The organism is Aestuariibaculum sp. M13, from assembly GCF_024723255.1.
GTDB classification, from domain to species: Bacteria; Bacteroidota; Bacteroidia; order Flavobacteriales; family Flavobacteriaceae; genus Aestuariibaculum; species Aestuariibaculum lutulentum.
Map to the genome: position 1 here is coordinate 1 of NZ_JANIAC010000002.1, position 115,343 is coordinate 115,343.

Below are 115,343 nucleotides of genomic sequence, written 5' to 3' on the forward strand. Positions count from 1 at the left end.
ACAATAATAGAAGAAGACATTCCTTTTTAGGAAATAGAACTATAAGAGAATTTGAATTAGACATGTATAACCTTAAACTAGCAGCGTAGTCATTCAACTATTTGTCCAGTTTTTTGTTGCAAGTCCATAAAGTAATTCCAGATTATTTAAGACAACAGATTGAATCAAGGACACAAACGTTTCCAAATCCTCCTTATGTAGCCAATTCGTTTAACATTCAAGATATTAATGAGGGTTGGGGAAAAATTAATTTAGATAAATATAGCTTAAACATCACCTCTCTTCCAAGTGGGTATTCTCCATTTCAACTTTTTGATGAAATTAGAAAAAACCTCTCTCAATTTATAGTGGGTGGAGATTTTGACTCTGTCATTAAGTATGGGAGTGTTTTTAACTTTGCCGCAGCAGTTACTTTAGAGCCTTATTCACCTGAAGATGGTGTTGTATGGAATTCTGAAAACCCAATCGGAGCAGCAATGGATTTTGATACTTTTTTAGATACTTCTACAGTTGTTTGCGTTGATTATAGTGAAGATGAAATGTTTTGGACATTTGCAACTGTTTATAGTTGGGATCATAGTGGTCATTTTGTTTCAGGATTAAGGCAATTTGGGCTTGAATCTAATGGACAAGGAGGGTATTCTTTTTATTTGAGAGGAGCCGATAGACTTGGTGGGGCTCTAGATTATTTAGCTAATGGTTTGGAAACTGGTAATGATTATTTATATTTAGGTGCAGGTGATGCCAATTGGAAGAATTTTATGGAGCTTTTAGAGAATTACTTATTGAAAAAACCGGGAGCTTCAGTAGAACATTTCGATAAGTCCAGGACTTATGGGAAAAGACATTGGTATGTAGAAGGAGGTTGTCCTTAAATGTGTAGAATGAACCAAGTACAAAAAAGCTTAAAAAGTTTAAAATTTAAAAAAAAGTAACAAAATGAAATATTTAATTATAATACTTGCATTTAACTTAGTTTGGAATATGGATTTGACACATAATAGACTTGTTAAAGTTGATGATGTTCGTGTCGACCAAGTCTCATTAGCTGAACAATTTTATAATAGGTTAGAAGTGAAACATAATCTCCCTCTTTCCGTAAATAGGTTTATCAATAGAATAGCAGTAGAGAGGACAGATATACCAGTAGAAATCTGGGAAGAGACTAAGGATTACATCGACTATTCTTATTTTAGCAATGATGTAATTAATGTCGTAAATAACTATTATTCAGATTCTGAAATTCAAATTTTGCTAAATGATTATGAAGACAAACCATACATACCAATTACAAAAATTGAGTTTAGAAAACAAGTGTTTCAAATTGCAAAATCTTTTAACGCCAATTGGGTTATTCCTGACATTAACGAAATATTGACTGATCATGGATATACTCCACTGTAGAGCTATGAACGAATATTTTAAAATCAATTTTTATACATGAAATACCCGATAATTAGAGTGTCGAACTTGTTGTCTTTGATTCTGTTTTTATTCTTTACAAATACTGAGGGAGCTGAATATGTTGGATTATATTTTTTTTATACGATTTATTTATGGTTGCTTATTGTCTTGGGCATTGTTGAGATTAACCTTTTAAAGTTGAATAAAAACGGGCATGGTGATTATGATTCTAAAGACAAATGGTTTTTTCGAGTTTTTGTTGTATCCTTAATTTTAATAATTTTTACTATGGTGCTTTTGCATATTCCAGAATTCAATAAATAGGTTGTTGGTACCCCCTTTAATAGAAAAGGTGTTCTGAATGAAAATATTGCTCTGTGCAAAATCGCCAGATTTGAATCATGCTCTCATGGAGTTGTGCTTTTACCCAGACTGGACACAAAGCTTGAAACTGTTTGTTACAAAACAAAATCCTAGAAATAAGGAAAAGTGATATTACAACTCCGAGTTAAATGGGAAAGAAGTTTTGGTAAGGCTCTGAGGTTAAATTTCCAATCATGTTTACGTCAATGACCTTATTCTTTATGTTGTCCCGACTTTTAAGGAATTTAAAAAGTGATAAACTTCAATTAATTGAATGATTTTCAGTAACTTGTGATGTAGGTAAGTTATTTATTACCGTCATACAGTACATTTAAAAAAGTTACCTATTCGGTTACCTCCTGTATGATGACAAAATAGGTAACTGAAATTTTGATTTGACTTTTGTTTTTAATGTTCAATTTTAAAGCAAAAGTGTATGAAAACTTCTAGTACTTTCGGTGTCCTATTTTGGTTAAAACTGGCCAATGTTAAAAATGGGGAAGCGCCTCTTTACGCTCGAATCACAGTAAATGGAAAACGAGCAGAATTATCCCTAAAAAAAAGAATTAATGTTACCAATTGGGATTCAAAGAAATGTAGATTTAAAGGGTTAAGTGAGGAAGCTAAACTAGTCAATAATTTCCTTAAAAGTGTAAATGGTCAATTGTTTACTATTTATCAAGATTTATGTAGGGATAAGAAATTTGTTTCTGCAAATTTGATAAAGAATAACTATTTAGGGATTGATAATGAGAATTATCGTCTTTCTGATATTATAGAGTATCATAATACACATATGAAATCAACTTTACGTTGGGGAACTCAAAAGAATTATTATACGACTCATAAATATTTGTCCTGGTTTTTAAAGCAAAAGAGAAAAACTGATGATATTTATTTAACAGAATTAAACTATCAATTTATAATTGATTTTGAGAGGTTTTTAAGAGGGTATCCTCAAATGGGAGGAAATACTGTAATGAAGCATCTTGAAAGGCTTCGAAAGATGATTACATTGGCTTATAAAATGGAATGGATTGTTAAGGATCCGTTTATAAAATTTGCCATTAAATATGAAAAGAAAGAACGAGCCTTTTTAAATGCTATAGAATTGGAGGCAATTGAGAAAAAGACATTTTCTATTCCAAGACTTGATTTGATAAAGGATCTTTTTGTTTTTGCCTGCTATACTGGCTTATCATACGGAGATGTTATGAAATTATCTAAAGATCATATTTGTTTGGGAATTGATCGAAAATTGTGGATTCATTCGCAAAGAGAAAAAACAAAAGTACCTATTAAAATACCTTTATTGAACAAAGCCATTGAAATAATTAAAAAGTATGAGTATCATCCTCAGACTTTTGGAAAACAAACAATTTTTCCAAACATCTCGAATCAGAAACTAAATTCTTATTTGAAAGAAATAGCAGATGTTTGTGGGATTAAAAAGAATTTAACGTTTCATGTCGCCAGACATACTTTTGCCACTACAGTAACTTTAAATAATGGCGTACCAATTGAAACAGTGTCTAAATTGTTAGGTCATACAAAATTATCAACGACCCAGATTTATGCTAGAGTAATGGAGAGTAAAATAAGCGAGGATATTTCTTTATTGGATAGAAAATTAAATACAAAAATTTAAGTTTTATAAATTGATTGTGAAGTTAATGTTATCACACGTTCTAATGGTTTTAAGTGTATAATAAATATTAACCCCTAATTTTTTATACCAATAATTCGTAGATTATATTGTTAAATTATAATGTCTATTAAAATTAGAATTTTAGGTTTAGTTCACGAGTGTCGATAATAATTCATTAGTCATTGATTGTTTTTGTGTTTATATTAAAAATTAATTCTTAAATCTTCATTAGTAATTTTGAGGTTTGAATTGCTATATGTATTAAAGAGGTAGACATTAAATAACCTTATACTTTCAATGATTAGGAATTGCATCCGGCTCATAAACACTTAGTGGTATTGAACACCTTAAATGTAAAGTGGTACAGTTTTATCACTATGTGATAATTTTATATCGGTAAGTAATTTTGATATTAACCTTATTATTATTATTATTATTATTATAAAACAAAACCAAGTTTTTATAGTCTACAACCATCTTTAAAATTTTGAATTTGTTATTATAATTCGATTTTCCAAAACATTTTATAGGATTAGGAGTTGGGTTAGTGAAAGTGAACTTATGGATGAAAATATTAGTGACAAAACTTTATATGAACTTGGGTTTGTAATAATTTATGGTATATTAGTGTAGTGTTTTTCTTGTTGAAAAATAACTATTATAATTGTTTTTTAAATTAAAATTAGTAAAACCTTGTAAATGAATATACCATATAATATTTTAATTATTGATGATCATCCCATGATTATTGACGCTTACAGCAGTGCTATAAATAATTCTGAACTAAGTAAAAATCGGTTTGAAATAAAAATTGAAACTGCCAGTTGCTGTAACTCTGCGATAAGTAAAATAGAAAATAAGGGTTTTAACGAAAATTTGGATTTAGTTATTTTAGATATTAGTATTCCGCCTTGTGAAGAAAAAAAAATTTTCTCAGGAGAACAATTAGGTATGTTTATTAAATCTATAGTCCCGAACTTAAAAATTTTAGTTATCACTTCTTATGATGATTCTTTAAGAATAAATAATATTTTATCCAATTTAAATCCTGATGGCTTTTTGGTTAAAAAGGATATTTCTTCTTTAGATTTAATTTTAGCAATTGAAACAATAATATCTGGGCATCCATTTTATAGTAATACGGTTAATTTGTTGATAAAAAAGAGAATGGCTAATAAAATTATTTTAGACGAAAAGGATTTACGGATATTAATGGAGCTTTCTAATGGATCTAGAATGAAAGAATTAATTGATGTAGTCCATTTGTCTAAAGCAGGAATTGAAAAAAGAAGACGGTTGCTAAAAGTTGCATTTGAAGTGAATGGTAAAAGTGATCGAGAATTAATATTAGAGGCGAAAAAAAGAGGATTTCTATAGATCTTCTACAAATGATTATTTCCATTATGGAAAAATAATTAAATTATTTTTTAAACTTTTTAACCAGAGTTTTTTAGTGTAAAAATAGGTAAGTAAAAAAGAATACCAATTAAAGAAAAAATAAGACCTCCAATTGTTCCAACCCCCAAAGCAAACCAAAATATTTGATTTTGCCCATCCTTTACAAAAGGAATGAACCCTAAAATGGTCGATGTAATTGTTAGGGTTATTGGGTATATTTTTTGTTTAAAAGCCTCTAAATATAGGAATATTTTATTTTGATTTGGGAAGTCCTTTTTAAGTTTATTAAACCCATAGATTATAAAAATAGACGCATTTACCGTAATGCCGCTCAATAAGACAAAGCTTGCAAGTCCTCCTTGATCAAAATTAAAATCAAATAAATAAAAAGTTAAAAACACCCCTATAAATGATATTGGAATTACACTTATAATAATAAATGGTTGTTTAAAGCTTTCAAAAATTATGGAACATATAAAATAAATAATAAGTAATATTAAGAAAAATAAAAAAGTATAATTATTATTTTTATCTTGATTCAAAAACCATCGCCTCGTGTCCGCTTTTTCAAAAGAGTATCCTAAAGGCAATCTTGGTTTTAGTTCTTTTAGTTTCTCATCCAAAAATTTGGAACCACTTAATTCAGCTCCAGCATACTGAAACTCTACTAGCCTAACATATTCTTGATTTTCTTTATAGATATTTTCTTCTTCTCTTTTTTTTGTGATATTAGAAATATCTTTTAAAGCTATTGGAGTATTCAAATTATCTATTGGAGTGTTTTTTATAAGCCAAATATCAAAAGTTTTTGATTGTTCAGATTCCAAACGTATCGGTATATATTTTCCTTGGATGTTAATTGAAATATCCTGATGTTTTGATAAAGTCATTTGCTGTAATTCATCCATAATTTTTAAAGGAGTTTTATTCGCTAGTGCCAAACGTTCTTTATCAATATTAAATTGGTAATTATAAGCTGGTTTTCTTGACCAGTTACTATTTTCTCTAACCAATACTTTTTGTATTCTAGGATGTTGCTCCAAGACAATTTTTAAACTATCAGCCCAATTATTTAAATTATCATAATTATAGCCTTTAGCTTTAACGGAGAAATTAATAATTTCGTTAGCATCATTTCCATAATTAAATCCATTACCAACACCATTTATCTCCCAATCCATACCTCCAAAATCAAGAGCTTTTCTAATTAACCGAGATTTTAACATAAAAGGAAATGAAGACTTTGAGTACTCTTCTAAAAAAGTAATTTCTAAGCGAGCATAATCTCCACTATATATATATGTAGTATATTGTTTTATCTCTTTGAATTGTTTTAAATAATTTTCTATTTCTAAAAAGACAGTATTCATTTGATGTACAGTTGCCCCTTTATCCATTGCAGAAGTAACATATAATTTTGTTTCTTCATTTCTATTATACGATGCGTTTTCGAATACATAATAATTAAATAGTCGAAATGAGCCACCTAAATACCTGTCTAAATAAGGTCTGATATTATCTTTGTACCATTCATTCCCTAAAGTGTTATTGTATGCTTTTTCATACCAACTATAGTTTTTTTCTAACTTTTGAGGCAACATAAAAATGGGTAAACCAAATAATAGAATAATGAATAAAATAACTAGTTTTTTATATCTTAATTCAATAAAAATAATACTTGCATAAATATCATAAAATTTCTGTTTGAGTATTTTACTCCAATGTTTTTCTTTTTTTATGGGAAGTTTTATTTTTTCCAAAAGAGCAGGTATTAAAAATAAAGCTATAAGTAATGAAACTGATAGATTAATAGTGATAACCAAGGCAAAATCTATCAAATTCACTTTATATTTATCATCTAAAAAATAAACAACAATTAAAGCACAGCTAGTGGTTAAAGTAGAAGCTAAAATTGGTGCAAATACCGATTTATTATTCTGATGACTAATATGATCTATCATTACAATAATATTGTCTATAATCAGACCTAAAGAGATAGTTATTCCTGCAAGAGAATATAGTTGTATTTCGACATTAAAAGCAAAATAGAATAAAAAGGCTATACTAATATTAGCAAGTAGGCTAATAAGTGTAATTATTAAAAAATTTAATCTTTTACTAATTAATAGGATAAACAGTAACAATATAGTAATGGTATAAAATGATCTCTCATATATTTTATCTAATTCCTGTTTCAGATATTCGGTGCTATCATAGGTTTTAATAATGGTATAGCCTTGAGGCAAACTTTTATCAATTTTCTCTAAAGCTCTATTAATCTCATTAGTAAGTGTAAGAGTGTTAGCTTGTTTTGAGGCGTATAGATTTAGTGTGATAGAGTTATTTCCATTTATTCTATAATAATTTTGTGTTTCTTGTTCTTGTTCTTTTATGGTGGTTAATTCATTTAGATATACTATTCTATTTCCGATTTTTGTTATAGGAATGGGGAATTGTAAATCTTCATTTTTAGGCTGAATATAGAGAGATATATAATTCCCATTAAAATTAATAGAACTTAAAGTTTCTTTGCTAAAATTATTTTTTATGGCTCTAATAATATCTAGCTTAGTGAGTTTTAATTTTTTTAAAATAGAATTATTATACGTTAAAACATATTCCTTGGGTGTTGCTCCATAAACTTGGGTTTTATCTATACCGTGAATTGCACCAATTATTGGTTCAATTTGAGTAATAACTGTTTCCTTAATATCAAAAGGTGATGCACTGCTATTTATGCTATATGATAAAAAAGCTTTAGTATCTTCCTCATTTGGCCTATTAATAACTAATGTTGGGTAGCTAACTTGTTTTGGTAATTTTTTGTAAAGTTGTCTAATTATTGTTGCTGTTTCAAAACGAGAGATATCAACATTAGTATATTTGTCAAATTCTAATACTATATAACCTTTGCTTTTAGAGCTTTTAGAGCTTATTTTTTTTAAACCTTTCAAGGTTGAAAACCCAGCTTCTAATAAAGATGTAACATCACGCTCTATTATTTGTGGAGAAGTGTTAGCCCAATTATAATTTACTGTTATAGAGGGAAGACTTCGACTTGGGTTTAATTTTACCGATAATTGAGGTGTTATAAAAATACCTATCACCGATAGGATAATAAACACAATAAATATTTTAAACTTTGAAACTTTCAAATTGTCCATTTTACATGTAAACATATAAAAAATATAAAGTGAACTTACAGATTATTTTTCAAGAAAGTGAAATGTAAGTGTTTTGAATACTTATTGTAGGTAAATAAGTCTATTATCTTTGTTTGAATTAATTACTTTTAAAAAATATTAACATAAAATTTTTTATTATGAAAAAAGCAATTTTAGGGCTAGCTTTCCTAGCGACAATTTTTTTTACAGCTACTGAAGCTTTTGAGCCTATCGATGTTCAAGCAGGTGAATCACGTCATGATGACGGGGAATGGTGTCCTAGTTCTGGAAGTTCTTGTGTTGTTATTACAGTTCCTAAGAAAGAGGAGGATGCACAACCTTAAATTCTTAAAGTTCATTTCTAGATGTTATACCAGTAAAAAGGTGCAACATCTTTTTTAATTTATAACATCACATTATGGTTAAGTTGACTACTGCAGTTATATGCTTTTTTTTTCTTTTTAGTTGTAACGATTTAAAGCCTAATCAAATAAACAATTGTTATTACGATGAAAGTTTATCAAATAAAAAAATAACTATTATAAAAGAGCTTAATATTTCTATTGATAAAACTAATAATTTCATGAGCACACAAACTTTGGTTAATGGGGACTCATTGATCAGAGCAAATTACTTTAATATTGCAATTGATATTTTTAGTGTTAAGGAAAGAAAAAAGATAATGACATATAATTTTAAAAATGAGGGGCCTAATAGAATTATAAATTTCGGGGGTTCTGGGATTGTTGAAATGAAAGAAAACTCATTTCTTATAGGAAGTCTTTTAGGTGAAATTTATATAACTTATAAGGATTCAATTCTTTCAAAACATAATTTGTCCGATTTAGATATATTTAAAGACAGAGAGTATAGACTTTACGGAATTAATAGTACGAAACCAATAAAAATAGATGATGATATCTTTTTTTATCGAGTACCTGAATATTTACAACAGGATAAAGGATATTATAGTGAGAAACTCTTAGTTAAATATAATTTGAAAAATAAATCTCTTGATGAGCTTAATGTATTGTATCCAAAGGAATATCATTCTGGATTATGGAGCTTTGCCCATATACACCCTTCATTCACAAAAAATAGCGAAAATAAAATAATATTTTCGTTTCCAATAAATTCTCATTTATATGAATACGATATAAAAACAGATTCAATGGTAACGGTCGATAAATGTGTAAAAAGCAAATTTGATAATTTTCCATTAAAACCTCTAAAATCAACCTCTGTAGATTTTTATGAAGAAAACAAATATATTAAAGGACAAATAAGGTATCTAAGTATTACTTATGATAAATATAAAAAGTTGTATTATAGAATGATTGCTTTACCTGTGGAAAATGATGACGATTTAATAAGTAGAGATAAGGACTTTTTGGTTTCTCCAATTGTTCTAATGGTTTTAGATAGTGATTTTAACGTTTTAGCGGAAAAAAAGTTAAAAGGAGGGATGTTTAATTATAAAGATTATTTTGTTAATGAAGAAGGGTTTTGGTTATCTAAAAATAATCCTAAAAACCCTAATTTTGATGAAGATAAATTGTCTTTTTCATTGTTTAATCTAAAATAAATAAATGAAAAGAATAGTTTATAAAATATATTTTATTTTAATGATTTGTTCTATATTGTTGAGTTGTAAAAATAAAGTTGAAGGTATTAATCCTAATAAAATTGAATTTAACAATAAGGTTTATAGTTATTTAAAGAAAGATTTGAATGCTAATGTTGATAAAAATCAAATGTTTATTATTCTAACTACTTATTCTTGTTCAGGGTGTACCAAAACTGCAGTAAATTACTTGAAAAAAAGTATAAAAAAGCAGAACAAAATTTCATTAATAGCTGTTGGGGATACAAAGAAAGAGACATTAAACTTGGTCGAAACCTTAGGTGATAGATATCAAATTTATTATGATTTTAAGGGAATCACATTTGATAAACTAAATCTTCATTCTAATGCCGTCATTGAAATTCAGAATAAAAAAGATTTAATTTTTTATACTTTTGGTGTAAATGAAAATATAGAATTAATGCTTACTACAATTGATAAATACCTAGATGAAAACTAACAAATATTATTTAATATTTTTTATAATCTTATTAACCATTCTTTTATTCACATGTTTTTTTTCAATATTAAAAGTGCATTCAAGTTCAATGTCAAATACTATAAATGAAGGTGATTATGCATTATTATGTAAAACAAGGCAAATAGAAAAAAAGGATATTGTTGTTTTTAATTTATTAGACAATAAATATTTGAAAAGATGTGTGGCAATGCCTGGAGATACCATTACGATAAATGTAAATGGGGTGAAAGTTAATAGTGATTTCGTCAATGAAAGTTATATAAATAAAACCAAAGGGATAATTCCATTTTTGGCAAATAAAACTTATTTTATGCAAGACTATATAGTTCCTTTTAAGGGATTTACTTCAATAATAACACCTCTTTTCTATAAAAAATATGCTCATTTAATAAATGAACTAGAAAATAGTGAATTTAATGTTATTGGTGAAAAATATTTTTTAGGCGGAAAAGAAATTAAAGCATATACCTTTCAAGAAGATTGTTTTTATCTTTTAGGAGACAATAGAGATGTGTCAAAAGATTCAAGATATTTTGGAGCTATTCCCGAAAATAAAATTTTTGGGAAATTAATTTTTAATTAATGAAAAACTTATATTTTATCACACTAATTTTACTTATTTTATCTTGTAAAGATAAGAGTATTAATTCTGTAAAACTTTCTAATAATAAGCTTTTGAATAACAATAAAAGAAACTTAAACGTAAGTATAATTAAAAAAGTTAATTTTCAAAAGCAAATAATAGCTAACGGTAAGGTAGTAGCCCAAAATAAAAGTGAATTACGTTTTAAAACCAGTGAAAGGATTGCTTCTATAACAGTTAAAAATGGACAAAAAATTGACCAAGGAAAAACAATAGCATTGTTAGATAATTCACTATTAGAAAACCAACTTAACAGAACCAAAATTGAATTTGATAAAGCTGATAAAATACTGCAAGAAGAAAAGATTAATTTTGGATTGGGCGATTTACCAAACGAAAGTATTGAGCCAAAAATTTTAAAGAATCTAAAAATTAAAAGTGGCTATTTTGAAGCGCAAAACGCTGTAGAGAAAGCTCAATTGCTTTATAATCAAACTATATTAAAATCACCTTTTACAGGGGTAGTTGCTAATATAAATACAAAAGCTGGTGATTATATTAGTTCAAGTGATGTGTTTTGCACTGTTATTGGACAACAACAATTTGAAGTAGTATTTTCAGTTTTAGAGAGTGAGTTATCTTTTATTAAAGAAAAACAAGATGTAACTATTAATTTGTTTGTTGATGAAAGCAAAACTTTTAAAGGTTTAATTACAGAAATTAATCCTTTAGTAGATGAAAATGGTTTAATTCAAATAAAGGCTAAAATAATTAAAAAAGATAATATATTGTTTGATGGTATGAATGTTAAAGTGATTGTTAATAAGTCTTTAGAAGGTGTTACCGTCATCCCAAAGGAAGCATTGGTTTTGCGCTCTAACAAAGAAGTTGTTTTTACAATTGAAAATGGTTTGGCTAAATGGAATTATGTTGAAATATTGGATGAAAACAGTAATAGCTATGCCATAAAAAAAGGTTTAAAGTTTGGAGATACCATTATAGTATCTGGAAACATGAATTTATCACACGATACAAAAGTAAATCCTTTATTTGGATCACAACAGGATGATATAAATTAAATAATGGTAAAGTATTTAATTAATAGGCCAGTTGCTGTATTTATGGTAACTTTTGCTTTTTTATTGCTTGGAATTGTTGCTTCTCTGCGTATACCAACTTCTTTAATGCCTGATATTGCAATTCCAGAAATTACTGTTCAATTAACTTACCCAAATAATACAACTCGTGAGTTAGAAACTAACGTAGTAAGGCCATTACGTAATCAACTCTTACAAGTTACAAATTTAAAAGATATTGAAACTGAAACTAGAGATGGATTTGCTACTTTAAAATTATTATTTGAGTATGGAACTAACACAGATTATGCTTTTATAGAAACCAATGAAAAAGTAGATGCTTCATTAAATTATTTACCGCGTGATTTAGATAGACCAAAAGTTATAAAAGCGTCTGCTACTGATATTCCTATTTTAAATCTTGTAATTTCCTTAAAAGAAGATTATAGTGATGAACGTTTTCTAGAATTAAGTGAGTTTGTTGAAACTGTCATAAAAAAGCGTATAGAACAATTACCAGATATTGCTTTGGCTGATATAAGTGGACAATCTCAATCTGAAATTATAGTAACTCCTGATAAAAATAAAATTCAAAGTTTAGGAATCGATAATGATGAACTTGTTAAAGCTATAAAGCAAAATAATTTTGAATTAGGAAACTTAATTGTTCAAAATGGAATTTATCAATATAATTTTCAGTTTTCCAATCCGCTTCACACTAAAAAAGATATTGAAAATATTTATTTAAACATCCACGATAAATTATTTCAACTAAAAGATTTAGCGGAAGTATCCTTAAGACCGCAATTAGATAGAGGCTTGGTTTATAATAATTCAAATAGAGCTATTGTTCTAGCAATAGTAAAGCAAGCTGATGCAAGAGTGTACGACTTAAAAGAAGCTTTAGATAGGTTAACGCTATCTCTTCAAAAGGATTATCCAAATCTCGTATTTTCAACCAATCAAGACCAATCACAATTATTAAAACTATCTATTGATAACTTGAAGTCGAGTTTATGGATAGGAAGTATTTTAGCCATATTAATTATGTTTTTTTTTCTGAAAGACATAAAATCGCCTTTAATCATTGCTATTAGTATACCAGTTTCTTTAATAGTTAGTCTATTTCTTATGTATCTTTTTGGATTGTCTGTTAATATTATTTCCCTATCAGGTCTAATACTAGGTGTTGGTATGATGATAGACAATGCTATTATTGTTATTGATAATATTACCCAAAAATTAGAATCTGGTTTTAATCTATTTGATGCTTGTGTCCAAGGTACAAATGAAATTATTACACCATTAATAAGTTCTGTATTAACTACTTGTTCTGTTTTCTTGCCCTTAATCTTTTTAAGTGGAATTGTTGGTGCTCTATTTTATGATCAAGCGGTTGCAGTTTCAATTGGATTAGGTTCTTCATTATTGGTTTCTATTATGGTTATTCCTGTCATTTTCAAAAAGTTAAAAAATAAGACCTTTAAGTTTGAAAAATGGTTGCGATTTAATATTAAGACACAAAATATTGATTTTTGGTATGAGAAAGGGTATCATTTTTTCTTTGGAAAAAAACTGATAGTATATGGAATTTCAATAGTAAGTGTCATTATTACTCTTGTTCTTTTCAAAACTATGGAATATTCGCAATTACCAGAAATTGATCAAAATGAAACCATCGCAACAATTGATTGGAATGAAAATATTAATGTAATTGAAAACCAAAATCGTATTCATTCTACTTTAAAAGATGTTCCTAATATTAAAACTCAGTTTTATCAAGTTGGAGAACAACAATTTTTATTGCAACGAGAGAATACTAGAAGTTTTTCTGAAGCAGTAGTGTATTTAAGATCGAATTCTATTTCTGAACTTGAAACTATAAAGGAAAATATTCAAGAAGATATTAAAAAAAAATATCCGAATAGCAATATTAATTTTGAAGCACCTAAGAGTATTTTTCAATATATTTTTCGTACAAATAAAAGTAAACTCATAGCACAGATACATTCTAATTCCTCTTTGGAAGTTCCTAAAGAAGATGAACTCGCTAGTATTAACGCGCTACTAGTAGATAAAACTAGTTCTGAAGTTCCACTAAAACAAACTGCTTCAATTCAAATTTTACACGAAAGTGTTTTACTTTATGATGTTAATTATGATGACTTAATTACTGAGCTTAAAACAGCTTTCGATCTAAGCTTTATTGATAACTTAAAAAATGCTCAAAAGTATATTCCTATCAAACTAAATTATGAAGTTATTGATTTTGAAAATATAGTAAATGGACTATTTGTTAAGAATAAAAGTGATGATTTGATCCCGGTTAAAAATTTAATTAAAGTAAATACAGTACAACAATATAAGACTATTACAGCTAACAGAGGTGGTGAATATTTAGGTTTTGATATTTATACACAGAATAACATTGATTCTGAAATAGTTAGTATTCAAAATGCATTTCATAAAAGCAAAAATTATAATGTTCGCTTTGGTGGTGATTGGTTAGAGTTAAAGGAAATCAACAGCCAACTGATAGTTGTTGTTATTGTAGCTTTGTTATTACTATATTTTATTATGGTAGCTCAGTTTGAATCCTTTTGGCAACCTTTAATTATTTTATTTGAAATACCAATTGATATTGGGGGAGCTTTATTATTGCTTTGGTTATTTGGTGGTACAATAAATGTAATGGCAGCGATTGGAATTGTTGTAATGAGTGGTGTGATTATAAACGATAGTATTTTAAAAATTCACACGATTAATTTATTGCGAAAACGAGGGGTAGGAGTTGAAGATGCTATTAAACAAGCGGGTAAATTGCGTTTAAAACCCATTTTAATGACATCTTTAACAACCATACTTGCTCTAACACCATTTTTATTTATGACAGGTTTAGGTGCTCAATTACAAAAGCCATTAGCTTTAACAGTTATTGGAGGTATGATTATTGGGACATTTATTAGTTTATATTTTATACCCTTAATGTATTATACATTTATTAAAAAAAAGTAATTGATGAGGATTAAAATTTTCAACTTATTAATCTTTTATTGCATTTCATTGTCCGCACAAGAAAAGTGGTCCTTGGAAAAGTGTATTAATTATGCAAAAGTGCACAACATTGATATACAAAAACAACAATTTCAGAATGAAATTAAAGAAGAAGATATTGTTATAGCTAAAGGGAATTACTTTCCTGATGGTAATTTTAATGCTTCTCAAGGTTTCAGTTTAGGAAATTCGTTTAATGTTTCTACAGGTGTGGGACAATTAGAAAGTCGATTTAATAGCTTTAGTTTGTCATCTTCTGTGAATATTTTTAATGGTTTTAGTAATAGATACAAATTTCAACAAGCCAAATTGTATGCAGAAAAGGGAAATATTGATTTAGAAAAATTACTTTTAGATTTGTCATTAAATATTTCTAATAAGTATTTACAAGTTCTTTTTTGTAAAGAAATTCTGTCTGTTGCCAAAGAGCAAGAAGCTATAAGTCAAAAAGAAGTTAGTAGATTATCGAATTTATTTAATGTAGGGTTAAAATCCAAAAGCGAATTATTAGAAATGGAAGCTACTTTCTCTAAAGATAAAAAAGAAAGATTAATTGCTGAAAACAATATAAGGAATAGCCTCATTGAATTGCAAGAATTGTTAGATGTGAAACCGATAGATAATTTTCATATTGAACCTATTGATATTAGTGGTTTTAAGAATGATTTTAAGTTGGTGAAAGAAGATGATATTTATAATAAAGCATTAAAAATAAATCCGCTAATAAAATCTACTCAATTAAGTGAAAATATTAACGAGAAGATTATTAGTATAAATAAAGCCAATTTTTATCCTAAATTTGATTTTTATTATTCATATAGCAGTAGTTATTATCATGTTCAGGGAAGAGAAGATGTTGTGTTCAATCAACAAACTAATCAATTTGAGAACAATGGTTTTTTAGTTCAGCTAGACAATAATAGAACACATTATCTAGGATTTGCTTTAACAGTTCCTTTATTTAATAAATTTCAAACTCGTTCAAATATTGATAAATCAAAAATTGAATTAAAAATCATTAAAGTAGAACTTGAAAATCAAAAGAAAGAACTTAAAAACAAAATTGGTATAGCTTATAATGATGTTCGTACGGCCAGAGCTACTCTGGAAGCTTCTGAGTCCGCTTTTGTATTCCAGGAAGAAGTCTTTTCTAGTGCCCAAAACAAATATGAAGAAGGTATCATTCCTTTGCACGAATTTTTGGAATGTAAATCTAATTATATTAAAACACAATCAGGACTTATAAATGCTAAATATGAATACTTATTTAAAATTAAAGTTTTAGAATATTATTATAATTAAGATTAAAATTCTTACAATAGGAACTTGTGAGTATGTGAGATTTTGCTGATTTCTTATGTATAATAGTCAGAAAATAAAGTGTAGGTTAAAGGCATTATTTTTTACAGATAATTTACAAGAGTCAAGAGTATTAATGATTTATAATTTCATAGTTTGAGCAATGATTATATTTCGAACTATGATTAATTCCTAAATTCAATTGTGTTAAACTTTTTTTAAGAACTTTTGCTAATTCTTTTGTAGGTTCTATTTGAATACTATCATTGTCAATCTTAAAAGCAAAATATTCAATTTTTCCAGAGCTATCAAAATATACTCTAGTAAATATAGTAATGTTAGTCTTTGAAACATTCCATTTAATTTTTGCAGCGCTTATACTTTCACTAATTGCATTTTGAAAATTTTGGATTTTTTTGACTTTGACACTATCTTTTATTGGGTTAAATGTTTTGGGGTTTAGTAGTTTTGGGTATAAACTGTCTAAGTTTTGCCTATAAAAAGCATCATTAAGTTTAGTGTCAAGTACTTTATTTATCAGAACTAGTTCTGAATGATCTTCAATTTGCGCTTTACAACTTATATTTGTCAATAATATGGTGATGATTATTAATATTGTTTTAAAAAAAGATCTCATTTTCTTTCCTTTTTAAAATTTAATTGTACCGAATATATTAAAATATTTACATCTACATAAATTTTACATTAAAGAATGGTTTATTGGCTACATATACTACTGTATTTATTATAATTTACCGGACATAGTGATAAGAAAATAGGTTTGTTAGATTTTATAATTGCAATTATCTGAAGAAACTCTAAATAATATGTCTTAGAATTTTAATAAATGCAGTTGAGGTAATTTATGTCAAGGGCTATGAATGCCAGTCTGCTAAACTTGGAAGTTAAATTCTTTAAGCCTATTTCCCTTATAAAAAAATTGTTGCTATTTCTTCGATTGCTAATTCCATATTTTTATGACATTAGTGCAAAAAACTGAAATATAGAACTATTTACGGAGGAGAAAATTTAGCATACCTAAATTTCATGTAAACCTTATTTAATGGTACTTCATATCAAGAACTGGACTAGATCATTATATCCGCTGTGGAGGGTTCTCGTTTAACGTCCTATTTAGTTTAACAGCACTTGGTACTTTTCGTCTTCCCCAAATTCATTATACACTTGTTGTAAAAAGGATAGAATACTATATAAGATTTCTTTGGGAGTTGAAGAGTGTCTCATGATATTTAGGTATTGGTTATTAGGTTTTAAGTTAAAAAGAAATATTTAGACTTATTTATTCTCGCTTCGAGATGTTTTAAATTTCAAGTCTTCATTTTAATTCGTTCTTCTCGGCTGTGGCCGTTATCACCATTTTTTGTTAGCAAAGTAATAACATTTAGAAGTTAATGGGACTGCATAACCAGGCTCGCTTCACTCCCTCTTTTTATAAGTCCCTTATTAATTCTAAATATTCAAAAATTACAGCATCAAAAAAAGGTAACAGCTCATAGCTCTATGGGAAGTAAATCAAATTATTAAAGTCATGAAATCATATCAAAACATACCAAATACAAAGCGAAATAAATGAAAATCAAAAAAGGAAAACGCTTCAGATATATTAAGTAAATCAATTATTAATCATTTAAATATTTTTATCATGAGTACAATTAAAAACAGAGTGCAGTTAATCGGTAACGTAGGGCAAGAGCCAACGATGACCATTTTAGAAGACGGAAAAAAGTTAGCCCGTATTTCATTGGCCACTAATGAGCATTATAACAATGCCAAAGGCGAAAAACAAACTAATACCAGTTGGCACAATTTGGTAGCCTGGGGTAAAAAGGCCGACATTGTAGAAAAGTATGTGACTACAGGTAAAGAAATTGCCATTGAAGGCAAACTAACTTCAAGAAGTTATGATGATAAAGAAGGCGTTAAACGCTATGTGACGGAAATTACAATTAGTGAAATCTTACTACTTAGTAAATAGAAGTAAAAACAATAGGGTGCTCCCTTTCAAATCAGCACCCTATTTAATCTTAGGTTAAACTTCTAAATCGAAGTATATGAAAAACAAAGTTAATGAAATACAGGTAAGCTATAAAGAAAAGTTAAAAGCTTCTTTATCAATAAAATGCTCTTCAGATGCCAATGAGATTATTTTTAACCATTGGAATCAAAATACCATCGGGTTACATGAATCGTTTAAAATCATGCTCTTAAATAACTCTAATAAAGTTAAAGGGATCTATGAATTATCCAGCGGTGGGATTACCGGAACTTTAGTAGATATCAGAATCTTATTTGCCATCGTTTTAAAGACCCTTAGTACCGGAGTCATACTTGTGCATAACCATCCGTCAAATAAGCTAATTCCTAGTGAAGTGGATAAAAAACTGACGGAGAAAATCGTTAAGGCCTCTAAATTTTTGGATGTGGCCGTTTTAGATCATCTCATTATTACACCCTCTGGAGAGTATTACAGTTTCGCAGATAATGGAATACTATAAAAGTAAATTAAAAATTAATTAAAAACAAACCTTTGGAGCGATCCAGAGGTTTATACTTTTTTTTCAATTGCTGGGGGGTATTTTAGAAAATCTGACGTTTTGAAATCCTGATTTTTTGAAATTCATACGTTTTGGTATCAAATGAATCCATTTGAGTCTAAACGGTATTTTTCGATTTTAAAGGAATCACTTAACTTTAAAAGAAGCGGTTAAGAACTGAAAATGAGTACTCCGTTTTGAAAAATTTTGTCACGCCCCGGCGTGACGAAATCGGATAGCAAGAGGGTAACGGGGGAGACCCCCTGTTACAGTTTGTTATACTCTCGGAACCCCTGTAAACAAAGGGGTTCGAGGATTTGTGTGTTATGAAGGTGATTTCGTTTTTTATGAAAAAACGCTCTCAGCCCAGTAAAACCGGTAAATTTTTTATGAAAAAATGGATAAAGGATATGAAAAAGAAGGATTTGACGGCTTGAGAATTAAGTCATCAGTGGCTCAGAAATTTAGGGTGTTTTGTAGAGAGCAAGGAAAGTCGCAATCGATGAACTTACTCAACATGATAGATTTTTTTAATGGCTATGGTATAAAACCTACCGATACATTGGAATCCCATTTGGGAAAGGTAGAAAGTTCTATCAAAAAACGAATCAATTCTTTAGTGGCCATTATCAGAGATATTGAAAAACATCAGACCGCTCCAACTTATGAAATGTTGCAATTACTCTTTCAGGAGGCAGCTGGTAGTTCGGAAAAATCAAACTCAAATAATGAGACTATAGCTGGACGAAAAGTTTTGGATCAGCCACCAATATCTTTTGAAAAGCATGAAGCCATTTTAGAGAAAATGAAGAAAGCACCCATTGATGGGTATACGCATTATAAAAACCAGTATTTCGATACTCAACAGAAACTACTGGAATTGCAATACCTGTTATCAGATAGCCTGGAGGTGTCTACTTATGTAAGTCCTGCATTTGGTAAGGGCTATGTACGACTGGATATTACTAAAGCGAATTATAAAGAATTAAAAGATAAAAGCCATGTATCTGACCATAACACCCCAGAAGATGGGAAGTAACTATTTGCAGAGCGCTTCTGATTTTGTAAGCTATCTGGAGAAAGAAAACGAAGGAAAAAGTGCTGATGAGCAAATGGAGTATTTCTTTAATCAGGATGCTGATGGTATTTCTGGTGCCGAGGTGGTTAAGGAAATTGATGCTAATACCGATAGACTGGAAAAGCATGAGCCTAAGTTTTATTCCATCACTATTAACCCGAGCCAAAGAGAACAGGCAGCCCTAAAGAATCATGCCGAGGATTTAAAAGCTTATACCCGGGAAGTGATGAAAGCCTATGCACAATCCTTTCATCGCGAAATAGAAGGGCGTAAGGTAAATGTAAACGATCTTAAATACTACGCTAAAATTGAATATAGTAGAACGTATAAAGGGACCGATAAGGCGGTAAGAGAGAACCAACAGTATATTGCAAAAGTGGCCAAGCTTCAAAATGATGCCCGAAAGATTGATCGAGGTGAACTTAAAGGAAATCTTAAAGCTATAGAAAAGGAGATTGAAAAGACCAAGACAGAAGCACCTCATAAACAAAATGGTAAAATGATTGAAGTAGGCATGCCAAAGACAGGATCCCAATCTCACGTGCATATTATCATGAGCCGTAAAGATCAGTCTAATAAATATAGTATTTCACCTGGGAGTAAATATAAGGCCTCAACCGTGACCCTGAACGGCAAGGAAGTAAAAAGAGGTTTCGATAGGGACAGCTTTTATCAAAAGGCCGAAAAACAGTTTGATAAACAGTTTAATTATAAACGACACTATGTAGAACAATACCAGGCTCGAAAAGCGCTTTTGAAATCTCCAGAACAATACATGAAAAAGTTATGGCAGATGACAACAAAACAACGAACATTAGGCTTTCAGATTTTGAAGGATGCAGGTATTAAAACTCAAATTCCTAAGGTGCCTACCAACCAGGCAGAGCTTGCAGCTAAAATTGTAAAAGAAATTAAAAAAGGTGTGACACGCGCCATTAAATCCGGATCTATTGAAATATGAACACAACATTATCTACCATCGTCCTTGTCATACTGCCAGTAATTATGGTAGTATTGATTCTGTATCTTTTATTTGGGGATAAAGACAGGTATAGAATTTCGAAAAAATACCGAATGAGGTTACAACTGAATTCTGGAAGTTTAAAAATTGATAACATTAGAAAAGGTGCTAGTATTATTGGCGCCGCTGGTAGTGGCAAGACAGAGAGTGTTATCTATCAGTTTTTGCAGCATTTCACAAAACACAAGTTTTGTGGTATTGTCCATGATTATAAAGATCTGGAGCTTACAGAAATGGTATATCCACTGTGTGAAAAACATCAGATTAAACTTTATACCATTGCTTTTGATACGATCTATTATAAAGTGAATCCCATAGCACCTAAATACTTACCTAGCGAAGAAAGTGTACTTGAGGTGTCTAAGGTACTTATGGAAAATCTCTTGGAACAAAACCTTTCTGAAGCTATAGGAAGTAATAAATTCTTTTCTGATGCCGTAGAGGGGCTATTATCAGGGCTTATCTGGAATCTACGGAGCTACTATCCTCAATATTGTACTTTACCTCATTTAATGGCCTTATACCAATACCTGGATAAGGATGGTCTGGTGAAGTTTCTTAAAACGGATATCACTGCCCAGGCTATGGCCAGTGCCTTTTTACATGGTGTGGATTCAGAGAAACAAACAGCAGGGGTAAGAAGTACATTATCTAATGCCTTTAAGAAAATAAGTACCCGTAAACTGTTTATGGTATTATCAAAAGATGAAGTACCATTGAATATCAATGATCCTGAAAATAAGGCCATCATAGCTATTTCAAATCATCCAAAATATGAATCGACCTTTGCACCGATTATTGCGATGGTGATGCATACCGTAGTCAAACAAATGAGTGAGCGTGGTATGGAATCTTCATTTATATTGATGGAAGAGGCGCCAACCATTAAATTACTGCATATGCATCGTATTCCGGCAACCCTGCGTAGTTATGATATAGCAACGGTTTATGTGATGCAGGATAAGATTCAAAATGATATGTTATATGGAGACAAAGCTAGTCGAGCCATTATTAGTAATCTGTCCTACCAGTTTTTTGGAAAGGCCAATGATCCAGATACGGCTCGTTATTATGAGAGCTTTTTTGAAATGGTAATCCAACCAACAAGAGCGGTGACTACTGAAAGCGGTTGGTCATCAAGTAGTCGAGTTACCAAAGGAGAAAGGGAGGTCAGTAAACGCCGTGCAAATGATTTTTTTAAATTGAAAACCGGCGAGTTTGTAGCCTTTGCAGATGGTAAGGATAGAAAGGTGCAATTTCGATTGCTGAACATTCAGAAGAAGAAACCAAAACTGATTGAGTCTTATACAGAGGATGATCTGGATTTAAATTTTAAAAGAATTCATAGAGAGGTTAGAGATATGTTTGAATCGATGAAGGGGAAAAACGAAGATTAATTTTTAATATAGGAAACAGAAATCTTATCGGGAAATAGATTATATTTAAAATGCTATTAATCATTTTAAGAAATGCCCTTGTTTCTAACTAAGCCCTGCTTAAATTGAAATGAGGTTTTTTTATACACATAGGTTATAAATTATCATCTTAATCAAATTTCAAATTAATTTTTATTGTATTTTGTAAGTGAAAAATTACTTTTTAGCTAAAATAATCCGTTTCAGACAACAAATAATCCCTCAGGAGCAAATTTACCTTATTAATTTTACATCAATGAAAATCAATTCAATACAATTGAAGTGAAATGATGTTAAAAACATTTAAATCTTATGATTTAAACATAAAAAATCAATTGCGCGATTGCAGGGTAAGACCGAAAACCTGTAAAATAGAGTAGGTCAATTAATTTAAAATTTAATATTATGAATAAGTTTAAATTTGCTGTAGCAACTTTGGTTATTGTTGCCGGCACAATTGGAGCGTTTGCTTTTAGCAACATTAAAGATAAAGATTCTGTGAAAGAGGAAATTCAAACCTACTATTATAGTGTTGATTATGAAAGTGGTAGTGATTACGTCATTCTAGAAATTGGATCGCCATCAGGTACCTGTCCTGGAGGGAGTGATGCATGTGAGTTTTCTTCTCCTACATCGTTAGGAACAACTGTACTGAAGACGGATGTAGATAATGAACAAAATGGAATTGTGGTTTTGGGAAATACTAACCTCTAAAGTTAATATAACTAGGAATGGTGATATTAACATCACCATTCCTAGTTTTTTACTCATTTAAAGTTTTTTCTATAATTTCTAATAATGTTTCCAATTCAAATAACTCCTTGCCATCAACAGAACGGATAATACCTTCCTGGTCAATCAGAATCATCCAAGGGCAGAAAGGAATTTGATTTTCAATTATAAACGGATGTTTGAACCCCATACCATTGGTATAGACATTCTTTGCATTTGAATCGGTATATATACCTAATTTTATGCCATCTAACCAACGTTGCTTCGACTTATCACTATTAATAGAAAGTATTACAAAATCAGAATCATCCTCAAAAAAATTAGGCAACTTAGATGTAATTTCCCTATAAACACTCATACAGCCTCCACAACCATTGAACCAAAAATCTAATAGAACTACTTTCCCTTCATAATCAGTAATATTTATAGGTTTGCCACTTTCATCATAGAATGTCGCGTCCGAGACTTTAGTGCCAATCCCCTTATTTTTTACGTTTTTCAAAAAGTTGATACAGTAAGGGTCTTGGAAATAGCTTTTCGTATCTGTAATTATTTCATCAATTTTATTAGTTCTTTGCGTTTGTAGAAATAATAAAACAACTTCTCTTTCCCTGGCAAGTCCAGTAGTAGTTGATTTAATTCGGTTGTAAACCCAATACTGATCATAACTACCATTAATAATCTCAGCATCTGCAATATACTTATCTCTAAGATAACGTAAATATGTAGGGTTATTGGAAAGTACTTCAGGGTTGATATCTTCGCCTTTAACTCTCTTAGATTCATTGGAGAATTTTTCATATTTTCGAACAAAATCTTCTTTAACATCATTGAAAGAAGATTTAATACTATCATTAAAATACTTTTGTAACCCTCTAAACCCACTACTATAACTGTATAAAACATCCGCTTTTAATGATTCATAAGCTAACTCTGAAATAGAATGTTTTTCATTTTCCAAATAGGCCAGACGTTTTTTCTTAATCAATACATTTGCTATAAAATCAAAATTTTCATCAAATTCATATAACGGAAATACTTTGCCTTCCCCCTTTATTTTTAATACACTATCTCTAATTTTGTATTTTTCCGAGCCATTTCCGTAAAACTCACAAGTAGAATGAATACCTCCAGCTGTTTCTCTATGTGAGATATTTATTAGAATACTATCGCCACGTTCCCAAAATTGATTATTAATAATAGGCATAATAGGTTTACCTTGCCCTTTATCTGTAAAAGTTCGTGGTTTCATTATAGTAAAATAACCAAAATCTCCTTCAGCAGGTATGTTAAATGTAAAATACCCTTGTTTTTCATTTGCAGTAATAACCCTATGTCCTTTGTCGTTAATATGTGGATATGGATAAATAGGGTTCAGTAGATATAAAGACAATGTGTCTTCAGGCTGAGCCTCTTTGTAATCGACCTTTATAGTAAGAAAACGAACTTCTTTTTCTTTAGTATCATCTGTTAATGCTGTATTTCTATAACAGTTACTGTTACCTATCAAGATAGCTAGGATCATTAAACCTGTAGTGGCGGTTAACAATACTACGTGCTTGATTTTTATATTTGTTTTCATCCTGAATATTTTTTATTATCGAATATTTTGTTCGATGTTGCTTAACTCAATTTCATTATTAGGTATTGGAAGCACATATTTAGGGTCACTCGGTAGCAAAGTGTAATCTATACCACCTATTGTATGTGTTACAGTTGTCTGAAAATCAGGGTCGACTTGGAATCTTTTTAAATCTTCCCATCTTACATTTCCTGTGAGTGGTAATTCCTTCCTTCTTTCAGTTATAATTAATTTTAAAATTGAGTCGGCTTCAGATAAACTATAATTGCTAAAGGAATCAGTTTCATACCTGTTTTTAAGTAAATAATTTAAGCTGGCCAATGCCCCCTCATTATTTCCTTGTCTTACATTACATTCAGCTTTAATTAGTAATAATTCATTAGTTCCTATACCACAAAATATCTGAATACCCCCAGAATAGCTGCCATTGAAGATAATGTTGCCATTAACTATCCGGTAGAGGTATTTTTTACGTAAATCTTTTTCGTCGTATGATGTATATAAATCTGAATCTATAAACTGTTTTTTATATAAACCGGCACCCAAAGAAGGGTAATTGTTGTTTGAAGCATTGAATAAGATTTCAGGGTTATCAATACCGAAACTAGGGAAAGGATACGTTGATGTAGAATCCACAAATGCTGTATCATTAAAATTCATCAAGTCACCATTTATTAGAAGTGCATTTTCTGCATGCATTCCAGCTTCTTCATACTTTCCCATAACTAAGTATATTTTAGCCAATAATCCTAATGCAGCTGCTTGGTTTGGTCTAAAATTCGTTATTTGTTCCTCTGCAAGTAATACTGAAGCTTCTTTTGCATCTTGTAACATTTGTTGATAGGTTTTAGATAGAGAACTTCTAGAATAAAGCTGATTTACATCTGAAGTTAATCGAACAGGTAAACCTAAGTCTGTTTCGGCGGTTGATGAATCATATGATTTGCAAAATAATTGACTGAGGGAAAACAGAGAAAATGATCTAAAGAACAATGCTTGCCCTTTAATATTGTTTAGTTGTGCATCATCGGTATTGTTTTCTAACTCTTTTAATCCATCTAGAACAATATTTGCATATTCCATTATGGCATAGGCATCATTCCAATCACGTGATTCCCCATTATTCCATACATCTTTGGCAAAAGTAAATAGGTTTTGTTCTGTTTCAGAAACACTAAGGAAATTAGCTTCTGATAAAACAATGTTATCTGTACCTAATAAACCTGCCGCTGGGAATTTCATATTTAGTTTAAATCCATTGTCTAATAATGCTTGAAAATCTTCTAATGTAACCGGAGTCACATCAAGCGAAAGTCTTTTAACGTTTAGCCAGTCATCTTGCTTTTGACAAGCAATAGATGATAATAGAAAAATGAGTAAAAGAGCCTTTAAGTATATTGATATATTTGTTTTCATAATTAAAAATTTGCTGTTATTCCAATTGAAACGGATAGTGGAGAAGGGAGTGTATGACCTGTCTCACTATAATAATCAGGGTCAATACCATGTTTGTTTTTACGCCAGACAATACCTAAATTCTTGGCGTAAACGAATGCTTGTAGTGTACTAAAAGCCCCATTCTTAAAAATACTTGTAAAATCATAACCAAGTCTAATGTCTTGTAATCTAATATGATCACCTTTTTCAACTAATACCTCGGAATATTTATAAAAGGTAGCTCGATCTGAATTGGTAGGATATACAATAGAAGGAACATAGGTCGAAATTTCATCTCCCGAATTCTGCCATCTTTTTGCAAAATCTATATTTGGTGTACCGCGTAGAATTTCTGCATAATTGGGATTTATAGAACCTCTTCTAAAATAGTAACCGAGTTTGTAAAGGAAATTTAAAGAGAGATGAAAACCTTTATAATAGAAATCATTTCTTAGTGATCCATAAGTAGTAGGTATGGCGGAACCATTAAAAACTAAGTTTTTTGGTTCAAAATTATCGATAATCCCACTATAATCTTTGCTAATTTCATCATTTAAATACCCCTGAGGATCACCTGTATTAGGATCTAAACCAGCCCATTGATAACTAAAAATACTATGTAACGGATTACCAACAATACCAGTTGTGTAATTTTGAATACTATTTGAAGTTTGAGGAACTAAATATTCAGTAAGTTTATCGTTCATAACACTCATCAAGAATGTTGTATTCCAAGAAAAATCACCCTTTATATTAATACTATTCAAACTTAAATCTATACCATTAGTTCTTGTACTTGCCGTATTGCCATTATACCTCTGGAATCCTGTTTGTGGAGCTAAAGGGGTATTTACTACTAAATCCAGTCCTGATTTTTGATAGTACTCTAAGGTCCCGCTTAAACGGTTTTCTTTCAATCCAAAATCTAACCCAATGTTTATATTTTTTATACGCTCCCATCTTAGTTCGGGATTTGGGGCATTATTAATATTAATTGTATTTAGGTTGGTATAAAAAAATGAAGTGTAGCTACCCGTTAAATATGCAGAACCATTATAAACATTACCATTATATCCGTAAGTAGCTCGAAGCTTTAACAAAGGAAGCCAGGTTATGTTATAGAAAGACTCTTTACTTAAAGTCCACGCTCCACCTACAGACCATAACGGTGTTACTCTGTCATTAGATTTTACTCCAAAAATATTTGATCCGTCTTTACGGGCACTTAGATTAAGAGTATATTTATTATCATAAGAGTACGCACCATTTATATAATATGATATATATCTGTATAAGGCGCTATTTTTGTTTCCTGAGGCCAATTGCTGGATTCTGGCACTACCGGATGGATTGGTAGGGTAGAAGTCATTATAATTAAAAGTAAGTGTACCTGTTCCATAATCAGGATCATAACCGTAAGTGCCCCAAACTTGACTTGTTGTTTTTCGTTCTCTAATTTCGGCTCCTACTAGTCCAGTAATTAGATGTCTTTTGAAACTTTGATTGTAATTTATCTGGGCTCTTAAATTATTGGTTTGCCAATTGTAGTTACTTACTCTGTGTATATCGCCAAGAGGAATAATATAACTCAACTCATTAGTGTTAGAGTCGTATTGAGAAAATCTATTAATTAAATCTCGTGTATAAAAGGTGTTTTGATTGTAAATTTCTTGGTTTTCGATATGTTGTTTCTCAATCTGGTAAATTATCTCTCCGCTTAAACTTGGAAGGAACTTATATTTTGAAGATACCCTTAATAAATAACTGTTTATAGTATTTGATTTATTTGAATTTTCAATTTCTTTAAGGGGGTAATAATTCCAATCCAGAAAATTTTGAGCCCTAGTTTGGTCTATAAACGATGGCCGGTATTTGTAATTAATTGGTAATGGAACTCCTTCTGAATCTGTTAGTGAGAGATATGGAATTATTGAGGTAGTATTATACTTGTAATTCACTAAAGAGTAATTTACACCATTTTCGTATTCGAATTCATTAGATAGATTTTGTTTATTGTTACTGTAATTTACTGCCGCTGTCAGTTCCAGATTTTTGGTAGGCTTATAGGTGTTCTGACTATTTAACGTAATACGTTCAAAGCCATTGTTTATTAAATTATCACGATTTTTATCCAAGCCAAATGATAACTGATAAGTCATATCCTGTGTTCCGCCACGAAGCCCGACATTATATTGCTGGTTAATTGCTCTTTGATATACATATTTAGAAATATCATCGCGCACATCCTTGTTTTCAAGTAGCATTAATTGATTATTTGCTTCTTGTTCAGACAACATCCCATTTCTTTTAGCATTCAAAATTTCAACTACAGGGGAAACAGCTGGATAAGAAAACGTATTATTTAGGTCGCTATCAAAGTATCCCTGATCAAATAAATAAGATTCAACTGAGATATAATCAGAAGATTTCAAATTATTAGTATCATAATTTAAGTCGGGTTTGTCAATAATTGTAATAGAGCTATTAAATTCTATTTTCATTTTTTGATTGTATTGCCCCTTTTTGGTAGTAATAACAATAACTCCATTTCCAGAACGAGCTCCCCAAATCGAGGCAGCGGCAGCGTCTTTTAAAACTGTAATAGATTCTATATCATTTGGATTTATATTTCTTAAATCTCCTTCAAAGGGAAAATTGTCGATTACAATTAGTGGGTTGGCATTTGCATTTATAGTGCTTTGCCCTCTTATGCTTATACCACTATTGTTAGAAGAAAATCCGGAAGTATTAACTTGATTATTAGCTGTGTTATCATTAAATAACATTCCGCTTGTCATTCCCCTTAACCTATCAGTAATATTTGTAGAAATTGAACGATTAATGAGTTCTTTATTAATATGGTCAATAGAGCCAGTGGTTCGCTCTTTAGGAGTACTTTGATATCCTGTACTTACAATTTTTACAGCATCAAGTTCGGTAATATGTTCTTGAAGTTTAATTTGTATTTCTTTACTACCATTTATTGCCATAGTTTGTGACTTATAACCAATTGCAGTAATTAATAAGCTATCATTTGGATTAACTTCAATTTCAAAAGCGCCATCAAAATCTGTAACAACACCTTTTTTTGTATTATTAGATATTACGTGTACTCCTGCAAGAGGCATTCTTGTGGTATCTGTTATTCTACCGTTAATTGTAATGTTTTGAATTTGAGGCGCAACTGACAAGAGTATTGTATATAAAGGTATACAAAGTGTTAAGTAGGTAAAGAATATGCACCGATTCCTTATACCTAATGGTAAATTTTTCATAATTTTGAATTTGAATTGAACAATTAAGTTGTTTGATTAATAAGCCTCCTGTAGACCGCTCAAAGTTTTTCGGGAGGTTTCTCGTTTTACCGTCATGCAGTAATTGACCCAATTTTTGAATTTGGGCTGTTTCAGAAGTATTATTTCATAGGCATTCTATTTGAAAGATTTATTCATTTTAAAGAATACCCGAGCAGAACACCTTTTTGTGCTAACTATTAAATCAAGTAGGATTTACAACTGCTCAGATATGCTGTAACTAACTCAAAAGGTTTATCTCATAGGCAATTAGTTTAATTTTAGGTTATTAAAATCATTAATTTTTAACCAGAATTAATTTAGTTTCAAAAATTAATTTGGTTAATAGAATATCAAAAACAATTATTTTCTTTGTCTTGTTGGTAATATTGTCGGAAACAATTAAAGGGAGAATCGAAGAGTATGAGATAAAATGAAGAGCATAAATCCGAAATCAAAAAATCGTAAATCTCATACTAATAGAATATTGGTATTCAAATGGGGTTTTTAGGTTTTTTCTTAAAGAGAATATCGAATACGGATAATAGCAACATATAACTTAGTTGCATTTCCATATATTGTATTTTAAAACAAATATGATGTTTCATATCTTTCTTTAAGTGTATTGCTTTACAATTACAATTATCAAAGAATATAGCTATGAAAAGAAGACTACGACTTAATTAAAAAGGGCGTGAGCTCAACTTATCTGATAGAGGTACTGGTATACCACGCAACGATAAGTTATAACAGCCCACGCCCGGGTACGTGAGCATTTCTACTTATCATCTCGTTGCAAAAAAGTACCAGTTTCCTATCAGAGATTCAAAGCGAATGCTTTAATATTTTAAAGTATCGCAAATATATGTTATTAAACAAATATATAAAACATTTATTAAACGACAAAATTTCATTATAATCTATTTTTTGTCGTCTAATGTATTTGTCAATTTGATATATGGCAAAATTGGATAATTTAGAACTTCTTAAAATACTAGGGAGTAAGATTGCAGAACAAAGAATTAGGGAGGATTTGGAAATTGAAGATGTTGTAGAAATGACAGGCCTTACGTATAATACAATTTCTAAAATTGAAAATGGTTCTGATACCTACTTGTCTAATTTTATATGGGTATCCTTAGCTTTAAATATTCATCCTAAGGAATTATTGGACATAGATCTGGTAATTAGACCCAGGTATGAACTAACCCCGAAAAGAAAAGAGAAAAGTCGATTGACAAAGAGAATTGAAAAGTTAATTCATGAAGGATTTTTTAAGTCTCCTAGGAAAACAAATGAGGTATTACAAAAACTAGAAGAAAATTATCAAATAAAGTTAGAGTCTAAGAATGTTTCAACTATTTTAAAAAGATTCGCTAAGTCCGGAGATTTAAATTTGTCAAAGGAAAGAAATCGAAATTTATATTTTAATAAATGATTTTCACTTTTCCTTAATCTACCTTTTTATTATTATTTAACTTTCGTAAGTTACTAGGTGTATAATTATATTGTTTTTTAAATGCCCTAGAAAAATGTGCTGAACTTACAAAACCTGTTAAATTCATAATTTCTTTAATTGGTAAAGATGTAGATTTTATTAATATATGAGCTTTTCTAAGTTTCTCAGACATATGATATTGAGTAACAGTCATACCGTAAAGATCTCTAAACCCTTGTTTTATTTTGAAATCATTTGTGTGGTGTTGAATGGCCAGAGATTTTAGAGAGCCCAATGCCTTTTCTGGGTTATTTGCAATTTGTTCACCAATATTTCTGATTTTAATACGATCTTCTATATTGATTAAGGGTGAATTTTTTTTTAGTTCTGTATTTCTGTTTATTCTTTTTAGTTGTTTATCGATTTTACGTTTGAGTTTTTCGGTGAAAAATTGACGATTACTGGCGACATCCATGAATGTTACTAAAAGATAATTCTCCGTATTATTTACATTTAAAAGTTTGAATACTTTACAATAAACAGGAAGTAATAGAGCTGTTTTGGTTTGGTAGGTCAGTTGAACTTGGTTTTCATAATTTGATTTTTCAAGTGAAGCTTTAAATGTTTTCTTCCAGATAGGTTTTGATTCATCATCTAGTAGGTTTTCAAATGATTTATTAATTAATTCTTCCTCTTTAAATTTTAAAATTTTTGATGCATTTGGATTACTTTCCATAATAACTCCATTGGGGTCTAAAAAAAATACCGCTTGAATTAATGATGAGTATTCAGTATGCATTGAAATAAAACATTGATGCATGAAAGATTGTTGTATTTCTTCAGCAGTTAAATTTAATAAGGCAATAAGAGCTTCATATTCATCTTTATCATTACTTCTGGGAAGCCGATAGGAGAAATTACCTTTTGAAAGCTCAAAAAGAAATTTTTTAATAAGATTCAATTTTAAGTTTGATTTGGAGTTCATAATGTCAGGGTTTATTTTATATTTAATGTTTTTAGATATTGCAGTCCTTCATCATAATTGGTAAATACTTTTGTGGGGACTTTCGGGGAACTATTAGCAACATACATTTCTGATAAGATATCAGATAAAGGAGTGTTTGATATTAATGCAACTGCTGTGCTATACAAAGAGCCTTCCGAGGCCAGATAATCTCTTGCTTCTATATTTATATTTCGTATGCCTCTAATGTCGCAAAGGATGGGATAACTTACGCCATTTTGGATTTTTAATCGATCTTCAACAATTTTAATAGCTGCTTTTAAATCAATATCTACGTGCTCCTTGTATATAAAAAAGAGAAGATTATTTTCTATCCACAGGGATGCATAATCGTTTTCAATTTTCATGGGACTGGTACTTTTTTGAGTTAGGGGTTTTCAAGTTACAATATTTTGTGGTTTAATTATCAGTAGTTTAGGTGGGTTTTTGCTAAAAAGTTGCCTGAAACGGATTATTTGTTGTCTGAAACGGATTATTTTTTAGTTTGAAAGGGTTTTCTGGTGTTTTGTTGGCTCATTTTGATTAGTTTCAAATGATTTTAATTGGTTGTCTAACCAATTATTCTAACCCTAACCCCATAAAATTTAGACGCATATGGCTAAAATTAAACCTAACAACTTTTTGGATATTGTTGATGAAGTATTCACAGACGCCACCAGACAAGGTGTACTTCATTTATACGCCGATGGAGAAACCTTATCAGGGAGAACCATTGGCATTGATGGTAAATCTTTATTCCATTTTGGAACCACAGGCTATCTAGGTCTGGAACAGGATGAGCGCCTCAAACAGGCCGCTGTAGATGCCATACTAAGGTATGGCACCCAATTTCCACTATCTAAAACCTATGTATCACATCCATTATATCAAACTCTGGAGGAGAAGATAACCCAGATGTATGGAAACCCTGTGATTATTACTAAAAACAGTACCCTGGGACATATAGGAGTGATTCCTAGTGTAGTTTCTGATCAGGATGCCATTGTATTAGATCATCAGGTGCATTGGAGTGTTCAGAATGCAGCAAAACCATTAAAAACCCGAAGTGTCCCTATTGAAATGATCCGGCATAATAATCTAAATATGTTAGAAGATAAAATAAAGACCTTGTCATCAAAACATAAAAAGATATGGTATATGGCAGACGGATTGTATTCCATGTATGGTGATGCTGCTCCTGTTAAAGCACTAATGGAACTCTCCAACAAATATCCACAGCTGCATTTGTATTTTGATGATGTTCATGGTATGAGTTGGGCAGGTAAACATGGTACAGGCTATGTGATGCAAGAACTTGGAGAACTTCCTGAGCATGTACTGGTTTTTGGAACACTAAGTAAAACCTTTGGCGCCAGTGGAGCGGTGATGACCTGTTCAAATAAGAAGCTCCATAGTAAAATTAAAACCTTTGGAGGACCGCTCACGTTTTCAGCACAGTTAGAACCAGCCTCAGTAGCTGCTGCCATTGCATCGGCTGATATACATTTATCGGATGAGATTTATATGTTTCAAAAGGAGTTAAGAAATCGTGTTAATTATTTCAATACATTACTTAAAACAACCGATTTACCCCTTGTAGAAGAAAATGAGTCTCCGGTGTTTTATATTGGAACTGGGATGCCCATTACCGGTTACAATTTTGTAAACCGCTTACTTAAAGAAGGCTTTTTTGTCAATTTGGGACTTTTTCCAGCAGTACCCGTAAAGAATACCGGCGTAAGAATTACCATTTCCAGACATAACAGAACAGAGGAAATCAAAGCACTCACCGAAGCGATGGTCTACCATTATCCAAAAGCATTGGAAGCCACCCATACCACAAAGGATAAGGTGTTTGCTGCCTTCAATTTAAAAAACAAAGTATCAGAATCATCAAAATCAAATGATGTTCAGGGGCTTAGTGTTCAGTTAGAACATAGTATTTCAAAGATTGATGCCGCAACCTGGGATAGCTTGTTTGGTTCCAGAGGAGTATTTGATTATCACGGCCTTCGATTTTTAGAAAGGACATTTACCAATAAAGCCTCAGAAACACATAATTGGCAGTTTTATTATTTGATAATCAGTGATCAGATGAATAAACCTGTACTGGCGACTTACTTTACCTATGCGCTTTGGAAGGAAGATATGCTGGCACCAGAGTCGGTATCCAGAGCTATTGAAGACAAGCGAAAAGAAGATCCAAACTATATGTGTTCTTATGTGCTTAGTATGGGATCCTTATTTACAGAAGGCGATCATCTCTATATCGATCAATCGCATCCGATGTGGCTTAAAGCGATGCAGCTGATGCTTAATCAGGTGGATACATTGGATAAGAGCTTAAATCCCTCTATGATAGTGTTTCGGGATTTTAAAAAGGACGAAGTGCTCAATGAGTTTTTTCATAACCATGGGTATTTTAAAGTGACCATGCCGGAATCCGCTCAAATTTCCAAACTCAAATGGGAAGATACGCAGTCTTATGTCGAGAAACTAACCGCAAAATCACGCCGTCACTTTAGAAAAGATATACAACCCTTCGAAGCCTGTTTTGAAGTGGAGGTTAAGTTGCAGATTTCAAATCAGGAAAGCGAGGTGTTTTATCAACTTTTTCAACAGGTGAGTGCCAATAATTTGGGGCTTAATATGTTTGATTACCCCAAGGAATTACTTAATGAGATGTCATTACATCCTCACTGGGAGTTTATCATATTGCATTTAAAAGCAGAGTATACTAATGAGAAAAAATCAATACCAGTAGGTGTGATGTTTTGTTACAGTAATTCAGGGAGCACCTATGTACCGGCTTTTATAGGTATGGACTATGAGTATCTGCAATCCTATCAGGTATACAGACAGCTCTTGTTTCAAACCATAAAGCGGGCAGGAGCATTAGAAAAATCCAGTGTTGATTTTGGACTCACGGCAGCATTTGAAAAGAAAAAGCTGGGCGCCGAGGTTATCGAGAAAGTAGCCTATATGCAAGCGAAGGATAATTTTTCATTGGAACTGATGGAAATGATGGGAGGTACTAAATAAATATAACACATATGTAAATTGTCATCTTAATACCTATTCTCTCAAGGTATATTAAACACTTGTCTGAATGGATGGAACTTATGATCATGTCGTGGGAGAGTTTACTACAAAACTTTCAGAATTAAATATAGAAACCCCAATAAGTCTCAAAAATACCAATGAAGGTATTCTTTTATGTAATAATGCCCTATACCACCTGAAAACTATCGTTGACAAGAATGGGTTTAAAACCATAGAAGATGAGATTAATTTTTTCAAAAGGGTCAAGGTCGAACCACTGAGCTTACTGGTGTATTTTATTGAAGTGCGTTCCTGTCAACTTCATATGCCTAAGTTAGGATCGCGTCACAAATTGGCGTTTCTAGACAAGAAAATGGGACGAATTAATAAGTTTTTTAATCGCCATTCAGACTTTGTTCATTATATGGAACAGGATCTCTGTTATCTGGATAAGCAGTATTTCACAAGATCTCATCAGGTGTTTCCACTATATGCCCTTCCAGAATCATCCTATTTGGATCCCAAATTTTTTACTTCACATGATATGCTTTGGGCAAGAATCAAGGGCATGAACCATTATACTATCTATATCCGAAACCTTATAAAGCAGATTAAACAACAGAGTAGAAGTCATAATCCGAATCAAAAAATGACCAAACCTATGGAATGGACGGCTTCTAAAATAGCCCTTATCGAACTTCTTTATGCCATTCATGAAACACAGGTGATTAATCATGGAAAAGATGATATCAAAACCATGGCACATTTGTTTGAACAGCTCTTCGGTGTTCAATTAGGAAACATCTATAAAACCTATTCAGAGATCAAGGCCAGAAAGGGCACCAGAGCTCGGTTTTTAGAGGAACTCATAGAACGTTTTAATCATAAAATGGATCAAGATGATGCCTTTTAAAAACATTAAAATTTTGTAAGAATTGTATTCGGAGTTACGTGCAGGTTACGTATGCCAAAAAAAAACATGATTTTCATAAAATTTAGATTGTTTTGAAGGGTGAATTATATCAAAATGGACTATAAAAAGCACTAAATCGCACCAAATTTCAAAATGTTAAAGTTTGACGTAACTCCGTACGACTTACGTAAGAAATACATCAAAAGGATTCAGCTTTGCCAGTAGAAAGTCAAATCAATGCAAAGTCGCCCAAAGGTTATTTAAGGGATTTCTCGGGCGGCTTTGTTTTTAAAAATCTAATCTTATGGCAGCAACAATTATTACCACAGATGATCTTTATGAATTTAAAATTGAATTACTTGAAGATCTAAAAGCACTTCTAAGCAAGGAAACAGAAAATCGCACCAGAAAATGGTTAAAGTCACCAGAGGTGAGAGAACTCCTGGGGATTTCACATGGTACTCTTCAGAATTTACGAATCAATGGAACACTACCGTATTCCAAAGTCGGGGGCGTATTGTATTATGACTACCAGGACATCATCAAGGTGATTGAGAATAGTAAGATTCACAACAAAATTAAAACTAAGGGATTATGAAAGGGATGAATTATATTAAACATATGAATGCCGTCTTTCTCTTATTTTCAAAAGATAGCAGGTTGAACCCTACCCATATTAGTCTGTATATTGCATTATTTCAACTTTGGAATACCTATCATTTTCCAAATGAATTTTTTATCAACAGACAAGAGGTTATGTCCTTGGCTAAAATAGGTTCGAAATCCACATACCATAGATCTATAAAGCAACTTTCGCATTGGAATTATTTCAGTTACAATCCGTCTAAAAATAAATTTAAGGGGAGTCAAATTATGATGTTCCATTTTGGGACAAGAAGTGAACAAGAACTGTACTGCATCGGTACCAAAAGTGGGACAAGAAGTGGACAAGAAGTGGTACGTAAAATAAAACATATACAAACGGGAATAAACAAAAAAAACAATAACAAACAGGAAAATTTAAATTTTGAAAATTTTTCAGAAAAAAACAAACATAACGGCAGTGTCTCATATGAAGACAACTTAAAGACAAAAACCAACAAAAAATATGATGAGCCGTTATGAAACAAATTCAGCCACATATCATCATCGATGGGGATCAGAAGTTTGTGATAGGGGAATTGCAAGGCAGCAAAGTCACCTACGATTTTGACAGCATTTTGAAATACCTTCTTCACAAGGGCCAGGAACAGTTTGGTACCATGTTCAAGCTTTACGAAGAAGACCGGGATATTTTGTTTAAGCTTTGCAATTATTTCATCCGGGATGAGGCCAACTGCAAACGTCTGGATATTGATACGGGCAAAGGTCTGTTACTCAGCGGGCCTGTCGGGTCTGGGAAAACAACCCTGATGAAACTCCTTCGAACCATCGTGCCTCATCAGAAGCCTTACAAGATCATTCCATCACGTAATGTGGTTTTTGGTTTTAACCATCTGGGTTATAAAACCATTGAGGATTACGGGGATACACACTACCTGTGTTTTGATGATCTGGGTATTGAACCCATGGGCAGACATTACGGCAAGGACTGCAATGTGATGGGAGAGATTATCTTATCGCGCTATGAGCTGTTTTTAAACCACAAAATCAAAACCCATATCACCACCAACCTCAATGCCCAGGAACTTGAGGAGCGTTATGGCAATCGGGTGCGTTCCCGAATGCGGGAGCTGTTCAACCTGATCGCTTTTGAAACTTCAACCAGGGATAAGCGTAAATAAGCGTATTAGCCTTTTTTAATCCAGTCTTGAAGGATTTTGTAAAATGCGATAATAATCGCCTTTAGACAAGCAAACAGTTCGGTGTAAATCGTTTTCATAGTTTTGAATTTAGTTGATGATACAGCCCTTCAAGTAAAGCCAGAGCCATAGCTGTAATGTGTTTGGGATTAGAAAAATAGCCAGCTTCATCACTCTGCGAGATAAACCCCATTTCAATCAGAACAGCAGGATAGTGGGGGATGGAGGTTCTGAGTACTGCAAAATTGGCCGTTTTAATGCCTCGGGACTCAAACCCCAGTTTGTGATGATAATTTTTCAACATACAGTTTGCCAAAGCAAGAGAATTGTAACTGTAAATTCCAATCCCTTTCGGAACAAAAACTTCAATACCCCGCGCAAAATGCTTCGAAGCATTGCAATGAATCGATACAAAAGCATCGGCATGCAATGTCTTGGCAAGCCGATTTCGATCGGTTAAGGATACCAGTGTATCGGCGTATCTGGTGAGATATATTTCCAACTGATTTTCAAACAGGATTTGGTTTAATCGTAACATCTCCTGAGCTATGGCCAGAGTGATGTTTTTTTCCTGAATGCCAAAACCAACAGCCCCAGCATCCAAACCCCCATGACCGGGATCTATCACTACAACAGATTTTGAATTTGCATTTTGAGTAAAACACAAACCCCAAAACATCAAAATCAGCAGAAAACTGACGTTTTTGAAACAAGATTTTAGAATTTTTTTCATGTTTTCCGGTTTTTAAGTCTCTGATTTTCATACGATTTGATAGCGTTTGATTCGAAATAAAATCAAACGAATCTAATAAATATTATTTATGTAAATTATTGAAAATCAATAAGTTGAATGTAAATATATTGTAATTTTATAACATCGAAAAAGTTGTTAATCAAAATACAAGTCAGATGAAAAAAGCAATCTATTTTACAATCTTAAGTTTTTTGATCTCAGGAAGCAGTTTTGCTCAGATCGGAGGTATTGAACAATCGGTAAATGATGTATCGGATACCATCCGAAGTGTCTTTCCCATCATTTTGGGCGTGATATTCTTAGTTGGTTTCCTGTTTAATGCCGGTCACTTCTTTGGTGAGAACTCCGATTTAAAAAAAGGTATTACCCGAGTATTGGTTTTTGTATTAATAGCAGGTGCTGTTGTTGGCATCTTTACCTACCTGATTGGTATTGTTGTCTAGAGGGGGGTGATATGAAACAGTTCAAGGTTTATAAAGATATCAGAAAACAAGCCATGATTATGGGACTGCCCATAGCTTTGTTTGCCCTTATGATGACCAGTGTGTTGGTCTCTCTTCTGGTGATCATCTTTTCATTTAAAATATTGATTGTTGTTTTGGTTGTTGGATTAAACCTTGGACTGTATATCACCTTAACCCACCTAGCCAAAGGCCATTTGAAATGGCAACTGGGCAGTGTCTTTCCAAAACTCATTTCAGTAAAACAAGTAAACACGACCTCTTATGAATAAGCTGAATTTGATGCAGTATTACCCCATTCTGGATGTTCAGGAGCATATGGTTTTTGCCTCCAATGGGAATGTGATTTTGGGCTATACGTGCCAATTGCCTGAGATCTATTCCCTGTCTGAGGCAGATTTTGAAGCCATTCACGGCATCTGGTTTCAGGCCTTTAAAGCCTTGCCAGTAGGTACAGTGATTCATAAACAGGATATTTATAAGAAAAGCAGCTACTCGGCTGAAGAACTACCCAATACTTCATTTTTAGAACAAGCTACCGTCAATCACTTTAAAGACCGTAAGTACTTGGAGCATGAATCACTACTGTTTTTTAGTATGCCACATCAAAAGGGAACAAACACCTCAAAATATGTGAATCCCTTCAGGGCGGCAGATAAAGGCATTTATAAAGCAATGGATATGAAAGTGGAAGCTTTTGTGGCTTCGGTGAGTGATGCCGTTTCCTTTGTTAATAACAGTAGAAAGATAGGGCTTAAACCAATAACGCAAGAAGAGATACATAAACAAACCTTGGATTATTTCAATGGTTATAATGCCGATGTACTCACCGATATGAGACTCCATGGTTCCAGTATTGATATTGGGGATCATCAGTTTGATGTGCTAGCCATTAATAATGAAGGCTGTTTTGGAGAAGGCGTACAGAGTAGTAAAACCAATGATAAATTTACTTCAGACAGTTTTGTGTTTCATCAGGGTTTTATGGATGGATTAGGACTAAACTTAAATGAAAACCACATCATCAATCAGATCATTTATCTGGATGATAAGCACCAATGGCGAAAACTACTGGAAAAGAAAATAGAAGAATTAAAAAAGAGTTCCAATTTCGGCACGCAGAATAAGGTGGTGCTTGGGAAGATTGAAGATGTCGTTGATCAGATTAATCAGGATGAGAGCGCAAGAATTATTCGTGGTCATCTGAATATCATATTTTGGGATACAGATACCGAAAAGCTAAAAAGTATCGCCTCTAAGATTAAGGCGGAGTGTAAAGAGCTGGATATTTTGCCGTATTATCCAAAAGGCGAGGAGCGCAAGCAGTATATTTTAAATTCCTATTTCTGTCACAGTTCTAACTTTTCCAATGAAGATTTATATGTGACCGATTTAAAACATGCCCTGTGTCTGTTTATCAATAACACGAATTATCAATCGGATGGAACCGGTGTTATTTTTAATGATAGGCAATTCAATATCCCAGTACTAAAAGATGTCTGGGATGAAGGGAAAAAACGTATCAAAGCCAGAAACTTTGCCATTTTTGCGCCAACAGGTGAGGGGAAATCCTTTCTGGCTAATAACATCCTTAGGCAGTATTTTGAGAGTCAGGTACGTCTGGTGATTATTGATCTGGGTGGATCGTATTCCAAATTTGCGAAACTCTATCCCGACGATCATATCATTTTACGTTATGAACAAGGCAAGAACCTGGGGATAAATCCATTTTATGTGTCCAGTGCTGAGGATGTGACTCCTGAGCGGTTGGAAGATCTGGCTACTTTTATTTTGGAACTCTTAGCTTCAGAGGATAAAGCCTCAAAAGGCGAGGAAGTGGCCATTAAAAAGGTGCTTCGTTATTATTACCTCTATACCAAAGATAAAGTTTACTCTCTGGCTGGTCTTTACCGATTCGTAGATAATCAAAGGGAACATTTACTAAAAGACCTAGGGATTGAAGAGCGCTATTTCAAGCTTTATGATTTTCTACATGTGCTATCGGAATATGTGGATGAGGGGCTGTATAGTTTTCTCTTTAATACCGATGCCGATCAGACTTATAAAATCGAAGATAAACGCCTCATTATTTTTGAACTGGATGAAGTTCGGGATAATAAGGAAATCTTATCGGTGATGCTTAAGCTAATTAAGTCTGCCATACAGCGAACCATTTGGAGAAACAAAGCAGAGCGTGGGATTATCCTATTTGATGAGTTTGCCAAGCAACTTAAGTTTAAAAATGTACTGGAGAGTGTGGAGTTCTACTATCAGGCCATCAGAAAGCAAAACGGCGCCATTGGTATCATTTTACAATCCATTAATCAGTTACCCGATAATTCCACATCCGCCAGTATTTTGGAAAATACTCAGGTCGTGTATAGCCTACATAATGAAAAAGGCTATGATGAGCTTCAAAAACGACTGAATCTCTCCGCTCATGATCTGAATCAACTAAAGTCTATAAGGAACAATCTCTCAGGTAAACGCAAGTATACCGAGATGTTTATCAAGATTGGTAAGAGTTCTAATATTTTCAGATTAGAGGTGCCCAAAGAGGTCTTTGCAGCTTATTTAACGGACGGTAAGGAACACGAGATCATCATGAATCTGTATGAGCAAACTGGAGATATGCAGACCGCCATACAAACCTATGTCAAACAATTATAAATAGAAGTTTAACCATTAAAATCCAATTGTCATGAAGCATAAAATCAGAACATTAGCTTTAATATTCACCATTATTGTGTTAATGCCAGCAGGCGCTGCCTGTCAGGGGATGCCAGTATATGATAATACAAACTTTATCAGTCTGGCTAAATCGCTTATAGAGTCGGCCAAGCAGACCTCACAACTACTAAAAACTGTTAGTTTTTTAAAAGAGCAAAAAGACCGTATAGAGCAGGTGAGTAATGTCATCAAACAGCTCAATGCTGTAAAGGAATTGTATAAAAACAATCAGCAGCTCTATAATCTCATACAGGATGATTTAAGAAAAATACTGAACTCCCCACACATCAGACCTGAAGAGGTTGCCCGAATCTCAGCATCTTTTGATGCGATTATAGAACAATCACTGGAGGATCTGGATTTTGTATCTCAGATTTTATCAAGTAACACCCTTGATATGACTGATGCCGAGCGTGCGGTATTCTTAAAAGAAAAGGAAGAGCAGTCCAAAGAGATGGTGGCTGAAGTCACTTTGAAAACGAAGCGCTATAAAGAAATCATAGCCTTTAGAGACATGCAGGATCGCATCAATAACCGGGAAACAAACTATTAAACAATGGCTGGTATTTTTTTAGGCATCGGATTGGAATATGTAGACGCTGTATTTACGACGATTAAAAACAGTGATTTTGCAGAGTATACGATAACGGGGATGAAATCTCTGGCTGTGCTGTTTTTTCTGATTAATATCTTAAAAAAATACAATGAAGGTATCGCTAATAAAGAGGGATATACCTGGGGACTGACTCCTACAGAACTGGCCAAGAACTTTGCCGTGGTCATCTTAGTGATATTTTCCACTCAGGTACTAAGTGTATTTGATGGGATATTGGTTGCCATTGAAAACCAGTATAGAGATACGGCTCCGGCACTCCTTCCGCTTCAGATGCAGGATCTGGATATTGAAGCTGACGTGAGTGCCATGGAAGCCGCCAAAAAGGCCATGATATTATTGTATGAAGCATTGGTAACACCACTGTTTGGGTTAAAAGTAGTTGCATTCATTATAGCACTATTTCTATGGCTTCTGGATCTGTTTATCTATCCCTTGTTTTTAGCAGAGCGTTATTTTTTACTGGGCATTATGCAGGCCTTTTTTCCACTGGTCATTAGTCTTTCTGTATTTGAAAAGTTCAGAAGTATTGGCTATCATTTTTTTAAACTCTATGCAGGGGTGTATATGTTGGTGCCAGCTTTTTTTCTGGTTAATGTCTTTGTCAATAATCTCTATACCGAGATCAATTCCAACTTTTGGTCAGAACTGTTTGGAACCGATTGGGGAAGTCATCTTTTTGGACCAGTGTTGGAATTAGGATCCATTGGATTCATTGTCTTTTTGAAGTTTAAACTCTACCGGCGAGCTACCTCTTTTACCATTCGATTATTTACTAATTAAAAAACTTGTCTTATGAAAACCCCTTATAAAGATATTTACTCAGTACTGAAACTAAACCGATTTATTGTTTATACCGTGGTCATTGCAGCAGCCATTGTCAGTGTGGTGTCTATACTGTTGGTTATAAAACAGCATAAGCAAATGACGGAAAATGCCTTTGCCATAAGTACGGAAGGAAGTGTGATTCCCTTGAAACTCGTGTCGCAGTATGAGAATCTGGAAGTAGAGGCTCTATCACATCTAAAATTGTTTCATAAATATTTCTATGATATCGATGCGACAAATTATGAGCGTCAACTGGAAAAAGCCTTATGGCTGGGTAACAGCTCCGTGGATGCGCTTTATAGACAAAAGAAAGCTGATGGGGTGTATAACCGGCTCCTTCAATATTCTTTAGTACAAAAGGTAACACAGATTAGTTCTCAAGTTAATATTCAAAAGGAGCCCTATCAGTTTGAAACCACTATCATTTTTGAAATTAATAGAGGCGCAGTGATTGATAGGTATGAGCTTATTTCAACTGGGTCACTGATTCATGTCGATCGGAGCTTTCCGAATAATACCCACGGACTTTTGATAACTAATTATTTTGAAAAAAGCTTAAGGAAATTAGAAATGAATTAAACACGATTCATTATGAAAGCCCATAATGGGCAATAGGTTAAAATTAGTTTTTACCTACAGAAATAATTTAATAACTGAACCTTAGGTTCTTGATAAAATTTGAACAGATGAAATTAGAAAAAAATAAAATGGTATTTGCTGGCATCATTCTTTGTGTCCTGCTGTTTATTGGCGGATATGGAATCATGCTTAAGGAAAAGGATAAGGCCCCTGAAATGAATACGAATCAAATATTATTGCCTGATCTCAACGATGACAAAAAACAATATGAATCTAAACTAGAAGCCATAAATGACTTAAAAGAAGTCAAACAGACCAATGCTCCCAGTATCTATGATGAGCGATATCTGGACTCTTTAGGCGTTTATGATACAGGTTATATCGACAAGCAAAAATTAAAAATAGTTGATAGTATCTATAGAAATAGTAGAATCTATTATACTGATGATCCTGAAATAAGAAGAAATCAGGGAAAAAGGAGTTTGCCAGTAGCGGAATCCAAAACGATTATTCCTGAAGTACAATCAGATAAAATAATAGAAGAAGAAACAGATGCTAAAACTTTGGCACTGGAACATCAACTTTTTTTTGCTTCAAACCCTCAAGGCGTTGTTTCTGGAGCTTATGACAAATACATTCCGGTGGTTGTTGACGGGACTCAAACTGTGAAAGCCAACTACAGAATAAAAATGCGGCTTTTAGAAGATACTGAAATCAATGGCAGAATATTTCCTAAACATACGGAAGTGTATGGCTTTATAGATTTTAAACCCAATAGAACGATTATCGATATCAGTAACCTGAATCACTATCCTATTAAACTAAAGGCTTATGACTGGACTGATGGCAATGAAGGTATTTATGTGAAAAATAGTTTTAGAGGTGAGGCCACCACCGAAGTTATCGGTGATGTCGTTCAGGATATCAATATCGCTGGGCTACCTCAAATAGGAGGAGTGAAGGGGATTTTTCAGAGACATAACAGGAGTATTAAAGTTACGGTATTGGATAATTATAAACTATACCTCAAAATAGATCAATAACCCTAAAACAATTCATTATGAGAATTTTAAATATGATAGCCATACCATTTTTAATGAGCTTAACTTTAAACGCACAACACTTAAAGCCTTTGGATACGATTTATGCCAATGATAAAATGAATGTGGCGTTATTTTTTCCAGATTATATTCGTCAGGGAATAACTGGATCGGAGGATTTTGTATTTACCTATAACAGGGAAAAGAAACAGTACTTTGGATTATTACAAGCAAGACCAGGACATCAAAGCAACCTCTTAGCTGTTACTGATAATGGGCAGGTGTATTCTTATATTGTTAAGTATAAAGATTCCATAACAAGGCTCAATTATTTTGTGTCTGAATCAGAAAGTATCGGAAATGAAATTCCTGAAATACCGATTAAGGAAAGTATTATTAATGAAGATTCTTTAACGATTAAAAAGCATCAGTATTATGAAAGGTTCAGCCAGTATCTTTTAGGACAGGATTATTTTGCCGAGCGTACCAAACGTAAAAAGGGAGTTGTTTTAAAACTTTTAGAAACCAGATATCAAAATAATGAGGTTTATTTAGTATTTGACATTAAAAATAAGTCAGAGATTGATTTTGAAATAGATTATCTAAAGGTGTATAGGGTATCATCGAACAAGAAAAGAAAAGCATCCTATCAGCAATTGGAACTTGATGTTATTTATAAATGTGAATTTCCTAAAAAAGTAGTTATTGGTAATTCACAAATGTTTGTTTATGTGTTAACTAAGTTTTCAATGGGAGATAATGAAAGATTGGAAATTAGTATTTTGGAGAAAAATGGAAATAGAAAAATAGCATTATAAATTTATTTTTTAAGTTAAAACTGTCCTTACATCGATTATACTGGTCTCAGAAGGTTTTATTTCATTTTAAGTTTATAATTTATTCTCTAAAAGGTAAGAATAATCATTATATTCATAATTCAAAAAACACAAAATATGGCTTTAACAGATTTTTTTAGGATAAATTTTCCATATGGAATGAAGAAAAATAGTAAAGGAGAATGGTTTGTTTTTAATCGCGAGTATGTACCAATTGGTTTTAATACTGAAGTATTTAAAAAGAATAATATAAATAGAGACACTCCGCATGGTGATTTACCAATTTATGCAAAGTATAAAAAGCTGACTGATTCAGTTATTTTAGAAATTGTGGAAGAAGAAACTAATGTTAAAAGAAATAAACAAGGTGAAATTGAAACCGTTTGGTTTTATAATGATGAAACTAACCCCAGAACAAATCCAGTGTATTGGGACTTGTATTTTTATATAATTATGGAGCTTTCTAAGTTAGAAATTGCACAATAACAAATGAATTTTAATTTGCTATAGGGCTTTGCTTGGATAAGTGTGGAATTGTTGATTGTATCATGGTTTATTATAGCCATGTTTCATATTACGATCATTCACATCCTAATGAAATTTAGATTGAAATTCAAGATCTTTTTCAGTTTGTATAGTATTATTTATAAATGTGATTTAATTTAAAAGGTTGGAATTGGGGATTCTGCCAAGTTTGTTTATGTACAATCTAAGTTTTCATTTGCATACAATGATAGAATGGAATTCGAGTTGTTAGAATAAAGAAATAGAAAAGAGTTAATTGAACGAAATTTTATCGAAGTTGTTGTAGATGTTTAGATTTATTAAATAAAAATATTTAATAGAAAAGCCTTAATTTTTCTAATGTAACTCCATTAAATTGATTTTTTGTGCGTCTGTAATTTTACAAACCAAAAGGTAATCGATTTGTATAATTATTTTATTGTAGATAGTAAGGAGAGTTTACTAAATAACTATTTAGTAAAGCAGTTGGAAGAATTATCAGGCTTTAATTGTATTGGAGTTTCAAATGATTATAATCAATTAATGAATATGATTCTTAAGGAATCACCGGATATCATTTTCATAAATATTGATATAGAAAATTTTAATGCATTTGATCTAAAGAAAGAGGTAAATGAATATTTAAATACCAGACCAGAGTTTATCGCCATGTCAAGATCTAAGGAGAAAGCTTATGAATCAATAAAAGCTGGTTTTTTTGATTATTTGTTATTACCCATGGAAGATTTAGATTTAAGAAAATCAGTACTTAGATTTAAAAAAAAACGCCCTAAAAAGGCAATTAACACAATATGTCTGAAATCGTATAAAGATTACAGGTATTTAAATGTGGAAGAAATCCTTTTTTTAAGAGGAGATAATAATACAACAGACTTTTATATGGAGGATGGAAGTGTTATCAACTCATTTAAAACCCTGAAGACTTACGAATCTATCTTACCACAGAATTTTTTCAGGGTTCATAAAAGTTATATTGTGAATACTAACTTTGTTTCTAGAATTAATTATGGAGATTCTAAATGCACACTTAAAAAAATCAATAAAAATGTACCATTTACCCGTTTTTACAAAAATAATGTAGAACAAATGGTAAACAATTTAGCTCCTAGTTTAGCAGTGTAAATTGTTGTTTTCTCTCCAAACCTTGCATGTTTCTCTTAGAGGTATAGCTTTTACTAAATACGCTTTTAAAAGTTTCTACTGTTGTTTTTTACAGTATACATTTGCCTTCAATAAAGAATTCTTTTACTGATTATCAATACACTAAAAAACGTGTTTTGACTCAGTTTCATGCGCGCATTTCGAGTTTCAGCTAGCATCTGGCTCATACCTATTGTCTAATTAAAACGAAATGCAATGCTATTAAAGCGTACCTTTTTTTGGGGAATTATAATATTCTCAAATATTTTATTATCCTGTACAAAACAAGATATAGATCAGGATGACACATTAATTACTGAATTTGATGTTCATGCAACTGACCCAGATGATAAACCTATAACACCGCCAAATGATTAATTATTTTACCAAGGCCCTAAAAATTTAGGGCCTTGATTTTTATGTGGGACTATTTAAGTGTATTACTTAATAATGTGTGAAAAATTGGTTGTAATATGTTGTTGATATTCACTATGTAAAGGTTATAATTATCTTAAATCTCATCCTATTTACATTTTATAATGTTTTTTTTGCAAAAAAAACTAGGTTCTTTGAAATTAAATCGAAATAAAATATTTTACAAAATTGGCCTTTCAATACTAATAGCTGTATTCCTTATTTCTTGCCATTCCAAAAATAATGTTAGTAAACAAGTCTTTGATCAAAAAGTGATAGATAGCATATCTGTTTTGGTTAAAGAAGGTTTTGTTTTCACAGGATTGAATGAAGATAAAACTGAAATTTTAAACAATACTATTTCACTTATTGATAGAATTCAAAATGATACTTTGAGACTTAGGGTGCTTTCTAATATTAGTACGGAGGCTTTAAATTCCCAAAATGAGGTTTTATTTGACCGCTTAAATAAAAAAAGGCTTCAATTAGCAAAAACTTTAAAAGATACTGTGGAGGTAGGTGTTTCTTTCTTTGATTATGGAAGTTTTTACGCAACAAATGAGGTTTTTGATAGTGCTTACTTTAATTATCAACAAGCTAATAAGTGTTTTGAAAGTATAGACGATGACTATTGGTCGGGTAAAACTTTTTACAGTATGTCTTCGATTAAGAATGACTTAATGGATTTTACGGGTAGCGAAAAACTTGCTTTTCAGGCAGTGAAGAAATTAGAAGGATTAAATAAAAATACATCTCTTTATCTGTGCTATAATCTTATTGGTATTAATTTTCAAAAACTAAATAAGTTTGAAAAGGCCTTATTTTATCATAATAAAGCTCTAAGAATATATTCAAAGATTAAAGATAAAGGAACTTATTCTGTCACCAGTTTAAATAATTTAGGTTTAGTTTACCATCAAAACGGAGATTATCAAAAGGCTATTGAATCTTTTCGTGAGGCATTACAGTTTGATGGGCTAAGAGAGGTAAATGTTAGGTTATATGCAAAATTATTAGATAATTTAGCTTACAGTCGTTTTAAGTTTGGTGATACTACAGGTCTTTTAAGAGATTTTGAAAAGGCCTTAACTATTAGAGATAGTATGAGTAATATATCTGGGATTGTAATTAGTAAACTACATCTGGCTGAATATTATGAATCAAATTATAAGCTTGATATGGCAATAATCAATGCTAAGGAAGCTATTGAGCTAGCAAAATCAGTTAATAACTATAAAGATGAATTAGCTGGTCTTAAGTTGCTTTCTGAATTCGATAAAAAAAATGCCTCAAAATACCTTAAATCTTATATAGCTTTAAATGATAGACTACAGATTCATGAGAGATCCATAAGAAATAAGTTCACGAGAATAGAATACGAAACAGATGAATATATTGAGGAGACAAATCGTTTAACGATTCAAAATATATTGATATCTGTAATTGGGAGTACAATAATTGTAATCCTGATTTTATTTTATTTATTTCACAGGCAGAAGGCTAGAAATGAAGCCCTTCGACTAGAGCAAGATCAGCAAAAGGCAAATGAAGAGATATATTCTCTAATGATGAAACAACAGATTAAATTGGAGGAGGGTAGAAGAGAGGAAAGAGATAGGATTTCAGAGGAGTTGCATGATGGTGTTTTGGGAAGGCTTTTTGGTACAAGGGTTGGATTGGGGTTTTTAGATTTAAGCGGGAAAGAAGAGGATGTGAAGGATTTCAGTGCATATGTGAATGAATTACATGTGCTTGAGAATGAAATCAGGGATATATCACATGCCCTTAAAAATAGTATATTGAAATCAGAAAGTAGTTTTTTTTCTGTAGTAGAGGATTATATAACTAATTTGAGTAAGTCACATAGATTTCATTTTGAAATAAAAGAGGATAAAAATATTCTATGGGGTGATGTTGATGCTAAAGTTAAAGTAACTTTGTATCGTATTATTCAGGAAGCCATTCAAAATATCATAAAGCATGCTCAAGCCAATAATATAGTTATTGAATTTTGTTTTAAAAATGATAAGTTAATATTGAAGGTTAAAGATGATGGGATTGGGTTTGATAATACAAAAATGAAACAGGGAATAGGATTAAAAAATATGCAGTCTAGAGTGAATAAATTTAATGGTTCGATTGATATTTTTACAAAACATAAAGGAGGAACATTAATAACTGTTGAAATTTAATAAAAGAATGAAGAAGATTTTTAATGTGTTAGTAGTAGATGATCATCCACTTATTGTTAAGGCTTACCAGAAGGCTCTTGAACACGTGAGTGAGGAGAATTTGAATTGTCATTTTAATTTTGAATCGGCAAATGATTGTGATACGGCAGTTATTAAAATAGAGCAAGCTTTGATACAGGATGGTTTTGATTTGGTGTTTTTAGATATAAGCCTTCCTCCAACAAAAGATGGGAAAATGATCTCAGGAGAAGAATTAGGAGTTCGGTTAAGACAAGCTTTTCCTGAAGTAAAAATAATTGTCTCCACATCACATAACAAAAACATTCGTTTAAATAGTATTTTTAAAAGTCTAGATCCGGAAGGGTTTTTGATAAAGAATGATTTAACTTCCGAGGTTTTAGTTGAAGCTATTAATACAATCATGACAGATCCTCCTTATTACAGTAAAACTGTATTGAAATTTTTGAGAAAAACGTCTTCAAATGACTTTGTATTAGATAAAGTCGATAGACAGCTCTTGTATGAAATTTCACGAGGAACAAAAATGAAAGAATTACCAGATATATTAATGTTGTCCATTGCTGCGGTGGAGCGAAGAAAAAGAATTTTGAAGGAGGTTTTTAATGTGGAAGACAAAGGAGATCGAGAACTTATTCAAGCTGCTGAAAATGCTGGTTTTATATAAAATAAAACGCTCTAATTAATTAAAATTAAAGCGTTGTGGTCATTCTTTTTTCTCTCAAGTTAAAGAATTAATAGCGATACAAATTTAACTTGTTTATCGAAATTTAGAATAAGGTTTTTCATTAGTTATTTTAAGGTGTTTTTTTTGCATATTGAGTTTTATCTAAGCGAGCTTATAAGTTTATCCATAGCTTTTAAGAAGAATCTGAGCTTGAAGGTACTGTTTTGAAGTTTTGAAATTGGTTTTCTTTTCAAAATGAAGATTAATGATTTCTCCAAATTTGGTTTCTTGTTCTAGTATATATATTAGCTTTATTATAGAATTGTAAGATCCTTCGAGTGTAAATTGATATGTGTTTATTATTAAATCATTTGATGGAACAGTATGAGGCTCAATAAAATTTATAACTTTTAAATCTGTACTATCAGCATAAGTATTGATGGTTTGTAGTAGGTTATTTTGAATAGAGCCTTTATTTAATCTGTATTTACTTAAAATGGAATCAAAATAAACTTGCTTTTGTTTTAAAATTTGCATTTGTCTGGGTGTATCTTCTAGAAGGACAGATGTATTTTTTAATGAATTAAACTCCTGCCTGATGGCAATCGTTTTAGAGATCGCTAGTTTATATGCTAGTACTAAGGTTAAGATAAAACCAACAATTAACCATATACTTTTAGTTTTCATGCTTTAAATATATTTTTAAACTAAATTCCGATTGAGATGATGATACATTAGAAAAATTTAAAATTTCTATTTTTTGTATCCATTCTAGCTTTTCAAGCTCATTAATCCACAAAGGAAAAGACTCATTATTTGAAGATTCTCCTGAGATTAATATAGTATTTTCATTAATTTCAATAGGTTGGGATGCTTTTATTCGTTTTTCCAAAGGATGATAGTTCAGTTCTGTTAACAAAATAAAATCAGGCGATTTCTGAACGATTTTATTTATATAAAATGAACTTCTAGAGGAACTTATTTTAAGCATGTCATCTGCTTTTTTTTGCAATCTACCAACATCTTCTTGTAAAGCTTGAATATTTTGTTTTGTAGTTTGATGGATTTGAGTTTCTTCTTTTAACAAATTAACTCGTTCAAAATAATGGTTAAAAACAAAAAAATTAATTAATAAAATCGATAGTATAAAAACTCCTGAAAACTTTAGAAATTCTTTAAAAAACCTTGATTCTACATAATTTTTATGCAGGGATTGAATTAGAGGTTGGAGGTTGTGTTGTGGTTTAAAATGATTTAAAACAGAATTTAGTGCTCCAGAAATTGATAATATATAATTGCTATTCGATTGGATTCCATTAATATCGTAAAATTCCTCAGAATCGTTTTTTGTTTTTTCAATTGTGACAATTGTTTGGTTGTAGCATGAGATTTTAGAGTTTGAAGTATATATATAATCTGCGTTAATAAAATTCGATAAGCTTTCAATTGCCAAGTTTCCCAGAGAAATCCGAGTTATATTTATGTTGAAATTGGCATATTCGGAAATTAATCCAGCAACATGTTGTTTTCGACATATACTTATAAAATGATTGGAGTCTTGACTCACTATTTCATAATAAAACTCATCTATATTGATGTTTGGGAAAGCTTCATAAACTAAATTTAAGGGTTCATGTTTGTTGTTATTTAGTCTTTTAGTAAGTACATTTTCGTTATTAATAATGATTGAGGCATGTTGATGGTTACTTACTTTTGTGGATAGTTTCTCAATAGAGGTTGCATTAAACTGTGATTTTATTTGTAATTCACTTTTGTGCTTTTTTAAAATTGTGGCGTATATAATGTTTTGTCCATTTTGTGAACTATGCTCAATGCCACAAAATATATTGCCATACTTTAAATATGTTTCAAGTTTCCTTATCATTAATAAATTACAGTTGGTTTTATAAGTACAGTCAGTTTAGATTTCGAATCCTCACGTTTACGTTGACTAAAAAGCCATTTTATAACAGGAACTCTCGCTAAGAAAGGGACACCTGATCCTGAATCATTTTTAACTTGTTCTTCTAATCCTCCTAAAACGACAATGTCCTGATCCTGTACACGTATGATAGAACTAAATTCTCTAGAACTTAAATCAGGTGGAGCATCTTCAGCAATTCTTAATCCAAAGCTGGATTGAATAACAAAAATATCTAAGGTTACTTGACCATCTCCAGAAACCAGAGGCTTAATAGTTAATCCTAGTTCAGCATCAATGGGTTCATAGTTTGTGATTTCAGAAGTTTGAGGGTTGTCTGTTCCATAAATATTGCGCTGCGTTACCGCGTAATAAGAGGTCTGACCATTGGAAAAAGTTGCTCTGTGGCCGTTTAGTGTAGAAAGTTTTGGTGTTGAACGGATTTTGATATTCCCATTACTTTCCATAGCTTTTATAGTAGCAAAAAAATTAGGCACAACTTTTCCTAAATTGACATGTCCAAATCCATCAAACCCATTAAGCACTTTGTTAATGGTTTGGGCTCCTAAAGTCAAATCTGTTTTTGGATAAATACTTCCTTGAGTTTCGACAGATTCTTCACCTATACCCCAGCTTACCCCAGCTTCAATAGTGGAGTTTCGATTAACTTCTAGTAGCATGACCTCGATTAATATTACAGGGATTGGTTTATCTATTTTTTTGATAAATTCTTTGAATCGCTGAACTTTTGTAGCTGTACCTAAGACGTAAAAGCTATTTAACTCCTGATCAATTTTAATATCTAAATCGTCCTTTATGTTTTCGGGAAGAATGTTTAATAATGCTTCCACTTGAGTGTTTGAATTAGAAAAACTATTTTGACTATTGTAGTTAATATTTTCTCTATTATTTCTGTTAGAGATAGAATTCGAATTGTAATTATTACTATTGGTGTTGTTATAGCTATTACTGAAACGATCTTGTGTGTTATAGGTTCTTCCCACTGTTCTATTTGAACCTGCTGAAGGATCAGAGAGAATTTCTATAGAGCGATGGAGTAAAGGAATGATAGCCACTTCCCGAACACTTAATTGATCCTCTGTTCCAAAGAAATAGATGTTGTTTTCTTTTTTAAAGGTAAACTTTGTAGCATTTTGAGATTGCTTGAAATTTTGAATTTGATTTGTTCTACTGTTGTTACTTTGTGGTTGTATGTCTATTTCAGATGATGTACTAATCTGAGAACTTTGTTCAAATATTTTTGTTAGCAAATCCTCAAAGGAAATAGATTTTGTTTTAAAGGTTATATTTCCAGCTTGTTCTAAAGGAGTTGCAGTAAAAATATTTATATCTAGAGCTGTTCCAATATCATCAATTATTGAAGATATAGGCGTATCCATGAAGTTTACCTCCAAAAGTTTTCTGTTTTTATCTAAGATTTTAAAATTTAGATTAGAACTTTTTGTTCTTCGTATAGAATTGTCAGACGCATTGTCTGAAGCATATTCTTGGAAAATGTAAAAACCATCTTTTGTTTTTTCTAGTTCTAGTTGATTAGCCAAAGCGAGTTTATCCATAGCAGAATCGAAAGGCATACTCTTAATGTAAGAGGTTAAATTGTTGGATTCCATTCCAGGAGTAAATACCAGATTTTTGCCAGATTCATCTATTATCCGTTTAAAAACGTCGTACAATTTATCATTTTTAGCATCAATACTAATGGTGTTTTCTCCCGGGTTGTAAGTAATTGGAATAATTCTTTCCTTTTCTTGTTCGATGGGAGCCTTGTATTTTTTGATGGCTAAAATATTACCTGAAAAATCTATGGTCAAATCATACTCTTTACATAAAAAGGCTAATAAATCAGCAACAGTAACATTTGAGAAATTATTAATAATAGAAGTTTGATTCAGTTCGGGAGAAAGTGTAATGTTAATATCATGTATTTCTGAAATTCCTAAGAGCAAATTAGATAAGGTTATATTGCTAACGCTGATTTCAGTTTTGACTTTTTCTGAGAGCCCATTATTATCAACAGCTAAAATGTCTAGTTGATTTTTTATTGAAGCTATTCGGTTGTCATACCCTTGAGCAAAACAGAGGTTAAGGCTTAAAAAAAGGATTAAATTAAAATAGAATTTCATATAAATTGGTAAGTTATAGGACAGGTTAATCAATTAAAAGCGCATAGACTTCCTCGATAGAGGTTATGCCTTCAGCTATTAACTCAAGGGCATTATCTTTGAGTGTTTTAATTTTATTAGCATTTAAATATGAATCAATTTCTAGTTCATTGTTTTTTATATGGGGTGTTAAAGATTTAGAAACGGGTATGATTTCATAAATTGCTTTTCGTCCTAGATAGCCTGTATGATAGCATTGATTACATCCAATTGGAATATAATGCATATTTAAATGTTTTGGTTTGTGAAAATGCAAAGGAAAGTCTTCTTTTCCAATAGGTCGTTCTTGCTTGCAAGTAGGGCATAAATTTCGGACTAAACGTTGCGCAACACTAACATTTAAAGTGCTTGCAATTAGAAAAGGCGGAACACCCATGTCTATAAGTCTAGAAACCGTTGCCCATGCAGAATTGGTATGCACCGTAGATAGAACTAAGTGACCAGTAAGCGCGGCTCTAATAGCCATATTAGCCGTTTTTACATCTCGAATTTCACCAACCATTATAACATCTGGGTCTTGTCTCAAAAATGTCCTTAATGTGCTAGAAAAGTCAAGTCCAATGTTTTCTTTTAACTGTACTTGATTCACACCTTCTAAGGTGTATTCAATTGGATCTTCAATAGTTACAATGTTTGTTTTATCATCATTTAATAATTTAAGCGTAGCGTAAAGCGTCGTGGTCTTTCCTGAACCGGTAGGTCCTGAGATGAGAACTATGCCATTCGGCCTTTTGATGGTTTCTTTATAAATTTTAAGTTCTTGTTGAGTAAAACCTAAATCCTCTAATTGTATATGATTTGCATCCTTACTTAATAAACGAAGTACGATTTTTTCGCCATGCAGAGTGGGTAAAGTAGAAACACGTATATCAAATTCGGTATGGTTTGTCTTAATGGTTATTCGACCATCTTGCGGTAAGCGTTTTTCCGAAATATCTAAACCAGCTTTAATTTTTAATTTATTGATTATAACAGGGTATTCATGTAAGGCTATAGAAAAATACTCTTTTAGTTTACCATCTAATCGAAATCGAATACGGCATTTATGTTCGTATGGTTCGAAATGAATATCACTACTTCCTAAGTTTTTAGCGGTGAGCAGTAATTTTTCAAGAAAGTCATTGGAATAGTGTAAATCATCCTGTTTTTTGTGCTGCGATTTTCTGTAATTCAGTGTCAGATACTTAAGAATATTTTCTCTGGAGTCTGTAACTATTTCAATTTCATGACCTAAAATAACCTGTAATTCTTGTTTAAATGACAGACTATCGTCTTCAGCTTTAATTACTAAGTGCTTTTCCGTTTCTTTTATTGGTACGATTTTATAATGATATGCAAGTTCGCTATCTATTTTTTGGATCAAAGAAGGAGAAATTTGAAACGTTTGATTTTCCATAATGAATTAAAATTGATAAATAGTTTCAATGATGTTTGACCAATACCCTAAATAGATAGCTCCGATGAAACAAGACATGTATCCTGCTAAAGGAATTGTAGTAGATTTATTTTTTAAAATCAAATGAAGAAGAAGTGAAAATATTAATGCAAATACAAAAACGACGATAAATGTTACGGTAGGGAAAGTACAAGTTAAAGCAAAAAATAGAAGAATATCCCCAAGTCCTATGGCCTGTTGAAAATCAATTTTTAGTTTCAATTTTATGTAGAAATATAAAATAAAAATCATTAAGGAAACAATGGTTGTATTTGTAATAAAATTTATTAAAAAAGTATGCCATGAGGAATGGTTCAAGTATAGATAAGCAAATAAAATAGCAGATATAGGAAATAATATCCAATACACTAAACGCTGCTTAATGTCTTGATAAGCTATACTAAACAATACAAATATTAATAGTATTTTAAAAACCATCACTTAATCTTTTACGGTTTGAATAGGAATACCGTTTTCATCAATCTCCCAAACATTGAATGTGCCATCTCCATCGAAATCAGTAATTGCAGTTGCTCTTGCTTTAAACTGATTGTTATTACTTGCTATGATTTCGTAAGTATAGTTACTTGTTCCGTTTTCATTAACCGTTTTCGGGGGCGTAAAATCGATATCATTAAAATCAAACGCATATGTAGAATACATATAACGATATGAGGTTTGTGAATTATAAATGTATTTGAGTTGAGTTTGTGCTTCAATGCTTTTAGTTTTACTAATGAGTGGCATTAAATTAGGTAAAGCTAAAAGAAGTAATATACCTATGATAATTAATACAATTAAAATTTCCTGAAGATTAAATGCTGGAATTTTTTTTATTTTCATAAAGTCATTTTTTATATAAAACCTTTTTGTTTAGCTGTTTCTACTAGCGCTTTGTCATCTCTACTAGGTGTATCAAATATTTCTCTTAATAGTTTTTTTCTTCTCTCTATACCTCCTAAGGATAGATTAATAATTTTTGGAAGATCTTTGGTTTTGTATCCTAATGAAAGATAATGAAGAATTTTTCGGTCAATATCGTCTAAAACATGTTTGTTTGATAATTGACCTGTAATGAGGTTGTTTATACTATTACTATAAACAGTTTGTCCTGATAAAACATTTTTAATACCACTAGATAAGTTTTCCAGTGAAATATCAGATTTAATTAAAAAGCCTTCAGGCTTTATTGTTTTAAAGATATTGAATAGGGCATGGTTGTTATTTAAAGCTGTTAAAACAATAATTTTGATATTATTAAAGTATTCTCTCAGCTTAATTCCTAAATCCTCACCAGATAAAATATTGTGTTCTCTTGAAGGTTTTAGGTTTATATCCAGAATAACTAAATCAAGAGGTTCAGTAATTTGACTTTTGTTAATTATGTCAATTGCTTCATCACAAGTAAAAGCAGTATTAATTTTAAAGTTTACAGCATTTACTTTGTTAGTATTTTGAAGCATGTCTTGTTTGATAGCATCCGCAAAAATAGGGTGGTCGTCAACAACAAGTACGTTTTTTAAATTCATAGGTTAAGTTTTGTTAGGGTTGTGTTCGTGGACAAACATAATTATATGTATTAAAAAAAAACTAAGGTAAAACCCTATAAAAAGTAAGGGTATGTCATAAGTGTCTTTTGTTTTTTAGGTAGTAAAAACCTTATGTTCTTAGGTTTAATTAATTAAAAGTTAATTTTATAAGAATTAAAATTACGTGGAAAATCAGAAATTCAATTTGGATATAGGAAAAGTTCAATTGATTTTAAGTTGTAGAAAAACGATGATAATTACTGTTTATCTTGTTAAATAAAGAGAACTTAATGAAACTTACACAGTATCAAATTTACAAATTATATAGTTTGAATAAAAATAAGCTTTTCTTGAACGTTAAAAACTTGTTTGTCCATTTTTTCCTTTAATCCTTAGCTAAAAACCAATCATTTAAATGTTTTTATATCTAGTCTAAGTTGTCAAAAAGTTCTCAATAAAAAACAAGTATCGATAAAAATAACCATGAAATAAAAGTATGGTAACACCTTCATTTTTGTAATGACATTCCGTTTTAGGGTTGGGTTGGTTGGTTTTATTTTCGTAGCTGAGTTTTCTATAAAAACAACTTTATGAAAGTAAAACAAAAAATACAGCCTTTTGAAATGAAAAATTTTAGCAAACAAAATGAGATTTATTTTTTCAGTTTTAAACGACGGGCTTTATTGCTCTTAGTATTACTTGTTTTTAAGGTAGTTGATTTATCAGCTCAAGAAATTAATGTCAATGGAATACAAGAGGACCTTGTTGGTAATTGGGTTTTTGAATTGGATGAATCTATGACTTTAATGGATGCCAGATCAAAAGCGGCATATGGAAAAATGAAAGATGTTGTCAAAACAAGAGTTGATAAGGCTTATAAAGGAAGGCGATTTATTTTTCGGAGAGATGGAAGTTTCTCTCAAGTTTTAGAAAACGGTAGAGAAATAAATGGCACATGGCAAATAGTTAATCAATTGGTAGAGATTTTAAATCCAAATAGAGTAGTTAGAAAATTTAAGGTCAAAGAGGTTACAGCAAATAAATTGGTCTTGATCCCAATTGAAAAGGAAGGTAAACCAGGGAATATTCTTTTTAACCAATGGAGTTTTGTGAAAGGATTGGAATAAAAATTGAATTATGAGAAAATTAATAGATTATTGTAAAGTTAGGAGGATATATAGGATTGCTTTAATTCTTTTTTTATTTAGTTCTTTAAGTTCTTATGCACAATTTGAAATTGTAGGAGACCCTAATCCTATTGAAGGAGATGTAGTTCCATATTTATTTCCTGCTGATGATTATGGATATGACACCAATGGATGGTATTTTATATGGGATGTTACAGATGGTGTTTTTGAAGAAACTAACACATACTATTATGAAGACTATGATATTCCAGAGGTCTTTATTGAATGGACAACACCAGGGTGGCAAATGATATTTTTATATGTAGAGGATTATAATTCAGATGTTTATTATATGGAATATGAGGTGGAAGTGGGCGAATATATCGCTGATCCTGATATTCCAATTTGGAATAATGATACATGTAATCCTGTTTTAACAATTGGTAACCCTCCTGATGGGGTTACTTGGTATTGGCAAGGGAAAGAAGCTAATGGTACCAGTACAGCCAAAGGTTCTGGCTCTATTTATTATCCAGATGAAGGAAGTGGAATATATTATTTAAGAGCTAGGAATTCGAGTGGTACATGGAGTGATAATTCAACCTCGGTTGAAATTATCGTTACCCCAACTACTTTATGGTATACAGATACAGATAATGACGGTCTAGGAGATCCAGCAAGTACACCTATAAGTAGTTGTACAAAGCCTAGTGGTCGTGTATCTAATAATTTTGATCAGTGTCCTACAGTATCAGGTAACCCTTTAAATAATGGTTGTCCGGGAGAGGGTGATTTAGGATCTACTGATAAGAATTACGTGCATACCATAACCCCGTTTATAGCAGTTAGTAATATTTCACAAATAAGTAATAATGCGGATAAGGGAGAGGATGTTGTTTATTATGATGGTTTGGGAAGAACCATACAGAGTGTCGGCATCCGATCTGGAGGACAAAGTCAGGATATAAAGCTTCCCATGATTTATGATGAATTTGGAAGGCAATCAAGAAGTTATTTGCCATATGCGACAACAACAAGTTCGGTATCTAGTTTTACTAGTAATTCAACATTAATATCAAATTTAAACTCTTATTATTTAACTAAGTATCCCAGTCAGTTAAATTCTAGTACTCCTAACGCTTACAGTGAAACTCGATTTGACGCAAGTCCGTTAAGTAGGGTATTGGAAAATGGAACCCCTGGAGAGGATTGGCTTATAAACTCAATTAGCGATAGTGATCACACAACAAAATATGAGTATAATACCAATGGGTTTAAAGAGATTTATAATATAAATTATCCAGGGTCAGGACAGTCCTTGTCACTTTCCAGCTATTATGGAGAAGGTGTATTGCTAAAGAATACAGTAAAGAATGCTAATTGGGTTACCTCAGATGGTAAGGTCAACACAAAGGATGTTTTTACGGATAAAGGAGGGAAGAAGATAGCAGAGTATAGTTATGTTTTAGAGGCTTCAGTGGTTAAAACCTTAAAAACCTATTATGTATATGATAATTCAGGTAATTTGGTTTATGTGTTAACCCCAAAATTATTTGTAGCCATAGGAAGCAGTACAACTGTTTCAGTGACTAATTTGAATGATTTGGCTTTCCAGTATAAATATGATGTATTTAACCGTCAAATAGAGCAAAAGGTACCAGGTAAGAAGCAGTGGGAGTATATGGTTTATGACCAGTTGGATAGACCTATTCTTACCCAAGATGAGAATTTAAGAGCAAGTGATAGTTGGTTGTTCACCAAGTATGATGTTTTTGGAAGAGTGGTATATAGTGGTTTATTTTCATATAATGGAAATAGGGTTAACTTGCAAGCCGAAGTAGATAGTTATATAGATGCTAATTCGGAAAACTTATCTAATGTAGAAACTAGGACATCAGAATCAAATATTGAAGGGGTAACTATTAATTATTCTAATACTGCCTACCCGATAGAAGAGTTGGAAATATTGACAGTTAATTACTACGATGATTACACGTTTACAGACGCCGATAAGCCTACGACACCTACCAGTGTATTGGGGCAAACAGTTACCACAAGAACCAAGGGACTTTCTACAGCGACCTGGACAAAAACGTTAGGATCTTCTACATGGACAAAAAGTTATACCTATTATAATGAAAAGGGAGGGGTAATAAAAGTTTACGAGAAAAACCATTTAGGAGGTTATACAGATAACCAAAGCAAATTAGATTTTATAGGGAGGACTGAAAACTCAACGACAACGCATCGACGAGGCAGTTCAGGAAGTGTATTGACTATAGTGGACCGTTTTGAGTATGATCACACCGGGCGTCCATTAGAGCATTATCAAACGGTTAACAGTAATCCAGAGCAACGTATAGCCAAGCATACTTATGATGAGTTAGGTCAGCTGGTTAAAAAGGAAATAGGAGGCACAGGTGGTAGCTATTTACAGGCCATAGATTATGCTTATGATATTCGAGGAGCTCTAAAGGCAGTTAATGATGTTGATAATTTAGGAAGCGATTTGTTCGCTTATGAGCTGAATTATGAATCAGGCGAAGGAACTAATTACACTTCAACGTATAATCAATACAACGGTAACATATCTCAGATGGTATGGAAGTCAGCCCATAACAATGTCAAGAAATCGTATATGTTTAAGTACGATAAACTAAACAGATTGCAGAATGCCTATTATGGGGAAGGTAGCAGTTTAAATACCAATTGGAACAAATTTGAATTAAGCATTTCTGGATATGATTTCAATGGTAACATAAGTAGCCTTACCCGTAAGGGAGGAAGTATGGGAAGTACCATTGATAATCTTACCTATTACTACGATGCAGGGAATCAATTAATGAAGATAGTTGATGCTTCAGGTTCGAGCGGATTTGTGAATGGGACTAATACTGGAGATGACTATACGTATGATGATAACGGAAATCTTACTAAAGATCTAAATAAGAATATCACTTTAATAGAGTATAACCATTTAGACTTGGTAACTAAAGTTACTTTTGGGGATGGTAAACGTATTGAGTTTTTATATGATGCTTCTGGGGCAAAACTACAAATGAAATATGTTAATGGAGGCAGTACTACTGCGACAGACTATATTGGAGGGTTTCAGTACCAGCAAAGTGTGTTACAGTTTTTTCCGACCCCAGAGGGTTATGTGGAACATAATGGAGGGATTTACAATTATGTGTACAGTATAAAGGATCATTTGGGTAACGTTCGCATAAGTTTTAAGGACGGGGATAACAATAACATTGTTAACAGTTCAGATATCCTCTCAAACACAGATTACTATCCAATGGGTATGCCTCATTACGGGGAATATGCTATAAACTCTACATATAATTTTAAATATCAAGGAAAAGAGTTACTAAAGAGTAATAAATACAACATGTACGATTTTGGTAGTCGTATGTATGATCCGTCAGTTGGTCGTTGGTTTAATACTGATCCACAGAACCAATTTGGTAGTCCCTATTTGGCTATGGGTAATAATTGGGTAGTGTCTGTAGATCCCAATGGAGAGTTTGCTTTTGTACCCATTTTAGCAGCTGCGATGATAGGAGGAATGATTAGTGGGGTACAGACAGATATGTCTGGAGGTGATTTTTTGCAAGGATTTGTTAAAGGTGCTATTATTGGAGGTGTTACATCAGTTGTTGGTCAAGTAGCTAATGGATTAAATATGGCTAAGTCGTTAGGTGTTGGCTTTTTTAGAGGAGCATATGTTGGCGCTTCTGGGGGAGCAGCTGGAGGATTGACTTCTGGGATATTAGATGGAAATGATTTTGAAGAAACATTAATATCGGGAGGAGTTGGTTTAATTAGTGGAGGGGGTATAGGTGGATTAGCATCTGGTATTACCGCAGCAAATCATGGAGGTAATTTTTGGACCGGTCATGGGGCTACTTTTGAGGTGCCAGCTTTTAATTATAAAGGAGAAAATCAAGTCGGTGAAGGTATGGAATATACAACTGAGTATGGTAAGGGATATTTAGATTATTTTCCAGATATGGAACATCCTTATAGATATTATGCTGATGGGACGGCTCCAAAGGGGTATATATATAATGAAAAAAATGGAGTATTATATAGTAAGAAAGGAACAGGTGCCTTAGCGGTGACAAGATATGACCATACTATTCTAAGGTCAGATATGTATATGGGAAGAGCGGCTTTTGTAAGTAAAGAAGCTCTTTATTTAACTACTGGACATGAGTTAATGCATATAGCGCATTTTAGTGCAGGTTTATTCAGTGAAGTTAAAGGGCATAATTCAATTTATGATTGGCAGTATCAACAAGCAAAAGCTTGGGGGTTACACGACATGGCTAGATCTTATAAATCTAGAATATTGCCAGGTTTTTTTAATAGAAATTATGATTGGAATAAATATTGCATTGGTATTTGTCCAACAAAGGGTTTTTTAAATTAGTTATGAAGATATTTAGTTTAATAAGTTTAGTGATATTGTTTATGTTTAACGGATCATGTATATCAAAAAAGATAGAGAAAATCCAGAATGTAAATGTTCTTGAATATCATAATTTTTATGAATATGAAAACAAAAATGTTATAGATCAAATTAAGATTTTATATAGTTCAGGTAAAGAGTTTAATAAAATTGATGATTTTCAAGTTAGAGATTTGAAAAATCAAAATATTTTAATAAATGGGGATCTATTTGATTTGGTGTTTGAAAAGTGTTTTTTGAAATATTACAATGATGATAAACTTTATATGAGTACTTTAAAGGAAACTTCTCAATTATATTATATAGGTAAGTTAGATCAAAGTACTTTTTTTTACACTCAATTTTTTTTGTTAAAAATAACGGATAAAAAAAAAACTTTTTTAATTGAGAAGTTAATTATGTTGAACTCAAATTATAATTCGTTAACAGCTTTAATAAATTTATCAGATAATCGTTGTTTTGATGAAGGTTGTGAAAGTAGGATAAGCAGGAGAATTAGTACTAATAAATTTATTATAGAGTTTAGTCCCTATTCGGCAGATTTAATTAATGAAAGTCCTTGGAGCACTGAAGAGGTGTTCTATACTTACTTTAATTTTACTAAAGATGGTTATCTAAACATTAAAATGAGGGATTAATTTTATTGCTTCTTGAGAATTAATAATAGGATTTAAACAAGAGGATTTGGATTTATTAGTAATTAAGGTTGAAAAAGACTTTTGTTTTATTCTTTAAGCTGTCTTCAGCTGTTAGATAATTGATTACTGATAAAGAATTAAAAAACATAAACTGTATTAAAAAATGAAAAGACTAGGATTAGTTTTATTATTGGTAACCATAAAATTTTACGCCCAAGATGCGGTAGATATAGGCACACCTGCAAGAAGTCCGTTTAATTTGGGAGGAGATATCCAAGGAGTTATACAAAATAGTGTTAATGAAGTTACTGGCAAGGTGACATTTTCATTACCATTAGGGACTATAGGAGCATCGACGGTTTCTTATGGTTTGAACTTGACCTATAATGGGCAATCAGCATTTAAAAATGGAAAGGAGACCAATAAATATAACCCAACCAGTGTGGTTGGTGTAGGTTTTTCATTAAGTGTTCCAAAAATCATGGTAGATAATAAGGGGACAGGTACCATGGAAGACGATGACTTTTATTTGTTAGATGGAGGAACTAGTAGCAAATTAATTTGTACAAATAAGGATGGATTAACTGGAGCAGAGACTTGGGAATTTCAAATGGAGAAGTATTCTCCTTGGAAAATAAAGTTCTATAAGTATAACCTTTATTATGAGGATGATTATTGGACTATTGTAAAGGAAGATGGATTGACCTATAAATTTGGAGCTTCAGCCAGTACAAGTAAATCCAAAGAAAGTGTTATTAGATGGGGGAACTGGATAGGAAGCTCTCTTCAGTCTGGAGGTACTCAACAAACGATTGTTTGGAATTTATCAAGTATCGAAGACCAGTTTGAAAATGTGTCTTTTCAATATGAATTAGAAGAGATAGCACAGTCAGGTTCGGTGAAACAAACGGAAGCATCCTATTTAAAGAAGATATCGTCTTCAAATGGAGCAAGTATTCAATTGACTTATGGAACTAAAGGTAGCTTGGAATATTATGAGCCACATAAAGAAAAGGTAGAACCGGATGCGTATCAGGAACGCTATGAGAAAAAGTATTTGCAAAGTGTTTCGAGTTATAATAATGCTAATGAACTGGTGTCTACTTATAACATAGGATATACTTTAAATGGAAGTAGCTTAAATACCAAGCGTTATTTAACCAGTTTGACACAAACAGCTTACAATAATGGACAGAGTGAGGTAATGCCATCTCAAACTTTTGATTATCATTATACAGGGACATTTAAGGGAGGGATAAAAACAATAACTTACCCAACAGGAGGGGCTGTAACCTATAATTACAAGAACAAGTTTTTATTTAATAATTATTCCAATCAATTCGAAACTTCAGCGTTTTCTCAGCCAAGCGGTTATATGTATCACAGTATGTTTGTAAGTGATAATTATGGGATATTCGTATACAGGACTGAGAATAAGATTAGTGGAGATAAATACCGCTTTAAGTTTTTTAGGGTTTGGTGGACCGGACAGAAATGGGAATGGGAAGAATTTACTTTTCCTCATTTAATGTTAGATCCAAGTACGGTAAATGAAGGAGGCCCCTTAAAAGATCTATATCCGGTTTTGGAAAGGGATTATTATGGGTTTGTTTATGACAAAGGCACAGCTGCAGATATCTATTTATGGCATTTGGAGAATGATGGCAGAACTTGGGATTATTATACCACGACCAATAAGAGTATTGGTAGTACAAACCCAAGATTTCATTCAGGTGATGAGTTTGTTGCTTTACAAAATTATTCTAGTGGGGAATTATATACTTATGTATGGAATGGATCTTCGTGGAATTACAAATTGATAGATCAAGGTTCAGGAAAGTATTATATTACTGCAACTAATAATTATATAATGTCCTTAAATGAAGAAGGAGGTACCGATTATATAAGTGGTGTTGGGCATACAGATAGATATTATTTTCATTATTTGGATGCTCAAAAGAATTGGCAAAGTAAGTCATGGTCTGCTGAAGCAGATCCTTATATAGACGGGACAGAGGCGCCTAGTTACTTTTACCCTGATAATTCGATTATTGGTTTTGTAGCAGATGATAATCCAGAATTGTTTCTTAGGTGGGATACAAATTATAATTTAACTAATGTTGACAACGTTCTAGGATCTTATAACGATAGTTCACCAATGGTTCCAGTTGGTAATGGTATGTTTACAATACATAGTTCGTTTTATAAGAATCCTAATAAATCAGCTAGGTTTAATGGTGTTAATTGGAGTGTGAGTGCCTTGCCATCTGCTAACAACTCTTATTATTCTAAACTTAATTTTGGAGAGGATATTATGCTATTTCAAAATAATCCAAGTATTTCAGGTGTCGGCTACCATAAATATAATCCTAACACTAATTCATGGACATATGCTACGTTAAATAGTAATTATTCCAGTTCTTTAAATAATTATAAACTTTCAACAATTAATTCTGATTTTATTATAGCATCTAATAAAATTTATGAAAGAACAAATCTTGGAGTACTCTCTGAAATAGGAACATTGCAATATGATAATAGTTTTAGTTATTCTGATGGATTAAGACATTCATTTGTAAGACAATTAAATGGAGGGAATTATCAAGGTGTATATTATTATATAAATAAGGAAACGGGATTATTATCAAGTATAAATACAGGATCAAATATATGTTTTCTTCACGAGGTAGTAAGATGGGAGGGTACACCTCTTTTATGTCTCCAAGTTCTATTTGGCTAAGACAAGATGAAGCTGGAGATTACAGATATTTTTATAGAATAATAGATGATAAGATTAACAATTCTGTATATGACATTGTAGTAAATCATATAGATATTAATGATGATAATGGAGGTTTAAGAAAAGTACAATACACTTACAATAAACCAAAGTGTAGCCCAGATAATAGTTCTACGTTTTATGGTGAAGTTATCATTGAGAATAAAGGTGTTGGGACTGGTAATATAGGTAAGGTAGTTAAAAGGTTTAATGATGGTTCTACAGATTTGAGTATGGTTGGTTTGCCTTTGGAAGTTTTAACTATCGATGCTAATAACAAGGTTGTAAAACGAACCACTACAACTTGGAATAAGTATTCAAAATCTATATATAATGGTAGTGGCTATTTTTATAAAAGTTATTATATAAGGCCAACTATCGAAAAAGAAGAGTTATTTTTTGAGGAAAGCCCAAAAATAGTTAACACTAAGACTTATAGTTATAATACATATGGGTTAAAAACAGGTTCAACGACTACAGATAGTAAAGGAGAAAGTATGAGTCAGAATATCACCTACGCCTATCAGCAATATAGTTTTGTTGAAGATAAGAATATGTTATCATTTCCTTATATGATTTATACAAAGGAGGGTAATTATATTACTTTAAATGTAGAGCAATCCAAATGGATAGAAGATAATGGTAAAGTCTATGTGAATGAGAATTGGTCTGGTCCAGCAACAAATAAAATGCGATTAAACAATCAAGTATCTAAAGTGGAAACGACAACGGGTAATGTATTAGAAAGCAATAACGGAAAAGGTATTTATAGTACGGCTTTATTTGGTTATAATAACCTTTATAATGTAGCGACAGTTAATAATGCCACTTATCAAGAGGTAATAGATGAATTGGATGTCACATATTATCAATTACAGGGATTAAGTACATCAAGTTTGAAGACTGAATTATTAAAACTATATGATCGTTTACCAAATGCAAGTATTAGTCTTAAATTTTATGATAGTAGTGGAAGAGTTATTAGTAAAGTGGATGAAAGGAAAGAAGAAGTATTTATATACTATGATACATTAGGTCGAGAGGATTATGTAACTGATGCCCAGGGTAATATCTTAGAAAAGAAAAATTATCATTTTGCAAATTAAGTTATAGGTGAAAATAGAACTGGTACAATAAATTGTAAAAAGGGGTTAACTAATATGTTAATCCTTTTTTTTGTGTGTTAAGTAATTAAATTTATAGAGGTCAGTAGTTAGTTACTTATAATTTCCCCTGCTATTCCCGAGCTCATTTTAAAATAAGTTGTCCCATATAAGGGAAATGGTTAAGTATGAGTTGGTTATTGTTTTGTGTGAGAATAAAAGCTAATTAAAATGTTTTTTTTAGAAGGTAAAGGAGGTTAAATCCCTTTAGCGTTATAATATTTATGTTTTATAAGCATATTTTACAAGAAGTATTTCTGTTTTGAGCTATTCTGTACTGTATTTGAGATTTAAATTTATTGGAGTAGGTGCTAAAATTTATAGATAAGTCATTAAAAGCTTAAACTAATGAGTTAAATTAAGCCTTATTATTACTAAGGTAAAACCTTAGTGTTTTTCTACGCATATTAAGTATTTTTATCGTTTTAAAAGATTTAAATGATAAAAAAAAAATTATGCCTATTAGGTTTAGGACTTGTTTTAATAAGTTGTAAAGTAGGTGAGGTGTTAGGGAATGGGGAGCATAAAACTTCACAACAGGTTTTATTGGGAGGAATTGGTTCTAGTGAAACCAATATATTTAAAACTGACTTTAGTAATACCGCACTTCCTGTTTATGATATTTCTTTAAAAGTTAATGTTGAACCTATTTCATTTAATAAACAAGATTTCAAGGACTTTAAGGTTGCAAATAATCTACAAAATGCACCTATCGAATTAGAGTTTATAGATTCTATAAAGATAAAGCCAAAATATGTTAAGTTAAAAATTGCAGACAAGGTTGAACTTTTAAAGGTAATCAATCAAACAAATAATAGTAATCTTAAGGATTATTTAGCACATTCAACTGATTCTAATTTTATAACAAGTATTTCTATGGCTTTTAATGGAGATGTTTTGGAAGCTTTAATGCAAGCCGAATCTGTTTTTCTTATTGAAAATAGTTATAAGACATATAGTTTAGAATTAAAGGATTCAAAAGGGGATTCTAAGGTCATTTCATTTAATAATGGTGTTGTTTTTAAATACGAGCTAAGCCATTGTTGCTGGCAGGAAGATAAAAGACATCATCTTAATATTGTCGATATAGTAGAACAGTATAAATCATGTCCTAAACAAACCTATTCTTCAGCTTTAAAAGCAGAAAAACATTCCAAAAAACACAAATTATAGCTTATGAAGCGTTGTTTAATATTTTTAATTTTTTTTACAACTATTTTTTTTAGTTGTGATGATATTATAGAAGTAGAAGATATATCCAGCGATGTGGTTTTAATTTTGGCACCTACATCAGGAAGTATAGTTGATTTAGATCCTGTTAGTTTTACATGGGAACCTATAGAAGATGCTGAAAACTATCATTTACAAATTGCAATACCCAACTTTGAAGAGGCATCACAAGTCGTATTGGATACAGTTATATCAAAGACGAATTTTGAAAAATCCTTGGAAGCAAGCCAATATGAATGGCGAGTGAAAGCACAGAATTCAGGGTATAGTACAGAGTTTAATTCAACAAAATTTGTTGTAGAATAATTAATTTTTAGGATTAATTAATGAAAAGCAAAAAGAATACATATTTATTGTTGGTAGGTGTTTTATCTATTTGGGGTATCGTTGCTTTTAAAATATTTTCTGCGGTATCTCCAAAGGATACCAAAATTAAACAAAAACAAATCATTCAATTTAATCCTAAGCATAGTAAAGTTATAGACACCTTTTCGATTAGCATAGTAAATCGGGATCCTTTTTTAGGAACAATGTATGTCAAGCCAAAACGAGAGGTTGTTGTAAAAAAAAGTAACGTTAATAGAAAGGAAATTGTCTGGAAAGATGTTAGCTACCATGGTAATATCTCTAAAAAAGGAAATACGGAAAATATTTGTATAGTTTCTATAGATGGAAATCAAAGGGTGATGCATGTCGGACAAGAATTTGGTGGAGTAAAATTAATTTCTGCAACTAATGCACATATATTGGTGAGTTATCAAGGTGCTAAAAAGAGGGTTGCGAAACTATGATTAAGTTAAAGGCTGGTGCATTACAGTTTACAATATTTGTTATTGTCATTGTTGGTATTTTACTAGCGACGTTCATTATTTTTATTTACACACATAATCAATTTCATAATCAGTCTGAATTACTAGTTAAAACTATTAAAAATGCAGATAAGGGAGTTGATTACTTACTCCATAATCTAATCGATTTAAAGTATTCAGAACCTTTTAATCTTGAAGCTGAAAATGAAGAATTAATTAGCATTACAACTGATTTTTGGGGTGTGTATAAAAAAGTAATATCCACTTCAAGTATCAAACAAAACACTTTTAATAAGGTGGCATTGTTGGGATTTAAACGATCTGATAAAGATGTAGCTCTTTATGTTGAGGATCATAATAGACCATTGGTTGTTGTTGGTGATACCAAAATCATAGGCGATGCCTTTATACCGGAACAAGGCATTCGAACAGGAAATATCTCAGGAAATTCTTATTACGGGTCTCAGTTAATTTATGGAAGGAGTAGAACCATAAAAGATTTTCCTAATCTCAATACAGAAATTTTAAACCAAATAAAGCATATAAAAGATAGAATTAAGGATTTAGATAATGGCTATTATTTAGATGTTGAAGGAAGAAGAGTAATAGAAAAATCTTTTTTAGAACCCTTAAAAGCTATTTATAAGCCAGATGTTATAAAGCTTACGGAAATATCACTAACAGGCCATATTGTTGTACAATCAGAGACCAAGATTAAAATTGATGCATCAGCAACTCTACATGATGTTATTTTAATAGCACCTCAAGTTGAAATAGGGGATAATGTTAAAGGGAATTTCCAAGTTTTTGCTTCTAAATCATTGAAGGTTGGAACAGCATGTAATTTAACATACCCATCGGTTTTGGTTTTAAACGAAGAAATAAAAATAAGTGAAACATCTAATAATGAAACACCTGTGTTGGAAATAGGGGAAGGAACAGAAGTTAAGGGTAGTGTTATATTTTTAGGAGAATCAAAAGGGTATAAGGCTCAAACTATAATCGATAAAAACACTATAATAACAGGAGAGGTCTACTGTAATAGGAATTTAGAGCTTAAAGGAATTGTGGAAGGTGTTGTATTGACTTCTAGTTTTGTTGCAAATCAATCAGGTTCCTCTTATCAAAACCATTTGTATAATGGCATTATCGATATAAATAAATTACATGATAATTATGTCGGTATTACTTTTAAAGATGAGAAAAGAGGAATAGTAAAATGGTTGTATTAAAAAAAATAAAAGGATCAACATTAATGGAAACCTTAGTAGCTAGTGTGTTAATTGTGGTTGTATTTATGTTATCCAGTATGGTTCTGAACAACATATTTTCAAATGTTATTAATGGAAAAACCAGAGATATCGAAGTATTTATAACCGAACAAGAATACTTATATCAAAATGGATTATTGAAACTGCCCTTTCAGGATGATTTTAAAGAGTGGCATGTTTCCATTATTAAGGAAGATAAACAGAATCAGGTTTTTATCGAGGCAATACATACGCAAACTCAAAAGGGAATAAATAGAATTCTAAATAGCAATGATTAAAAAAATTAATGGGTTTACATTAAATGAATTGGTCATTGTGTTAATTATAACGAGTATCGTTGTGGGACTTGCCTTTTCTATTTTATCTATCGTTCAAAGGCATATGTCGGCGATTCAAAAAAATATAATACATCATACACAATTGGATAAATTAGAACAGCGCTTATGGATGGATTTTAATAGGTTCTCCACTATTACTTATGATAAAGACAATGAATTGTTGATATTTATTAATGAACTAGATACGCTTAATTATGAATTTTTAGACAAACATGTTGTGATAGGTTCAGATTCTTTACAAATTGAAATCAAAGAAGTCAATCTGTTTTTTTTAGGACATTCGGTTGATTCAGGAAATGTTGATGCTTTGAAATTAGAAATGACAGAAGGGTTTCAAAGCCAACAACTTTTTGTTTATAAGCATAATGATGCTGCAATATTTATGAATAATGGCATTTAAATTAGATAGTGTTACCAACATAGAATCACGACAAGAAATCGATAAGCAAAATGGTTCTTTTTTAAAAAAGGAGATTCACTTATTTAATAAGGTATTCTCAAATAAAGTAAAGGAGGATTTTTATACTGAATTAAGCGTCCTTTTAAATGCAGGAATAACACTAAAAGAAGCACTAGAACTTATTTTAAGTTCACAAAAGAAAATATATAATAAGACCTTATTATCAGATATTTTAAACGATGTTATTTCAGGGCAATCTTTATCTGAAACGCTTAGCGTAAAAAATCAATTTTCACAATATGAATATTATTCCATAAAAATTGGAGAAGATACTGGAACCCTAGCGTTAGTGTCAGAACAACTTGGTAGTTTTTTTGCTAAGAAGAATGAGCAAAAGAGAAACCTTATAAGTGCACTTTCTTATCCAATGATAATTTTAACCACAGCTGTTTTGGTTGTTATCTTTATGTTGCGGTTTGTAGTGCCTATGTTTCAGGATATTTTTAGACAACAGAAGGTAGAGCTTCCAGGAATAACAAAATTTATTATTGGTGTATCAGATTTTATGGGAGACCAAGGATGGTATTTATTAGTGTTAATTGTCTTACTTTTTGTTTTAAGATCTTTATTCAATAAGAAAAAATGGTTTAATGAGTTCAAAGGAACATTAGTTTTAAAAATCCCTTTTATTGGACATTTTGTGAAACTTATTTATTTGTCACAATTCACCCAAGCTGTTTCTTTGTTGGTAGCATCAAAGGTACCCCTTGTAAATAGTATCCAACTTGTAAAACAAATGATTATGTTTTACCCATTGCAAGAAGCATTGGGAACAGTAGAGCGTAACATTCTAAAAGGAGAATCCTTAAGTTTTAGTTTGAAACAACATAAATTATTTGACGATAAAATGGTCGCTCTTGTAAAGGTAGCAGAAGAAACTAATCAAACGGAATTTATATTTAGCAGACTTAATATGCAATATAATAATCAAGTACAGCAACAGTCAAAGGTATTGTCCACTATTATGGAACCTTTTATCATTTTAATAGTGGGTATTTTTGTTGGGATTATTTTAATAGCCATGTATTTACCAATGTTTAAGCTAAGTAGTGTTTTGGGTTAGTGATAAATAATTATTGTCATTATGTTTTTCGGTTTAGATTATAAGTGGCTAAATTGCAAACAACTGTTATAGTGAGCCACCCGTAGCGAATGAAACTGAGCTACTAAAAAATAGATTCCATTTATAGGGCATTACCAATCTTATAATCAAAAAGATCATGGCCAATAAAATAAAATATGAGAAAAGTAAATTTGTCTTTTTAGCCAGTTATAAATAATTTGTGAATTTATTGACACTATCCCGAAAAGTGTGTAAAGTATAAAATATCGAGGGTTTAGCTTTTTTAAATCTGGACCCTTTTTTCAAATATAGTTAAAAACTGGTTTAAAATAATGCCCCAGTTTCTAATCGGCATCGACCATTTTTTAGTAGCCTCTCTAAGAGCTAAAAAAGTGGACTTCATTACTGCTTCATCTGTTGGAAATGACAGCTTGTTTTTGGTGTACTTCCTGATTTTTCCATTAAGGTTTTCAATAAGGTTCGTGGTGTAAATGATTTTCCTAATTTCTAAAGGAAATTCATAGAAAGCGGTAAGCTCTTCCCAGTTGTCATTCCAGCTTTTAATAGCGTAAGAGTACTTGTGTTCCCATTTTTGAGCAAAGTCCTCTAGAGCGGCTTTTGCTGCGCTTTTGGTGGGTGCATCGTAGATATTTTTCATATCCTTTGTAAAGGCCTTCTTGTCTTTCCAAACCACATAGCGGCAAGCGTTACGAATTTGATGCACCACGCAGATTTGGGTTTTAGATTCAGGAAAAACGTTTTTAATGGTATCGGTAAAGCCGTTAAGATTATCTGTAGCTGTGATAAGCAAATCCTGAACGCCTCTAGCTTTAATATCAGTCAAGACACTCATCCAAAAGGCTGCCGATTCATTCTTACCCAGCCAAAGTCCCAAAACTTCCTTTTTACCATCCCTGCGTAATCCTACAGCAATGTACATGGTTTTGTTAATGACTTTGGAGTTCTCCCGAACTTTGAATACAATACCGTCCATCCAAGTAATTAAATATACAGGCTCTAGTGGTCTGTTTTGCCAGGCAACAATATCATTGGTCACTTTATCTGTGATGCGAGATATGGTAGATGTAGATACATCAAAATCGTAAACTTCTCGGATTTGTTCTTCGATATCAGAATTACTCATACCCTTTGCATAAAGGCTGATAATGACGTTTTCTATGCCATCGACCATATTGGTACGTTTAGGAACTAACATAGGGTTAAAAGAGGCTTCTCGGTCTCTGGGAACTTTAATATTGGTCTCTCCTAAAGCTGTTTTTATCTTTTTAGAAGCGTAACCGTTACGGGTATTGCTATTGTCGGATTGTTGATGTTTATCATAATCTAAATGCGCATCAAGTTCTCCTTCTAGCATCTTTTCAATACCTCGCTTTTGGATGGATTTTAGAAAGGAGGTCAGTTCGTCTCCTGTTTTAAACTGTTTTAAAAAATCGTCGTTTAGAAAATCTTCTTTCTTCATAAGTGTGTAAATTTTAAAATTAAACAAAAAAAATATCGAGAGCATTAACCCTCGATTTTTAATCTTTACACACTTTGTGAGATACTACCAATTTATTATTTTACAAGCATATGTTTTGTTAAAAGTCAACCTTTCTAATAAATAGTATGCGAAATATTCTCTAAGTAAATAACTCAGAATTCTTAAAGAGTCATAAATAAAATAAATATAGGAGTGTGATAAGAGGGACCATATTATTTAATTGCCACAAACAGTAGGGTTTGTCCTTATTATTGTGATGGTGATACCATAGAATTAAAAATAAATTATTGTGGATTTTTGCGGAAAAATAATACTACTTTAATGAATGTTTTTAATCTAAAAAAAGGACCTTTAATTTTAAGTTTAACTTTTTCTTTTCTGTTGTATTCACAAGAAGATTATTATGGAAAACAACTTAATTCAAATGTAATGTTGTCTTCTCAAACACTAATTAGTCCATCTGTATCCTCTCCTGATATTACAGCTTTTACAAAATATAATTTTGTTCCTACTTCTAATTACACAGGAAGAGCAAATATTAATATTCCTTTTTATGAGATTTCAAGTGGAAATATTCATATACCTATAAATATTTCGTATAATTCTTCTGGTGCTAAAGTATCAGATATGGCCTCTAATGTGGGTTTGAATTGGAGTTTAAATGCAGGAGGAGCCATTACAAGAATAATTAAAGGGGTGGATGATTTTACTAGACCGAAATATACAGTTTCTACTGAAAAGATGGGGGTTTCAGGATGGTTAGGTTATACTTCAGTAATTAGCAATTTTAGCGATGCATCACAACTTTATAATGATCCTGCTCCAGATGTTTTTGTAGTCAATGCTCCGGGACTTTCAACAAAATACATCCATGAAAAACATTTGAAGGCAACAAATGGGGAAACTACATTTTTTCCAGTTAGTGGGACTAAACCAGATCCAATAGAGCTGAATCATCAAGGAAATTTAATTGATGAAACATTTGGATTTGTGACAAAAACCTATTTCGATGAATCTCAACAAAATTATAAAGAGAATACAACATTTGGTCTTCAAAATGTTAAAGTAACGGCGTTAAATGGATTGGAGTATAGTTTTTCTACTCCTGATTTGTCCAGGCACCAAAGTGGTTATGGAGAACTAGGTCTCAATACTGTAACGGATAAAATTAGTGCCTATAAATTGGATCGAATATATGATCCTTCAACCAATCAGGAGGTTATTTTTGAATATGAGCAATATTATAATTACTTCGAAGAAATTATTTTAACTAAACCAAATTCTTATGGAGGAGGTACAGATATTCAATATTCTCATGATACCTCTAAAACTGTATTTCCATATTTACATCGATTAAAAAATATATATTTTGAAGGTGGGGTAGTTCAGTTTATTTATGGTTTAAATAGATTAGATAATACGGGGGAAAAAGCATTAACAGAAATTAAGGTTAAAGATCAAAATAACATAGTAGTTAAACACTTTAAATTGTCTTATGGTTATTTTCAATCAAACATAGGAGCGGGGACAGCGCAAAGTAAACGATTGAGATTAGATAGAGTGTATGAGGTGGATAAGAATGCAAATGAATTACCGGGGTATTCATTTAACTATGATACTTTAAATGAGATGCCTCCTCGAAATTCTTATGCTCATGATTTTCTAGGGTATAATAATGGATCTTTTAATCAGTCAATTGTTGATCCTGTGCCAATTTATTATTTCAAAAATAATAAGGTAATTCCATTCAATGAATCCAATTCGGTTTTATTGCCAGGAAATTTTTCATTGGAAGCCAATGAGGCCTATTGTAAATCTTACAGTTTGACTCAAATGACGCTTCCTACAGGAGGAAGAAATGAGTATGAGTATGAAATTAATAAATTTCAATATTTAGGAAGTACAAAAGAAGGTGGAGGCCTACGTTTGAAATCTCAGAAGATAATTGATGAAGAAGGATCTGAGCAAATTATAGATTATGAATATGGTTCAGGAGGTATTGCTAGATTTCCAAATTATGCTGCTTTTAAACTAAAAAATGGAAATTGGAATGCTTCTAGTAATCCACAAAATTTAACAGAATTGACTTCCTATTTTGGTATAGATACTTTTACTTCTCCTCAATCCTATGTAGAGTATACAAACGGTTCTTTTGTAGGTTATCAGAATGTTACTGTAAAAAATAGATTGGGTAATGGAAAGACGACATATAACTATAAGGGCTTTCAAGGGTATCCTAATTTAGATTCATCTAAGTCTTATAATATTTCAGACCCATATTCAGAGTCATGGAGTTTAGTAGGGAAATCCAGTCTTTATTTTGATAGGGATTTTATGAGAGGAATTTTAGAAAGTGTATTGATATATGATGAAAGTGGAGGTGTTTTGAAGGCAAAATATTATACTTATTCCTATAATGAGTTCAGAAGTATTAGTTTAAGCCACTTAAATAAAGCCGTTAGTGGTTCTTCTAATTGTTACTCAAGTAATGGTGAGTATTATTGGGTATCTAGTTGTGGAGGATATGTTGAAAATTTGGAATTACCGATAGCTAGGTATCTTTTAAGTTCTGTAATTGAATATGATAATTTAAATAGTCAAAACCCTAATTCATTTGTTACTAAAACTGAATATACTTATGATTTTAAATACCCTCTAATTAAAATTGAAAGAAAATCAGTCGGCGAAGATGATACTCTTCAAGGGTTAGATCCATTTTTAGAATTATACACCAATACAAATTATGATTTTCAACAGATTAAAGAAATAAGTTACCCTTTAACAGGAGGAAATCCTGAGTACAATGAGCAAGATGAGATTAGTGGTGTGGTTAATGCAGATAATTTAGTTGCTCAAAATAGATTAAGTACAGTTTTAAACGTAAAATACAAAGATCGAAATTCTGAAATTATTAGGGAAGAAAGATACAATTATAAAAATTTTGGAAATGATATAATAGATCTAGAGAATATTGAGTACATAGGTCATGATGGAACAGCTTCATTTTCGGAGCAGGTATCTAAAAGGGATAGTAAAGGAAATATTTTGGAAGTTGTAGGGAAAACAGGAAATCCTATTGTTTTTGTTTGGGGGTATAATAAGGAACATCTAATTGCTAGGATTGAAAATGCTACAATTGAACAAGGGAAGTTAAACTCAATAAATGCAACTATACAAACCTATATTGATGATGCGGTTGTTGCTTCTGATGAAGATAATTCAGGGGTAGCAGAAAATACGTTACGTTCAAAATTACAATTAGTAAGAAGTAATTTACCTTTAGCTATGGTGACTACTTACACCTACGATCCATTAGTAGGTGTGACCAGTGAAACCGATCCCAGGGGTAATACAATTTCCTATGTATATGATGATTTCGGAAGATTGGAATATGTTAAAGATGCAGATAGTAATATATTAAGCAAGAACGAATATCATTATCAGGGTCAACAGTAATAATCAGTAAAAAATAGAATAAAATGAGAGCAATATATCACATATGGCTAGCGATAGCTATGTCTTTATTTACCGTTTCAGAAGGTATATCACAAGAAATAGAACCTACTATTGTAGGGGAATGGCAGATGGATTATACCTCCAGTTACAACGAAATTTCATTTGAAGGCAAGGAAAGAATTAATAGGCTACCAGAAAAGATGAAGGAGCGAATTGAGTCATCATATAAAAGTCGGTTGTTAATTTTGGAAGATACAGGTGTGTTTCATATAAAGTCAGATAAATTAAAGGACTTTTCAGGGACTTGGCAGTATATAGCAAACAGTCAAGTCTTGCAATTGACTAGCGCTACAGGTAAATCTCATCAAGAATTTAAGGTAATAGAATTAGGAAGTAATCGAATGGTTTTAAAACTCCTTGGTAAGGGGGATTCAACAGCACTATTTGTAACACAATATTTTAATAAAAATTAAAAAACTATGAAGTGTAATTTTATTATAAACCACCGATATCTTTTTGTAGTATTCTGTTTAATTAAAATTTGGATTTTAAATGCTCAGGAGGTTGAATGGTCAGATACGGATGGGGTCGGTCGTTATACAATTCATGGCCTAGAATCTGTTGTTGCTGGAGAAAAAACGATGTTTGATATTTCAGATAATGATAATTGGGGGTCGTTAGAAGTGTTTACTTATGTTGATGTGTATGTTTGGGAAGGGACAGCTCACCATCCAGACGTACAGTTTCTAGATCCTAATCATTATAATGCGTCTAACAATTTGTTTTATTATATTTTTGATGAATTGAACAATCCACATGTATTTGAGGTTAAAATTGAAGCAGATCAGTCACCTGATTTTCCAGATGTTGAAGTTATTATAGAGGATGAATTTGGTATGTATTATTTATTCGAGATATATGTTGATGTAATAGAGTTGGAAACCACATGGTACGAAGATCAGGATGGAGACGGATTAGGCGATCCAAATTCAACACAGGTTAGTAGTTCTCAACCTAGTGGATATGTTGATAATAGTGATGATCAATGTCCTTTATCCTATGGTCCTTCATCAAGCAATGGTTGTCCGGTAGTTAGTTTAAGTGATGAGAATTATGTTTACACGATATCTCCTCAAATAGCAACTTCTACAGTTTCAAGCCTGTTAAATTCTCAAAAGATAGAGAGTGTGAAGTATTATGATGGATTAGGTAGAGCAAAGCAGAGTATAGGTATAGGAGCTGGAGGCACTGGAGAAGATGTTGTTACCCATATAGGTTATGATGCCTATGGCAGACAGGATAAGGACTGGTTGCCTTATGCGGCATCTGGTAATAATGGAAGTTTTGTTACTAATGCCGAATCAGGAACTAATTCCTATTATACGACTTATTTTGCCTCAGAGATTAGCTCAACGACGCCAAACCCATATTCAGAAAAAATTTATGATTATTCTCCTTTAAATATTGTAAAGGAAAATGCTTTTCCAGGTGAAACTTGGATGAATAAAGATTTAAATGATCATACAGTTAAAATCGAGTATGATAATTTAAAAACTTCAGACCAAGTTAGAAGATATACAGTTAGTTATTCAAATGATCAACCTGTTTTAGTTGATAACGGTATGTATTCTGTAAATGTTAGTTCAGAAGAATATCTGCCATCTGTTTTATTTAAAACTGTATCAAAAGATGAAAACTGGAATTCGAGTGAATTAAATGACCATACAACTCATACTTATAAAGATTATCTGGGACGAGTTGTATTGAAGAGACAATTTAATAACCAAATTCCCTTTGATACTTATTATGTTTATGATTTTAAGGGGAATTTAGTTTTTGTATTACCACCAAAATCTGAAGCAACAAATAGCAAGCCATCTCAAAGTATGCTTGATAATCTTTGTTTTCAATATAAGTATGATGGACAAAATAGATTAATAGCTAAAAAAATTCCAGGAAAAGGAACAACTTCTAATTGGGAGGAGATAGTTTACAATAGGCTGGATCAAGTTGTTTTAACTAGAGACCCGAATTTAAAAGCGCAAGGCAAATGGTTGTTTACGAAATATGATACTTTTGGAAGAGTAGCTTATACAGGATTAACGCTTAATAGTAATAGTCGTGCATCGCTACAGACTACAATCGATGGACTTACAACATCTTGGGTAACTAAACAAAGTTCGGCTACAAGCATTGCAGGAACAACAATCTATTATAATAATGGAGGTTTTCCCACATCGATTTTAGAGATACATACTATTAAATATTATGATGATTACACTTTTGATAAGTCTCCATTGGTTACACCACCATCAATTATAGACGGACAAAGTGTTGTAAACTATAATAATGCTAGTGGAACACAAAAATTAACCAAAGGATTAGTGACAGGGAGTAAGGTTCGTGTTTTAGATACCGATAACTGGATTACTTCGGTGAATTACTATGACTCAAAAGGGCGAGATATTTACAATGCGAGTTATAATGCATATTTACAGACGACTGATGTAGTTCAATCAACTTTAGATTTTACGGGTAAAACAACAAAAACGTTGACCACACATAAAAAGGGAACAGGGGCTGTATTAACAACAACAGATACCTTTACCTACGATCATGCAGGGCGCCTAGTTAGTCAAAAACAGAAGATAGGTGGGCAAGCAGAGGAATTACTTGTACTTAATGAATATGATGCTTTAGGTCAATTAAAGCAAAAGAAAGTGGGAGGGGCGGTAGCTACAACTATTGAGAACTCTGTAGGGTTGCAAACTGTAGATTACTCATATAATATTAGAGGTTGGTTAAAACAGATTAACAATCCGGCTAGTTTAGGTACAGATCTTTTTGGATATAAGATTAATTATAATGACCCAGTAGCCACGTCTACTTTACAATCGTCACCGCTATTTAATGGCAACATTAGTGAGACTCAGTGGAAGACAGCAAATGATAATGTGCTTAGAACTTATGGATATAAATATGATGCATTAAATCGTATTACACAATCAAAATTTAGTGATCAGGCAAATTATTTTTCAGAGTTTTATAGTACATTATATTTATATGATAAAAATGGTAATATAGAGTATATGGATAGGAATGTTTGGTATGATGAACATGATGATTTTGAAGATAATACATTAGATTATAGTTACCAAGGTAATAAGTTAGTTAGCTTACATTTGCAGGATAATGCATTTGGAGATTCTTTTAGGTATTATATTTATGATGCAAATGGAAATTTGTCTGAAGAGGTAAGAGAAGAAAATGGTTTTCAAGGTATATATAATGGACAACCAGAACGACAAATAAGTTACAATCATCTTAATTTACCAAATTATATAAATATTGATTCAAATGGAGCTGAAAATGATATATTAGGCGAAGAATTGTCAAGTGGAACAATTACATACAAATATGATGCTACAGGTAAAAAAATAGAAAAGAAAGTATCCGTGAGTGGAAATACAAGTGTTTATACTTTTTATACTGGAAATTATGTTTATTCTAGGATTGGGGATACAGGTGATGGAAGCTTGAAGTTTTTTAATCATCCTGAAGGATATGTAAATGCAGAGAATGGATATAAATATGTGTATCAATTTAAAGATAATTTAGGGAATGTAAGATTGTCTTATGAGAATATTGGAACAACTAGTTCTCCAAATCTTGAAATACTTGAAGAGAACAACTATTATCCTTTTGGTCTTAAACATAAAGGGTATAATGGTAACATAAATTCTACTAATTTAGCACTCAAATATAAATTTGGAGGTAAAGAATATCAGGATGAGTTAGGATTAAATTGGTATGACATTACGGCTAGGAATTATGACCCTGCATTAGGTAGGTGGTTTGTTATTGACCCTAAAGCAGATGATATTTTACAAGTAGATTTAAGCCCTTACAATTATAGTTGGAATAATCCTGTAAATTTAAATGACCCTGATGGGGAGTGTCCTTGGTGTTGGGGTGCTGTGATTGGATTTGCGGTAGAATATACGGTTCAAGTAACTTCAAATTTAGCTAGTGGACAGGAGTTGGGAGATGCTTTAACTAATGTTGACGGAGGTAAGTTATTAATAGCAACTGCAACTGGAGCTGCTACAGGTGGATTGTCGAGTGTAAAGGTAATCGGAGCTACAGCGAATGTTTATAAAGCTGTTGCTTTATCTTCAACAGCGGCAGGTGGGAATATTGTGAAGCAAGCTATAGTGGATGAAAACAAAATGTTAGACCCTGTTGAAATGGCGACTGATGCTATTTTGGAGGGAGTTCCAATACCTAAAGTAGAAGTGCCAAACGTTAGTTCCAAAACTATTAAAACAGCAGAGAGACAACTTGATAGGGCAGAAAGAGTAGCAGGAGATAATCCTAGACCGTCTAGAGCTCAAGCTGTAAAGGATTCCAAAGAAAAGGTCGAATCCTTAAATAGTAAAAAAGAAAATATTGAAACAATAAATAAGGTTGGTAATGATGTTAAAGATTCCGTGATTAAGGAGAGTATAAAGAATGAATTGGATGATAATAAGAAAAAAGATTATTAAAATGGAAATTATATAGTTAAAAATGAAAAAAAATTGGCTTGATATTATACTGTTTTTAGGGGTTGCTTTAATGATAACTGTTTCGGCAGTAATATTTATAAAAACATATGAGAAGAAAGAAATTATAGAGGAAGGTATCCAGGTTGAAGCAGAAGTGTTAGAGTCTCCAAACTCTTGCGATAATTTAGGGCGAAGACCTCCGTATAGCAAAATTAAATACCTCAATAAAATATTTATAAAAAAGACAGGTAATGATATTTGTCATTTAGTTTCACAACAGAAGTATGTAACCGTTTATTCAAATAAAAGTGGAGACGAAATTATATTTTTTGAAGAGTATAATTCAATGCAGTTTGTTTACGCCATAGGGATATTTTTAATTGCTATAGGAATAATAATTAAGAAAATTATAGAGAGAAATTAATGAGAGGTTTTTTTTTAGTATTATTTTTTATTAGCTTTTTTAAAATGTTTTCCCAAAATGAAAAAAGTTTTTTTGTAGAGAATAATAATAAATATGTCATTTTACTTGATAATGATGTTGAAGTTGCAAATAAGACTATAGGCAGTACGGAAATGGATTTTTTTGTTAAAAAAGATGATAGTAATTTGGGATATACTTTGGTTGTGTCAAAAATATTTGAGCATGAATTTGTTGAAGGAGATTTGTTAAGAACTAATTATGAGGATTTCTTTTTGGAATCATGTGGTTGTGAAATATTGAATAAAGAGGTGGTGGAAAATCATAATTTAGATACATATAGATTTAAAATTAAAGTAGATAAAAAAGGAAACAAATTTTTAGGTTATAATGATAGTTTTGTTTTTGGAGATTTTTTGTATAATATTTTGTTTTTAGCTCTGGAAGACGATTTTTATAAATATCGTGAAAGATATTTCGAAATTATGCAATCTTTGGTAGTCAATGGGAAAACTACCATCAATGGAGAGTATTAATGTTATGTTATTTATCAAGACTTAAGTTAGGATAGTTGGCTTATTTCCTAAGCCACTTAAAAACCTCAAAAAATAGTAACACAACCCAAGTTAAAATATACACGATAAGTGTAAATATTAAGCCAATAACCTTCAGGTCTTGCCCTATGGTTATTGGTTTATTTTTTTGCTCCGCATACTTAAACGCCATGCTATTCCTGAGCTCATTTTAAGATAAAGTGTCCCATATAAGGGAAACGGTTAAATATGAGTTGGTTATTATTTTGTGTTAGAATAAAAGCTAATTAAAATGTTTTTTTAGAAGGTAAAGGAAATTAAATTACTCTAGTTTTAAATTATTTCTGATTTATAGACATACTTTACAAGGAGTATTTCTGTTTTGAGCTATTCTGTACTGTATTTGATCTTTAAATTTATTAGAATAGATGCTAAAATCGATAGAGGAGTCATTAAAAATTTCAAAAGGCGTGTTTCCGTTCAAGCTAAGTTTTGGTCGTTGTAGGTTGTATGTATCGATGGCATGACTAAGTACTGCCTCAAGCTTAATCCGGGAGTTAATATGTTTGGGGTATAAAAATTGGTATTTCAGCACTTTATTAAATGCTTCGATCATAGAATTAGAAAACAATACATCATGTTGAGCTATTTTATGTTGAATCGCTCCATCGGAAGCTTCTATAACTGCACTAACGTTGGCGTTGACATTTTCAGAACCACCATCTGTTAAAAATAACGTCTGTTTTGGTTTGTATTTCAGATAAGCACTCTGTAATAAGTGGCGAATGGTTTTTCCTGAACTGTGCTTTTCAATTTGATAACCCAGAACCATTTTAGAAAAGTGATCCATTAAAATATGGATGTAGTGCTTAACGCCGTCATTCGTTTTAAAAATAGTGACATCCGCACACCACACCTCATTAGGTCTTGTAGTTTTAAGCGGATTATAATTATTAGGTTTTGTTATGATGTTAGTACCCGTAAAGCCTAAAATATTACAGTATTTGTAAAAGGTTGATAGTCCACAGGAAAGGGCATCATCTCTTATGGCTTTTAGATAAATAGAAGATTTTGACCATAATTTATAGGAGTCATGATTCATATAGTTTTTAATGGTGCGTACTTCACCTGTTAAGAGTTGATTTGGCATTTTTCTGGTGCACCATTTGTAATAGGAGGCTTCACATTTATGAATAAGGATGGTTTTGTAGTTCTCAAAAGAGCTTCTGGATATATTGAAAAGGTTTAGAGCTTTATTTATAGGAACGCTGTGCTTTACAGATTCTACACAGTTAACCACCAATGCCATGTTGTCTTTAATAAGCGACTTGAAACCTTTCACGTTAGAGATAATTTGGTTTAAGGTATCGGAGAGTTTAAAATAACCTTCGATTACGGTTTTAATTTTAGCAGACTGATTAAAACGTTTAATTAAATCGATTTCCTGATTGATAAATTCAGAAAGTTCACAGCCTTTATATTTGCTTTCAGACTCTTGTTTCCACCGGGATATATTAGAACTGGGAATATTGTGTCTTAGGTTTTCAGGAATATGCGCCTCTAAACCTACCCTGTAATAATGCTTTATACAGGTGTCCCAAGATTGGCGTTTTAAACTGGATTGAATTTTGATAAGTCTTTTTTAAGAGCAAATTTCAGAATTAAAACCTAATAAGTAATAAGGTTTTACCTTATCAATTGCACGGTGAAACCCCACCAGTTTTATCTGTTATTCTTGTAATTTTCAGACTGTATAATATTAAATATCAATTATTAATATGTTAAAACAGTTTGCGCTAAAGAAGACCTGGCAATTAAAAATTTTGTTTTTATGTATGCTGGCTAGTACTTGTTTGATTGCTCAAGGACTACCTGAATTGCCATCAATTATTCAACCTACACCAGCAGTTGCAGAGCTGGGTAAATATGGAACCTATCCTGTTTCCATGAATACAGGAATACCTAATATAAGTTTTCCATTGTTTGAGGTGAATGTTGCTGAAATTTCCTTACCATTTAGTTTGTCTTACCATGCAGGAGGGATAAAAGTGAATCAAGAAGCCACAGAAGTAGGTTTAGGTTGGAGTATTTCAGGGAACATGGTTATACACAGAAATGTATTAGGAACGCCAGATGAAATGCCAGAAGGGAATTTCAATATGCCAGTCATGGATTTTGATGAATATTATGCTAAAGTATCCCAGGGCGGGTATTCTGAAATTGAAGAAAATTATTATGATTTAAAAGCTTCTGCAGATGGCGCAGGAAGAGACACGAGGCCTGATATGTTTAATTATAACTTACCAGGGAAATCAGGGCAATTTATGTATGCGTCAGATAGGACCTATATGACTTTTCCTTACGAGCCAATAAAAATACTACGTAACACTATGGGGAGTGATTATGCTTTTTCAATTATAGATGATAAGGGGACTGAATATAGATTTAGAGATATAAATAAGATTTTGATTGATGATAGTCCTCAGCCAAGGAATAATTATATAACAGATTGGTATGTAACAGAGATTGTATCAAGAACGAAAAAAGATACAGTTTATTTTGAATATGAAACATGCGGTTATGTGAAGGAGCAAAAGTCATATTATCAAATGATGGAAAGTAATGCATCTGGATTAGAAGAGGAGAGTTATTCAATAGTTAGTCAGGAGGAGATGCGCGTAAAAAAGATAAGTTATCGTTTAGGAGAAGTAATTTTTAATTACAATACGCAACGATTAGATAGGACTCAGAGTTCAGCTAAAAGTCTTGATAATATAAGAGTCTATGATTTGAATGGGGAACTAGTTAAAGGGTTTGATTTTGTTTATGATTATTTTACTGCAAATTTTGGGTTGTCTGGTTACCCTGATTCTGATACTAAGAGATTAAAATTGTTGAGTTTTTCGGAGACTTCAGAGGCAGGTTCTGACATTGGTAAAAAATATGAATTTGATTACGAGGCAAATATAGGTATTCCAAGAAAGAGTGAATTTTCTCAAGATTTATGGGGTTTCTTTAATGGTAAGTTAAATTTCAGTTTAATATCATCTAAGACTGTTCAGGGTGATGATTTTTATTTATCGGACTTATATGGCACTACAAATTGCTGTCAAAATCCAACTACGGCAGAACAAAATACCACTTATAATATAGGTTCGGCAAATAGGGCGGTTGATACAAGTAAAGTAAGGATGTGTATGCTTAATAAAATTACATATCCAACTAAAGGGTATTCAATATTTAAGTTTGAATCCAATTCTTATACGTCGGAGTTATCAGGAACACCTACAACAGTTTATGGTGCGGGACTTAGAATAGCTAATATTAAGAATTATAACTTTGATGGTACGTTAGAGTCTTTTGAAGAGTATAAATACGGAGTGAGTGAAAATGGACTTGGAGAAAAGCTATTTAATGAAGATTTGTTGTTTAAAGATTATGATGATTACACTCAAGAATTTTGGGAAGGAGAGATGCCATATACTGGAGGTTGTACAGGAAGGGCTTCTTCATGGCATAGAAAATACCTGGGGTTAGAGGTATATTCAGCATTAAATTATAATGAGGGTAATTTAATTTATCCTGAAGTAAATCATTATCAAGGAACAGACCTTTCAAACTTAATTAAAACTAAATATGAATATATTTTAGTTTCCGAATCTATTATAGATGCTCCAGAAGTTTACAAACCAGAGCGTTACCTTAATAGTGGGAATTATGCAAATTTATGTCATAATTGGACAGATTCACAATTGATAAAAAAGACATCTTATTCTAAAAGTGGTGGCGTGTATACTCCAATACACTTAGAGGAATTTATCTATAATGAGGTTTACTCCAAAACTGATTATGGCTTGTTGTTTAAAGAATTACAAAAATATATAGAAGCGACCTGTATACGTACTCCTGGATCAGGAGGAAACCCTTATTATTTTATTGCAAATGAATTCCTTTATAAAAGTCGAGCCTATCGTATGACGGAGAAAAAAGAAACCTCATATTTACCGACAACATCGGAGGCAGTGGTTCAAACAACGACCATGGATTATGATAATACGGATCATATGCAAATGACGGTTTCAACGACGACGTCGAGTGATGGAAAGACATTAGTAAATAAGATGTATTATCCAGATGATATTACCTCTTCTAGTTATCTTTTAGGAGGTCCATTAACAACACTTCAAAATAATGCTATTAATCGTCTAAATTCAGATGGTGATATTCATAATGTAGTAGTTCCTATTCAAAGAGAAGTTTATCAGGATGATAATAGCAATGGCGTCGCAGACCCATCGGAACTTGTTTCTTTACAACGAACAAATTTTAAAGATTGGGGAGGAAGTGTGGTGCTTCCAGAAGAGATTAGCACCCTAAAAGGCGTTTATAACAGTAGTTCAAACCCTTTACAATCCAGAATTTATTATCACGATTATGATGATAACGGCAATCCTATAGAGGTTAGTACGGCTGATGGTATTCATATATATTATATATGGGGTTATAATAATCAATATCCCGTTGCTAAAATCGAAAACTTCACATCAGCACAGGCTTCTAATGTTCAAAGCTTAATTAATGCAGTAGTCAGTGCATCAGACAGTGATGATTCACAAGTAGATGAGGATTTACTTCGAACCTCGCTTTCAAACCTTAGAAACAGTTCGTATTTGTCGGGGGCTATGCTAAGTACATATACCTATGACCCATTAGTTGGAATGACTAGCATGACTGACCCTAAAGGGTATACTACCTATTATCTATATGATGCATTTAATAGACTTCAGTTTGTTAAAGATGATAGTGGCAAGGTACTAAGTGAGAATGAATACCATTACAAAGGACAATAACTAAAAATCCATAAAACAGATGAAATCTATATATACATTGACACTATTATTAGTGTTCATTTTAATGCCTATGTCTGAAGTTTCCGCTCAGATAAGTGAAGCAGATCTAATAGGTACTTGGAAATTGAACTATGAGAATACTTTAAGTAAAGTCAGTCAAGCCATGCGCTCTAAGTTTGATTCGTTACCAGCGCCAGTTCGCACAAAAGCAGAATTGGCCTACCGAGACCGGTTAATCTATTTGAAATCAGATAAAAGTTTTTTAATGAGGCTAACAGATGGTAAAACCGTCAGCGGCTTTTGGAAATTTAAAGAGGGAGCAAATCAATTGGAAGTTAGCACCTCCGGAGGTAAGGTTTTTAATTATAAGGCTCGTGTTTTAAACTTTAACACATTAATACTTGTAATTGATCCTTTCAATACAAGTGCATTATTTTCAGAAATGGAGTTTACTAAAATCAAAAATTAAAATGGTATGGATAAGATGTATATTTATTTACGAAGCTTAACGGTTGTTTCCTGTTTTCTTTTGTCATTTAATCTTTGGTCTCAAGGATATTATATAAGTGGACCAACCTCTGTGAGTTCAGGACCTACTTACACCTATACTGTCATGGACCCTAATTATAATGGGATATCAGGAATTAACTGGATTAATAATAATGGCGATATTCAATCGATATCCAGTACCAGTGCTGAGGCAACGTTCTATTCAGGTAGTTCAGCTACTATTGTGGCTGAAGTTTATGATGGTATGTATAATTATAACCTTGTAACTCTTAACGTAACTATTGGTACGGGGCCACCAGCTGTGCCCCCTGCACCTACCATCCAAAGCACGAATTGTGGAAATACGGTTTTAGCCAGAAGTAATCCTCCTAGCGGTGTGGTTTATTATTGGCAGAGTAGTAGTAGTGGTACCAGTACTTCAAATTTTTCAAGTACGATAACAAAAACCAGTAGTGGAACACAATATTTGCGAGCCAGAAGTACAGGAGGGACGTGGAGTACAGCATCGAGTAGTAAATCGTATACGGTTACTCAACCTACCACATGGTATAATGATCAAGACGGTGATGGTTTGGGAGATCCATCGAGTACGCAATCTGCTTGTAGCCAACCTATAGGTTATGTGTCTAATAATGATGACCAGTGTCCAGCACAAGCAGGGAGTTTAGGGAATGGCGGTTGTCCTTTAAGTGATGAAAATTATATACATACATTTGCTTATCAGGAAGCCTATGAAGAAGGTCAATTAGGTTTAGCACTTGAGGAGGAAAAGCAGGAGGTCGTTACGTACTTTGATGGTTTAGGCAGACCCAAACAAAGTGTAGGCATTCGAGCAGGAGGCAATTTAGAAGATGTTATTACCCATATAGGTTATGACGATTATGGCAGACAAGTTAAGGACTATTTACCTTATGCAGCAGTAACCAATGGAGGTTTAATAAGAACAGATGCATTAAGTGCAACAGGCTCTTTTTACAATACCTCCAAGTACGAAAATACTTTAAATCCATTCTCAGAGAAGAATATAGAGGCCTCTCCGCTCAACAGGGTACTGGAGCAGGGAGCTCCTGGAGCAGATTGGGCAGTCAATAAAACCAGTGATTCCGACCATACCATCAAATTTGAATACCAGACCAATGCAATAGAGGATTATGTGCGCTTGTTTGGAGTGTCTTTTGTAAATGGCGACACTAAAAATCCTCAACTAGAAGATAATGGGTTTTATTCAGGAAATGAGTTGTACAAAACAATAACAAAGGATGAAAACTGGAATTCAGGTAAGAATAAAACAACGGAAGAATACAAAGACAAGCAGGGAAGAATTATATTAAAACGAACATTTAAAAGTTCTAAATGGCATGACACCTATTATGTTTATGATGATTTTGGAAATTTAACTTATGTTTTAACTCCAAAAATGGGTACTTACCAAACAGGGGATCAAATGTGGCTTAATAAAACTAGTAACTATAATATAGTACCTGATATATTTACTGCAGAAACAGAAATGGATGAAGTTGAAAGTGAAATTGAAGTGGGTCATAATAATGGGAATTTTGATTTTTCTATAGTGATGGAAAGTGGGAATGGTCTATTCTTTGTAGATGGTACAGTTGAAGTTTTAGATTTAAGCTATTTTGAACCAGCGATACCAGATATGAATCTTGATTATTGGTATGATATTTACGGCATTGTTCAAGATGCGTTTATTGAAAATGAAAAATTATATTTTACAATAGATAATAATGGTTTTGGTGATTCTAATTTCGAGTTTTACGGCGAGGTAAATTATACTAATTACACGTTGCAACGTACAATTAGTCAATCCGAATTAGATAATTTAGCCTACCAATACAAGTACGATGAAAGAAACCGTTTGATAGAAAAGAAATTACCAGGAAAAGATTGGGAAGAAATCGTTTATAATAAATTAGATCAACCAGTTTTTACCCGCGATGCCAATTTAGAAGATGATGGTAAATGGCTATTTACTAAATACGATGCCTTTGGACGTGTAGCGTATACAGGTATTATTACTTCTAGTCTATCAAGAGAATTATTACAGGCAGATGTTAATAACATCCAAAATCAATATGAAGAAAAAACAGGAGCTAATAGTATTGCAGGAACAACTATATATTATAGTAATAATGCATTACCTTCTGTGGTATCCATTTCAGAAATATATACTATAAACTATTATGATGATTATACCTTTGATGGATTCACAACTCTACCCCAAACCATATACAGTCAAGATATAGTTAACTATGATAATACCGATAAGTTAAAAACTAAAGGATTATCGACATGTAGTAAGGTTAGGGTGTTAGATTCAGGTCCAAAAAAATGGATAGTAGCCGTTACGGGGTATGATGAGAAAGGGCGAGCTATATATGTAAAAAGTACAAATGAGTATTTGAATACTACTGATATTGTAGAAAGTAAATTGGATTTTGTGGGTAAAGTAGAAGAAACCAAAACAACCCATCAAAAGACAGGGCAGATTGATATTGTTACAGAAGATGTTTTCGAATATGACCATATGGGGCGATTAATAAGTCAGAAACAAGATATCAATAACCAAGACGAAGAACTTATAACTAAAAATCATTACGATGAATTGGGGCAACTTATTAAAAAGGATGTAGGGAATACTGAAGTAAATCCATTGCAAGAGGTAAATTATACCTATAATATTAGAGGGTGGCTTAAAACAATTAACGATCCAGTAACAATGCATGAAGATGGTGATTTGTTTAGTTTTGGAATAAATTACAACAAACCAGATGGCCCAACAACTTCAGTTTACACCAACGTACCATTGTATAATGGCAATATAAGTCATGTACTATGGAAAACAGATAATAAAGATGGAGGCTTAAGACATTATAATTATCAATATGATAACCTTAATAGGATTACTAGTTCTAAATTTGCTGAGAACCATTTATATAAATCACACTTCAATGAGTATATTTATGATTACGATCGTAATGGTAATATAGGAAGGATATTTAGGTATGGGCAACATCCAACAAATAGTCAAAACAGTTACCCAATGGATAATATAACTTATGTATACGATTATGGAAATAAATTAATTAACGTTAACGATGGCTATAGAGTAAATTCAACTTCTAATGCTATGGGAGGGTTTATAGATGGTAATACTGTAGGAAATGATTATGCCTATGATGATAACGGGAATATGATTCAAGACTTAAACAAGGGGATAAATTTAATAAGTTATAACCATTTAAATTTACCAGATTTAATAAACATTAACGACGGAGATAGTAATGTTGGTACAATTTCCTATATTTACGATGCTACAGGAGTGAAACTAAAAAAGGAAGTAAGTTTAGGGACTACTACGGAGTATGCTGGTAATTACGTTTACCAAAATGGTTCATTGAAATTCTTTAATCACCCTGAAGGCTATGTAGAGCCCAAAGTTGAAAGCAATCTGTCGGCAGGGTTCAATTATATTTACCAATATAAGGATCATTTAGGAAATATCAGGTTAAGTTATGCCGATAGTAATGGTGATGGTGAGATAAAAGGTGCTTCTGAAAATGTTTTCTTGGATGATTTAGATAATAATAGCTCTAGTGGATGGGATAGTGTTGGTGCTCTTTATGGGACATCAGCAACTATTGATAATACCCATAGTAAATCTGGAGATTCAGCAGTTAAATTACACATGGCATCTACAGGGAGTAAATATGCACATTCAAATATTTGGTATCCAATAAATAATTCTGTTGCTACAGATTATTATTTTTCAGCTTGGGTTTATGTTGAGAATACAGGTCCTGCTAATTATTCGTGGGCTAGGTTGTTCTTTTTTATGAACGAAGATACAGAGACAACATATTATACTGATATAGATTATATTCCAGAGACTTATATTAAGTATAAATGGATCTATTTAGAAAAAAAGGTGACAGTGCCTGCAAATATAGATAAAATAAATCTTAGGATAGGGGTTTACAATAATTCAAACTCAGGTTCCACCATTTCAGCATGGTTTGATAATTTAAGTATTCGTAAGGCTAATGATCCTAATGACATAGAAATCTTAGAAGAAAACAACTATTATCCTTTTGGTCTTAAACATAAAGGTTATAATACTAACGTAAATTCTACTAACTTAGCACTCAAATATAAATATAACGGAAAAGAACTGAATGATGAGATTGGGCTTGATTGGTATGATTTTGGAGAAAGAAATTATGACCCAGGAATAGGAAGATGGATGAATATTGACCCGTTTGCAGAATTTATGAGGAATCAATCACCTTATAATTTTGGATTTAATAATCCTATTTATTTTAGTGATTATGCAGGTACGATACCTTGGCCTTTACCAGAATTTTGGAAGATATGGAGTAGAAAGAGTGAACCAGATGAGTATTTTGGTTATATAAAAAGACGAAAAAGAAATCATTATGGGTTAGATTTAAATTATAGTGGGGGAGGAAATACAGATTATGGAGCTCCTGTAGTAGCAACTCACTCTGGTAGAGTAGCCCGAATAATCCCTTTAAGTGCTAATGATGGGGGTGGGAGAGTAATTGTAATAGAATCACCTGATGGAAGTTTTCAAACCAAGTATATGCATTTAAGTTCTGTTGCGGTTCAAGAAGACCAAGAAATAAGTGAAGGGGAAACAATTGGTTTAATGGGAGGTTCTGCTTTTGGTAAAGAAAATGGTAGAACAGCACATTTACATTATGAAATACATAAAAGAAACTCAAATGGTTCTTATAGAGCTGTTAATCCATGGAACGGAAGTCAACCTATTGACCCACAAACTTGGGTAAATCCGATGCCTTCTTTAGTTTCAGGGACAGAAACACAGTGGTCTACTTATTGGTCAAATGTTATGGACACCATAACTGAAGGAATGGGTAATACGGGGGATAAAGGTACTGGTTCAGGCGAATCAAAAAGTGGAAATAGCCGCGAACCTCTTACACCTTTACCATCCATTACTCCAGCACCAATTACACCATTACCAACAATAGAACCAGTACCAGGTACTGTAACTCCAATAAACCCAAGTCCAAGTCCTTCTCCATCACCACCACCAATTAAACCACCAAAACCATGTATTGATTGTTAAATTTTATATAGAATGAAAAAAGTAAAATTAATTATAATTTTAAGTTTCTTATTTTTAATAAGTTGTATAAATAAGGATAGAGAAAATAAGGAAAAGACCTTTACATCTAGCAATGTTGAAAATATGAAAAATGATGGGGAAGAGAAGGTACAGAATAAAGAATCTTTTAAAAATTGTAATGAGACTTTTGATGAGTTTTTTGAAAGGTTTTCTAGGGATAGTATTTTTCAAAAAAGTAGAGTTCATTATCCATTGAAATGGTATTTTTTAGCAGACAATGAATCAAGTAAATTAAGTTTAGATATTATTAATCGAGTTGAAGATTATGATTATATAGACTTCACAATGGACAGTCAATCTGATAAATATGAAGTTGTTTACGAAAGGGAAGAGAAAAGTGTAAACTATATATTAAAAGGTAGCGATAGTGGGGTATTTATGACTTATAAATTTAAAACCTTAGATGAATGCTGGTATATGTTTGAAATAATAGATGAATCTACTTAATTTTTATACTATTTTGACTAAATTTGACAAGTGAATGTCACAAACTCGTTTGGCTATGTCCTATAGAGTGTCCTATTTGGAATACCTGTAATTAAGTATTTGAAATACAGTGGTTTGGGTTTTATTTAGGAATCCTGCCACCCCGACTAGATCAGAGATCAATAAGTAACAAAACCTTGGTAATTTTATGATTATCAAGGTTTTGACGTTTTTAGGGGTTCATATTATTTGAATTCATTTAAATAAAAATGTGACCTATTCGGTTACCTCTTTTAAAAACGTGTAAAAAGGTAACCGAGCAATTTGATTTGGCTTTTGTTTCTAATGTTCAATTTTAAAAACAAAAGTGTATGAAAACCACACAAACTTTCAGTGTTCTGTTTTGGCTGAAACAATCCAGTATCAAAAACGGAAAAGCACCCCTTTATGCTCGTATCACCGTAAATGGCAAACGAGCCGAACTATCCTTAAAACGAAAAGTTCTTATTTCGGACTGGGATTCTAATAAAAGCCGACTAAAAGGCTTAGGTGATGAAGCTAAATTAATTAATGAATTTCTAAAGCAGGTTAATGTCGATCTCTTCGAGATTTATCAAAATTTAAAAAGAGAAGGTAAACTCATAAGTTCCAGTATCATTAAATCCCAATACTTGGGGGAAAATGATTCTCGTCAAGCATTAACGGATATTATAGATTATCATAATATCCATATGCAGTCCACTTTACGGTGGGGAACTCAAAAGAATTACTTCACAACCCACAAATACATCTTTAAGTTCTTAAAATTAAAATATGGTACAACCGATATGTATCTCTCAGAACTAAATTATCAGTTCATTATCGATTTTGAGCGGTTTTTAAATGCTCAGGAGAATATGAGCAATAACACTGTTATGAAGCATATCGAACGGTTACGAAAACTGGTAAGTTTAGCTTTTAAAATGGAATGGATAGATAAAGATCCTTTTATAAAGTTTGAGGCTAAATATGATAAAAAGGAACGTTGTTTTTTAACGGCCGAAGAATTGGAAGCTATAGAAAATAAGTCTTTTGATATTGCCAGACTTGAGCAGATAAAGGATTTATTTGTGTTCGCCTGCTATACAGGTCTGTCTTATGGGGATGTTATGCAATTAACGCCTAATGATTTGTGTTTAGGTATTGACGGCAAGCTTTGGATTCATTCGAAAAGAGAGAAAACGAATGTTCCTATTAAAATACCTTTACTACAAAAGGCCTTGGAAATTATAGAAAAGTATGAAAATCATCCTGAATCTGTCTCGAAACAAACGATTTTTCCGGGTATATCCAATCAGAAATTGAATTCTTATTTAAAAGAGATTGCTGATGTATGCAGAATTAGAAAGAATTTAACCTTTCATGTGGCCAGACATACCTTTGCCACAACAGTTACACTTTCTAACGGTGTGCCTATTGAAACCGTGTCGAAACTGCTTGGACATACTAAACTATCAACGACTCAGATTTATGCCAGAGTAGTGGAGACTAAGATAAGTGAAGATATGGGAAGTCTACATCAAAAGCTGGAAAAACGAACCGCAGAGATGTAGAAATGACCTTAAATCAATATTTTTTTAACTTAAAATGAATTCCCTTTCAATGTGCTTCTCAAAAGGTCACGGGAGTGTATTGAAAGGGAATTGTTTATTTTGGATTACAGCTAAAGAAAAACTTTTATCTTGTCCTTAAAAAATTGAAATGGAGTTTGAAGAAATACTATTTGGAGCACATAGCTATATCTGGTTGTTTTTATCTAATAATAAAGAGATTGAAATAGGATATTATAAATCTTTGATCAGATTAAATCATATTTTACTAAAAAATGATGTTACTCCAGTTAAGTTTTGAGGGTAAAATGACTTAGAAATCGGTAGAGATACTATTTTTTTTTAAGCTTTTCATTATGGTACAAAAATTATATTCCAGTACATTCCTTAAATGTTTTTCAAACCATTTAAGAAAAGCACTTCATGACATCTTCTTGGACACAGACTTAAAATAAAAAGCGATTATACTTTTATGGATTTTTTGATTTTAAGCCAGAGTCCGCTGCCACTGCGTCATCCATTTTAAAATTATACAAGAAGTAGAAATCATGTTTTGATTTTATCTATTAAGGAAGCCAGATATGCCATTTTCTTAACGGGCGTATCGGCAAAGTCTTCTCGTGACTTTGCTCGCTCCGTCCTAAAAATACCATCTCTGTCAAGCATTTTAAGGGGTTGGTAATGTTTGAGACCTTTATTGGTTTTTGGTACAGCAAAAACCAGGCATAGCCTAAGGCACTTCTATTATGAATTCCCATAACTCCGTTTGTTTAACTTTCCGTACACGCACTTCGCCATGGTTTTCATAAGAAGGCCTAAGGCTATAGTGGAACTTGTAAAGACCAAGTAAATTTTATAAAAACTTAAGGTTTCTACGTCCTTGAAAATCCAAGGATTTTACTACGTCGCAGACACTCCTGAACTTTTGATAAAAGTCTTGACAAAACCCACCTCAAACATGGTCCTCTTTTAGAGAGAACTATACAAAGCACCCCTTAAAATTCTAGTTTATAAAATCAAAACAAGGGGTATTTATTAACCTTTTAAATTTTTTTATCATGAGTACAATTAAAAACAGAGTGCAGTTAATCGGTAACGTAGGGCAAGAGCCAACGATGACCATTTTAGAAGACGGAAAAAAGTTAGCCCGTATTTCATTGGCTACCAATGAGCATTACAACAATGCCAAAGGCGAAAAACAAACCAATACCAGTTGGCACAATTTAGTAGCCTGGGGTAAAAAGGCCGACATCGTTGAAAGCTATGTGACCAAAGGCAAAGAGATTGCCATTGAAGGCAAACTAACTTCAAGAAGTTATGAGGATAAAGAAGGCGTTAAACGCTATGTGACTGAAATTACGATTAGTGAAATCTTACTACTTAGTAAATAGAGGTAAAAACAATAGGGTGCTCCCTTTCAAATCAGCACCCTATTTAATCTTAGGTTAAACTTCTAAATCGAAGTATATGAAAAACAAAGTTAATGAAATACAGGTAAGCTATAAAGAAAACTTAAAAGCTTCTTTATCCATAAAATGCTCTTCAGATGCCAATGAGATTATTTTTAACCATTGGGATAAAAACACCATCGGGTTACATGAATCGTTTAAAATCATGCTTTTAAACAACTCTAATAAAGTCAAAGGCATTTATGAATTATCCAGCGGAGGCATCACCGGAACTTTAGTTGATATCAGAATCTTATTTGCCATCGTTTTAAAGACGCTTAGCACCGGAGTCATACTTGTGCATAACCATCCGTCAAATAAGCTAATTCCTAGTGAAGTGGATAAAAAACTGACGGAGAAAATCGTTAAGGCCTCTAAATTTTTGGATGTGGCCGTTTTAGATCATCTCATTATTACACCCTCTGGAGAGTATTACAGTTTCGCAGATAATGGAATACTATAAAAGTAAACTAAAAATTAATTAAAAACAAACCTTTGGAGCGATCCAGAGGTTTTTACTTTTTTTTTCAATTGCAGAGGGTCATTTTAGAAAATCTGACGTTTTGAAATCCTGATTTTTTGAAATTCATACGATTTGGTAACAAATGAATCCATTTGAGTCTAAACTGTATTTTTCGATTTTAAAGGAATCACTTAACTTTAAAAGAAGCGGTTAAGGACTGAAAATGAGTACTCCGTTTTGAAAAATTTTGTCACGCTTTGGCGTGACGAAAAGGGATAGCAAGAGGGCAATGCGCTAAAGCGGCATTGCGTTAATTGAAACCTTTGGTAACCCTTGTAAATAAAGGGTTTGTAGCGTTTTTTAGTCGTTTTAGCAACCAGTGATAAACACCAAAATTATGTTAATGCCCTTGGAAAGCCTTATAAACACTGGGATGCATTAACATAATTAAGGAAATAATAAATAATAAAGAAATGAAACGTCGATTTTTGAGCATCAATTTCCATAAAGACACCGTAGAGCGGTTCAAGGGTTTTTGTGCCAAAATTGGCGGGTCTTATACCGACACTCTGGAGCATATGATGGATTTTTTTGACACCTATCAATTGTCTCCCATGGATGATCTTGGTCCCAATATGCGAGGTATAGAGGCTAATATTAAAAAACGAATCAATGCTCTGGTATCCATTATAAAGGAAATTGAAAAGAACCAGACCAAACCCACCACAGCGATGCTTCAATTGCTGTTTGAACAATCATCACCCAAACAAAATCAGCCTCGACTTGTAGAGGTTAAGAAAAGTAATAAGCCAGTTAAGGATCCTTTTTTTGCTACTTCCATGGAAGCCATCGAGCTACGAAAAGAAAAGAACTCGCTCAAACGAGATTTAATGGAAACCAAACAACAGTTCGAAGACATTTTGTTTTCCAAGGTTCATATTGTTAAAAGCAGTTTTGGAAAACCCAAGCTTCATTTAGATATGACTTTGGAGGAGCTGGAGGCCTTAAAAGAAAAAATAAAAAACACTTAGTTATGTATATCACTATTACCAAACAACATTTAGATGCCACGTTCTCCAAAAGCTGTGGTGATTTTGTCGGTTATCTGGAAAAGGAAAACATGGACAAGGCACCTGAGCATCAAGAACACTTTTTTGACCAGCATAATGACCAGATATCCCCAGATCATGTTGTCAAAGATATTGATAGCAATACGGCCAAACTTAGAAAAAGTGAACCTAAATTTTATTCCCTGACCATAAATCCAAGTCAACGGGAACTGAAGCATATAGGGAATAACCCCGATAAATTACGAGAATATGTTCGTGAGACAATGAAAGCTTATGCTAGTTCATTTAATAGAGATGTTCCGGTATCGGTGGACAGTATAAAATATTATGCTAAGATTGAATATGAACGCATCTATAAAGGGTTTGATAAGGAAATCAAGGAGAATCAACCTTACAGAGCCAAGATTGTTAAACTGGAACATGACCTGGTAAAAATAAGGAGAGGGGAATTAGCAGGCAACAGTCAAGATATTCAAAAGACGATTGACAAGCTAAAGGCAGAGGCACCGCACCGAATAAATGGTAAGATGATCGAGCAGGGCATGAAAAAACAAGGATTCCAAACCCATGTGCATATCATTGTCAGCCGAAAGGATGTGACCAACAAGCTTAGTTTGTCTCCAGGGAGTTCTTATAAGGCTTCAGAGGTTATTCTGAACGGTAGTCCCGTAAAAAGAGGTTTTGACCGTGATGGTTTTTTTGAAAAGGCTGAAAAGACCTTTGACTCCCTGTTTAAATACGACCGAAACTTTGTGGAGCGTTATTCTGCTCATAAAATGTATCAAAAAGATACTTATAAATTTTTTGCTCAACTGATGGCACTACCTACAAACGAAAAAAGTGCTGCCTTTAAAATAATGGGAAAATCAGGAATGCAGATTCCTAACCTTAGTATCCCAACCAATCAAGTCCAAATGGCTCTGAAGGCCTTCAAACAATTAAAAAGAACCATCGATGTGGCCAAAGATGCTGGCTCCATCGGTATTTAAAAACTCAATCTTATGTCTACACCTGTTTTAATTATCAGTCTTTATGGAACAATGACCACTTTAATGGCTATCGGTTTTCGTTTTAAGCGATTTGCCTTTGTCTTCCATACCGTATTTATTCTAATGATTTGTTATTTGGTTTATCTTATGCACCCAGATAAGTTCATGAAAGTATTTGGAGCCTGGCTATTTCCTCTAACATTAATTAATTGCCTTCTTTTTGTTTTGGTGAACCCGGTATGGGAAAGCTCTAAGACCGATCGCAAGTACATCATGAAAATCAAAATCAAGAATGGCTCGTTAAGGCTCAAGAATATTCGCAGAGGGATTTCTGTTATAGGCTCTGCCGGAAGTGGCAAGACCGAATCGGTAGTCTATAACATGTTAAAGCATTTTCAGCAGTATGAGTTTTGTGGGCTTATCCACGATTACAAGCATTTTGAGATTACGGAAATGGCGTATCCACTTTTTAAAGAATCCAGTCGCCCATTTTATATCATTTCCTTTGATGATATCTATTCGAAGGTCAATCCAATTGCTCCAAGGTATATGGAAGATGAGGAAAGCGTGAATGAAGTATCAAGGGTATTGTTGGAAAATCTATTGGAACAAAGAGAAACCAATGCTACAGGGGCTTCTAAATTCTTTAACGATGCTGTTGAAGGGCTATTGGGTGGCCTTATTTGGAAATTGAAGACGGCCTATCCAAAATACTGTACGCTTCCTCATCTGATCGCTACTTATCAATATTTAGATACGGATAGCCTTATGGATTTTTTAAGTTCTGATTTTACCTCCAAGGCCATGGCCAATTCCTTCATTTCGGGAAGGGGTTCTGAGCGCCAAACAGCAGGGGTGATGAGTTCATTAGCCAACGCCCTTAAGAAGATCAGTACACAACGCATTTTTATGACGCTTTCGGCAGATGAAGTGCCCTTGGATATCAATAACCCAAAGAACCCTGCAATTGTATCCATAGTGAACAACCCCAAGTTTGAAACTGCATACTCTCCTGTGATTGCTACGATCATTCATACGATGACCAAACAGATGAGCATCCGCCATCAAGCATCCTCTTTTCTTTTAATTGAGGAAGCGCCTACCATCAGATTGCTTAATATGCACCGCATACCAGCAACCCTAAGGAGTTATGATATTTCAACGGTTTATGTGATGCAGGATAAGACCCAAAACGATATGATGTACGGAGATAAGGCAAGCCGGGCCATATTGAGTAACCTGTCATACCAGTTTTTTGGAAAAGCGAACGACCCAGATACTGCCAAATACTATGAACGTTTTTTTGAAATCGTCAAAAAGCCAACGAAAACAGTCAGTAAAAAACAGAATAGTCTGGATTTTGATTCCAGAATCAGTACAGGAGAGAAGGAGGTAAGCAAAATACGCTCCGATGTATTCTTTCGTTTGAAGGAAGGGGAGTTCATTTCTTTTGCAGATGGAAAGGATCGTAAAGTACGTTTTAAAATGCCTAGAATAAAGAGAGAATTACCACCACCGGTACATCGTTATAATGATGCAGAGATACAGGCAAACTTTGAGAGGATTCATCTGGAAGTCAGACAACTGTTTCAGGTGAAATCAAACGATGACGAGCAAAGTTAAATGCATAAAAAAAGGGAATCCATTTCAAAGTGATTCCCTTTTTCAATATGTTATAAAAGTAAATTTATTTTTTATCCAGCAACTTTTCTAAATAAGCGACTTTATCTTTTTCTGCTTGAAGGAGCTTTTTATAGAGCTCTTCAATTTTATCAGATTGTTCAATTATTTTATCAATGGGATTAAATGTACACCCATAATTAACAGCTGATGAATTATCAACATGGTATGTGTTACCAATAATATTTAATATGGCTTCGTCAGAAAAGTTTTTAATGCCTTCTGGTGTTACACCTAAAACTTTAGCAACTTTTTCTAACTTTTCATCTTCAATAGTTTCACTTTGTTCTAATAAAGACACACTTTGTTGGCTAATGCCTAACTCAAAAGCCAGTGCTTCTTGTTTTATGCCACGTAACTCCCTTATGCGGCTAATTTTTCTTCCTATGTGATTTGGTTTTGTTGCAGTGTTCATGGTTCAAAGGTAATACTTATTCAATATCATTTGTAAGTAAAGATAACGGAAATTCCTTAAACTTTATTGGTAAAACACCAGTTTTCATTGGTAAAATACAAGTGCCTGTGGTTCGGTACGGGAAAATATGGTAGTTCCTTTATTGAAAGCCAAAGGAACAAATCATGGAAGCCGAACAAATAAAAGCAATTATTTATAGTGAAGAGCCTATTGCCATTTTAAAATATTTTGAATGGCCTGTTTTCTCTAATGATTTTACTGATTCCAAGTATAAGCTACTTAGAATAAGTAAGAAGAATGATATTGAGGAAATCCGAATACCTTTTAATGTCATCCCCTTTATTATGTCCAAGCTCGATTGTTTTGAAGAGGCATCCAACACGCGTTCAGGTGTGGTTTGGGAAAGAGGGCAATTCAAGCAAAAGGTTAAACGCCTTGTTTCAACACCTAAGATTATCCGGTTTATAAATCAAAATTAATTTTTAAAAATGCAGTATTATGGAAACTACACAGATTAATACCCAAGAAAAGGAAGTCCCTAAAGACCTAAATGAAGTCATAGCAAAGATCGTGGAGGCAATAGATGTCGGACACATTTACCTTAATAGGGGAACGGACAGGCATGCGTTCAAATACAGATTGAACATTATTACAAAGATGGCACAAAATGATATGTCTGAGCAGATCATAGCCCTTATAAACTCGATTTTACAACAATATCCGGATTATAGTTGTCGTGTCTTTACTTTCAGTTATGCGTGCAGCCAAGCCCAACAAGGCAACCTATACTTCCTAAACTACTGCCATGAAAAGCACCTCGTGTTCAAGGTGAACGAGAAAAACCAAATAATGGCTTTGCCAGATACCAAACTAACCAAGCTAATTGAAAATATCAAGAAGGATTTTAAGGGAGATATGTCCAGAATGAAGGCATTTAAAAAAGGGTTTCACTATTTCAGGGAGCAAAAACAACTACCTCAAAGTGCATTTATGGCACACCAGACTTTTGAGCAGGGGTATAGGATTCTGGAGCGATTCATATGTGGCAAGACCAAGATATGTCATAGTATTAAGAATCATCAAACCTATGTGTTAAAATCATTAAACAAAATTGAAGGTGCCTTTCATATAGAATCTGACCTTGACAGTAAATTACTTGATTTATTGGAGGACGCCTATTCATCTGCTAGATATACCAATAACTATGATATAGGCAAGCAGGACATCGAGCAGCTATCTCAAAAATTAGGGCTGTTTATTAAGGAGGTTGAGTTTTTGTTTAATTATGAGCTGTCCAATTTTGAGCAAAATGTAAAAGAGAATAATCTTAACACTTATAACCAACAAACCAGAAAAGAGCCAACCACTCATGAAGAACGGGAGTTTCTATTCCGTAAACTTGAATTTGATAGTCCTTATGAAATGTTGTGTCTGGCAAAATCCCTGATGCTTACCTGTGCCACCTGTTTACAGGATGATGTCGAACCACCTATGAATGTAAATAGTTTTTATTTTGAAATCAATGAAGTGCTGCAATTGGCAATCCGACTTTTACCCCTTAACGAAACAAGCCCATAGAAATCATGAAAAATAAAGCGAACAAGAAGAATAAAAAGGAACTTCACAAAGCCCTTTTAAATATGGAAAGGATAAGAGAATTGAGCGAAGAAAATTTCAAGTTGTTATCACCTGTAGGAGGTAAGAATAAGGGGAATTATTTGAATTATGTTCGGGTATATGATTATGTGGATCTGTTCAGTACATTAAAATCTATGCTCAACGTCAGTATCCTCGCTCTAGAGGATCAGCAAGACCTAACCTTAGATATTAGTAACAAGGAATCCGATGTGAAAAGGGTGCTAGAGTTTGCCAAGAACCTGATTCCATTTGAAGAAGGGATTTATCTGGATGAAATGCGAAAGCTTATGTTGTCTAATGAAAAGTAAATAAGAAAAACTATGAAAAGCAAGGTCAAACAAATCAAAAAGATTAAAAACATACTCGATACTCAATCGGGTATGAAAAGTGAACCCTATGGAAACCGAACACGGAAAACCATCAGTATAGAGGTTTCCAATAACGAGGATATAACCGGTTATATAGAGGAACTTTTAAAGGTATGCTATTATTGTTTGGACGGCAATGGAGTATTTACATCTCCTGCCTATCGAAGTAATATTGCGGAGCAAAGTGTCACCAAGGTCATAGAGCTGATCTTAGAGCTACTGCCACACCAGCAGATGTACTGTTTGGATCGCATTGATGAAATTCTAAAAAATAAAATAGTCGACGATGAAAAAGAAAAAAGCCAAAAAACAACTTCAAAAGAAGAAAAGTAAAAGCCTCAAGGAGCTACACAAAGCGGCTGAGGAACATTATAGGTTGTTAACCCCGACACCCAAGTATGTCAAAAGGAAAGGATACTATATAAATTTTGCTTACAAACTGAATTATGAACAGTTGGGGTATACCCTTGAATCGATTATAAATGTATGCATCATGGGATTGGATGGCTATGACCTGCACAATGAGGCAAGGGATATCAAAGAGGCGCACAAGCAATTTGCGGACGTATTGGAATTTTCTAAAAAATTGATACCACATGCAGAATTTAAGTTTTTGGATAAATCCAGAAAACTTTTGCTGGATAATGATTAGAGAATTAAATAAATCTTTTGAACCATGAAAGAAAACACTAAAAATGATAACAAAACTGACAAAGAAAAACTGGAAACTATTAAGGAGCTTTTAAGGCTTAGAAAATGTAGATCCTTTAAAAATGGGGAGGAGGTTTCCCAAGAAGTAATCTTTCATGTCAGTGACAATAGCGAATTACGCTATGTTATCTCCTGTCTATTAAGGATAAGTATTGCTGCATTGGAACTTGAAGGGACATCAAGTTCGCCAAGAACACCATATCTTTCAAATGAATTGGCAATAGTTACCATCCTTGAGCTTATAAATGATATTTTACCTGATGAGCAATTGGAAAGTTATGATGCCATTGAGAAACTTTTATTACAGGAAAAAAGCTAATATCCAAATAGAAATTGTCTTGGAACATAAAGAGAGAAAGCTGGTCGCCTTTTATTGAAAAAATCTATTTATTTTAATGTTAATTTTAGCGATGTGTCGGTCTTAAAAATAGTTTTTTAGTAATCTTTTTCCCCTCAAGCCAACAGTAAAGTACTGATGAAAATATATCCAAAACTTCACATATTTGTTTTAGATTACTACTGGCATAATTCAACCCAACTTTTTTATGTTTAAATTTTCTAAGATGTGAATTTAAATCTAAAATTTTAATTTAGGTGAATTGCATGGAAATAGGAATTTTTAGATGGTTTATAATTTAGGAATGTTTCTAATTCACATTATATAATGTAATTTTTCAGGACACCACAGGTAAGTTATTTCTTTCTTTATTGTTATGTTTGATGAAACTAATACCAACTAAACACACAAAATAATGAAGGTTTTAATTAAAAGCTTATTGCTTAGTGTTCTATTCTTTTTGAGTTGCAATAAAAAGGAATTGACTAGTAAATCTGAGGATTTAGAATATAACTTAGAATCTATTATAGATTCAAGTTACACAAATAGGTATACTCTTGTAAATGGAGGTATAGAACAATCACTTATATTTTTAGATAGTTTAAAGAGTATTGTCAAACAAAAGGACAATATTACCCCTAAGGAATTAGGTTTATTAGCAGATTCTGTTGCTAAATCATTTCAAAATATTACAGGGAGGAATTATCAGCAAATTAACGATGCTGAATATATAAACTTAGATCAATTAGAGAAAAATAAGAATTTGGCGATTAAGGCTTTTTTAGAGTCAGGATTAAAGGATTCATTAAGTTTAGATGATTTTAAAGAATATGTTCTACCGTATAAATTAACAAATGAAATTTTAGATAATTGGAGAGAGACTCTTTATTTATTTAATGAGAAATTATTACAAGATCATCCAGAACTGAAGGATGTAGATTCATTAATAAAATACCATAGGAAGCATACGTACTATTCTTTATCTTCAGAGGGGAATTTTAAAGATTATTTGTCCGCAGATGACAACTATTCTTGGTTAGATTTAACAAAAGAAGGAGATTGTATCTCAAGATGTAGATATACAATTTATCACCTTAGAGCAGCAGGAATCCCTGCCACATTTGATTACTTGCCTAATTGGGGTAATAGACCGTATGCCGCTCATGCTTATGTAGGTTTGGCTCATAAAAAGAAACAAGTATCCATAAAACTAGAAAATGATAATAACCCTTTAAATTTGGTAAATGATCTCAATCAAGTTATGAACCCTAAATTTCTTCATGTTTTTGAAGAAGGTGACTTACCCAGAGACTTGTATGTTCAGTATGAGAAAACTATTCCAAAAGTTTATAGACAAACATGGAATTATAACCCTGAGATAATGAAGACATTATTAGGAGTTTCCAAAGAAGAAATTTTTCCAGGTTTAATTAAAGCAAATATGAAAGATATAACTTCTCAGTACGTAGATGCTGTGGATGTACATGTAAATAAAAGTTTTTTTCAGGGAAGTAAATTGTCTTATTTGTCGGTATTTGATATATCTGGTTGGACACCTGTGGCTTTTTCGCCATTTAATTGGCTTGGGAAAGCCTTCTTTAAGGATATAGGGAAAAACATTGTGTATTTACCAATGGTTTTTAATGAAGAACTTATACCTATTGGGAATCCTTTTTTGATTGATAATTCGGGGATTAAAAAAGAGTTTGTCTGTGATAAAGAAAATTTAATAGATATAAAAATTATAAGGAAATTCCCATTATTTTCTTACACTGCAAACCACACAATAGGGTTTAAGGGGAGTTATATTGAGGGGATGAATAGTTTAGAAAAGGACGCACCAACTAAAATTTTGTACAATATTAATTATTATCCTTTTGGGATGCAGGAGATTAATTTGGTTAATAAAGATAGCGTGAGGTATATACAATTTAAAGCTCCACCTAATGGTTCTATTAGAATCGCTGAAATTGAGTGTTATCAAGATAGTTTGGGTATTTTAAAAAAGGTAGAAGATGTTAACTATAAACAGGGTTTTAAATTAAAAAGGTTAGGAAACCCTTACGATGGTGACCAAACTACTCATAGATCATATAAAACTTTACGGATGGGTTTTGGTTCTTCTAAGCCCATATCTAAAATACGATTTTGTGCTAGAAGTGATGCCAATTATATTATTCCAGGAAATGAATATGAACTTTTTTATTGGGATAATGGCTGGGTTTCAAAAGGAGTATTAGTAGCTAAATATGATTATTTAAATTACGAAGATGTACCATCAGGGACGATTTATTGGGTAAGGTGTTTAACAGAAGGAAAAGAAGAACGTATTTTTTCTTATGAAAATGGCCGACAAGTTTGGTGGTAATATGATTTTTATAATTTTTTTTTAAAAAATATAAAACTGATTAATCCCTGACTATACTTGATGTTTTAATTAATGTTAAACGTATATTTTACATATAAAAAATTAAGTTTCAGGACAGTACAGGTAAGTTAATTCGGGATGTTTTAATACTTTGGTAAAATAATTCTTTCAAATAAAGAATGAAAATCCAACTAAACCACCGAATGACTGAACTTATCAGGAAACTAAACTATTGTTTTGTTGTTTCTTTATGTCTTATTTTGATTATAATACCACAAGTAAATCTACAAGGATATATTAATCCAACTGTAACAAGTAAATTTATTTGTTTTTCTTATAGTTGTTTAATTGTTTCTCTGTTTTTATTTGTTAGACTTTTGGTTTCAAAAAAAGTAAAGTTATCCCTTACTAGTTTAGATATTGGGCTTTTTGCTTTATTACTATACATAATCTTAAACCGATATGTTTTCCAAAGTATATATGGCTTTTCAATTAGATATATTGAACTATTAGGTCTAAGTATTTTATACCTAATTCTAAGAACATTTTCATTAAAAAGTTTTTATTGGTTACTGCTTGTCATTGTAGTTTCAGGAATAATTCAGGCGGTTTATGGGAATTTACAATTACTAGGTTATTATCCTTCCAATCATTCTGGGTTTAAAATGACGGGGAGTTTTTTTAACCCAGGTCCTTATGCTGGTTTTTTGGCTTCGGTATGGCCAGTAGCATTGGGTATATATCTGTTCAAGGAAAAGATTATAATTCAAGTTCAAAACCAATTGAATAGTAACTCACAAATCATAAAAGGTTTTACTAAATATAGTTTTGAGTATATGCCACTTTTGGGATTAATGAGTATTTTATTGGTTATTCCAGCCTCGCAATCCAGAGCATCATGGTTGGCTGTTATGGTTTGCACAATTATTTTATTGGAATATAAATATGCTTTTTTTAAAAAGCTTTTGAAGAAAATAGGCAGATTAAAGAAAGTGCTATTGGTGCTATCTGCCACAATCGTTTTGGGTGCTGGATTGTTTGGTATATTCCATTTTAAAAAGGCCTCGGCCAATGGACGTTTATTTATTTGGAAAGTAACTTCGGAAATGATTTCTGATGCCCCGGTATTTGGGGTGGGCTTTGATAGGTTTAAAGCCCATTATATGAACTATCAGGCTAAATATTTTGAGCAAAATGGAGAAACTGAAGAAAGTTTAGTGGCAGATAATACGTATTATGCTTTTAATGAGGGGATTCAGTTTGTAAGTGAAAATGGATTAATAGGCTTTTTTTTATTGTTAACTGTTATTTATTTGATTTTTAAACAGCCTTTAAGAGCAGATTACAATTATTTAAGAGCTTTACTAAAAGCATGCTTGTTAAGTATATTCGTTTTTGGATGTTTTTCTTATCCCACACAAATATTGCCAATAAAATTAGTTTTAATTGCGGTTTTGGCTATGGTTTCTAGTTTGAATTTGAAAAAATATGAAGTTGTATATTATAGTAAACCAACTAAAAAGTGGTTATTTAAAGGTTTGGTCTTAGTAGCAGGGATAGGGGTTTGTCTAAAAGGTTTCTCCTATACCCAAAAATTAGGAAAAGGCTTTATAAAATGGAACGATGCTTTTGAGTTGTATGGTTATGGCTTATATCAAGAAGCTATTGAAGAATATAAGCTAGCTTATCCAGCTTTTAAAAATGATGGTGACTTTTTAATGAACTACGGTAAAGCTTTAACTATGTTGGGTGACAATAAAGAGGCCGTAAAGATACTTAATGATGCCAAACAGCAATTAAACACCACGATAATACAAACCGCACTAGGCGATGCCTATAAAGAGGTTAAACATTATGAAAAAGCAGAACAAGCCTATAAACATGCCGCCAATATGACACCATCCAGGTTTTACCCCTATTACTTATTGGCCAAATTGTTTGACGAGAGTAACCAGAACCAAAAAGCTTTAAAAATAGCTAAAACCTTATTAAATAAAGATATAAAAATTCCTTCAACAGCGGTTGTTGAAATACAACAGGAAATGAAACAAATTATTGAAAAGTATAACGAAAAATAACCTCTGGGTTTCTAAAAGTTAAAATAGCAAAATGTATAACCTTAAAAATGTAGCCAATGACATAAAATATCACTAACCACCCCAGAGGATTCCTTTTGTTTAAGGAAAACAAAATTAATGATATTAATTGAGTTAGGTTGAAAAGTCGCTTTCCTTTTAGACTTATAATAAATGTATAATAATTTAAAATTTTAAAAATGAAAAAAATAATTAAACCTTTTACAATTATAGCTTTTGGTATAATAATGATATTTAATATAAATGCAAATTTAATTAGTGGTTCTAATGAAAATTTTGATTTAGCCAATTTAATAAAACTCAACTTTGCATCAGCTCAAATTGAAGATTGTACAAAAACACTTCCTACTGTTACAGATGATACTTAGCTATTGTATGAGTTGACTTACTTCTGTATGAATGGTCAAGATGTTTGTGGTGAGGGAGTTGAATGTAAAAAGGGAAATAAACTACCTAATATACCTAACGCAACTAGCAGCTGTACTCCTGTGGGATGTATTTAAATGAAAAGAAAATATTTGGGCTTGTTAGGTTCAAATGTTTTCTTAAATTAATTTATTATGAAAAAAAACATATATATACTTTTATTAATAATTTGTTCCTGTCAAAATTCTGAGTTTAAAGATGATTTAAAGACAATTGAGTTTAATTATAACATGCCAGATGAAAACCTTAAAATTAGTGATATTTGCAATCAAATAACATATGTAGAGTTGGAAACTAGTGACTTAAGCCTGGTTGGTAATGTAACTAAAATTGTTGCTTCTGAAGATTATATAATTATATTGGATAAAACAGGGAAGTTAGTTGTTTTCAATTCAAACGGAAAATTTTTAAATATAATCAATCATCAGGGTAGAGGACCTAATGAATATACCGAAATTACTGATTTTTCATTTTTAGAGGAAGATGGTTTAATTGCAATCTATTCACGAGTGAATGATAGGAGTGTTTATTTATACTCTTTAGATGGAAAATATGTTGATGATTTTAAAATCAAATACGAATCCGAAAATTTATACAATTTTAATAACAATTTTATATTTTATAACAGTCATTTTTTTAGAAATCAATCGAACTATTATAGTTTAAATATTACTTCAAGGCAAGGTAAGCATATTAATCAACTTATGAGAAAGGAATTGGAAACCTCTTATCCTTTTTTTTATCAATATGATAAAAAAAATAAACTATTTAAATTAGGTGATGAGCTTGTTTTTTGGGAAAAGGGATTTGATAACGGAGTTGATACTATTTGGAAAATTAATAAAAAATTTGAGGTTTATCCAAAATATAAGCTGAACATTGGAGGTGAAAAATTTCCTCTTTCTAGATATGCGGATAAAAATAAAATTCCCTTTAGAGAGAAATTAGAGAAAACAGATTTAATGAATTATTATGAAAGTAATAAGTATGTCTTTTTTGAAATCATTAATGAAAGTAAATTTTGTCGATTTGTATACGATAAGAAAGAAACTAATTTGAAAAGGATCTATGAGGGGAAGACAGAAAAACAATTTGAAATTATGTTGAATAATGATTTAGATGGAGGGACTTCTTTTTGGCCTATAGGTAATATTTCTGATGATAAAATGTTTATGTTAATTCAAGGATATGAAATAAAAGATTTTTTAGAAAGGCAAGGAGAAGATTTTGTGGCTAAAAACCCTGTAGCAAGACAAAAATTGTTAAAAATGGTCAAGAATTCTAAGATTAGTGATAATCCAATTTTAATGGTTGCTACTCTAAAAGAATGATAGATATGAACAAAAGGACGTGCACCATTCTTTTTGTTGTATTTTTAGTCGTAAATATATTGATTTTACTCAGGTTTAAAACTATTAATAATGATTTGACTATATCAGCTTCAACGCATAAAGAAAATCTTATAAAATGTGAAGAGCAATTTACCTCAATTGAAAAATTATATCAGAACAATATCATAGCAACAAAGGAAAATGAAAATCTTTATTTAAATGGACAAACTAAACTAATGACTATAGAAGGAGATACGGTCTTAACGAAAGATATCTTTAAGGATGATAAGTTAATTTTTATATATTCATTGTTAAACTGTAGGAATTGTATAGATGCAGAATTTGAAAATTTAGGGAAGTTTGCTAAAGGTTTTTATAAAAATGTAGTTGTTATAACCTATCAAGAAAGACTTCGAGACTTGATTATGGACTATACTGAACTACAAAAATTAGGTTTGGATAATATAGAGATGTATTTATTGATAGATAATCAGCTTAATATTCCTATTGAGAAACATAATATTCCCTATTATTTCCATATTAATCCAGATTTGAAAATGAACAATTTTTTTATTCCCTTAAAGGAACAACCTAAGCTTTCAGAATATTATTTGAAATATAGTCATAAAAATTATTTTTATAAAAAATAGAGAATAAATAGTTTACTCATATATGTACTCAAACAAAAGACAATATTGGCGAATTTTAGTTGTAATAATTTTATTTTCAATTATATCTAGCTGTAACCAAAAAAAGGCTAAAGCCGAAGATGCAGTATTGGATAAAAAAAAATATAGTGTCAATAAAAATGAAGTTGATGTACAAATTTTAAAACAACAAGCATTTAAAAAGGAGTTGGTAAGTAACGGTAAGTTAGTGGCAATTCAAAAAAATGTTTTAAAATTTGAGGTTAGTGAGCGTTTGGAACAATTAAACGTAAAAAATGGAGATATGGTTAGAAAGGGGCAATTATTGGCTGCTTTAAGACCTTATAATTTCCAACAAGAACAGGATAAAGCGGAATCCAATTTGCAAAAGGCCATTTTAGATTTTAAGGATCAGTTATTGGGGCGTGGTTACGATTTTGATGTAAGGGATAGCATACCTGATAAAATATATAATATGGTTGCTATTAGGACAGGGTATCGTGATGCACAAAGACAATTAGAGGAGGCCAAACATAATTTTAATGCTTCAAAGTTAATAGCCCCTTTTTCTGGTAGGGTAGCAAATATTGAAAACAAACAGTTCGAACAAATAAGTGCAGGAAGGGATTTTATGACCCTTATAGACGATTCTGTGTTTGAAGTAGAATTCTATTTAATAGAATCAGAAATTAGTGATGTCAAGGTTGGCGATCAGGTTGAAATTATGCCCTTTTCCAATGAAAAATCCTATCAAGGTAAAATATCAACTATTAATCCTTTGGTTGAGAAAAACGGTACTATTTTGGTAAAAGCTTCGGTGAAAAACGATGGACAATTAATGGAAGGGATGAATGTTAAGGTATTGATTCAAAAAGATATTCCCGAACAATTTGTTGTGCCCAAAGATGCTGTGGTTTTACGTCAAAATCAAGAAGTATTGTTTAAAGTGGTTAATGGTAAGGCCTATTGGACTTACGTGATGACACCCCACGAAAATAGCAAAAATTATAGCGTCATACCAAACCCTGATAAAAGTTCAGCTACACTAACGGCGGGAGATTCCATTATTGTTTCCGGTAATTTAAACTTGGCGCATGATAGTGAGGTTTCTGTAAGGAAATAATTTGTAATGTCCTTTCCTGTTCACCAAAATAATAGGACTTCTTAAAGTCAACAATTTAAATGGTAAAATTTTTAATCCATAGACCTATTGCGGTATTAATGACGGTATTGGGTGTTTTAATCCTGGGTATTTATGCAGCAGGCTTTATCCCAGTTTCCCTAATGCCAGATATTGATATTCCGGAAATAACCGTTCAGGTGTCCGATGCGAATCTGTCAGCAAGACAGTTAGAAGATGGTATCGTAAAACGATTGAGGAATAACCTAAAGCAAGTAAGTCATGTAAAGGATATAAAAAGTGAAACTACCAATGGTTTGGGCATAGTGAGCCTAAGTTTTGTGCACGGTACAAAAATAGATTACTCCTTTATGGAAGTTAATGAAAAAGTGGACCGTTTAATGGGAAGTTTGCCCAAAACCATGGAACGCCCAAAAGTCTTAAAAGCCAGTGCTACCGATATTCCTGTATTTTATTTAAGTATGACCTTAAAGGAAAAGCGGGAGAATAAAAACCTCGATAAAAACCTATATCCTGTATCTCAAGATTTTGTTGACTTTAACCGGCTTGTTAACCAAGTTATAATAAAACGCATAGAACAGGTCAATGAGGTAGCCATGGTGGATATAAGCGGATTAGTTACTTCCGAAATCTTGATTATACCAGATAACGAAAAACTATTAGCTTTGGGCCTTAGCCTGGATGAATTGGAAAATACTATTACAAGAGCCGATATAGATATTGGTAACCTTTCCATAAAAGACAGTCAATACCAGTATAATATCCGTTTAGGCAGTGAAGTAACCAATATTAGGGATATACAAAACCTGTATATAAAAAAAGATAACCGAGTTTACCAATTGAAAGATATTGCCCAGGTACTGGAGCATCCCCAAAAGCGGAAAGGTTTGGTGCTCTCCAACGGTGAAGAGGCCATTACCATGGCCATTATCAAACAGCATGACGCCAGAATGGGTGATTTAAAAGAACAACTGGATGGGTTGTTGAAACAATTGCGTAAAGATTACAGATCCATTGACTTTAAGGTGACCCGGAACCAAACAGCATTGTTGGATTATGCCATAAGCAACCTAATTCAAAGCTTGTTTTGGGGCGTGATGCTGTCATTTGGGATTATGTTTTTGTTTTTAAAGAATGTAAAAGCCCCCATTTTAATAGCTCTGGTAATTCCCGTTTCATTGGTTGTGTGCCTATTGTTTTTTCAGGTTTTCAATATTTCGGTAAATATTATTTCGCTTTCAGGTTTGGTGTTGGGCATAGGTTTGATGATAGATAATTCTATAATAGTTATAGATAACATAACACAATTTAGGGAAAGAGGTTATGGTTTGTCGGAATCTTGCGCATCGGGGGTCAATGAAGTGTTTCGACCCCTGCTCAGTTCTGCACTTACTACCTGCGCTGTTTTCCTTCCCTTGATATTTATCAGTGGAATAACAGGCGATTTGTTTTACGATCAGGCCATGGCCATAAGTATAGGTCTGTTCGTGTCGCTATTGGTGTCCATAACCTTGCTTCCCGTGCTTTATTATTTGTTCCATAATCGAAAAAATATAAAAAAAGGAAGGCTAACAAGGTTTTTGGAAAAGACAACCCTTATTGATTATGTTTTGGTTTATGAGAAAGGATTTCGGTGGGTAATGCGTAACCAAAAAGTGTCATGGGTTGTTATTGTTTTCTTATTGATGTTGGCTTTTGGACTTTACAAGGTGCTTCCCATATCGCAAATGCCTAAGCTATCTAAAACGGACACTTTAGTAAAAATCGATTGGAACGAACAGATTAATGTGGATGAAAATAAAAGTAGAATATTCGAAGTACTTAATGCTGTGGACGGATTGGTTAAAGATAACACTGCTTTGGTAGGAAGCCAACAATTTATACTGGATAAAAAAACGCTTGCAAGAACTTCTGAAACTACTCTTTATTTGGATACAACTTCTCCAGAAATTCTTTATGAAATATTTAAAAAATTAAGTGATTTTTTTAAGAATGTTTACCCTAAAGCGTTATTTAAATATGAAGAGACCGATAATATTTTCAATGCTATTTTTCCTGAAGAAGAAGCACCATTGGTTGCTAGGCTTCGAAATATAGGAGGTTTAAAAACCCAGGAAAATGAACAATTGAAAGAGGTTTGGAGTCAAATACAAAGGAATATTGATGGTGATTTAGAATTAAAGCCCATTGCGTGGCAGGAATCCATGGTCTTGGTGGCAGACCGGGAACGCTTGTTGACTTACGATGTTGATGACAGGACGCTATTCAATACCCTAAAAAGTGCTTTTGGCGAACGGGTGGTTCTTTCCTTAAGAGACAACCAAAATATTGTGCCCATTGTTTTGGGAGGTGAATTAAAATCCGTACAGGATGTATTGAATGAAACAACTGTAATTTCGAGAGATAGTGCAAGAATTAGCACAAAGGAATTTTTGAAGGTTTCCAAAACACAGGAACTGAAACGCATAGTAGGTGGTGCTGAAGGGGAGTACTTTCCGATTGAAATATTTGCAGATAGCGGTAATGTCGAAAACGTACAAGGTGCTATAAAAAATACCATAAGCCA

94 protein-coding genes (1 of these 94 running past the window's edge) are annotated in these 115,343 nt (G+C 32.2%); 77 read left to right on the forward strand and 17 right to left on the reverse strand.

The features are described 5' to 3' along the window. Positions 1-113 precede the first annotated feature (113 nt). The 5 genes from NO995_RS07170 to NO995_RS07190 all read left to right on the forward strand — a co-directional run bounded on the left by NO995_RS07170 (position 114) and on the right by NO995_RS07190 (position 4,792). Positions 114-875: a hypothetical protein gene (locus tag NO995_RS07170; RefSeq protein ID WP_258226898.1), complete on the forward strand. Its 762-nt coding sequence runs from the start codon at positions 114-116 to the stop codon at positions 873-875. A 64-nt stretch (positions 876-939) separates the two neighbouring features. Continuing rightward, a complete protein-coding gene (locus NO995_RS07175; RefSeq protein ID WP_258226899.1) occupies positions 940-1,404 on the forward strand; it encodes a hypothetical protein in 465 nt (154 codons plus the stop codon). A gap of 36 nt (positions 1,405-1,440) precedes the next feature. After that, positions 1,441-1,728, forward strand: a complete 288-nt coding sequence (locus tag NO995_RS07180) for a hypothetical protein (protein WP_258226900.1) — start codon at positions 1,441-1,443, stop codon at positions 1,726-1,728. Between the two features lie 475 nt (positions 1,729-2,203). Continuing rightward, positions 2,204-3,415: a site-specific integrase gene (locus NO995_RS07185; protein ID WP_258226901.1), complete on the forward strand. Its 1,212-nt coding sequence runs from the start codon at positions 2,204-2,206 to the stop codon at positions 3,413-3,415. A gap of 699 nt (positions 3,416-4,114) precedes the next feature. Further along, on the forward strand, positions 4,115-4,792 hold the full coding sequence (locus NO995_RS07190; RefSeq protein ID WP_258226902.1) for a response regulator: 678 nt from the start codon (positions 4,115-4,117) through the stop codon (positions 4,790-4,792). A gap of 59 nt (positions 4,793-4,851) precedes the next feature. On the opposite strand, the gene NO995_RS07195 is transcribed toward NO995_RS07190, so the two are convergent. Then, positions 4,852-7,968, reverse strand: coding sequence for an efflux RND transporter permease subunit (locus tag NO995_RS07195; protein WP_258226903.1), 3,117 nt, complete (start codon positions 7,966-7,968; stop codon positions 4,852-4,854). Positions 7,969-8,135: 167 nt separating this feature from the next. On the opposite strand from NO995_RS07195, the gene NO995_RS07200 reads away from it, so the two are divergent. The 7 genes from NO995_RS07200 (at position 8,136) to NO995_RS07230 (ending at position 16,097) form a co-directional block, all read left to right on the forward strand. Then, positions 8,136-8,321: a hypothetical protein gene (locus tag NO995_RS07200; protein WP_258226904.1), complete on the forward strand. Its 186-nt coding sequence runs from the start codon at positions 8,136-8,138 to the stop codon at positions 8,319-8,321. Positions 8,322-8,560: 239 nt separating this feature from the next. Further along, positions 8,561-9,562: a DUF4221 domain-containing protein gene (locus NO995_RS07205; RefSeq protein WP_258226905.1), complete on the forward strand. Its 1,002-nt coding sequence runs from the start codon at positions 8,561-8,563 to the stop codon at positions 9,560-9,562. 4 nt (positions 9,563-9,566) lie between these two features. Then, the gene (locus NO995_RS07210) at positions 9,567-10,061 is read left to right on the forward strand and encodes a hypothetical protein (RefSeq protein WP_258226906.1); all 495 of its coding nucleotides are present in this window, start codon (positions 9,567-9,569) and stop codon (positions 10,059-10,061) included. Then, positions 10,051-10,665, forward strand: a complete 615-nt coding sequence (gene lepB, locus NO995_RS07215) for a signal peptidase I (protein ID WP_258226907.1) — start codon at positions 10,051-10,053, stop codon at positions 10,663-10,665. Before NO995_RS07210 ends, lepB begins: the two co-directional genes overlap by 11 nt. Beyond that, on the forward strand, positions 10,665-11,744 hold the full coding sequence (locus tag NO995_RS07220; RefSeq protein WP_258226908.1) for an efflux RND transporter periplasmic adaptor subunit: 1,080 nt from the start codon (positions 10,665-10,667) through the stop codon (positions 11,742-11,744). The genes lepB and NO995_RS07220 overlap by 1 nt, the downstream gene beginning before the upstream one ends. A 3-nt stretch (positions 11,745-11,747) precedes the next feature. Beyond that, positions 11,748-14,756 carry an efflux RND transporter permease subunit gene (locus NO995_RS07225; protein ID WP_258226909.1) on the forward strand — a complete coding sequence of 1,003 codons (3,009 nt, stop codon included), beginning with the start codon at positions 11,748-11,750 and terminating at the stop codon, positions 14,754-14,756. 48 nt (positions 14,757-14,804) lie between these two features. Continuing rightward, positions 14,805-16,097: a TolC family protein gene (locus tag NO995_RS07230; protein WP_258226910.1), complete on the forward strand. Its 1,293-nt coding sequence runs from the start codon at positions 14,805-14,807 to the stop codon at positions 16,095-16,097. A 130-nt stretch (positions 16,098-16,227) separates the two neighbouring features. On the opposite strand, the gene NO995_RS07235 is transcribed toward NO995_RS07230, so the two are convergent. Further along, positions 16,228-16,731 (reverse strand): hypothetical protein, encoded by a 504-nt coding sequence (locus tag NO995_RS07235; protein ID WP_258226911.1) that lies wholly within the window; start codon positions 16,729-16,731, stop codon positions 16,228-16,230. A gap of 1,026 nt (positions 16,732-17,757) precedes the next feature. Between NO995_RS07235 and NO995_RS07240 the strand changes: the two genes are divergently transcribed. From NO995_RS07240 to NO995_RS07265, 6 genes are all read left to right on the forward strand, one after another. Then, positions 17,758-18,090: a single-stranded DNA-binding protein gene (locus tag NO995_RS07240; protein WP_258226912.1), complete on the forward strand. Its 333-nt coding sequence runs from the start codon at positions 17,758-17,760 to the stop codon at positions 18,088-18,090. A gap of 76 nt (positions 18,091-18,166) precedes the next feature. After that, positions 18,167-18,610 (forward strand): JAB domain-containing protein, encoded by a 444-nt coding sequence (locus tag NO995_RS07245; RefSeq protein WP_258226913.1) that lies wholly within the window; start codon positions 18,167-18,169, stop codon positions 18,608-18,610. Positions 18,611-19,046: 436 nt separating this feature from the next. After that, the gene (locus tag NO995_RS07250) at positions 19,047-19,688 is read left to right on the forward strand and encodes a BfmA/BtgA family mobilization protein (protein WP_308813193.1); all 642 of its coding nucleotides are present in this window, start codon (positions 19,047-19,049) and stop codon (positions 19,686-19,688) included. After that, the gene (gene mobB, locus NO995_RS07255) at positions 19,651-20,688 is read left to right on the forward strand and encodes a MobB family relaxase (protein ID WP_258226915.1); all 1,038 of its coding nucleotides are present in this window, start codon (positions 19,651-19,653) and stop codon (positions 20,686-20,688) included. The genes NO995_RS07250 and mobB (NO995_RS07255) overlap by 38 nt, the downstream gene beginning before the upstream one ends. Next, positions 20,685-22,145: a type IV secretory system conjugative DNA transfer family protein gene (locus tag NO995_RS07260; protein WP_258226916.1), complete on the forward strand. Its 1,461-nt coding sequence runs from the start codon at positions 20,685-20,687 to the stop codon at positions 22,143-22,145. The genes mobB (NO995_RS07255) and NO995_RS07260 overlap by 4 nt, the downstream gene beginning before the upstream one ends. A gap of 423 nt (positions 22,146-22,568) precedes the next feature. Beyond that, positions 22,569-22,877, forward strand: a complete 309-nt coding sequence (locus tag NO995_RS07265; protein WP_258226917.1) for a hypothetical protein — start codon at positions 22,569-22,571, stop codon at positions 22,875-22,877. 49 nt (positions 22,878-22,926) lie between these two features. Here the strand turns inward: NO995_RS07265 and NO995_RS07270 are convergent, their stop codons facing one another. Genes NO995_RS07270 through NO995_RS07280 form a run of 3 tightly spaced genes read right to left on the reverse strand, consistent with a single transcriptional unit; the run spans position 22,927 to position 29,189 of the window. Continuing rightward, positions 22,927-24,477: a redoxin domain-containing protein gene (locus NO995_RS07270; RefSeq protein WP_258226918.1), complete on the reverse strand. Its 1,551-nt coding sequence runs from the start codon at positions 24,475-24,477 to the stop codon at positions 22,927-22,929. 15 nt (positions 24,478-24,492) lie between these two features. After that, a complete protein-coding gene (locus tag NO995_RS07275) occupies positions 24,493-25,893 on the reverse strand; it encodes a RagB/SusD family nutrient uptake outer membrane protein (protein ID WP_258226919.1) in 1,401 nt (466 codons plus the stop codon). A 2-nt stretch (positions 25,894-25,895) separates the two neighbouring features. Next, positions 25,896-29,189, reverse strand: a complete 3,294-nt coding sequence (locus NO995_RS07280; RefSeq protein ID WP_258226920.1) for a SusC/RagA family TonB-linked outer membrane protein — start codon at positions 29,187-29,189, stop codon at positions 25,896-25,898. Between the two features lie 976 nt (positions 29,190-30,165). Between NO995_RS07280 and NO995_RS07285 the strand changes: the two genes are divergently transcribed. After that, positions 30,166-30,645, forward strand: a complete 480-nt coding sequence (locus tag NO995_RS07285) for a helix-turn-helix domain-containing protein (protein ID WP_258226921.1) — start codon at positions 30,166-30,168, stop codon at positions 30,643-30,645. 13 nt (positions 30,646-30,658) lie between these two features. On the opposite strand, the gene NO995_RS07290 is transcribed toward NO995_RS07285, so the two are convergent. Both NO995_RS07290 and NO995_RS07295 read right to left on the reverse strand, forming a co-directional pair. Continuing rightward, a complete protein-coding gene (locus tag NO995_RS07290; protein ID WP_258226922.1) occupies positions 30,659-31,630 on the reverse strand; it encodes a helix-turn-helix domain-containing protein in 972 nt (323 codons plus the stop codon). Positions 31,631-31,641: 11 nt separating this feature from the next. Further along, complete coding sequence (locus tag NO995_RS07295) at positions 31,642-32,016, reverse strand: hypothetical protein (protein ID WP_258226923.1); 375 nt, start codon at positions 32,014-32,016, stop codon at positions 31,642-31,644. A gap of 247 nt (positions 32,017-32,263) precedes the next feature. On the opposite strand from NO995_RS07295, the gene NO995_RS07300 reads away from it, so the two are divergent. From NO995_RS07300 to NO995_RS07320, 5 genes are all read left to right on the forward strand, one after another. Next, positions 32,264-34,690 (forward strand): aminotransferase class I/II-fold pyridoxal phosphate-dependent enzyme, encoded by a 2,427-nt coding sequence (locus NO995_RS07300; RefSeq protein ID WP_258226924.1) that lies wholly within the window; start codon positions 32,264-32,266, stop codon positions 34,688-34,690. A 67-nt stretch (positions 34,691-34,757) separates the two neighbouring features. Then, positions 34,758-35,603: an RteC domain-containing protein gene (locus NO995_RS07305; protein ID WP_258226925.1), complete on the forward strand. Its 846-nt coding sequence runs from the start codon at positions 34,758-34,760 to the stop codon at positions 35,601-35,603. A gap of 304 nt (positions 35,604-35,907) precedes the next feature. Further along, positions 35,908-36,201: a helix-turn-helix domain-containing protein gene (locus tag NO995_RS07310; RefSeq protein WP_258226926.1), complete on the forward strand. Its 294-nt coding sequence runs from the start codon at positions 35,908-35,910 to the stop codon at positions 36,199-36,201. Then, the gene (locus NO995_RS07315) at positions 36,198-36,728 is read left to right on the forward strand and encodes a hypothetical protein (protein ID WP_258226927.1); all 531 of its coding nucleotides are present in this window, start codon (positions 36,198-36,200) and stop codon (positions 36,726-36,728) included. The genes NO995_RS07310 and NO995_RS07315 overlap by 4 nt, the downstream gene beginning before the upstream one ends. Then, a complete protein-coding gene (locus tag NO995_RS07320; RefSeq protein ID WP_258226928.1) occupies positions 36,725-37,387 on the forward strand; it encodes an ATPase in 663 nt (220 codons plus the stop codon). The genes NO995_RS07315 and NO995_RS07320 overlap by 4 nt, the downstream gene beginning before the upstream one ends. 94 nt (positions 37,388-37,481) lie before the next feature. Here NO995_RS07320 and NO995_RS07325 read toward each other — a convergent pair whose 3' ends face one another. Further along, the gene (locus tag NO995_RS07325; RefSeq protein WP_258226929.1) at positions 37,482-38,138 is read right to left on the reverse strand and encodes an N-acetylmuramoyl-L-alanine amidase; all 657 of its coding nucleotides are present in this window, start codon (positions 38,136-38,138) and stop codon (positions 37,482-37,484) included. 176 nt (positions 38,139-38,314) lie between these two features. Here NO995_RS07325 and NO995_RS07330 point away from each other — a divergent pair, with 176 nt between their 5' ends. From NO995_RS07330 to NO995_RS07390, 13 genes are all read left to right on the forward strand, one after another. Continuing rightward, complete coding sequence (locus tag NO995_RS07330) at positions 38,315-38,602, forward strand: hypothetical protein (protein WP_188229315.1); 288 nt, start codon at positions 38,315-38,317, stop codon at positions 38,600-38,602. An 11-nt stretch (positions 38,603-38,613) separates the two neighbouring features. After that, positions 38,614-38,892, forward strand: a complete 279-nt coding sequence (locus tag NO995_RS07335; RefSeq protein WP_258226930.1) for a hypothetical protein — start codon at positions 38,614-38,616, stop codon at positions 38,890-38,892. Further along, positions 38,885-41,290, forward strand: a complete 2,406-nt coding sequence (locus NO995_RS07340; RefSeq protein ID WP_258226931.1) for a TraG family conjugative transposon ATPase — start codon at positions 38,885-38,887, stop codon at positions 41,288-41,290. The genes NO995_RS07335 and NO995_RS07340 overlap by 8 nt, the downstream gene beginning before the upstream one ends. 31 nt (positions 41,291-41,321) lie before the next feature. Then, complete coding sequence (locus NO995_RS07345; RefSeq protein WP_258226932.1) at positions 41,322-41,903, forward strand: conjugal transfer protein; 582 nt, start codon at positions 41,322-41,324, stop codon at positions 41,901-41,903. Positions 41,904-41,906: 3 nt separating this feature from the next. After that, a complete protein-coding gene (locus tag NO995_RS07350; RefSeq protein ID WP_258226933.1) occupies positions 41,907-42,746 on the forward strand; it encodes a hypothetical protein in 840 nt (279 codons plus the stop codon). Between the two features lie 12 nt (positions 42,747-42,758). After that, positions 42,759-43,370, forward strand: coding sequence for a conjugal transfer protein TraK (locus NO995_RS07355; protein ID WP_258226934.1), 612 nt, complete (start codon positions 42,759-42,761; stop codon positions 43,368-43,370). A gap of 107 nt (positions 43,371-43,477) precedes the next feature. Continuing rightward, positions 43,478-44,413 (forward strand): conjugative transposon protein TraM, encoded by a 936-nt coding sequence (gene traM, locus NO995_RS07360; RefSeq protein WP_258226935.1) that lies wholly within the window; start codon positions 43,478-43,480, stop codon positions 44,411-44,413. A gap of 17 nt (positions 44,414-44,430) precedes the next feature. Then, entirely contained in the window at positions 44,431-45,228 is a 798-nt protein-coding gene (locus NO995_RS07365; protein ID WP_258226936.1) for a conjugative transposon protein TraN, read from the forward strand. A gap of 135 nt (positions 45,229-45,363) precedes the next feature. Continuing rightward, complete coding sequence (locus NO995_RS07370) at positions 45,364-45,732, forward strand: hypothetical protein (RefSeq protein ID WP_258226937.1); 369 nt, start codon at positions 45,364-45,366, stop codon at positions 45,730-45,732. A 504-nt stretch (positions 45,733-46,236) separates the two neighbouring features. Then, positions 46,237-46,893 carry a LytTR family DNA-binding domain-containing protein gene (locus tag NO995_RS07375; RefSeq protein ID WP_258226938.1) on the forward strand — a complete coding sequence of 219 codons (657 nt, stop codon included), beginning with the start codon at positions 46,237-46,239 and terminating at the stop codon, positions 46,891-46,893. A gap of 234 nt (positions 46,894-47,127) precedes the next feature. Further along, entirely contained in the window at positions 47,128-47,289 is a 162-nt protein-coding gene (locus NO995_RS07380; protein ID WP_258226939.1) for a hypothetical protein, read from the forward strand. A gap of 191 nt (positions 47,290-47,480) precedes the next feature. Beyond that, entirely contained in the window at positions 47,481-49,517 is a 2,037-nt protein-coding gene (locus NO995_RS07385; protein WP_258226940.1) for a tetratricopeptide repeat-containing sensor histidine kinase, read from the forward strand. A 7-nt stretch (positions 49,518-49,524) separates the two neighbouring features. After that, positions 49,525-50,202 (forward strand): response regulator, encoded by a 678-nt coding sequence (locus NO995_RS07390; RefSeq protein ID WP_258226941.1) that lies wholly within the window; start codon positions 49,525-49,527, stop codon positions 50,200-50,202. Positions 50,203-50,382: 180 nt separating this feature from the next. On the opposite strand, the gene NO995_RS07395 is transcribed toward NO995_RS07390, so the two are convergent. From NO995_RS07395 to NO995_RS07420, 6 genes are all read right to left on the reverse strand, one after another. Further along, complete coding sequence (locus tag NO995_RS07395) at positions 50,383-50,889, reverse strand: hypothetical protein (protein ID WP_258226942.1); 507 nt, start codon at positions 50,887-50,889, stop codon at positions 50,383-50,385. Beyond that, positions 50,879-52,087, reverse strand: coding sequence for a hypothetical protein (locus NO995_RS07400; RefSeq protein ID WP_258226943.1), 1,209 nt, complete (start codon positions 52,085-52,087; stop codon positions 50,879-50,881). Before NO995_RS07400 ends, NO995_RS07395 begins: the two co-directional genes overlap by 11 nt. Continuing rightward, entirely contained in the window at positions 52,087-54,267 is a 2,181-nt protein-coding gene (locus NO995_RS07405; RefSeq protein ID WP_258226944.1) for a type II secretion system protein GspD, read from the reverse strand. The genes NO995_RS07400 and NO995_RS07405 overlap by 1 nt, the downstream gene beginning before the upstream one ends. 25 nt (positions 54,268-54,292) lie before the next feature. Continuing rightward, positions 54,293-55,702, reverse strand: coding sequence for a GspE/PulE family protein (locus tag NO995_RS07410; protein ID WP_258226945.1), 1,410 nt, complete (start codon positions 55,700-55,702; stop codon positions 54,293-54,295). Positions 55,703-56,182: 480 nt separating this feature from the next. Next, complete coding sequence (locus NO995_RS07415; RefSeq protein ID WP_258226946.1) at positions 56,183-56,584, reverse strand: general secretion pathway protein GspG; 402 nt, start codon at positions 56,582-56,584, stop codon at positions 56,183-56,185. An 11-nt stretch (positions 56,585-56,595) separates the two neighbouring features. Further along, positions 56,596-57,270 (reverse strand): response regulator, encoded by a 675-nt coding sequence (locus NO995_RS07420; protein ID WP_258226947.1) that lies wholly within the window; start codon positions 57,268-57,270, stop codon positions 56,596-56,598. A 590-nt stretch (positions 57,271-57,860) separates the two neighbouring features. On the opposite strand from NO995_RS07420, the gene NO995_RS07425 reads away from it, so the two are divergent. The 12 genes from NO995_RS07425 (at position 57,861) to NO995_RS07480 (ending at position 72,625) form a co-directional block, all read left to right on the forward strand. Then, positions 57,861-58,397, forward strand: coding sequence for a hypothetical protein (locus tag NO995_RS07425; protein WP_258226948.1), 537 nt, complete (start codon positions 57,861-57,863; stop codon positions 58,395-58,397). Positions 58,398-58,407: 10 nt separating this feature from the next. Further along, a complete protein-coding gene (locus NO995_RS07430; RefSeq protein ID WP_258226949.1) occupies positions 58,408-62,835 on the forward strand; it encodes a DUF6443 domain-containing protein in 4,428 nt (1,475 codons plus the stop codon). A 41-nt stretch (positions 62,836-62,876) separates the two neighbouring features. Next, positions 62,877-63,512 carry a hypothetical protein gene (locus NO995_RS07435; RefSeq protein ID WP_258226950.1) on the forward strand — a complete coding sequence of 212 codons (636 nt, stop codon included), beginning with the start codon at positions 62,877-62,879 and terminating at the stop codon, positions 63,510-63,512. A 163-nt stretch (positions 63,513-63,675) separates the two neighbouring features. Next, on the forward strand, positions 63,676-66,252 hold the full coding sequence (locus NO995_RS07440; protein ID WP_258226951.1) for a hypothetical protein: 2,577 nt from the start codon (positions 63,676-63,678) through the stop codon (positions 66,250-66,252). Next, positions 66,207-67,397: a hypothetical protein gene (locus NO995_RS07445; RefSeq protein ID WP_258226952.1), complete on the forward strand. Its 1,191-nt coding sequence runs from the start codon at positions 66,207-66,209 to the stop codon at positions 67,395-67,397. Before NO995_RS07440 ends, NO995_RS07445 begins: the two co-directional genes overlap by 46 nt. 495 nt (positions 67,398-67,892) lie before the next feature. Further along, positions 67,893-68,627 carry a hypothetical protein gene (locus tag NO995_RS07450; RefSeq protein WP_258226953.1) on the forward strand — a complete coding sequence of 245 codons (735 nt, stop codon included), beginning with the start codon at positions 67,893-67,895 and terminating at the stop codon, positions 68,625-68,627. A gap of 3 nt (positions 68,628-68,630) precedes the next feature. Then, on the forward strand, positions 68,631-68,990 hold the full coding sequence (locus NO995_RS07455) for a hypothetical protein (protein WP_258226954.1): 360 nt from the start codon (positions 68,631-68,633) through the stop codon (positions 68,988-68,990). A gap of 20 nt (positions 68,991-69,010) precedes the next feature. Then, positions 69,011-69,475 carry a hypothetical protein gene (locus NO995_RS07460; protein ID WP_258226955.1) on the forward strand — a complete coding sequence of 155 codons (465 nt, stop codon included), beginning with the start codon at positions 69,011-69,013 and terminating at the stop codon, positions 69,473-69,475. Beyond that, positions 69,472-70,725, forward strand: coding sequence for a hypothetical protein (locus NO995_RS07465; protein ID WP_258226956.1), 1,254 nt, complete (start codon positions 69,472-69,474; stop codon positions 70,723-70,725). The genes NO995_RS07460 and NO995_RS07465 overlap by 4 nt, the downstream gene beginning before the upstream one ends. Before the next feature lie 23 nt (positions 70,726-70,748). Beyond that, positions 70,749-71,042: a hypothetical protein gene (locus NO995_RS07470; RefSeq protein WP_258226957.1), complete on the forward strand. Its 294-nt coding sequence runs from the start codon at positions 70,749-70,751 to the stop codon at positions 71,040-71,042. Further along, positions 71,035-71,502: a prepilin-type N-terminal cleavage/methylation domain-containing protein gene (locus tag NO995_RS07475; RefSeq protein WP_258226958.1), complete on the forward strand. Its 468-nt coding sequence runs from the start codon at positions 71,035-71,037 to the stop codon at positions 71,500-71,502. The genes NO995_RS07470 and NO995_RS07475 overlap by 8 nt, the downstream gene beginning before the upstream one ends. After that, entirely contained in the window at positions 71,492-72,625 is a 1,134-nt protein-coding gene (locus tag NO995_RS07480) for a type II secretion system F family protein (RefSeq protein WP_258226959.1), read from the forward strand. The genes NO995_RS07475 and NO995_RS07480 overlap by 11 nt, the downstream gene beginning before the upstream one ends. 283 nt (positions 72,626-72,908) lie before the next feature. On the opposite strand, the gene NO995_RS07485 is transcribed toward NO995_RS07480, so the two are convergent. Beyond that, complete coding sequence (locus tag NO995_RS07485) at positions 72,909-74,105, reverse strand: IS256 family transposase (RefSeq protein WP_258226960.1); 1,197 nt, start codon at positions 74,103-74,105, stop codon at positions 72,909-72,911. A 402-nt stretch (positions 74,106-74,507) separates the two neighbouring features. Between NO995_RS07485 and NO995_RS07490 the strand changes: the two genes are divergently transcribed. The 5 genes from NO995_RS07490 to NO995_RS07510 are packed head-to-tail and all read left to right on the forward strand — an operon-like array spanning position 74,508 to position 83,086. Next, the gene (locus tag NO995_RS07490) at positions 74,508-77,582 is read left to right on the forward strand and encodes an RHS repeat domain-containing protein (protein WP_258226961.1); all 3,075 of its coding nucleotides are present in this window, start codon (positions 74,508-74,510) and stop codon (positions 77,580-77,582) included. A 23-nt stretch (positions 77,583-77,605) separates the two neighbouring features. Beyond that, positions 77,606-78,055, forward strand: a complete 450-nt coding sequence (locus NO995_RS07495) for a lipocalin family protein (protein ID WP_258226962.1) — start codon at positions 77,606-77,608, stop codon at positions 78,053-78,055. Between the two features lie 6 nt (positions 78,056-78,061). Then, positions 78,062-82,129, forward strand: a complete 4,068-nt coding sequence (locus tag NO995_RS07500; RefSeq protein ID WP_258226963.1) for an RHS repeat-associated core domain-containing protein — start codon at positions 78,062-78,064, stop codon at positions 82,127-82,129. Positions 82,130-82,151: 22 nt separating this feature from the next. Next, positions 82,152-82,553 (forward strand): hypothetical protein, encoded by a 402-nt coding sequence (locus tag NO995_RS07505; RefSeq protein WP_258226964.1) that lies wholly within the window; start codon positions 82,152-82,154, stop codon positions 82,551-82,553. Then, a complete protein-coding gene (locus NO995_RS07510; protein ID WP_258226965.1) occupies positions 82,553-83,086 on the forward strand; it encodes a hypothetical protein in 534 nt (177 codons plus the stop codon). Before NO995_RS07505 ends, NO995_RS07510 begins: the two co-directional genes overlap by 1 nt. Before the next feature lie 346 nt (positions 83,087-83,432). On the opposite strand, the gene NO995_RS07515 is transcribed toward NO995_RS07510, so the two are convergent. Then, the gene (locus NO995_RS07515; protein ID WP_258226966.1) at positions 83,433-84,425 is read right to left on the reverse strand and encodes a DDE-type integrase/transposase/recombinase; all 993 of its coding nucleotides are present in this window, start codon (positions 84,423-84,425) and stop codon (positions 83,433-83,435) included. Between the two features lie 493 nt (positions 84,426-84,918). Between NO995_RS07515 and NO995_RS07520 the strand changes: the two genes are divergently transcribed. The 10 genes from NO995_RS07520 (at position 84,919) to NO995_RS07565 (ending at position 101,242) form a co-directional block, all read left to right on the forward strand. After that, positions 84,919-87,933 carry a hypothetical protein gene (locus NO995_RS07520; protein WP_258226967.1) on the forward strand — a complete coding sequence of 1,005 codons (3,015 nt, stop codon included), beginning with the start codon at positions 84,919-84,921 and terminating at the stop codon, positions 87,931-87,933. Positions 87,934-87,952: 19 nt separating this feature from the next. Further along, positions 87,953-88,402 carry a hypothetical protein gene (locus NO995_RS07525; protein ID WP_258226968.1) on the forward strand — a complete coding sequence of 150 codons (450 nt, stop codon included), beginning with the start codon at positions 87,953-87,955 and terminating at the stop codon, positions 88,400-88,402. A gap of 6 nt (positions 88,403-88,408) precedes the next feature. Next, entirely contained in the window at positions 88,409-93,574 is a 5,166-nt protein-coding gene (locus NO995_RS07530) for a DUF6443 domain-containing protein (RefSeq protein WP_258226969.1), read from the forward strand. A 12-nt stretch (positions 93,575-93,586) separates the two neighbouring features. After that, entirely contained in the window at positions 93,587-94,081 is a 495-nt protein-coding gene (locus NO995_RS07535) for a DUF4348 domain-containing protein (protein WP_258226970.1), read from the forward strand. 350 nt (positions 94,082-94,431) lie between these two features. Then, complete coding sequence (locus tag NO995_RS07540; RefSeq protein ID WP_258226971.1) at positions 94,432-95,652, forward strand: site-specific integrase; 1,221 nt, start codon at positions 94,432-94,434, stop codon at positions 95,650-95,652. Positions 95,653-96,707: 1,055 nt separating this feature from the next. After that, complete coding sequence (locus NO995_RS07545) at positions 96,708-97,040, forward strand: single-stranded DNA-binding protein (protein WP_258226972.1); 333 nt, start codon at positions 96,708-96,710, stop codon at positions 97,038-97,040. Between the two features lie 76 nt (positions 97,041-97,116). Further along, positions 97,117-97,560 carry a JAB domain-containing protein gene (locus NO995_RS07550; protein ID WP_258226973.1) on the forward strand — a complete coding sequence of 148 codons (444 nt, stop codon included), beginning with the start codon at positions 97,117-97,119 and terminating at the stop codon, positions 97,558-97,560. Between the two features lie 473 nt (positions 97,561-98,033). Further along, positions 98,034-98,591: a BfmA/BtgA family mobilization protein gene (locus NO995_RS07555; RefSeq protein ID WP_258226974.1), complete on the forward strand. Its 558-nt coding sequence runs from the start codon at positions 98,034-98,036 to the stop codon at positions 98,589-98,591. A gap of 2 nt (positions 98,592-98,593) precedes the next feature. After that, positions 98,594-99,619 carry a MobB family relaxase gene (gene mobB, locus NO995_RS07560; RefSeq protein ID WP_258226975.1) on the forward strand — a complete coding sequence of 342 codons (1,026 nt, stop codon included), beginning with the start codon at positions 98,594-98,596 and terminating at the stop codon, positions 99,617-99,619. A 273-nt stretch (positions 99,620-99,892) separates the two neighbouring features. Continuing rightward, positions 99,893-101,242: a type IV secretory system conjugative DNA transfer family protein gene (locus NO995_RS07565; RefSeq protein ID WP_375141551.1), complete on the forward strand. Its 1,350-nt coding sequence runs from the start codon at positions 99,893-99,895 to the stop codon at positions 101,240-101,242. 64 nt (positions 101,243-101,306) lie between these two features. On the opposite strand, the gene NO995_RS07570 is transcribed toward NO995_RS07565, so the two are convergent. Further along, on the reverse strand, positions 101,307-101,714 hold the full coding sequence (locus NO995_RS07570; protein WP_258226977.1) for a helix-turn-helix domain-containing protein: 408 nt from the start codon (positions 101,712-101,714) through the stop codon (positions 101,307-101,309). A gap of 164 nt (positions 101,715-101,878) precedes the next feature. On the opposite strand from NO995_RS07570, the gene NO995_RS07575 reads away from it, so the two are divergent. The 13 genes from NO995_RS07575 to NO995_RS07635 all read left to right on the forward strand — a co-directional run. Next, positions 101,879-102,193: a hypothetical protein gene (locus tag NO995_RS07575; RefSeq protein WP_258226978.1), complete on the forward strand. Its 315-nt coding sequence runs from the start codon at positions 101,879-101,881 to the stop codon at positions 102,191-102,193. A 193-nt stretch (positions 102,194-102,386) separates the two neighbouring features. Further along, positions 102,387-103,292, forward strand: coding sequence for a hypothetical protein (locus NO995_RS07580; RefSeq protein WP_258226979.1), 906 nt, complete (start codon positions 102,387-102,389; stop codon positions 103,290-103,292). A 5-nt stretch (positions 103,293-103,297) separates the two neighbouring features. Further along, positions 103,298-103,660 (forward strand): hypothetical protein, encoded by a 363-nt coding sequence (locus NO995_RS07585; RefSeq protein WP_258226980.1) that lies wholly within the window; start codon positions 103,298-103,300, stop codon positions 103,658-103,660. A 12-nt stretch (positions 103,661-103,672) separates the two neighbouring features. Beyond that, positions 103,673-104,053 (forward strand): hypothetical protein, encoded by a 381-nt coding sequence (locus NO995_RS07590; protein WP_258226981.1) that lies wholly within the window; start codon positions 103,673-103,675, stop codon positions 104,051-104,053. Then, positions 104,007-104,372 carry a hypothetical protein gene (locus tag NO995_RS07595; RefSeq protein WP_258226982.1) on the forward strand — a complete coding sequence of 122 codons (366 nt, stop codon included), beginning with the start codon at positions 104,007-104,009 and terminating at the stop codon, positions 104,370-104,372. The genes NO995_RS07590 and NO995_RS07595 overlap by 47 nt, the downstream gene beginning before the upstream one ends. 24 nt (positions 104,373-104,396) lie before the next feature. Next, positions 104,397-104,750 carry a hypothetical protein gene (locus NO995_RS07600; RefSeq protein WP_258226983.1) on the forward strand — a complete coding sequence of 118 codons (354 nt, stop codon included), beginning with the start codon at positions 104,397-104,399 and terminating at the stop codon, positions 104,748-104,750. A 433-nt stretch (positions 104,751-105,183) separates the two neighbouring features. Next, a complete protein-coding gene (locus NO995_RS07605; protein ID WP_258226984.1) occupies positions 105,184-107,136 on the forward strand; it encodes a hypothetical protein in 1,953 nt (650 codons plus the stop codon). 665 nt (positions 107,137-107,801) lie between these two features. Next, the gene (locus tag NO995_RS07610) at positions 107,802-109,214 is read left to right on the forward strand and encodes an O-antigen ligase family protein (protein ID WP_258226985.1); all 1,413 of its coding nucleotides are present in this window, start codon (positions 107,802-107,804) and stop codon (positions 109,212-109,214) included. Between the two features lie 197 nt (positions 109,215-109,411). Then, entirely contained in the window at positions 109,412-109,600 is a 189-nt protein-coding gene (locus tag NO995_RS07615; protein WP_258226986.1) for a hypothetical protein, read from the forward strand. Positions 109,601-109,792: 192 nt separating this feature from the next. Next, entirely contained in the window at positions 109,793-110,989 is a 1,197-nt protein-coding gene (locus tag NO995_RS07620) for a 6-bladed beta-propeller (protein WP_258226987.1), read from the forward strand. 95 nt (positions 110,990-111,084) lie between these two features. Beyond that, positions 111,085-111,639 (forward strand): hypothetical protein, encoded by a 555-nt coding sequence (locus tag NO995_RS07625; RefSeq protein WP_258226988.1) that lies wholly within the window; start codon positions 111,085-111,087, stop codon positions 111,637-111,639. A gap of 127 nt (positions 111,640-111,766) precedes the next feature. After that, entirely contained in the window at positions 111,767-112,759 is a 993-nt protein-coding gene (locus NO995_RS07630) for an efflux RND transporter periplasmic adaptor subunit (RefSeq protein ID WP_258226989.1), read from the forward strand. Positions 112,760-112,818: 59 nt separating this feature from the next. Then, on the forward strand, positions 112,819-115,343 hold the 5' portion of the coding sequence (locus tag NO995_RS07635; RefSeq protein WP_258226990.1) for an efflux RND transporter permease subunit. Its footprint extends 583 nt past the window's final position; 2,525 of the gene's 3,108 nt are visible here — the first part of the coding sequence; the start codon lies at positions 112,819-112,821; its stop codon lies off the right edge, out of view.

Excerpts from the sequence above, each read along its gene's own strand:
- NO995_RS07175 (WP_258226899.1), top strand. The coding sequence starts at position 940 with ATGAAATATTTAATTATAATACTTGCATTTAACTTAGTTTGGAATATG.
- NO995_RS07180 (WP_258226900.1), top strand. The coding sequence starts at position 1,441 with ATGAAATACCCGATAATTAGAGTGTCGAACTTGTTGTCTTTGATTCTG.
- NO995_RS07185 (WP_258226901.1), top strand. The coding sequence starts at position 2,204 with ATGAAAACTTCTAGTACTTTCGGTGTCCTATTTTGGTTAAAACTGGCC.
- NO995_RS07190 (WP_258226902.1), top strand. The coding sequence starts at position 4,115 with ATGAATATACCATATAATATTTTAATTATTGATGATCATCCCATGATT.
- NO995_RS07200 (WP_258226904.1), top strand. The coding sequence starts at position 8,136 with ATGAAAAAAGCAATTTTAGGGCTAGCTTTCCTAGCGACAATTTTTTTT.
- NO995_RS07205 (WP_258226905.1), top strand. The coding sequence starts at position 8,561 with ATGAGCACACAAACTTTGGTTAATGGGGACTCATTGATCAGAGCAAAT.
- NO995_RS07210 (WP_258226906.1), top strand. The coding sequence starts at position 9,567 with ATGAAAAGAATAGTTTATAAAATATATTTTATTTTAATGATTTGTTCT.
- lepB (WP_258226907.1), top strand. The coding sequence starts at position 10,051 with ATGAAAACTAACAAATATTATTTAATATTTTTTATAATCTTATTAACC.
- NO995_RS07220 (WP_258226908.1), top strand. The coding sequence starts at position 10,665 with ATGAAAAACTTATATTTTATCACACTAATTTTACTTATTTTATCTTGT.
- NO995_RS07225 (WP_258226909.1), top strand. The coding sequence starts at position 11,748 with ATGGTAAAGTATTTAATTAATAGGCCAGTTGCTGTATTTATGGTAACT.
- NO995_RS07235 (WP_258226911.1), bottom strand. The coding sequence starts at position 16,731 with ATGAGATCTTTTTTTAAAACAATATTAATAATCATCACCATATTATTG.
- NO995_RS07240 (WP_258226912.1), top strand. The coding sequence starts at position 17,758 with ATGAGTACAATTAAAAACAGAGTGCAGTTAATCGGTAACGTAGGGCAA.
- NO995_RS07245 (WP_258226913.1), top strand. The coding sequence starts at position 18,167 with ATGAAAAACAAAGTTAATGAAATACAGGTAAGCTATAAAGAAAAGTTA.
- NO995_RS07250 (WP_308813193.1), top strand. The coding sequence starts at position 19,047 with ATGGATAAAGGATATGAAAAAGAAGGATTTGACGGCTTGAGAATTAAG.
- mobB (WP_258226915.1), top strand. The coding sequence starts at position 19,651 with ATGTATCTGACCATAACACCCCAGAAGATGGGAAGTAACTATTTGCAG.
- NO995_RS07260 (WP_258226916.1), top strand. The coding sequence starts at position 20,685 with ATGAACACAACATTATCTACCATCGTCCTTGTCATACTGCCAGTAATT.
- NO995_RS07265 (WP_258226917.1), top strand. The coding sequence starts at position 22,569 with ATGAATAAGTTTAAATTTGCTGTAGCAACTTTGGTTATTGTTGCCGGC.
- NO995_RS07270 (WP_258226918.1), bottom strand. The coding sequence starts at position 24,477 with ATGAAAACAAATATAAAAATCAAGCACGTAGTATTGTTAACCGCCACT.
- NO995_RS07275 (WP_258226919.1), bottom strand. The coding sequence starts at position 25,893 with ATGAAAACAAATATATCAATATACTTAAAGGCTCTTTTACTCATTTTT.
- NO995_RS07280 (WP_258226920.1), bottom strand. The coding sequence starts at position 29,189 with ATGAAAAATTTACCATTAGGTATAAGGAATCGGTGCATATTCTTTACC.
- NO995_RS07285 (WP_258226921.1), top strand. The coding sequence starts at position 30,166 with ATGGCAAAATTGGATAATTTAGAACTTCTTAAAATACTAGGGAGTAAG.
- NO995_RS07290 (WP_258226922.1), bottom strand. The coding sequence starts at position 31,630 with ATGAACTCCAAATCAAACTTAAAATTGAATCTTATTAAAAAATTTCTT.
- NO995_RS07295 (WP_258226923.1), bottom strand. The coding sequence starts at position 32,016 with ATGAAAATTGAAAACGATTATGCATCCCTGTGGATAGAAAATAATCTT.
- NO995_RS07300 (WP_258226924.1), top strand. The coding sequence starts at position 32,264 with ATGGCTAAAATTAAACCTAACAACTTTTTGGATATTGTTGATGAAGTA.
- NO995_RS07305 (WP_258226925.1), top strand. The coding sequence starts at position 34,758 with ATGGATGGAACTTATGATCATGTCGTGGGAGAGTTTACTACAAAACTT.
- NO995_RS07310 (WP_258226926.1), top strand. The coding sequence starts at position 35,908 with ATGGCAGCAACAATTATTACCACAGATGATCTTTATGAATTTAAAATT.
- NO995_RS07315 (WP_258226927.1), top strand. The coding sequence starts at position 36,198 with ATGAAAGGGATGAATTATATTAAACATATGAATGCCGTCTTTCTCTTA.
- NO995_RS07320 (WP_258226928.1), top strand. The coding sequence starts at position 36,725 with ATGAAACAAATTCAGCCACATATCATCATCGATGGGGATCAGAAGTTT.
- NO995_RS07325 (WP_258226929.1), bottom strand. The coding sequence starts at position 38,138 with ATGAAAAAAATTCTAAAATCTTGTTTCAAAAACGTCAGTTTTCTGCTG.
- NO995_RS07330 (WP_188229315.1), top strand. The coding sequence starts at position 38,315 with ATGAAAAAAGCAATCTATTTTACAATCTTAAGTTTTTTGATCTCAGGA.
- NO995_RS07335 (WP_258226930.1), top strand. The coding sequence starts at position 38,614 with ATGAAACAGTTCAAGGTTTATAAAGATATCAGAAAACAAGCCATGATT.
- NO995_RS07340 (WP_258226931.1), top strand. The coding sequence starts at position 38,885 with ATGAATAAGCTGAATTTGATGCAGTATTACCCCATTCTGGATGTTCAG.
- NO995_RS07345 (WP_258226932.1), top strand. The coding sequence starts at position 41,322 with ATGAAGCATAAAATCAGAACATTAGCTTTAATATTCACCATTATTGTG.
- NO995_RS07350 (WP_258226933.1), top strand. The coding sequence starts at position 41,907 with ATGGCTGGTATTTTTTTAGGCATCGGATTGGAATATGTAGACGCTGTA.
- NO995_RS07355 (WP_258226934.1), top strand. The coding sequence starts at position 42,759 with ATGAAAACCCCTTATAAAGATATTTACTCAGTACTGAAACTAAACCGA.
- traM (WP_258226935.1), top strand. The coding sequence starts at position 43,478 with ATGAAATTAGAAAAAAATAAAATGGTATTTGCTGGCATCATTCTTTGT.
- NO995_RS07365 (WP_258226936.1), top strand. The coding sequence starts at position 44,431 with ATGAGAATTTTAAATATGATAGCCATACCATTTTTAATGAGCTTAACT.
- NO995_RS07370 (WP_258226937.1), top strand. The coding sequence starts at position 45,364 with ATGGCTTTAACAGATTTTTTTAGGATAAATTTTCCATATGGAATGAAG.
- NO995_RS07380 (WP_258226939.1), top strand. The coding sequence starts at position 47,128 with ATGCTATTAAAGCGTACCTTTTTTTGGGGAATTATAATATTCTCAAAT.
- NO995_RS07390 (WP_258226941.1), top strand. The coding sequence starts at position 49,525 with ATGAAGAAGATTTTTAATGTGTTAGTAGTAGATGATCATCCACTTATT.
- NO995_RS07395 (WP_258226942.1), bottom strand. The coding sequence starts at position 50,889 with ATGAAAACTAAAAGTATATGGTTAATTGTTGGTTTTATCTTAACCTTA.
- NO995_RS07400 (WP_258226943.1), bottom strand. The coding sequence starts at position 52,087 with ATGATAAGGAAACTTGAAACATATTTAAAGTATGGCAATATATTTTGT.
- NO995_RS07405 (WP_258226944.1), bottom strand. The coding sequence starts at position 54,267 with ATGAAATTCTATTTTAATTTAATCCTTTTTTTAAGCCTTAACCTCTGT.
- NO995_RS07410 (WP_258226945.1), bottom strand. The coding sequence starts at position 55,702 with ATGGAAAATCAAACGTTTCAAATTTCTCCTTCTTTGATCCAAAAAATA.
- NO995_RS07415 (WP_258226946.1), bottom strand. The coding sequence starts at position 56,584 with ATGAAAATAAAAAAAATTCCAGCATTTAATCTTCAGGAAATTTTAATT.
- NO995_RS07420 (WP_258226947.1), bottom strand. The coding sequence starts at position 57,270 with ATGAATTTAAAAAACGTACTTGTTGTTGACGACCACCCTATTTTTGCG.
- NO995_RS07425 (WP_258226948.1), top strand. The coding sequence starts at position 57,861 with ATGAAAGTAAAACAAAAAATACAGCCTTTTGAAATGAAAAATTTTAGC.
- NO995_RS07430 (WP_258226949.1), top strand. The coding sequence starts at position 58,408 with ATGAGAAAATTAATAGATTATTGTAAAGTTAGGAGGATATATAGGATT.
- NO995_RS07435 (WP_258226950.1), top strand. The coding sequence starts at position 62,877 with ATGTTTAACGGATCATGTATATCAAAAAAGATAGAGAAAATCCAGAAT.
- NO995_RS07440 (WP_258226951.1), top strand. The coding sequence starts at position 63,676 with ATGAAAAGACTAGGATTAGTTTTATTATTGGTAACCATAAAATTTTAC.
- NO995_RS07445 (WP_258226952.1), top strand. The coding sequence starts at position 66,207 with ATGGGAGGGTACACCTCTTTTATGTCTCCAAGTTCTATTTGGCTAAGA.
- NO995_RS07450 (WP_258226953.1), top strand. The coding sequence starts at position 67,893 with ATGATAAAAAAAAAATTATGCCTATTAGGTTTAGGACTTGTTTTAATA.
- NO995_RS07455 (WP_258226954.1), top strand. The coding sequence starts at position 68,631 with ATGAAGCGTTGTTTAATATTTTTAATTTTTTTTACAACTATTTTTTTT.
- NO995_RS07460 (WP_258226955.1), top strand. The coding sequence starts at position 69,011 with ATGAAAAGCAAAAAGAATACATATTTATTGTTGGTAGGTGTTTTATCT.
- NO995_RS07465 (WP_258226956.1), top strand. The coding sequence starts at position 69,472 with ATGATTAAGTTAAAGGCTGGTGCATTACAGTTTACAATATTTGTTATT.
- NO995_RS07470 (WP_258226957.1), top strand. The coding sequence starts at position 70,749 with ATGGAAACCTTAGTAGCTAGTGTGTTAATTGTGGTTGTATTTATGTTA.
- NO995_RS07475 (WP_258226958.1), top strand. The coding sequence starts at position 71,035 with ATGATTAAAAAAATTAATGGGTTTACATTAAATGAATTGGTCATTGTG.
- NO995_RS07480 (WP_258226959.1), top strand. The coding sequence starts at position 71,492 with ATGGCATTTAAATTAGATAGTGTTACCAACATAGAATCACGACAAGAA.
- NO995_RS07485 (WP_258226960.1), bottom strand. The coding sequence starts at position 74,105 with ATGAAGAAAGAAGATTTTCTAAACGACGATTTTTTAAAACAGTTTAAA.
- NO995_RS07495 (WP_258226962.1), top strand. The coding sequence starts at position 77,606 with ATGAGAGCAATATATCACATATGGCTAGCGATAGCTATGTCTTTATTT.
- NO995_RS07500 (WP_258226963.1), top strand. The coding sequence starts at position 78,062 with ATGAAGTGTAATTTTATTATAAACCACCGATATCTTTTTGTAGTATTC.
- NO995_RS07505 (WP_258226964.1), top strand. The coding sequence starts at position 82,152 with ATGAAAAAAAATTGGCTTGATATTATACTGTTTTTAGGGGTTGCTTTA.
- NO995_RS07510 (WP_258226965.1), top strand. The coding sequence starts at position 82,553 with ATGAGAGGTTTTTTTTTAGTATTATTTTTTATTAGCTTTTTTAAAATG.
- NO995_RS07520 (WP_258226967.1), top strand. The coding sequence starts at position 84,919 with ATGCTGGCTAGTACTTGTTTGATTGCTCAAGGACTACCTGAATTGCCA.
- NO995_RS07525 (WP_258226968.1), top strand. The coding sequence starts at position 87,953 with ATGAAATCTATATATACATTGACACTATTATTAGTGTTCATTTTAATG.
- NO995_RS07530 (WP_258226969.1), top strand. The coding sequence starts at position 88,409 with ATGGATAAGATGTATATTTATTTACGAAGCTTAACGGTTGTTTCCTGT.
- NO995_RS07535 (WP_258226970.1), top strand. The coding sequence starts at position 93,587 with ATGAAAAAAGTAAAATTAATTATAATTTTAAGTTTCTTATTTTTAATA.
- NO995_RS07540 (WP_258226971.1), top strand. The coding sequence starts at position 94,432 with ATGAAAACCACACAAACTTTCAGTGTTCTGTTTTGGCTGAAACAATCC.
- NO995_RS07545 (WP_258226972.1), top strand. The coding sequence starts at position 96,708 with ATGAGTACAATTAAAAACAGAGTGCAGTTAATCGGTAACGTAGGGCAA.
- NO995_RS07550 (WP_258226973.1), top strand. The coding sequence starts at position 97,117 with ATGAAAAACAAAGTTAATGAAATACAGGTAAGCTATAAAGAAAACTTA.
- NO995_RS07555 (WP_258226974.1), top strand. The coding sequence starts at position 98,034 with ATGAAACGTCGATTTTTGAGCATCAATTTCCATAAAGACACCGTAGAG.
- mobB (WP_258226975.1), top strand. The coding sequence starts at position 98,594 with ATGTATATCACTATTACCAAACAACATTTAGATGCCACGTTCTCCAAA.
- NO995_RS07565 (WP_375141551.1), top strand. The coding sequence starts at position 99,893 with ATGAAAATCAAAATCAAGAATGGCTCGTTAAGGCTCAAGAATATTCGC.
- NO995_RS07570 (WP_258226977.1), bottom strand. The coding sequence starts at position 101,714 with ATGAACACTGCAACAAAACCAAATCACATAGGAAGAAAAATTAGCCGC.
- NO995_RS07575 (WP_258226978.1), top strand. The coding sequence starts at position 101,879 with ATGGAAGCCGAACAAATAAAAGCAATTATTTATAGTGAAGAGCCTATT.
- NO995_RS07580 (WP_258226979.1), top strand. The coding sequence starts at position 102,387 with ATGTCTGAGCAGATCATAGCCCTTATAAACTCGATTTTACAACAATAT.
- NO995_RS07585 (WP_258226980.1), top strand. The coding sequence starts at position 103,298 with ATGAAAAATAAAGCGAACAAGAAGAATAAAAAGGAACTTCACAAAGCC.
- NO995_RS07590 (WP_258226981.1), top strand. The coding sequence starts at position 103,673 with ATGAAAAGCAAGGTCAAACAAATCAAAAAGATTAAAAACATACTCGAT.
- NO995_RS07595 (WP_258226982.1), top strand. The coding sequence starts at position 104,007 with ATGAAAAAGAAAAAAGCCAAAAAACAACTTCAAAAGAAGAAAAGTAAA.
- NO995_RS07600 (WP_258226983.1), top strand. The coding sequence starts at position 104,397 with ATGAAAGAAAACACTAAAAATGATAACAAAACTGACAAAGAAAAACTG.
- NO995_RS07605 (WP_258226984.1), top strand. The coding sequence starts at position 105,184 with ATGAAGGTTTTAATTAAAAGCTTATTGCTTAGTGTTCTATTCTTTTTG.
- NO995_RS07610 (WP_258226985.1), top strand. The coding sequence starts at position 107,802 with ATGACGGGGAGTTTTTTTAACCCAGGTCCTTATGCTGGTTTTTTGGCT.
- NO995_RS07615 (WP_258226986.1), top strand. The coding sequence starts at position 109,412 with ATGAAAAAAATAATTAAACCTTTTACAATTATAGCTTTTGGTATAATA.
- NO995_RS07620 (WP_258226987.1), top strand. The coding sequence starts at position 109,793 with ATGAAAAAAAACATATATATACTTTTATTAATAATTTGTTCCTGTCAA.